Origin of the sequence: Methylopila sp. 73B, assembly GCF_000526315.1 — a bacterium.
Classification (GTDB): Bacteria; Pseudomonadota; Alphaproteobacteria; order Rhizobiales; family Methylopilaceae; genus Methylopila.
This window is the reverse complement of the sequence record NZ_JAFV01000001.1, coordinates 1177873-1289731: the sequence shown is the minus strand read 5'-3', so window position 1 is coordinate 1289731 and position 111859 is coordinate 1177873. Positions and strand designations below refer to the sequence as shown.

At 70.0% G+C, this 111859-nt stretch carries 105 protein-coding genes and 1 tRNA gene (2 of these 106 running past the window's edge); 49 read left to right on the top strand and 57 right to left on the bottom strand.

The window, feature by feature from the left end:
* The 3 genes from K244_RS0106215 to K244_RS0106205 form a co-directional block, all read left to right on the top strand.
* Positions 1 to 121, top strand: partial view of a fumarylacetoacetate hydrolase family protein gene (locus tag K244_RS0106215; RefSeq protein ID WP_020185391.1) — the end only. 677 nt of this gene lie to the left of the window's left edge; the window shows 121 of its 798 coding nt (coding positions 678–798); its start codon lies off the left edge, out of view; the stop codon is at positions 119 to 121.
* Positions 122 to 248: 127 nt separating this feature from the next.
* Positions 249 to 464 (top strand): hypothetical protein, encoded by a 216-nt coding sequence (locus K244_RS0106210; protein ID WP_020185390.1) that lies wholly within the window; start codon positions 249 to 251, stop codon positions 462 to 464.
* Between the two features lie 154 nt (positions 465 to 618).
* Positions 619 to 2634, top strand: coding sequence for a cation:proton antiporter (locus K244_RS0106205; RefSeq protein WP_020185389.1), 2016 nt, complete (start codon positions 619 to 621; stop codon positions 2632 to 2634).
* A 104-nt stretch (positions 2635 to 2738) separates the two neighbouring features.
* Here K244_RS0106205 and glf read toward each other — a convergent pair whose 3' ends face one another.
* Together glf and K244_RS0106195 are read right to left on the bottom strand one after the other, a co-directional pair.
* The gene (gene glf / locus K244_RS0106200; protein WP_020185388.1) at positions 2739 to 3929 is read right to left on the bottom strand and encodes a UDP-galactopyranose mutase; all 1191 of its coding nucleotides are present in this window, start codon (positions 3927 to 3929) and stop codon (positions 2739 to 2741) included.
* The gene (locus K244_RS0106195; RefSeq protein ID WP_155931609.1) at positions 3922 to 5286 is read right to left on the bottom strand and encodes a glycosyltransferase family 1 protein; all 1365 of its coding nucleotides are present in this window, start codon (positions 5284 to 5286) and stop codon (positions 3922 to 3924) included. The genes glf and K244_RS0106195 overlap by 8 nt, the downstream gene beginning before the upstream one ends.
* Between K244_RS0106195 and K244_RS0106190 the strand changes: the two genes are divergently transcribed.
* Both K244_RS0106190 and K244_RS0106185 read left to right on the top strand, forming a co-directional pair.
* Positions 5245 to 6576, top strand: coding sequence for a beta-glucosidase (locus K244_RS0106190; protein WP_210164320.1), 1332 nt, complete (start codon positions 5245 to 5247; stop codon positions 6574 to 6576). The two genes, K244_RS0106195 and K244_RS0106190, sit on opposite strands and share 42 nt — an antisense overlap.
* Positions 6573 to 8396 carry an ABC transporter ATP-binding protein gene (locus K244_RS0106185; RefSeq protein WP_020185385.1) on the top strand — a complete coding sequence of 608 codons (1824 nt, stop codon included), beginning with the start codon at positions 6573 to 6575 and terminating at the stop codon, positions 8394 to 8396. The genes K244_RS0106190 and K244_RS0106185 overlap by 4 nt, the downstream gene beginning before the upstream one ends.
* Here K244_RS0106185 and K244_RS0106180 read toward each other — a convergent pair.
* From K244_RS0106180 to K244_RS0106165, 4 genes are all read right to left on the bottom strand, one after another.
* The gene (locus tag K244_RS0106180; protein ID WP_081761435.1) at positions 8348 to 9106 is read right to left on the bottom strand and encodes a Crp/Fnr family transcriptional regulator; all 759 of its coding nucleotides are present in this window, start codon (positions 9104 to 9106) and stop codon (positions 8348 to 8350) included. The two genes, K244_RS0106185 and K244_RS0106180, sit on opposite strands and share 49 nt — an antisense overlap.
* A gap of 54 nt (positions 9107 to 9160) precedes the next feature.
* Positions 9161 to 9610: an Rrf2 family transcriptional regulator gene (locus K244_RS0106175; RefSeq protein WP_020185383.1), complete on the bottom strand. Its 450-nt coding sequence runs from the start codon at positions 9608 to 9610 to the stop codon at positions 9161 to 9163.
* Between the two features lie 186 nt (positions 9611 to 9796).
* Positions 9797 to 10234: a PaaI family thioesterase gene (locus K244_RS0106170; protein WP_020185382.1), complete on the bottom strand. Its 438-nt coding sequence runs from the start codon at positions 10232 to 10234 to the stop codon at positions 9797 to 9799.
* A 38-nt stretch (positions 10235 to 10272) separates the two neighbouring features.
* Positions 10273 to 11790: a fumarate hydratase gene (locus K244_RS0106165; RefSeq protein WP_020185381.1), complete on the bottom strand. Its 1518-nt coding sequence runs from the start codon at positions 11788 to 11790 to the stop codon at positions 10273 to 10275.
* Between the two features lie 173 nt (positions 11791 to 11963).
* Between K244_RS0106165 and K244_RS0106160 the strand changes: the two genes are divergently transcribed.
* The 5 genes from K244_RS0106160 (at position 11964) to K244_RS0106140 (ending at position 19102) form a co-directional block, all read left to right on the top strand.
* The gene (locus tag K244_RS0106160; protein WP_020185380.1) at positions 11964 to 15383 is read left to right on the top strand and encodes a DNA methyltransferase; all 3420 of its coding nucleotides are present in this window, start codon (positions 11964 to 11966) and stop codon (positions 15381 to 15383) included.
* A gap of 78 nt (positions 15384 to 15461) precedes the next feature.
* Positions 15462 to 16259, top strand: a complete 798-nt coding sequence (locus K244_RS0106155; RefSeq protein ID WP_020185379.1) for a glucose 1-dehydrogenase — start codon at positions 15462 to 15464, stop codon at positions 16257 to 16259.
* Positions 16252 to 18057, top strand: a complete 1806-nt coding sequence (locus tag K244_RS0106150) for a glycoside hydrolase family 15 protein (RefSeq protein WP_020185378.1) — start codon at positions 16252 to 16254, stop codon at positions 18055 to 18057. The genes K244_RS0106155 and K244_RS0106150 overlap by 8 nt, the downstream gene beginning before the upstream one ends.
* Before the next feature lie 92 nt (positions 18058 to 18149).
* On the top strand, positions 18150 to 18533 hold the full coding sequence (locus K244_RS0106145) for a DUF1236 domain-containing protein (protein ID WP_020185377.1): 384 nt from the start codon (positions 18150 to 18152) through the stop codon (positions 18531 to 18533).
* An 80-nt stretch (positions 18534 to 18613) separates the two neighbouring features.
* The gene (locus K244_RS0106140) at positions 18614 to 19102 is read left to right on the top strand and encodes a cupin domain-containing protein (RefSeq protein WP_020185376.1); all 489 of its coding nucleotides are present in this window, start codon (positions 18614 to 18616) and stop codon (positions 19100 to 19102) included.
* A gap of 25 nt (positions 19103 to 19127) precedes the next feature.
* Here K244_RS0106140 and glp read toward each other — a convergent pair whose 3' ends face one another.
* The 5 genes from glp to trpC are packed head-to-tail and all read right to left on the bottom strand — an operon-like array spanning position 19128 to position 22612.
* Positions 19128 to 20345 carry a gephyrin-like molybdotransferase Glp gene (glp, locus tag K244_RS0106135; protein WP_020185375.1) on the bottom strand — a complete coding sequence of 406 codons (1218 nt, stop codon included), beginning with the start codon at positions 20343 to 20345 and terminating at the stop codon, positions 19128 to 19130.
* Entirely contained in the window at positions 20342 to 20854 is a 513-nt protein-coding gene (moaC, locus tag K244_RS0106130; protein ID WP_036305534.1) for a cyclic pyranopterin monophosphate synthase MoaC, read from the bottom strand. The genes glp and moaC overlap by 4 nt, the downstream gene beginning before the upstream one ends.
* On the bottom strand, positions 20833 to 21210 hold the full coding sequence (locus tag K244_RS0106125) for a hypothetical protein (RefSeq protein ID WP_020185373.1): 378 nt from the start codon (positions 21208 to 21210) through the stop codon (positions 20833 to 20835). The genes moaC and K244_RS0106125 overlap by 22 nt, the downstream gene beginning before the upstream one ends.
* A 4-nt stretch (positions 21211 to 21214) precedes the next feature.
* Entirely contained in the window at positions 21215 to 21778 is a 564-nt protein-coding gene (locus K244_RS0106120; RefSeq protein WP_020185372.1) for a DUF1003 domain-containing protein, read from the bottom strand.
* A 27-nt stretch (positions 21779 to 21805) separates the two neighbouring features.
* Positions 21806 to 22612 carry an indole-3-glycerol phosphate synthase TrpC gene (gene trpC, locus K244_RS0106115; protein WP_020185371.1) on the bottom strand — a complete coding sequence of 269 codons (807 nt, stop codon included), beginning with the start codon at positions 22610 to 22612 and terminating at the stop codon, positions 21806 to 21808.
* Between the two features lie 131 nt (positions 22613 to 22743).
* Here trpC and K244_RS0106110 point away from each other — a divergent pair, with 131 nt between their 5' ends.
* Positions 22744 to 23376, top strand: a complete 633-nt coding sequence (locus K244_RS0106110) for a LysE family translocator (RefSeq protein ID WP_020185370.1) — start codon at positions 22744 to 22746, stop codon at positions 23374 to 23376.
* Between the two features lie 156 nt (positions 23377 to 23532).
* Here the strand turns inward: K244_RS0106110 and trpD are convergent, their stop codons facing one another.
* From trpD to K244_RS0106080, 6 genes are all read right to left on the bottom strand, one after another.
* The gene (gene trpD, locus K244_RS0106105; protein ID WP_020185369.1) at positions 23533 to 24549 is read right to left on the bottom strand and encodes an anthranilate phosphoribosyltransferase; all 1017 of its coding nucleotides are present in this window, start codon (positions 24547 to 24549) and stop codon (positions 23533 to 23535) included.
* Positions 24550 to 24563: 14 nt separating this feature from the next.
* Positions 24564 to 25184 carry an aminodeoxychorismate/anthranilate synthase component II gene (locus K244_RS0106100; RefSeq protein ID WP_020185368.1) on the bottom strand — a complete coding sequence of 207 codons (621 nt, stop codon included), beginning with the start codon at positions 25182 to 25184 and terminating at the stop codon, positions 24564 to 24566.
* A gap of 76 nt (positions 25185 to 25260) precedes the next feature.
* Positions 25261 to 26010, bottom strand: a complete 750-nt coding sequence (locus K244_RS0106095; protein WP_020185367.1) for an arginyltransferase — start codon at positions 26008 to 26010, stop codon at positions 25261 to 25263.
* 74 nt (positions 26011 to 26084) lie between these two features.
* A complete protein-coding gene (locus tag K244_RS0106090) occupies positions 26085 to 26588 on the bottom strand; it encodes an RDD family protein (protein ID WP_020185366.1) in 504 nt (167 codons plus the stop codon).
* 144 nt (positions 26589 to 26732) lie between these two features.
* Positions 26733 to 27524 carry a DsbA family protein gene (locus tag K244_RS0106085; RefSeq protein WP_020185365.1) on the bottom strand — a complete coding sequence of 264 codons (792 nt, stop codon included), beginning with the start codon at positions 27522 to 27524 and terminating at the stop codon, positions 26733 to 26735.
* Between the two features lie 377 nt (positions 27525 to 27901).
* Positions 27902 to 29320, bottom strand: a complete 1419-nt coding sequence (locus tag K244_RS0106080; RefSeq protein WP_020185364.1) for a M48 family metalloprotease — start codon at positions 29318 to 29320, stop codon at positions 27902 to 27904.
* Positions 29321 to 29459: 139 nt separating this feature from the next.
* On the opposite strand from K244_RS0106080, the gene K244_RS0106075 reads away from it, so the two are divergent.
* Positions 29460 to 30647: an aminotransferase class I/II-fold pyridoxal phosphate-dependent enzyme gene (locus K244_RS0106075; protein ID WP_020185363.1), complete on the top strand. Its 1188-nt coding sequence runs from the start codon at positions 29460 to 29462 to the stop codon at positions 30645 to 30647.
* A gap of 40 nt (positions 30648 to 30687) precedes the next feature.
* On the opposite strand, the gene K244_RS0106070 is transcribed toward K244_RS0106075, so the two are convergent.
* The 7 genes from K244_RS0106070 to K244_RS0106040 are packed head-to-tail and all read right to left on the bottom strand — an operon-like array spanning position 30688 to position 37047.
* The gene (locus tag K244_RS0106070; RefSeq protein WP_020185362.1) at positions 30688 to 31959 is read right to left on the bottom strand and encodes a BatD family protein; all 1272 of its coding nucleotides are present in this window, start codon (positions 31957 to 31959) and stop codon (positions 30688 to 30690) included.
* Positions 31959 to 32795: a tetratricopeptide repeat protein gene (locus K244_RS0106065; protein ID WP_020185361.1), complete on the bottom strand. Its 837-nt coding sequence runs from the start codon at positions 32793 to 32795 to the stop codon at positions 31959 to 31961. The genes K244_RS0106070 and K244_RS0106065 overlap by 1 nt, the downstream gene beginning before the upstream one ends.
* A complete protein-coding gene (locus K244_RS0106060) occupies positions 32792 to 33721 on the bottom strand; it encodes a VWA domain-containing protein (RefSeq protein WP_020185360.1) in 930 nt (309 codons plus the stop codon). The genes K244_RS0106065 and K244_RS0106060 overlap by 4 nt, the downstream gene beginning before the upstream one ends.
* Positions 33718 to 34677, bottom strand: a complete 960-nt coding sequence (locus tag K244_RS0106055; protein ID WP_020185359.1) for a VWA domain-containing protein — start codon at positions 34675 to 34677, stop codon at positions 33718 to 33720. Before K244_RS0106055 ends, K244_RS0106060 begins: the two co-directional genes overlap by 4 nt.
* Positions 34678 to 34681: 4 nt before the next feature.
* Complete coding sequence (locus K244_RS0106050) at positions 34682 to 35137, bottom strand: DUF4381 family protein (RefSeq protein ID WP_020185358.1); 456 nt, start codon at positions 35135 to 35137, stop codon at positions 34682 to 34684.
* Positions 35124 to 36026, bottom strand: coding sequence for a DUF58 domain-containing protein (locus K244_RS0106045; RefSeq protein ID WP_020185357.1), 903 nt, complete (start codon positions 36024 to 36026; stop codon positions 35124 to 35126). Before K244_RS0106045 ends, K244_RS0106050 begins: the two co-directional genes overlap by 14 nt.
* 16 nt (positions 36027 to 36042) lie before the next feature.
* Positions 36043 to 37047 carry an AAA family ATPase gene (locus K244_RS0106040; protein WP_020185356.1) on the bottom strand — a complete coding sequence of 335 codons (1005 nt, stop codon included), beginning with the start codon at positions 37045 to 37047 and terminating at the stop codon, positions 36043 to 36045.
* A gap of 170 nt (positions 37048 to 37217) precedes the next feature.
* On the opposite strand from K244_RS0106040, the gene gnd reads away from it, so the two are divergent.
* Positions 37218 to 38339, top strand: coding sequence for a phosphogluconate dehydrogenase (NAD(+)-dependent, decarboxylating) (gene gnd / locus K244_RS0106035; RefSeq protein ID WP_346430348.1), 1122 nt, complete (start codon positions 37218 to 37220; stop codon positions 38337 to 38339).
* A 211-nt stretch (positions 38340 to 38550) separates the two neighbouring features.
* On the opposite strand, the gene K244_RS0106030 is transcribed toward gnd, so the two are convergent.
* The 4 genes from K244_RS0106030 to K244_RS0106015 all read right to left on the bottom strand — a co-directional run bounded on the left by K244_RS0106030 (position 38551) and on the right by K244_RS0106015 (position 47527).
* Complete coding sequence (locus K244_RS0106030; RefSeq protein WP_036305529.1) at positions 38551 to 41622, bottom strand: efflux RND transporter permease subunit; 3072 nt, start codon at positions 41620 to 41622, stop codon at positions 38551 to 38553.
* Positions 41623 to 41764: 142 nt separating this feature from the next.
* The gene (locus K244_RS22560; RefSeq protein WP_020185353.1) at positions 41765 to 44863 is read right to left on the bottom strand and encodes an efflux RND transporter permease subunit; all 3099 of its coding nucleotides are present in this window, start codon (positions 44861 to 44863) and stop codon (positions 41765 to 41767) included.
* A 16-nt stretch (positions 44864 to 44879) separates the two neighbouring features.
* On the bottom strand, positions 44880 to 46088 hold the full coding sequence (locus K244_RS21530; protein ID WP_155931607.1) for an efflux RND transporter periplasmic adaptor subunit: 1209 nt from the start codon (positions 46086 to 46088) through the stop codon (positions 44880 to 44882).
* Positions 46085 to 47527: an efflux transporter outer membrane subunit gene (locus tag K244_RS0106015; protein ID WP_020185351.1), complete on the bottom strand. Its 1443-nt coding sequence runs from the start codon at positions 47525 to 47527 to the stop codon at positions 46085 to 46087. Before K244_RS0106015 ends, K244_RS21530 begins: the two co-directional genes overlap by 4 nt.
* 328 nt (positions 47528 to 47855) lie before the next feature.
* On the opposite strand from K244_RS0106015, the gene fhuF reads away from it, so the two are divergent.
* Entirely contained in the window at positions 47856 to 48611 is a 756-nt protein-coding gene (fhuF, locus tag K244_RS0106010; RefSeq protein WP_024816345.1) for a siderophore-iron reductase FhuF, read from the top strand.
* Here fhuF and K244_RS0106005 read toward each other — a convergent pair.
* The 4 genes from K244_RS0106005 to K244_RS0105990 all read right to left on the bottom strand — a co-directional run bounded on the left by K244_RS0106005 (position 48608) and on the right by K244_RS0105990 (position 52033).
* Positions 48608 to 49354 carry an HAD-IA family hydrolase gene (locus K244_RS0106005; protein ID WP_020185349.1) on the bottom strand — a complete coding sequence of 249 codons (747 nt, stop codon included), beginning with the start codon at positions 49352 to 49354 and terminating at the stop codon, positions 48608 to 48610. The genes fhuF and K244_RS0106005 overlap by 4 nt on opposite strands.
* Positions 49354 to 50022, bottom strand: a complete 669-nt coding sequence (rpe, locus tag K244_RS0106000; protein WP_020185348.1) for a ribulose-phosphate 3-epimerase — start codon at positions 50020 to 50022, stop codon at positions 49354 to 49356. Before rpe ends, K244_RS0106005 begins: the two co-directional genes overlap by 1 nt.
* Before the next feature lie 81 nt (positions 50023 to 50103).
* Entirely contained in the window at positions 50104 to 50988 is an 885-nt protein-coding gene (locus K244_RS0105995) for a phosphoribulokinase (RefSeq protein ID WP_020185347.1), read from the bottom strand.
* 22 nt (positions 50989 to 51010) lie between these two features.
* Complete coding sequence (locus K244_RS0105990) at positions 51011 to 52033, bottom strand: class 1 fructose-bisphosphatase (RefSeq protein WP_020185346.1); 1023 nt, start codon at positions 52031 to 52033, stop codon at positions 51011 to 51013.
* Between the two features lie 136 nt (positions 52034 to 52169).
* On the opposite strand from K244_RS0105990, the gene K244_RS0105985 reads away from it, so the two are divergent.
* Positions 52170 to 53099 carry a LysR family transcriptional regulator gene (locus tag K244_RS0105985; protein WP_020185345.1) on the top strand — a complete coding sequence of 310 codons (930 nt, stop codon included), beginning with the start codon at positions 52170 to 52172 and terminating at the stop codon, positions 53097 to 53099.
* A gap of 227 nt (positions 53100 to 53326) precedes the next feature.
* Here the strand turns inward: K244_RS0105985 and folK are convergent, their stop codons facing one another.
* From folK to K244_RS23520, 4 genes are read right to left on the bottom strand one after another with little or no spacing between them, the layout of a single operon-like run.
* Positions 53327 to 53824: a 2-amino-4-hydroxy-6-hydroxymethyldihydropteridine diphosphokinase gene (folK, locus tag K244_RS0105980; RefSeq protein WP_020185344.1), complete on the bottom strand. Its 498-nt coding sequence runs from the start codon at positions 53822 to 53824 to the stop codon at positions 53327 to 53329.
* Between the two features lie 8 nt (positions 53825 to 53832).
* Entirely contained in the window at positions 53833 to 54204 is a 372-nt protein-coding gene (folB, locus tag K244_RS0105975) for a dihydroneopterin aldolase (RefSeq protein ID WP_020185343.1), read from the bottom strand.
* A gap of 32 nt (positions 54205 to 54236) precedes the next feature.
* The gene (locus K244_RS23525) at positions 54237 to 55274 is read right to left on the bottom strand and encodes a hydantoinase/oxoprolinase family protein (protein WP_020185342.1); all 1038 of its coding nucleotides are present in this window, start codon (positions 55272 to 55274) and stop codon (positions 54237 to 54239) included.
* A complete protein-coding gene (locus K244_RS23520) occupies positions 55271 to 56134 on the bottom strand; it encodes an ATP-grasp domain-containing protein (RefSeq protein ID WP_245259745.1) in 864 nt (287 codons plus the stop codon). The genes K244_RS23525 and K244_RS23520 overlap by 4 nt, the downstream gene beginning before the upstream one ends.
* Positions 56135 to 56307: 173 nt before the next feature.
* Between K244_RS23520 and K244_RS0105960 the strand changes: the two genes are divergently transcribed.
* Positions 56308 to 57033, top strand: coding sequence for a HisA/HisF-related TIM barrel protein (locus K244_RS0105960; protein WP_020185340.1), 726 nt, complete (start codon positions 56308 to 56310; stop codon positions 57031 to 57033).
* On the opposite strand, the gene K244_RS0105955 is transcribed toward K244_RS0105960, so the two are convergent.
* The 3 genes from K244_RS0105955 to K244_RS0105945 all read right to left on the bottom strand — a co-directional run bounded on the left by K244_RS0105955 (position 56987) and on the right by K244_RS0105945 (position 60602).
* Positions 56987 to 57820 (bottom strand): triphosphoribosyl-dephospho-CoA synthase, encoded by an 834-nt coding sequence (locus K244_RS0105955; protein ID WP_020185339.1) that lies wholly within the window; start codon positions 57818 to 57820, stop codon positions 56987 to 56989. The genes K244_RS0105960 and K244_RS0105955 overlap by 47 nt on opposite strands.
* Positions 57810 to 58721: a RimK family alpha-L-glutamate ligase gene (locus K244_RS0105950; RefSeq protein WP_024816343.1), complete on the bottom strand. Its 912-nt coding sequence runs from the start codon at positions 58719 to 58721 to the stop codon at positions 57810 to 57812. The genes K244_RS0105955 and K244_RS0105950 overlap by 11 nt, the downstream gene beginning before the upstream one ends.
* A gap of 168 nt (positions 58722 to 58889) precedes the next feature.
* Positions 58890 to 60602 (bottom strand): MFS transporter, encoded by a 1713-nt coding sequence (locus tag K244_RS0105945; RefSeq protein WP_020185337.1) that lies wholly within the window; start codon positions 60600 to 60602, stop codon positions 58890 to 58892.
* A 277-nt stretch (positions 60603 to 60879) separates the two neighbouring features.
* Here K244_RS0105945 and K244_RS0105940 point away from each other — a divergent pair, with 277 nt between their 5' ends.
* A complete protein-coding gene (locus K244_RS0105940; RefSeq protein WP_155931605.1) occupies positions 60880 to 61287 on the top strand; it encodes a hypothetical protein in 408 nt (135 codons plus the stop codon).
* A 34-nt stretch (positions 61288 to 61321) separates the two neighbouring features.
* Here the strand turns inward: K244_RS0105940 and K244_RS0105935 are convergent, their stop codons facing one another.
* Complete coding sequence (locus K244_RS0105935; RefSeq protein WP_020185335.1) at positions 61322 to 62152, bottom strand: RNA methyltransferase; 831 nt, start codon at positions 62150 to 62152, stop codon at positions 61322 to 61324.
* Positions 62153 to 62268: 116 nt separating this feature from the next.
* Positions 62269 to 62358 (bottom strand) — tRNA-Ser (locus K244_RS0105930).
* 159 nt (positions 62359 to 62517) lie between these two features.
* Here K244_RS0105930 and K244_RS0105925 point away from each other — a divergent pair.
* The 9 genes from K244_RS0105925 to K244_RS0105885 all read left to right on the top strand — a co-directional run bounded on the left by K244_RS0105925 (position 62518) and on the right by K244_RS0105885 (position 71371).
* A complete protein-coding gene (locus K244_RS0105925; protein ID WP_024816342.1) occupies positions 62518 to 62901 on the top strand; it encodes a hypothetical protein in 384 nt (127 codons plus the stop codon).
* A gap of 187 nt (positions 62902 to 63088) precedes the next feature.
* Positions 63089 to 64342, top strand: a complete 1254-nt coding sequence (locus tag K244_RS24305) for a septal ring lytic transglycosylase RlpA family protein (protein ID WP_020185333.1) — start codon at positions 63089 to 63091, stop codon at positions 64340 to 64342.
* 117 nt (positions 64343 to 64459) lie between these two features.
* The gene (locus tag K244_RS23515) at positions 64460 to 65659 is read left to right on the top strand and encodes a D-alanyl-D-alanine carboxypeptidase family protein (RefSeq protein WP_024816341.1); all 1200 of its coding nucleotides are present in this window, start codon (positions 64460 to 64462) and stop codon (positions 65657 to 65659) included.
* A complete protein-coding gene (gene tmk, locus K244_RS23510; protein ID WP_020185331.1) occupies positions 65660 to 66310 on the top strand; it encodes a dTMP kinase in 651 nt (216 codons plus the stop codon). It abuts the gene before it with no gap.
* Positions 66307 to 67365: a DNA polymerase III subunit delta' gene (locus tag K244_RS0105905; RefSeq protein ID WP_020185330.1), complete on the top strand. Its 1059-nt coding sequence runs from the start codon at positions 66307 to 66309 to the stop codon at positions 67363 to 67365. Before tmk ends, K244_RS0105905 begins: the two co-directional genes overlap by 4 nt.
* A gap of 30 nt (positions 67366 to 67395) precedes the next feature.
* Positions 67396 to 68952 carry a methionine--tRNA ligase gene (gene metG / locus K244_RS0105900; RefSeq protein ID WP_020185329.1) on the top strand — a complete coding sequence of 519 codons (1557 nt, stop codon included), beginning with the start codon at positions 67396 to 67398 and terminating at the stop codon, positions 68950 to 68952.
* A complete protein-coding gene (locus tag K244_RS0105895) occupies positions 68949 to 69767 on the top strand; it encodes a TatD family hydrolase (protein WP_020185328.1) in 819 nt (272 codons plus the stop codon). The genes metG and K244_RS0105895 overlap by 4 nt, the downstream gene beginning before the upstream one ends.
* Positions 69764 to 70561 (top strand): MBL fold metallo-hydrolase, encoded by a 798-nt coding sequence (locus tag K244_RS0105890; protein WP_020185327.1) that lies wholly within the window; start codon positions 69764 to 69766, stop codon positions 70559 to 70561. Before K244_RS0105895 ends, K244_RS0105890 begins: the two co-directional genes overlap by 4 nt.
* 129 nt (positions 70562 to 70690) lie before the next feature.
* A complete protein-coding gene (locus K244_RS0105885; RefSeq protein ID WP_020185326.1) occupies positions 70691 to 71371 on the top strand; it encodes a glutathione S-transferase N-terminal domain-containing protein in 681 nt (226 codons plus the stop codon).
* A gap of 49 nt (positions 71372 to 71420) precedes the next feature.
* Here the strand turns inward: K244_RS0105885 and K244_RS0105880 are convergent, their stop codons facing one another.
* Both K244_RS0105880 and topA read right to left on the bottom strand, forming a co-directional pair.
* Positions 71421 to 71798 carry a hypothetical protein gene (locus K244_RS0105880; RefSeq protein WP_020185325.1) on the bottom strand — a complete coding sequence of 126 codons (378 nt, stop codon included), beginning with the start codon at positions 71796 to 71798 and terminating at the stop codon, positions 71421 to 71423.
* 26 nt (positions 71799 to 71824) lie between these two features.
* A complete protein-coding gene (gene topA / locus K244_RS0105875; RefSeq protein WP_020185324.1) occupies positions 71825 to 74491 on the bottom strand; it encodes a type I DNA topoisomerase in 2667 nt (888 codons plus the stop codon).
* A 191-nt stretch (positions 74492 to 74682) separates the two neighbouring features.
* Between topA and K244_RS0105870 the strand changes: the two genes are divergently transcribed.
* Complete coding sequence (locus K244_RS0105870) at positions 74683 to 74901, top strand: hypothetical protein (protein ID WP_155931603.1); 219 nt, start codon at positions 74683 to 74685, stop codon at positions 74899 to 74901.
* Between the two features lie 31 nt (positions 74902 to 74932).
* Here K244_RS0105870 and dprA read toward each other — a convergent pair whose 3' ends face one another.
* From dprA to K244_RS0105850, 4 genes are all read right to left on the bottom strand, one after another.
* Positions 74933 to 76057: a DNA-processing protein DprA gene (gene dprA, locus K244_RS0105865; protein ID WP_020185322.1), complete on the bottom strand. Its 1125-nt coding sequence runs from the start codon at positions 76055 to 76057 to the stop codon at positions 74933 to 74935.
* Between the two features lie 6 nt (positions 76058 to 76063).
* Positions 76064 to 76693 (bottom strand): glycerol-3-phosphate 1-O-acyltransferase PlsY, encoded by a 630-nt coding sequence (gene plsY, locus K244_RS0105860; RefSeq protein ID WP_020185321.1) that lies wholly within the window; start codon positions 76691 to 76693, stop codon positions 76064 to 76066.
* Between the two features lie 61 nt (positions 76694 to 76754).
* Positions 76755 to 78050 (bottom strand): dihydroorotase, encoded by a 1296-nt coding sequence (locus K244_RS0105855; RefSeq protein ID WP_020185320.1) that lies wholly within the window; start codon positions 78048 to 78050, stop codon positions 76755 to 76757.
* Between the two features lie 5 nt (positions 78051 to 78055).
* A complete protein-coding gene (locus tag K244_RS0105850) occupies positions 78056 to 79012 on the bottom strand; it encodes an aspartate carbamoyltransferase catalytic subunit (RefSeq protein WP_020185319.1) in 957 nt (318 codons plus the stop codon).
* A 198-nt stretch (positions 79013 to 79210) separates the two neighbouring features.
* Between K244_RS0105850 and K244_RS21520 the strand changes: the two genes are divergently transcribed.
* A complete protein-coding gene (locus K244_RS21520) occupies positions 79211 to 79708 on the top strand; it encodes a hypothetical protein (RefSeq protein WP_020185318.1) in 498 nt (165 codons plus the stop codon).
* A 21-nt stretch (positions 79709 to 79729) separates the two neighbouring features.
* Here the strand turns inward: K244_RS21520 and K244_RS0105840 are convergent, their stop codons facing one another.
* Both K244_RS0105840 and ruvX read right to left on the bottom strand, forming a co-directional pair.
* Complete coding sequence (locus K244_RS0105840; RefSeq protein ID WP_020185317.1) at positions 79730 to 80659, bottom strand: AEC family transporter; 930 nt, start codon at positions 80657 to 80659, stop codon at positions 79730 to 79732.
* Positions 80660 to 80836: 177 nt separating this feature from the next.
* Entirely contained in the window at positions 80837 to 81334 is a 498-nt protein-coding gene (gene ruvX / locus K244_RS0105835) for a Holliday junction resolvase RuvX (protein ID WP_020185316.1), read from the bottom strand.
* Positions 81335 to 81462: 128 nt separating this feature from the next.
* On the opposite strand from ruvX, the gene K244_RS0105830 reads away from it, so the two are divergent.
* The 4 genes from K244_RS0105830 to K244_RS0105815 all read left to right on the top strand — a co-directional run bounded on the left by K244_RS0105830 (position 81463) and on the right by K244_RS0105815 (position 84689).
* The gene (locus K244_RS0105830; protein WP_020185315.1) at positions 81463 to 82176 is read left to right on the top strand and encodes a metal-dependent hydrolase; all 714 of its coding nucleotides are present in this window, start codon (positions 81463 to 81465) and stop codon (positions 82174 to 82176) included.
* Between the two features lie 406 nt (positions 82177 to 82582).
* On the top strand, positions 82583 to 82870 hold the full coding sequence (gene gatC, locus K244_RS0105825) for an Asp-tRNA(Asn)/Glu-tRNA(Gln) amidotransferase subunit GatC (RefSeq protein WP_020185314.1): 288 nt from the start codon (positions 82583 to 82585) through the stop codon (positions 82868 to 82870).
* A 41-nt stretch (positions 82871 to 82911) separates the two neighbouring features.
* Positions 82912 to 84390 carry an Asp-tRNA(Asn)/Glu-tRNA(Gln) amidotransferase subunit GatA gene (gatA, locus tag K244_RS0105820; protein ID WP_020185313.1) on the top strand — a complete coding sequence of 493 codons (1479 nt, stop codon included), beginning with the start codon at positions 82912 to 82914 and terminating at the stop codon, positions 84388 to 84390.
* Complete coding sequence (locus tag K244_RS0105815; RefSeq protein WP_245259744.1) at positions 84387 to 84689, top strand: chorismate mutase; 303 nt, start codon at positions 84387 to 84389, stop codon at positions 84687 to 84689. The genes gatA and K244_RS0105815 overlap by 4 nt, the downstream gene beginning before the upstream one ends.
* On the opposite strand, the gene K244_RS0105810 is transcribed toward K244_RS0105815, so the two are convergent.
* Entirely contained in the window at positions 84679 to 85278 is a 600-nt protein-coding gene (locus tag K244_RS0105810; protein WP_020185311.1) for a Uma2 family endonuclease, read from the bottom strand. The genes K244_RS0105815 and K244_RS0105810 overlap by 11 nt on opposite strands.
* A 143-nt stretch (positions 85279 to 85421) precedes the next feature.
* On the opposite strand from K244_RS0105810, the gene gatB reads away from it, so the two are divergent.
* From gatB to K244_RS0105790, 4 genes are all read left to right on the top strand, one after another.
* The gene (gene gatB / locus K244_RS0105805) at positions 85422 to 86900 is read left to right on the top strand and encodes an Asp-tRNA(Asn)/Glu-tRNA(Gln) amidotransferase subunit GatB (RefSeq protein WP_020185310.1); all 1479 of its coding nucleotides are present in this window, start codon (positions 85422 to 85424) and stop codon (positions 86898 to 86900) included.
* Between the two features lie 26 nt (positions 86901 to 86926).
* Complete coding sequence (locus K244_RS0105800) at positions 86927 to 87736, top strand: VOC family protein (RefSeq protein ID WP_020185309.1); 810 nt, start codon at positions 86927 to 86929, stop codon at positions 87734 to 87736.
* A 66-nt stretch (positions 87737 to 87802) separates the two neighbouring features.
* Entirely contained in the window at positions 87803 to 88648 is an 846-nt protein-coding gene (gene kdsA / locus K244_RS0105795; protein WP_020185308.1) for a 3-deoxy-8-phosphooctulonate synthase, read from the top strand.
* Positions 88649 to 88769: 121 nt separating this feature from the next.
* Entirely contained in the window at positions 88770 to 89327 is a 558-nt protein-coding gene (locus K244_RS0105790) for a TerB family tellurite resistance protein (RefSeq protein WP_020185307.1), read from the top strand.
* 345 nt (positions 89328 to 89672) lie between these two features.
* On the opposite strand, the gene K244_RS0105785 is transcribed toward K244_RS0105790, so the two are convergent.
* Positions 89673 to 90695 (bottom strand): hypothetical protein, encoded by a 1023-nt coding sequence (locus K244_RS0105785; protein ID WP_020185306.1) that lies wholly within the window; start codon positions 90693 to 90695, stop codon positions 89673 to 89675.
* A 485-nt stretch (positions 90696 to 91180) separates the two neighbouring features.
* Complete coding sequence (gene queF / locus K244_RS0105780; protein WP_020185305.1) at positions 91181 to 91627, bottom strand: preQ(1) synthase; 447 nt, start codon at positions 91625 to 91627, stop codon at positions 91181 to 91183.
* Positions 91628 to 91755: 128 nt separating this feature from the next.
* Between queF and eno the strand changes: the two genes are divergently transcribed.
* Positions 91756 to 93039 (top strand): phosphopyruvate hydratase, encoded by a 1284-nt coding sequence (gene eno / locus K244_RS0105775; RefSeq protein WP_020185304.1) that lies wholly within the window; start codon positions 91756 to 91758, stop codon positions 93037 to 93039.
* Positions 93040 to 93126: 87 nt separating this feature from the next.
* On the opposite strand, the gene K244_RS23505 is transcribed toward eno, so the two are convergent.
* Both K244_RS23505 and K244_RS0105770 read right to left on the bottom strand, forming a co-directional pair.
* Positions 93127 to 93492 carry a hypothetical protein gene (locus K244_RS23505; RefSeq protein WP_155931601.1) on the bottom strand — a complete coding sequence of 122 codons (366 nt, stop codon included), beginning with the start codon at positions 93490 to 93492 and terminating at the stop codon, positions 93127 to 93129.
* A 1122-nt stretch (positions 93493 to 94614) separates the two neighbouring features.
* Positions 94615 to 95631 (bottom strand): zinc-binding alcohol dehydrogenase family protein, encoded by a 1017-nt coding sequence (locus K244_RS0105770; protein WP_020185303.1) that lies wholly within the window; start codon positions 95629 to 95631, stop codon positions 94615 to 94617.
* Between the two features lie 110 nt (positions 95632 to 95741).
* Between K244_RS0105770 and K244_RS0105765 the strand changes: the two genes are divergently transcribed.
* Both K244_RS0105765 and recO read left to right on the top strand, forming a co-directional pair.
* Complete coding sequence (locus K244_RS0105765; RefSeq protein ID WP_020185302.1) at positions 95742 to 96113, top strand: helix-turn-helix domain-containing protein; 372 nt, start codon at positions 95742 to 95744, stop codon at positions 96111 to 96113.
* 153 nt (positions 96114 to 96266) lie between these two features.
* A complete protein-coding gene (recO, locus tag K244_RS0105760) occupies positions 96267 to 96998 on the top strand; it encodes a DNA repair protein RecO (protein WP_024816340.1) in 732 nt (243 codons plus the stop codon).
* Here recO and K244_RS0105755 read toward each other — a convergent pair.
* Positions 96940 to 97647 carry a DUF6064 family protein gene (locus K244_RS0105755; protein WP_020185300.1) on the bottom strand — a complete coding sequence of 236 codons (708 nt, stop codon included), beginning with the start codon at positions 97645 to 97647 and terminating at the stop codon, positions 96940 to 96942. The genes recO and K244_RS0105755 overlap by 59 nt on opposite strands.
* A gap of 246 nt (positions 97648 to 97893) precedes the next feature.
* On the bottom strand, positions 97894 to 98811 hold the full coding sequence (locus tag K244_RS0105750) for an aldo/keto reductase (protein ID WP_020185299.1): 918 nt from the start codon (positions 98809 to 98811) through the stop codon (positions 97894 to 97896).
* A gap of 153 nt (positions 98812 to 98964) precedes the next feature.
* On the opposite strand from K244_RS0105750, the gene parC reads away from it, so the two are divergent.
* Entirely contained in the window at positions 98965 to 101208 is a 2244-nt protein-coding gene (gene parC, locus K244_RS0105745) for a DNA topoisomerase IV subunit A (RefSeq protein WP_020185298.1), read from the top strand.
* A 374-nt stretch (positions 101209 to 101582) separates the two neighbouring features.
* On the opposite strand, the gene K244_RS0105740 is transcribed toward parC, so the two are convergent.
* Positions 101583 to 102725 (bottom strand): DUF2865 domain-containing protein, encoded by a 1143-nt coding sequence (locus tag K244_RS0105740; RefSeq protein WP_020185297.1) that lies wholly within the window; start codon positions 102723 to 102725, stop codon positions 101583 to 101585.
* 313 nt (positions 102726 to 103038) lie between these two features.
* Between K244_RS0105740 and K244_RS0105735 the strand changes: the two genes are divergently transcribed.
* From K244_RS0105735 to bamA, 9 genes are all read left to right on the top strand, one after another.
* A complete protein-coding gene (locus tag K244_RS0105735; protein ID WP_036305515.1) occupies positions 103039 to 104076 on the top strand; it encodes a 30S ribosomal protein S2 in 1038 nt (345 codons plus the stop codon).
* 104 nt (positions 104077 to 104180) lie between these two features.
* Positions 104181 to 105107, top strand: coding sequence for a translation elongation factor Ts (tsf, locus tag K244_RS0105730; protein WP_020185295.1), 927 nt, complete (start codon positions 104181 to 104183; stop codon positions 105105 to 105107).
* A 10-nt stretch (positions 105108 to 105117) separates the two neighbouring features.
* The gene (gene pyrH / locus K244_RS0105725; RefSeq protein WP_020185294.1) at positions 105118 to 105843 is read left to right on the top strand and encodes a UMP kinase; all 726 of its coding nucleotides are present in this window, start codon (positions 105118 to 105120) and stop codon (positions 105841 to 105843) included.
* A gap of 40 nt (positions 105844 to 105883) precedes the next feature.
* Positions 105884 to 106444 carry a ribosome recycling factor gene (gene frr, locus K244_RS0105720; protein WP_020185293.1) on the top strand — a complete coding sequence of 187 codons (561 nt, stop codon included), beginning with the start codon at positions 105884 to 105886 and terminating at the stop codon, positions 106442 to 106444.
* A 63-nt stretch (positions 106445 to 106507) separates the two neighbouring features.
* Positions 106508 to 107275, top strand: coding sequence for an isoprenyl transferase (locus K244_RS0105715; protein ID WP_020185292.1), 768 nt, complete (start codon positions 106508 to 106510; stop codon positions 107273 to 107275).
* A gap of 29 nt (positions 107276 to 107304) precedes the next feature.
* Positions 107305 to 108129, top strand: coding sequence for a phosphatidate cytidylyltransferase (locus tag K244_RS0105710; RefSeq protein ID WP_245259743.1), 825 nt, complete (start codon positions 107305 to 107307; stop codon positions 108127 to 108129).
* Between the two features lie 7 nt (positions 108130 to 108136).
* The gene (gene dxr, locus K244_RS0105705; protein ID WP_020185290.1) at positions 108137 to 109330 is read left to right on the top strand and encodes a 1-deoxy-D-xylulose-5-phosphate reductoisomerase; all 1194 of its coding nucleotides are present in this window, start codon (positions 108137 to 108139) and stop codon (positions 109328 to 109330) included.
* Positions 109331 to 109381: 51 nt separating this feature from the next.
* Positions 109382 to 110530 carry an RIP metalloprotease RseP gene (rseP, locus tag K244_RS0105700; protein ID WP_020185289.1) on the top strand — a complete coding sequence of 383 codons (1149 nt, stop codon included), beginning with the start codon at positions 109382 to 109384 and terminating at the stop codon, positions 110528 to 110530.
* 239 nt (positions 110531 to 110769) lie between these two features.
* Positions 110770 to 111859, top strand: the beginning of a protein-coding gene (bamA, locus tag K244_RS0105695) for an outer membrane protein assembly factor BamA (RefSeq protein WP_346430347.1). Its footprint extends 1193 nt past the window's final position; the window shows 1090 of its 2283 coding nt (coding positions 1–1090); its start codon is at positions 110770 to 110772; its stop codon lies beyond the right edge, outside the window.

Genomic DNA, 111859 nt, shown 5'->3' with positions numbered 1-111859 from the left:
GCCGGGCGACCTGATCATGTGCGGCACGTCGGTCGGCGTCGGCGCGATGAGAGAGCCGGAGAACATCGTCGAGGTGACGATCGAAGGCGTCGGGACGCTCCGCAACCGCTTCGTTCAATGAGACCTTGGCTTGGGGGGCTTGGCCTCCGCGCAACCGGCCCCATGTCGTGCCGGGCTGCGCCTACACCGGCGTTAAGCCTGACGTCGTCAAATGCCGACGACCAAGACCCCCTCCACGAGGAACGCCGATGACCATGCCCGATTTGGAGCGCGCGATCGTCGCGGTTCTCAAGATGATGGGCGACGCCGACGGCGATCTGGCCGACCGGATTCTCGACCGCTACCTCACGCGATTCGGCGACGACTCCGACGCCAAGCACGCGGCGCTTCGCCGTCTCGAGGCGGCGATGACGGCGGACGGCGACCAGGCCGAGGTGGTTCAGCCGGCCCGCGCGAGCCGCTGACCGGCCTGGTCCGCGCGCTCGCGCTCTCGTGAGCGCGACTCTCTGATCATTCGAAACGAAAATCGCTCTCTGCGCCGGGTCCGGCATGGCGCCGGCGCGCGTGCGCCTGCATACTGCGGCATCCCATCACATAACGCCTCAGGAGACGTGGCCGATGCCGCATGAAACGCCGCTGATCTCGACGATCGTCGCGGGTTTCGTGTTGGCGTTCATTCTCGGGGCCATCGCGAACCGTTTCCGACTTCCGCCGCTCGTCGGCTACCTCGTCGCCGGCGTCCTGGTCGGTCCGCACACGCCGGGCTACGTCGCCGACCAGCAGCTCGCGCCGGAGCTCGCCGAGATCGGCGTGATCCTGCTGATGTTCGGCGTGGGACTGCACTTCTCGCTGAAGGACCTGCTGTCGGTGCGCGGCGTCGCGCTGCCGGGCGCGATCGCGCAGATGGCGGTCGCGACCGCCATGGGCTGGGCTCTCGCCTGGCTGATGGGCTGGTCGCACGGCGGCGGCCTCGTGTTCGGCCTCGCGCTTTCGGTCGCGTCGACCGTCGTGCTGCTGAAGGCGCTGCAGGAGCGGCGACTGGTCGAGAGCGAACGCGGCAAGATCGCCGTCGGATGGCTGATCGTCGAAGACCTCGCGATGGTCCTCGCGCTCGTGCTGATTCCAGCCGCCGCCGGGATCGCGAGCGGGCAGGGCGGCGACGCCGCCCACGGAGATCCGGTCGCGCTGCTGATCAGTCGCGCCCTGAACGTGGACCTTGGCCTCACCGGCGTCATCGGCGTCACGCTGCTGAAGGTGGCGCTGTTCGTCGCGCTGATGCTCGTCGTCGGCCGCCGTCTGATTCCGGCGCTGCTCCACCGCATCGCGCACACCGGCTCGCGCGAGCTGTTCCGCCTCGGCGTGCTGGCGATCGCGCTCGGCGTCGCCTTCGGAGCGGCCAAGCTCTTCGGCGTGTCGCTGGCGCTCGGCGCGTTCTTCGCCGGGATGATCCTCTCCGAGAGCGAGCTCTCGCACCGCGCCGCGCAGGAGAGCCTGCCGCTGCGCGACGCCTTCGCCGTGCTGTTCTTCGTCTCCGTCGGCATGCTGTTCGACCCGACGATCATCGTGCGGGACCCGTGGCCGGTCGTCGGCACGCTGTTCATCATCGTGATCGGGAAGTCGGTGGCGGCGTTCCTGATCGTGCTGGCGTTCCGAAGATCGGTCGGCACGGCGCTCACGATCTCCGCCAGTCTCGCGCAGATCGGCGAGTTCTCCTTCATCCTGGCCGAGCTGGGCGTCGGGCTGAACCTGATCCCGGAGGAGGGCCGCGACCTGATCCTGGCGGGCGCGATCCTGTCGATCATCCTCAACCCGATCGTGTTCTTCGCCGCCGACCGCATCCGCCCGCGGCTCGAGGCGCGAATCCTGCGCCAGAGCCAGTCCTCGCCGTCCGCCGAGGCGCCAGCCGTCGAGATCACCGCGTCGGAACCTTCGGCCGCAGCTCCGCCCGGCGCCCGGCCGGCTCCGGAGGAGGAGAAGGAGCCGCCGCTTCCCGACATCGAGTCGGAGGGCGAGACCGAGCCCACAACTCTCAGCGGCCACGCCGTCGTGGTCGGCTACGGCCGCGTGGGCGCGATCGTGGTGGACCAGCTCAAGTCCGCCAACACGCCGTTCCTCGTGATCGAGGACAGCGAGAAGCGCATCGCCGAGTTGCGCGAGAAGGGCGTCGAGGTCATCGTCGGCAACGCCGCCCATCCCGCCGTGCTCGCGCTCGCCAACCTCAAGGGCGCGACGCGCCTCGCGGTCGCGATCCCCGACGCCTTCGAAGGCGGCCAGGTGACGGAGCAGGCGCGCGCCCAGAACCCCGGCCTGTTGATCATCGGCCGCGCGCATTCCGACGCCGAGGTCGACCATCTCGCCAAGCTCGGCGCGGATGTGGTGATCATGGGCGAGCGAGAGATCGCACGCGGCATGCTGGAGCGCATCGGCGAGCCGATGACCAAGGCGCGCGGCGACGCTCCGGGTCCGCGGGAGCATGTCGCCGGCGCCTATCCCGGGGTGGCCGATCCCGTGGACGACGCGGCTCCGCTCACGCAGTCGGCCACGGCGGAGCCGACGGTCGAGGCTTCAGCGCAAGCGTCGGACGGCGCGTCTTCGCCTACGGATCCCGACGCATCGCCGGCCAAAACGGCGTGACGCTTGGCTGAACTGCGAGACGTACCAACGCGCCCATCCCAGCACGCAAAACGCCCGGACCTTGGGAAAGGCCCGGGCGTTCGCATGTTCGTCGATGAAGCCGATCAGTTCAGCGCGCGGCTCGATCCTGTCGCGGCGGCGGGGCTGACCGCGGCCGGCCGGGCCTCGGCCTTGCCGTTCGGCGGCGTGTCGTACATCGGCACGCTCTCCTGGATCCGGCGGAATTCCGCCAGCGCCTGCCCGACGACCTGATCCATGTTGTAGTAGCGGTAGGTCGCGAGCCGGCCCACGAAATGCACGTCCGCCGTCTCGTTCGCGAGCGCCTGATACCGCCGATAGAGCTCCTGGTTTTCGGGCCGCGGCACCGGGTAGTACGGGTCGCCGGTCGCCGCCGGATACTCGTAGGTGATCGTCGTGTTCGGGTGCGTCTGGCCGGTGAGGTGCTTGTACTCGGTGATCCGGGTGTAATCCTCGGTCTGCGGGTAGTTCACCGTCGCGACCGGCTGGAACTGCTCCTGCTCAAGCGACCGATGCTCGAACCGCAGCGAGCGGTATGGCAAGCGGCCGAAGCGGAAGTCGAAGAACTCGTCGATCGGACCGGTGAAGATCAGGCGCTTGAACTGCGCCGTCTCGCGCACCTCTCGAAAATCCGCGTTGAGCATGATCTGGATGTTGGGGTGATCCAGCATCCGTTCGAACATGCGCGTGTAGCCGTGCTTTGGCATGATCTGATGCGTGTCGGTGAAGTAGCGGTCGTCGGTGTTGGTGCGCGTCGGCACCCGCGCCGTGACCGACTTGTCGAGCTCCGACGGGTCGAGGCCCCACTGCTTCCGGGTGTAGCCGCGGAAGAACTTCTCATAGAGCTCACGGCCGACCTTGCTGACCACCACGTCCTCGGAGGTCCGGATTTCCTCCACAGGCTCCGCCCGCGACTCGAGAAAAGCCGCGGCTTCCTCGTCGGTCTTGAGGTCAAGGCTGTAAAGTTCGTTCAGCGTCGTGCGGTTGATCGGAATCGGCACGAGCTTGTCGTCGACGCGGCCCAGCACACGATGCTCGTAGGGGCGCCACTCCGTGAATTTCGACAGGTGCTCCACGATGGCGTCGGAGTTGGTGTGGAAGATGTGCGGGCCGTACTGATGCATCAGCACGCCGGCGTCGTCGTACTTGTCGTAAGCGTTGCCGCCGATGTGCGAACGCCGATCGATGATCAGCACCGTCTGATCGCGCTCGGTGGCGATCCGCTCGGCAAGCACCGATCCGGCGAAGCCTGCTCCTACAATGAGCCAATCATACATGGGCGGCTTCCTTGACCGTTTCGGCGCTTGCCAGCCCCGCGCGGCTGCGACGACGCGCGTGGGCGGCCGAAGTCGCGAGGGCGTAGATCCGCTCGAAGGTCTGATCCCAGGAGTTGTCGGCGAGCTTGGCGTCGACGCGGGCGAGCCAGGGGCCGCGGTCCATCGCCATCTGCTCCTCGATCGCGGCGATCATCTCGTCGGCGGTCGAAGCGATCTTCACGAGACCTGTCTCGCCGTAGTCGGCGATCACGTCGGTGATCGGCGTCGAGGTCACAGTCGCGCCAGCGGCCAGGAACTCCGGCGTCTTGGTCGGGCTGATGAAGCGGGTGGACTCGTTCAGCGCAAAGGGCATGAACGCCGCGTCCCATCCGCCGACATAGGACGGCAGGTCCTTGTAGTCGCGGCCGCCGAGCCAATGCACGTTTGAAGCCTTCGGCAGATCGACCGGATCGATCTTCACCACCGGTCCGACCATCACGAGCTGCCACTCGGGGCGCTTCGCTGCGATTTCGCCGACGAGATCGATGTCCATCCGTTCGTCGATTACGCCGAAGAAGCCGACCCGCGGATGGGGGATGGCCTCCTGGTCCGGGGGATCCTGGCGGTCGTCGGCGCGGCCCTTGCTGAAATGCGCGACATCGATGCTGCTGGGGAAGGCGTGGATGTTCCCGTGCCGGTGCTTCTTCGCCTCGTAAAGGCTGCGGCCGCCGGTGAACACGACGTCGGCGCGCGCCAGCATTTCATCCTCAAGCGCGATCAGCTCGGGCGGCGCGCCCTTGAACGCGGACAGCTGGTCCATGTTGTCGAAGACGGTGAGATCGGCCTCGAGATGGCGCGTAAACAGCAGCGCCATTGGCGTGTAGTACCAGAACACCCGGCGCTCGGCGCCGAGGCTCTCGAGCAACTCGTCGACCAGTTGACGCTGAGCGAGGATCTTACCGCTTTCGCTCAGGCCATGAGGCAGCACGGGGACGGCCACCGTGACGCCTTCGGAGCGTGCGGACGATCGCAGGGACGGCGCGGCGACATCTTCGAAGACGGGCTCTTCGACGACATAAACCGGCTGCCGCTTGCCGATCCGGCTCAATAGGTGCTGAGGCCGCTGATAGACGAAATCCCAGCGAAGGTGCGAGAAGCAAATCACCGGGGCGTCTTCAATCCGCGAAGTCCCCGCCGCGTCGATTTCTGGCGCGCAACTGCTGGTCGGTCGCATGATCTCTCCCGTGTCGGATAAACGGACCACGACGCGGAAACGTGGCGTCGTTCGAGCCGGCGCGGGGACGGCGACTTCGCCAAATCCGTCTGCCGCACCTCGATGTCCGAACATGTACCTAGGTTCAGGCGTTCCCAGCGACATGACTCTGTGCGCTACCGTACCAAAAGGTCGACGTGCTGCGCTGCGGGACCAAACCGGCACAAGAGTAAACACCGCCATGTGAACGGAGAGGAGATGAGCTGCGTGACCATCGACGCGCCGCCGGCCTCCGCCGGCCTTCAGAGCTTTTTTGTCGCGGGCTTCGAGTGTTCATCCCACAGACGCGCCGACGGAATCCGGCTCGATCTGATCGCCGCGACCGGACACGACCGGTTTGCCGCTTCGGACTTCGCGCGCCTCGCCGCCCTCGGCGTGACCACGGTGCGCGACGGCATGCGGTGGCATCTGATCGAGAAAGGGCCAGGATTCTACGACTGGTCGAGCGTGCTGCCGATGCTCCGGGCGGCGCGGGACGCGCGTGTCCAAGTCATCTGGGACCTCTGCCATTACGGCTATCCCGACAAACTCGACATCTGGTCGCCGGCTTTCGTGGACCGCTTCGCGCGCTTCGCCCGGGAAGCCGCACGGTTTGTCCGCTCGGAAAGCGACGACGTTCCCTACTACTGCCCGATCAACGAGATGTCCTATTGGGCGTGGGCCGGCGGCGACATGCGTCAGTTCAATCCCATGACGAAGGGGCGCGGGCCGGAGCTGAAGCGCCAGCTCGCGCGCGCCGCGATCGCCGCGATCGAGGCGGTGCGGTCGGTGGACCCGCGCGCGCGGTTTCTGACGGCCGAGCCGACCATCCACGTGGCACCGGCCAAAACTTCGGCTTCGGCGAAGGCCGCCGCCGAGGGCTACCGTCTCTCGCAATTCGAGGCGACCGACATGCTGGCCGGCCGGCTTCATCCGGAGATGGGCGGCTCGCCCGACAAGCTCGACATCGTCGGCGTGAACTTCTACCCGCAAAATCAATGGGTTTTGGGTGGTGGGACGATCCCGATGGGACATCACGACTATCGGCCGTTCCGCGACATGCTGGCTGAAACCGCCGCCCGCTATGGCAGGCCGGTGCTGATCTCGGAGACCGGCGCCGAAGGCACGGGCCGCGCGGCCTGGCTGCATTACGTCTGCGACGAGGTCGCCGCCGCCCGCGACGACGGCGTCCAGGTGGAAGGGATCACGCTCTACCCCATCCTCGACTATCCCGGCTGGGACAACGGTCGGATCTGCGAGGTCGGGCTGTTTACGACGCCGAATGGGAACGGCGAGCGCGCGGTCTTCAAGCCTCTGGCGGAAGAGCTCGCGCGCCGAAGGACCCAGTTCGAGCGGGAGGCTCGCTGGGATCTTCCGGGCCGCGTCGTTCCGATCCGCCGAGGGGCGGCGTCGTGAGCGAGGCCTCGACGTCGTTCCGGCCCGACACGCAGGAGGAGCGAAGCGCCATTGCGGCGTCGCTCCAGAGCCCGTCGGCGTTCTTCTGGCGCTACGCCAAGCGCTGGCCCGGCCACTTCATCGCGCTCGGGCTCGTGGTGACGGTCGGCGCCTGTATGATGGTGGCGACCCAGTACGGCATGAAGCTGCTGGTGGACGCCATGGCGGCGCCGCCGCCCGCATCGCCCGCGCTGTGGTGGGCGCTCGGTTTCTTCGTGGCGACGACGGCGCTCGAAGGCGCCTTGTGGCGCGTGTCGGGCTGGCTCGGCTGCCGCACCACGGTCGGCGTCGGCGTCGACATTCGGCTCGACCTGCTGGACCACGTCGCCGGCCATCCCATGCGGTATTTCCAGGACCAGCGCGCGGGCGCGCTGGGACACCGCATCACCTCGACCGCCGGCGACTTCGGCGTGCTGACCAACAACATGACGTGGAACGTCATGCCGCCGATCGTCAGCTTCCTGGGCGCGGTGGTCATCTTCTTTACGATCAACCTCGGCATGGCGATCGCTCTGTCCGCGTTCGCGGTGATCGTCACGATCGGGCTGGTGCTCTTCGGCCGCCGCGGCCGCCCGCTGCACCGGCATTACGCGGAGCAGGCGGGCCTCGTCGGCGGCGAACTGATCGACGTGCTCACCAACATCTGGTCGGTCAAAGCCTTCGCGGCCAGCGCCCGGGAGCGTCGGCGGCTTAGGCACATCTTCGACGGCGAGGCGACCGCTCAGCGCAAAAGCTGGATGTTCACGGAGAAGGCCCGTGTGATGCACGACGTCCTTCTCTGGGCGATGGCCGGCTCCATGATGCTGTGGGCGGTCTCGCTCTGGTCGCGCGGGTCGGTGACGACCGGCGACGTGGTCGTCGTTTCGACGCTGGTGTTCCGGATCCTCCACGGCTCCCGCGACCTGGCGATGGCGCTGGTCGATATGGAGCGGCATGTCAGCTACATCGCCGAGACGCTGAAGGTCATCGGCACGCCGCACGAGGTGGTCGATCTTGAGGACGCCCGTCCGTTCCAGAAGCGCGGCGGCTCGATCGCCTTCGAGAAGGTGTCCTTCGGCTACGGCGGGTCGCACGCCGTGCTGCGCGACTTCGACTTTGCCGTTCCGGCTGGCCAGAAGGTCGGCATCGTCGGCCCCTCCGGCGCCGGCAAGTCGACCCTGATCCACCTCGTCCAACGGCTCCACGACGTGGAGGCCGGACGCGTGCTCATCGACGGCCAGTCGGCGGCGGAGATCACCCAGGAATCGCTGCGTTACGCGATCGCGGTCGTGCCGCAGGAGATTTCGTTGTTCCATCGCTCGGTGATGGAGAACATCCGCTTCGCCCGGCCGGAAGCAACCGACGACGAGGTCCGCGAGGCCGCCGCGGCCGCGCACTGCGGTTTCATCGACGACCTCGACGACGGCTTCGACACGCTGGTCGGCGAACGCGGCGCGAAGCTGTCCGGCGGCCAGCGTCAGCGCATCGGCATCGCCCGCGCGATCCTGAAGAACGCGCCGATCGTGGTGCTGGACGAGGCGACCTCCGCGCTCGACACCGAATCCGAGATCGAGGTGCAGAAGGCGCTCACGCGTCTGACGCGGGACCGCACCGTGCTCGCCGTGGCGCATCGGCTGTCGACGCTGGCCGATTTCGATCGGATCGTGGTGCTGGTCGAGGGCAGGGTGGTCGAAGAGGGTCCGATCGGCGACCTGCTCGCGGCGAACGGCGTCTTCGCCCGGATGTGGCGGCTTCAGTCGCGCGGGTTGTCCGTGGACGAAGCGCTGGACAAGGCGGGGTAGGCTCGCTCGCTTCGGCCGGACGCCGCGAGGTGACATCCACATGAGCGCCGCGCCAGGGCGTCGAGGTCTCGGATTTCGATCCGCCCCCGCTGGCAGCGGACCGCCTGCTCCCCCTCGAGCATGTGGAGCCCAAGCGTGACGCTCGCGCGGCGCACGCCGAGGAGATCGCTCAACTGCTGGTGCGTGAGTTCGATCGGACGATCGCCGCGGAGGGCGTAAGCCTCCAACAGCCAGCGCGCCAATCGCTGCTCGACGGTGTGCAGAGCCGTGCAGACGCACAGCTGCGTCGCCTGGATGATGCGGTCGTTCGCGTAGAGCATCAGCCGCCGCCGCAGTTCGGGGTGGAGGGTGGCGATGCGGTCGAGCGCCTCGGCGTCGATCGCCTGGGCCTGAACCCCTGTCAGAGCCACGGCGTCCCTCTCGGCGGGGTGCTGCGCGCTGAGCGCCGCGGACACGCCGACAAAGCCGCCAGGCCCCACGATGCCGGTCGCGGCCGTGCCTCCATCGGGCGCGCGGCCGAACAAGGCGACGAGGCCGTCGCTTATGAAGAACACCGTTTGGATCGAATGTCCCGCGGACGAGAGCAGATCGCCTCGGCGTCTCTCGCCGCGTCGGAGATGACGCCTGAGGAGGGCCGCGGCCTCGGGCTCCAGGCCCGCGATCAGCGGGTGACCGGCGCGATCGGCTTTTGGACGGGAGGGGCGCAGCACCGGAGGAGCCTGAACCCGCGTGGCCGGAAAGGCAAACCGGCCGTCGCGCGCGGCTCAGATCTGGTAGTCGGCCTCGAGAAGGGCGAGGCCGCCGAGATCGCGCATCTCGGTCAGCGTCCGGTGGTCGAGCACGGTCGAAATGGCGTTTCGAACCTCGAGCATCATCAGGCGGACCTGACACGACCGCACGTCCTGACAGTCGTCACAGGGCACGTAGGCCGATCGACTGGCGCAGGCGATCGGGGCGAGCGGGCCGTCCAGCGCCCGGACGATCGCGCCGACCGTGATCTCGTCCGGAGACTTCGAGAGCATGTAGCCGCCGGCTTTGCCCTTCTTGCTGGAGAGCATGCCGGCGTTGCGGAGCTCGCCCAGGATCGCGTCGAGGAACTTCTTCGGGATCGCGTTGCGCTCGGCGACCTCGGCCACGAAGGTCGACTTTCCCGGCTGAAGGCGCGCCAGATCGACCATGGCCTTCAGGCCGTATTTCGCCTTCTTCGTCAGCATCGTCCCAACCCTCGCTGCGACCCGAGATACGAGATCCCTCGCGCCGCAGCAATATATGTTGAGTCGCTTACTGGAATGCGAGCGTGCTCATGCGGCTTCCGCGGGATCCGGTGGCGATCAATGCAGCGGCGGGGGGGGGCGGGCTGTTCGGCGTTAGGCCCTCGCGCGCTCACGGCGCATCGGCCGTTACGCGGCGGGACCGGAAAGAATCTTCCAGAGCCCGTTCGCCGCCGCCACCGCGCGGTCGCCGACCTTCAGCGTTCCCCGCATGAAGACCAGCGACGAGGTCAGCCGGACGAGCTCCGGCTCCACGGCGACGAAGTCTCCCATCTTGGCGGTGGAGACGAACTGCATGTCGAACTGGACGGTGACCGAGGGCCTCCCGCCCGCCGCGTCCCAGGCCGCGACGCCCAGCGCGCGGTCGGCGAGGGTCATCAGCATGCCGCCGTGGACCACGCCGATGAGGTTCGCGTGCTTCGTCTCAGCCGTGACGCCGAAGGCGCGAAGGCCGTCCGCGCCGCGGCGCGTGACGATGGGACCGACGAGATCGATGAAGCCTGCGTCCTGAAATCTCTCCCAGCCATGGGCGAGGGGATCGTACGGCGGCGAAGGAAGAGCGTTCACGAGCGAGGACGTCCTGTGGTTCAGGGAGGGAAGAGGACTTAAGCGCGCCGCCAGAGGTCCGGGCCGATCAGATGGATCGACGCGCCTGCGGCGTCCACAGCCACGGTGACGGGCATGTCGACCACCTCGAACTCGTGGATGGCCTCCATCCCGAGATCCTCGAACGCCAAGACCCGAGAGGAGCGGATCGCCTGCGCGACGAGGATGGCGGCGCCGCCGACGGCGATGAGCGAGGCCGCGCCATGCCGGGCGATGGCCTCGATCGCTGCAGGCCCGCGCTCCGCCTTGCCGATCAAGGCGAGCAGCCCGGTCCTCGCCAGAAGCGCATCCACGAAGCCGTCCATTCGGGTGGCCGTGGTGGGGCCGGCGGGACCCACCGCCTCGCCGCCGACCGCCTTCACCGGCCCGACGTAGTAGATCACCCGTCCGTCGAGCGGGACGGGCAGGGGCTCTCCGCGGGCGAGAAGATCCGCCATGCGCTTGTGCGCCGCGTCCCGGCCGGTGAGCAGCTTGCCCGACAGCAGCAGCCTTTCGCCGACCGTCCAGGACCGCACCTCGTCGCGGGTCAGCCGATCGAGGTCGACCCCGCGCGCGGCGTCGGCGGTGCGCGCGAGCACGATCTGCGGCCAGTCCGCGGCGTCCGGCGCCTCGAAGCTCGCGGGGCCGGAGCCGTCGAGCGTGAAGCTGACGTGTCGGTTCGCGGCGCACTGCGGCATCAGCGCGACGGGCTTCGAGGCCGCGTGGGTGGGAAAGGTGCGGATCTTCACGTCAAGCACGGTGGTGAGGCCGCCGAGCCCCTGCGCGCCGACGCCCAGCGCGTTGATGCGCTGGTAAAGCGAGATCCGCATTTCCTCCAGCTTCGAAGCCGGCCCGCGGCGGAGCAGGTCGAGCATGTCGATCGGTTCGAACAGCGATTCCTTCGCGAGCAGCATCGCCTTGTCGGCGCTGCCGCCGACGCCGATCCCGATGAGGCCGGGAGGGCACCAGCCCGCTCCGAGCGTCGACATGGTCTCGACCACCCAGTCCTCGACGGAGGCGCTCGGGTTGAGCTGGACGAAGCGCGCCTTGTTCTCGGAGCCGCCGCCCTTCGCGGCGACGATGACCTCGACCGCGTCGCCCGGCACGAGGTCGACGTGGATCATTGCGGGCGCGTTGTCGCCGGTGTTGCGGCGTTCGAACAGCGGGTCGGCCACCATGGTGGCGCGGAGCGGATTGCCGTCGTCGAGATAGGCGCGGCGCACGCCCTCGTTGACGAGCTCGTCGAGCGAGCGGCGCGTGGCGAAGCGCACGTTCATGCCGACCTTGAGGAACACGGCGGCGACGCCGGTGTCCTGGCACATCGGCCGCCGACCGATGAGCGCCATGCGCGAGTTCACCAGAATCTGCGCGATGGCGTCCTTCGCCGCCGGGCTCTCCTCGCGCTCATAAGCCCGGGCGAGATGACGGACGTAATCGGCGGGATGGACGTGGCTGACGAACTGCAGCGCCGCGGCGATCGACGCGATGAAGTCGTCCTCGGCGATCCAGACGGTCGGATGGGGCGCGGTCGCGGCCATAACAGGTACCCACTCGGAGCCGGGGACGGCCAAACGGGAACGTCGCACGCTCCACGCCGGTGGTTCAAGGCGATCGCCTCAGACACGCGCCCGAACATACATCCTAAGATTGTATCTCTTAACCATATGTGTACGATTACGTGCTTCACGGCATCGGTACACGGTGGGCGGGAATGGCGTCGGAGCAGGCGGTCGAGCGTTTCATCGCGCGCTGGCAGGGGAGAGTCGGCGGACAGGAGCGCGCGAACTACGCGCTTTTCTTGAGCGAGCTTACCGACGCGCTGGGCGTCGCCCGGCCCGACCCGGCGTCGGCGGCGACCGAAGAGAACGATTACGTCCTGGAGCGGGTGGTGAAGGAGGTCGGACGCGACGGCGCCGTCTCCCGGCGCCGGATCGACCTCTACCGGCGGTCGAGGTTCGTGCTGGAGGCCAAGCAGTCGCGCATCCCAGGAGCGGCCAAGGCTCCGCTCGGCGCCACGGCTGGCCCTGAGCCCGCGACCCGCGGACGTCGCGGCGCCGACAAGGCCTGGGATGTCCTCATGATGAACGCTCGCAACCAGGCCGAGCATTACGTCCGCTGGCTGCCGGAAGGCCACGAACCGCCGCCGTTCGTCGTCGTCTGCGACGTCGGCCACTGCCTCGAGCTCTACGCGAACTTCCGCAAGGACGGCAAAGCCTACGACCAGTTCCCCGACCGGCAGGGCTACCGGATCTATCTCGAGGATCTGCGCCGTCCCGAGATCCGCGAGCGGCTGGTCAAGGTGTGGAACGACCCGCTCGCGCTCGACCCCGCGCTGCACGCCTCTCGGGTCACCCGCGAGATCGCGGTCCGGCTCGCCGAGGTGTCGCGCCGTCTGGAAGCCAAAGGCCATGCGACCGAGGAGGTCGCGCAGTTCCTAATGCGCATGCTGTTCACGATGTTCGCGCAGGACGTGGAGCTGATCGAGCGCGGCGGTTTCAGCGCGCTGCTCGCCGAATGCGAGGCGGCGCCGGCCCGGTTCCAGCCTGTGGTCGGCCAGCTTTGGGAGGCCATGGACAAGGGCGGCTACGCCTTCGGCCTCAAAGCGCAGGTGCCGCGCTTCAACGGCGCTTTCTTCCGGGATTGTTCCGCGCTCCCGCTGGACAAGACCGAGATCGCGGAGCTTCGGGCGGCCGCGTCCTACGACTGGCGCGAGGTCGAGCCCGCGATCTTCGGCGCGCTGCTGGAGAAGGCGCTTGACCCGGACGAGCGGAGCGCGCTCGGCGCGCATTACACCCCCCGCGCCTATGTCGAGCGGCTTGTGGTCGCGACCGTGATGGAGCCGCTGCGCGCGGACTGGGAGGCGGCGCTCGCCACCGCCGAGCGCCAGCGCGACGAGGGACGCGCGGCGCAGGCGCTGAAGACGGTCCGGGGCTTCCATGCGCGCCTCTGCGCGACGCGCGTGCTCGACCCGGCCTGCGGCACCGGCAATTTCCTCTACGTGACGCTCGAGCTGATGAAGCGGCTCGAGGGCGAGGCGCTGGAGGCGCTCGCCGACCTCGGCGGGCAGGAGGCGCTCTCCGGTCTGGAAGGCCACACGGTCGACCCGCATCAGCTTCTGGGGCTCGAGAAGAACCCCCGCGCCGCGGCGATCGCCGAACTGGCGCTCTGGATCGGATATCTGCAGTGGCACGCCCGCACCCGCGGCGGCGCGCCGAACGAACCGATCCTGAAGGCCTTCCGCAACATAAAGGTCATGGACGCCGTGCTCGAGGCGGAGGAGGAGCTGGTCCGCGACGCCGGCGGCCGCCCGCTCCGGGACGGGTCGCGCGAGCGGACCCGCTACCGCAATCCCCGGCTGCCGGCCTGGCCGGACGCCGAGTTCATCGTCGGCAACCCGCCCTTCATCGGGGGCAAGGACCTGCGCGCGCGGCTGGGCGCGGACTACGCCGAGGCGTTGTGGGCCGCGAACCCCGGGATCAACGAGAGCGCGGATCTCGTGATGCATTGGTGGGACCGAGCGGCCGCGATCCTCGCGGCGATGGGCTCGCCGCTGCGACGCTTCGGCTTTGTGACCACGAATTCGATCAGCCAGGTGCTCCAGCGCCGAACGCTCGAACGCCGCATGGGCGGGAGGGCGCCGATCTCGATCGTGATGGCGATCCCGGATCACCCCTGGACCAAGGCGGCGAAAGACAGCGCGGCGGTGCGCATCGCCATGACCGTGGTCGAGGCGGGCGTGAAGGACGGAGCTCTGCGCGAGGTCGTGCGGGAGGAGGGTCTCGCCACCGACGCGCCGCTGATCGAGCTGTCCGAGAGGCGCGGACGGATCAACGCGGACCTGACGATCGGCGCCGACGTGGGAGCGGCGAAGGCGCTGCTTGCGAACAGCGGGCTCGCGGCGCGCGGTGTCGTGCTGCATGGCGCCGCGTTCATCGTATCGAGGACGGCGGCGGAGGACCTCGGGCGGTCGACGCGGCCGGGGCTCAGGGAGCGCATCCGCGACTATCGCAACGGTCGGGATCTCACGTCGCGGCCGAGGGACGCGTTGGTGATCGACCTCTTCGGCCTCCCTCTACCGGAGGTCCGCGTACGCTACCCGGAAGTCTATCAGCATCTGGCCGTCCACCTGAAGCCGGAGCGTGATCGAAATCCGCGGACCTACCGGCGAGAGAACTGGTGGCTGTTCGGCGAAAACAATCCGGAGACCCGGATGGCGATATCGGGGTTGTCACGCTTCATCGCGACCGTGGAGACAGCGAAACACCGCGTGTTTCAGTTTCTCGATGGAAGCGTGCTTCCGGACAACAAGCTGTTGTTGGTCGCAAGCGACGATCCTTATGTGCTTGGCGTGCTGTGCTCGAGGACGCACGCGGAGTGGTACTTGCAGAACGCCGGAATGATCGGCGTTTATCCGCGGCCCGCAGTTTATGTGAAATCCCGCTGCTTCGACCCGTTCCCGTTCCCCGATCCCACGCCGATCCAGGCCGCGCGGATCGCGGCGATCGCGGAAGAGCTAGACGCGCATCGCAAGCGCGTCCTCGATGAGCGGCCGAAGCTCACGCTCACCGGGCTCTACAACGTGCTGGAACGTCTGCGCGGCGGCGCGGCCGCGTCCGACCTGACGCCCGCGGAGCGGCGCGTGTTCGACGACGGCCTCGTCCTGATCCTGAAGGAGCTGCACGACCGGCTCGACCTTGAGGTCGCCGGCGCCTACGGCTGGCCTGCCGATCTCCCCGCCGCGGACGCGGTGGCGCGGCTCGCGGCGCTGAACCTCGAGCGTCGCGCCGAGGAGGCCGCGGGCGTGGTCCGCTGGCTGCGGCCCTCCTATCAGGCGCCACGCTTCGCCCGGGGCCGGGCCGCGGCGGCGGACCGCGCCGGCCAGGCCGAGGCGCCGCTCGCGGCCGTCGCCGCGCGCAAGCCCTCGTTCCCAAAGGAGGACATGGCGCAGACCGCGGCCGTCATCTTCGCCCTTCTGGAGGCGCGAGAGCCGATCGACGTGGGCTCGCTGGCCGACGTCTTCCGGGAGGGACGGCGCGCGACGCCGCGGATCGAGGCGACGCTCGCCGCGCTCGCGCGGATCGGCGCCGTTGCGTCTTCGGGAGCGACCTTTGCGCTGCGCGGCCATGCCTGACCCTTCCGGCGGGAACGCCCCGCCCTAGCTTCGCTGTCGCATCCCGGCGCCGCGGCGCGACAGCGAGGGCTCACCCGAATGGACATCCGACTCGACGGCCAGATCGCCATCGTCACCGGCGCATCGAGCGGCATCGGCCGCGCCGTCGCCCGCGGGTTCGCCTTGTCCGGCGCCAAGGTCGCGGTGAACTACCGGTCGGGCGAGGACGAGGCCGAGGCCTTGGCGGGCGAGATCGCGGAGGCCGGCGGCGACGCCTTCGCCGTCCGCGCCGACGTCTCGGACAAGGATCAGGTCGACGCGATGTTCGCCAAGACCGTGGAGCGCTGGGGCGGGGTCGACATCGTGGTCGCGAACGCGGGCCTGCAGAAGGACGCCGACAGCTTCGAGATGACGTTGGACGACTGGCGGCAGGTGATCGACGTCAACCTGACGGGACAGTTCCTCTGCGCCCAGGCCGCGATCCGGCGGTTCCGGGAGCAGGGCGACCGTGGCGTCTCGCGCTCCCGCGGCAAGCTCGTCTGCATGAGCTCGGTCCACGAGGTCATTCCGTGGGCGGGGCACGTCAACTACGCCGCCTCCAAGGGCGGAATCGCGCTGATGATGAAGACGCTGGCGCAGGAGGTCGCCGAACTCGGCGTCCGGGTGAACGCCATCGCGCCCGGGGCGATCCGCACCGCCATCAACGCGGAGGAGCTGGACGGCGAGAACGGCGAGCAGGTCCTCAAGCTTATCCCCTATGGCCGGATCGGAGACGCCGAGGACATCGCCGACGTCGCGACCTGGCTCGTCTCCGACAAGGCCGACTACGTCGTGGGCGCGACGATCTTCGTCGACGGCGGCATGACGCTGTACCCGGCCTTCCGCGACAATGGCTGAGGCCGACGCGCCGGCCTGCGCCATCGAGGACCACGCGCTCATCGGCGATATGGCGACAGCCGCCCTCGTGTCGCGCGAGGGCTCGATCGACTTCCTCTGCTGGCCGCGGTTCGACAGCCCCAGCGTTTTCGCGGGTCTCCTCGATCCCGCGAAGGGCGGTCACTTCACCATCCGGCCGAAGCTCGCGGGCGCTGCCACCCGCCAGCTCTACCTCCCGGACACCAACGTCGTGGTCACCCGCTGGCTGAGCCATGACGGCAGCGCCGAGCTCACCGACGGCATGCGGCCGGTCTGCGGCGAAGACGGCGGCGGGCCGCAGATCCTCCGGAGGGTGGAGGCCACGCGCGGCGAGGTGACGTTCTCCGTCGCCTGTCGGCCGCGCTTCGACTACGCCCGGGCCCGGGGCGAGACGCGCCGGGGAAAGCACGGCGTCTCCTTTCGCTTCGGCGAGCTCACTCTGCGCCTCGCCTCCGACATTCCGCTGCGGGTGCGGGGAGGCGACGCCGTCGCGGAGTTCACGCTGAAGAAGGGCGAGGTCGCGTGGTTCGTGCTGGACGGCGGCGAGCATGAGCCGCTCTCCGCGGACCAGGCCCAGCTCTCGCTCGACGAGGCGGTCGCGTGGTGGCGGCGCTGGGTCGCGCAGTCGACCTACGAGGGCCGCTGGCGCGAGACGGTGACGCGCTCGGCGCTCGCGCTCAAGCTGATGACCTCGCGCGACTTCGGCTCGATCGTGGCGGCGCCGACCTTCGGCCTGCCGGAAGCGATCGGCTTCGGCCGCAACTGGGACTACCGCGCCACCTGGGTGCGGGACGCCTCCTTCACGGTCTACGCGTTCATGCGTCTCGGCTTTCGCAAGGAGGCGCTCGCCTTCGTACGCTGGATTGCGGAGCGGGTGCAGGGCGAGAAGGACGGCGTGATCCGTCTGATGTACGCGCTCGACGGCGGCCCCGCGCCGGCGGAAGAGGAGCTGCCGCATCTCGCCGGGTACCGTGGCTCGCAGCCGGTTCGGATCGGCAACGCCGCCGCCAGCCAGAGCCAGCTCGACATCTACGGCGAGTTGCTCGACGCGGTGTATCTCAACGACAAGTACGGACAGGCGATGTCCGCCGACGGCTGGACGCGCACGCGCCGGATCGTCGATCACGCCTGCGCGGTCTGGCGGGACAAGGACGCCGGCATCTGGGAGATGCGGGGCGAGCCGCGCGCCTTCCTGCACTCGCGCCTGATGTGCTGGGTCGCCGTCGACCGCGCGTTGCGGCTGGCGCTCAAGCGATCGCTGCCCGGGCCCGTCGCGGATTGGACGGCGGCGCGCGACGCGATTCATGACGACATCTGGAACACCTTCTACGACGCCGAGCGCGGCCACTTCGTTGCGAGCGCCGAGGGCGACGCGCTCGACGGAGCGCTGCTGCTGATGCCGCTCGTCCGATTTTGCAGCGCCACGGACCCCAAGTGGCTGGCGACGCTTGACGCCATCAAGCGGGATCTCGGCGACGACTCCATGATCTTCCGCTACCGCTGCGACGACGGGCTCGAGGGCGACGAGGGCGCGTTCTCGGCGTGCTCGTTCTGGTACGTCGAGTGCCTCGCCCGGGCGGGGCGTCTGGACGAGGCTCAGCTTTGTTTCTCGAGCCTGCTCGCCTATCGCAATCACGTCGGCCTCTACGCGGAGGAGATCGGGCTCGACGGCTGCGCGTTGGGCAACTTTCCCCAAGCATTGACGCATCTCGCGTTGATCAGCGCCGCGCACTTCCTTGATCGGGAACTCAGCGGGCGCCGCTCCACTTGGAGGCCCTGAACCCAAGCTGTCGCCACTCGGCGCGAAGATTATGGGAACGTTTTTTGACGTACCGCCGTTTGTTCACCGAGGGGAATGATGGAGGGTTTCAGATGCACAAGGGCATCACCGCTTTCGTTCTGGCGCTCGGCGTCGCTCTGCCGACCGCCTCGATGGCTCAGGAAGGCACCGCCGCCGGCGTGGCGGGCGGCGCGGCCACGGGCGCCGTGCTCGGCGGTCCGGTCGGCGCAGCAGCCGGCGCGGTCGCCGGCGGCGTCGCGGGCACGCTGATGGCTCCGCCCAAGCAGGTGAAGGAATACGTGGTGCGCGACGAGCGCCCATCGATCGCCTACGAGGGTGAGGTCGTCGTCGGCAAACCCCTGCCGAAGACCGTCGAGGTCTATCAGGTGCCGGACAGCGACTACAGCTATACCGTCGTCAATGATCGCCGCTACATCATCGACGACGACCGCACGGTGGTCGAAGTCGTCGAGTAAGCCAGCCGTCGTCTTGACGCATGCGAACGCCCCTGCATCCTCCCAGATGCAGGGGCGTTCGGCGTTTAAAGGAGCGAGACATGAACGATGACGGTCAGTCGCACGCCGAACGCTGGAAGCACGATGGCGTTCGCGTCATCAAGGGCGATCAGCTCGATCCCAACACCGTCCAGACGCCGGGGATGTTCCGCCAGGCCGCCATCAATCACGCCCGCGTCGGGGCGCAGAAGATTTGGGCCGGCACGGTCGCGATCGAGCCGAACGCCAAGACGGGCGTGCATCACCACGGGGCATTGGAGAGCGTGATCTACGTGGTGAGCGGCCGGGCGCGAATGCGCTGGGGCGAGCGGCTGGAATACGTGGCGGAAGCGGGCCCGGGCGATTTCATCTTCGTCCCGCCCTACGTGCCGCACCAAGAGATCAACGCCGATCCCGATCAGCCGCTTCAGTGCGTTCTCGTGCGCTCTGACAACGAGGCGGTGGTGGTGAACATCACCGATATCGAACCTGTCGAGGCGCCGGAGGCGGTGTACTGGGCGGATCCGATCCACAAGCGCCTGGAAGGGTAGCGCAGCCGATCCGTTTCCAAGCGCGTCAATACGGGTGCGGCAGCGGCAGGAACAGGCAGGCGCCTCCGGCCTTCGCTGCGGGCGCGTGAGGCGGGCGCATCAGCAGCCCTTCGGCCTCGGCCAGAGGCCTCAGCATCGAAGAATCCTGACGTGGAAAGGCGGTGACCGCCGCGACGCCGTCCGGGTCGATCTCGATGGCTGCGCGCAGGTAGTCTTCGCGGCGGTCATTCGCCGGCATGTCGCGGCCGAGCCGGCCGACGACCAACGGCGGTTCGAGGTCCGTGCGGCCCGAGAGCCGCCGCAGGGCCGGCGTCAGGAAAAGCAGCGAGCAGACGATCGCGGACACGGGGTTGCCGGGGAGGCCGAGCACCAGCGTCCCGCCGCGCCGGCCCGCCATCATCGGCTTGCCCGGCCGCATCGCGATCTTCCAGAAGTCGAGCGCGACGCCGGCCTCTTCCAAGACGGGGCGGACGAGGTCGTGGTCGCCGACCGACGCGCCGCCGAGCGTTACGAGGATGTCGACCTCGTCGGCGAAGGCCCGGCCGACGGCGGCGGCGATCGCCGCCCGGTCGTCGGGCGCGACGCCGAGATCGAGCGCGATCCCGCCGTCTCCCGCCACGACCGCCGCGATCGCGAAGGCGTTCGATGCGACAATCTGGTCGGGACCCACCGGTTGGCCGGGCAGCACCAGTTCGTCGCCGGTGGCGAGGATGGCGACCCGGGGTCTCGCGGCGGCCTCGACCGTCGGATGGCCGAGCGCCGCGGCGAGCGCCAGGCCTCGCGCGCCGAGCCTGCGGCCAGGGTGCAGGAGCGCCTCGCCGGCGGTGAAGTCGATGCCAGCCTTGCGAATGTGCCGCCCGCGCTGGACGGCCTCGCCGACGACGATCGCGTCGCCGTCGCGGCTCGCGTCCTCCTGCAGCAAGACGCCATCGGCGCCGGCGGGGACGGGCGCGCCGGTGAAGATGCGCACGACCTGCCCCGGCTCCAGCGTCCCGCCGAAGCTCCGACCCGCCGCTGATTCGCCGACGACCGTCAGCCGCGCGCCGAGCGTCGCGTCGTCGGCGCGCACGGCGTAGCCGTCCATCGCCGAGCAGTCCCAGGGCGGCTGGGTGCGCAGGGCCGCGACCGGGGCCGCAAGCGTGCGGCCGAGCGCGTCTGCGAGCGCGACGGTCTCCGCCGGCTTTGGCGCGACCGCGGCGAGGATCCGCGCGCGCGCCTCCGCGACCGGCAGCAGATCGCTCAAGAGAACTCCTCGACGCGGAAGTCGCCAGAGCGCCCACCGGACTTCGCGACCAGCCGCACGCCCTCGATCCGCATGCCGCGGTCGACCGCCTTGGTCATGTCGTAGATCGTGAGGCAGGCGACGGAGACGGCGGTCAGCGCCTCCATCTCGACGCCGGTGGGCCCCGTGGTCCTCGCGGTGGCGGTGACGACGACGCCCGGCAGCGAGGAGTCCGGCGTCAGCTCCACCGAGACCTTCGACAGCAGCAACTGGTGGCAGAGCGGGATCAGCTCGTGGGTCCGCTTGGCGGCCATGATGCCGGCGAGCCGCGCTGTCCCCAGCACGTCGCCTTTCTTGGCGTCGCCGGCCTCCACCAGCTTGAAGGTTTCAAGCGCCATCACGACGCGGCCCTCGGCGGTCGCCTCGCGCGACGTCGCCGCCTTGTCCGCGACGTCGACCATGTTGGCTTCTCCGGTGGACGACAGATGGGTAAGCGAGGCGTCTGAGTTCACTGGGGAGGTCCAATCCATAGGGCATGGCCGATGTCGAGCGCGACGGCGGCGAACACGCCGCAGCCCGTCAGCCCGAAGCCGATGAGATAGAGCCGGGTCGCCCGGTCGTAGACGCGCTTCACCAGCCCCTCGAGCGGAAGCAGAAGAGCGAGAGCGCGGATCTGGAGCAGGGCGCCGCCGAAGATCGCGATGACAGGGGGCAGGTCGTAGAGACGCCAAGCCCCGGGGCTCGACGCCCACTGCGACAGGAACCCGAGCGAGAACGACACTGTGATGCCGAAAGCGGTGATCGTGCCGTTCCGGAAGACGGCCTCGATCAGCTGCTCTCCGCGGCTCCCGGCCGGGGCCGCCTGCGCGTCGCCGTCAACGTCCATCGCCCTATCCCCGCCGGCCCCGATCGTCGCTCACGAGGCGGGTGAGAAGATCGATCTGCTCCTGCTGCTTCGCAAGCAGCGAGACGATGTGCTCGTCGCGCAGCCGGTCAAGCTTGTCATGCAACGCCATGATCTCGATCTCGGCCTTGAGGTTCACCTCGTAGTCGAGCTGCGCATTGTGTCGGTCCTTAGCCGACTGACGGTTCTGGCTCATCATGATCACGGGCGCCTGGAGCGCGGCGATCATGGACAGCAGCAGGTTGAGGAAGATGAAAGGGTAGGGATCGAACGGCAGCGTCAGCAGCCAGACGTTCAACCCGGTCCACAGCGCGAGGAAGAGGCCGAACAGGGTGATGAAGGTCCACGAACCGCCGAAGGTTGCGACCTGGTCGGCGAGGCGCTCGCCGAACGACATGCTGTCGTCGAACCCCTCGTTGGGGTCGCGCGAAAGAATGGTGCGCGCCTTCGCGTGGCGAAGCGCGCGGGCCTCGCTCTCCTCGAGCGCTTCGGTCGCCTTACCGAACCAGCGCCGGGCGGCGGCCTGCACCTCGGAGGCGTGGTCGGTCATGGTCGCAAGGCCTTGCTGTTGGACGCGTCAGGCTGCGGCGTGCGCGGGCGCGAGCAGGGCGCGCGTCGCCGCCGCGACGTCCGCCTGCCGCATCAGGCTTTCGCCGACCAGCAGCGTGCGGCAACCGACCGCGCCGAGCCGCGCGACGTCGTCTGGCGTGAAGATGCCGCTCTCGCCGACGAGGATGCGGTCGTCCGGCACGCGCGCGCTCAGCCGCTCGGTCATCTCCAGCGTCACCTCGAAGGTGCGCAGGTTGCGGTTGTTGACGCCGATCAGCGCGCTCCCGAGCGGCAAGGCGCGGTCAAGCTCCTCGCCGTCATGGACCTCGATCAGCGCGTCCATGCCGAAATCGCCCGCGGCCGCCACGAGATCGCGGGCTTCGGCGTCGGTCACGGCCGCCATAATGACGAGGATGCAGTCGGCGCCCAGCGCGCGGGCCTCGGCCACCTGGTAGGGCTCGTAGAGGAAGTCCTTGCGGATGACCGGCAGGTCGACCGCGGCGCGGGCGGCGATCAGATACTCCGGCGCGCCTTGGAACGAGGGGCCGTCGGTCAGCACCGAGAGGCAGGTCGCGCCGCCGTCCGCATAGGCGCGGGCGAGCGCGGGCGGGTCGAAGTCCGCGCGGATCAAGCCTTTCGAGGGGCTGGCCTTCTTGATCTCGGCAATCAGCGCCACGCCGCCGGCGTCGACGCGGCGGCGGATGGCGGCCTCGAACCCGCGGGGCGGGGAGGCGGCGTCGGCGGCCTTGGCGACCACGTCGTACGGCCGCGCGGCCTTCGCCTCCGCGATCTCGCGGCGCTTGTAGGCTTCGATCCGGGCGAGGATGTCGGTCATATCAAGGCCCTTGATGCCTCATGATTTTTCCTGAACCCCCACGGCGGCGTCTAGGCGTAGGCGGCAGGATCGGCGACTTTCTATGGGCCGATCCGAACGCCCCTGCAACCGGCCTGCCCGAGAGGTCGCCCATGCCCACCACCGCGACGCTGCTCGCCTTCGCCGCCGTCTCGCTCGGCATGGTGCTGACGCCCGGGCCTAATATGCTCTACCTGATCTCGCGCTCGCTCTGCCAGGGGCCGAAGGCGGGGCTGATCTCGCTCGGCGGCGTCGCGCTCGGCTTCCTGTTCTACATGCTGTGCGCCGCCTTCGGCATCACCGCGCTGCTGTTCGCCGTGCCCTTCGCCTACGACGCGCTACGGCTCGCGGGCGCGGCGTATCTCGCCTGGCTCGCCTGGAACGCTGTGAAGCCTGGCGGCGCCTCGCCGTTCGAGGTGCGGGCGCTCGCGCCGGACAGCCCGCGCAGGCTGTTCCTCATGGGCCTCGTGACGAACCTGCTGAACCCGAAGGTCGCGATGTTCTACCTCGCGCTGTTCCCTCAGTTCATCGATCCCGCGGCGGGCTCGGTGCTGACGCAGACGCTGGCGCTGGGCGCGGTGCAGATCACCATCAGCATGGCGGGCAACGCCATGTTCGCGCTCACCGCCGGCGGCATCGCGGCGTTCCTTGCGCGCCATCCGCTGTGGGTGACGGCGCAGCGCTGGTTGATGGGGCTGGTGCTCGGCGGGCTCGCCGTGCGGCTGGCGCTCGAAAGCCGGCGCTGAGAGGCTGGGTTCTCGAACGGCGCTGCCCTTGTCCCGGCTTTGAGCCGGGACCCAGGCGCGCTGAGCGTTGGGAAAGAGACGCGGCGTCGGCGCATCAGATCCTGAAGCCGCGCGGGTTCTAGGTCCCGGCTCAAGGCCGCGACAAGGACGAAACCTTTAGCCCTCGTTCGACACCCGCACCAGCGCGTCGAGGCGGGAGTAGGCGCCGCCGCTGTCGATCGCGTCGGCCGCCATGGCGGCGCCGTCCGCAAGGGTCTCGGCCCGCCCGGCGACGATCAGCGTCGCCGCGGCGTTGAGGATGGAGACGTCGCGATAGGCGCCCTTGGCGCCGTCGAGCACCGCGCGCAGCGCGACCGCGTTCGCTTCCGCGTCGCCGCCTTTGAGCGCCTCGGGCGCATGCCGCGACAGGCCGGCGTCCTCCGGGGACACGTTGAAGTTACGCACCGCGCCGTCGCGCAGCTCCGCGACCAGCGTCGGGCCGGAGGTGGTGATCTCGTCGAGCCCGTCGGAGCCGTGCACCACCCAGGCGCGCTCCGACCCCAGCCGGGCGAGCGCCTCGGCGATCGGCTCGACCCATTTGGCGGCGAACACGCCGACCATCTGCCGCCGCACGCCTGCGGGGTTCGACAGCGGCCCAAGCAGGTTGAAGATCGTGCGCACGCCAAGCTCCGTCCGGGCCGGGCCCACATGGCGCATGGCGGCGTGGTGGTTCGGCGCGAACATAAAGCCGACGCCAGCCTCCGCGATGCAGCGCCCGATGAGCTCCGGCGAGGCGTCGACGTTGACGCCGAGCGCCTTCAGCACGTCCGCCGAGCCGGACTTCGACGACAGCGCCCGGTTGCCGTGCTTGGCGACCGTGACGCCGCAGCCCGCCACCACGAAGGCCGCGCAGGTGGAGACGTTGACGGAGCCCGCGCCGTCGCCGCCGGTGCCGACCACATCGACGGCGTCGACCGGAGCTGCGACCGGCGTCATCTTGGCCCGCATGGTCGCGACGGCGCCGGCGATCTCGTCCACCGTCTCGCCACGCAGGCGCAGCGCCATCAGGAAGGCGCCGATCTGCGCCGGCGTCGCCTCGCCCGACATGATGTGGTCGAAGGCCGCTTCGGCCCCCGCCCGGTCGAGCGTGCGGCCGTCCGCGACGTGGGCGATGACCGCCTTGAAGTTGTCCATCCGCGTGCCGTCCGTCAGCCGGCGAGGCGGGCGGGAGAACGGCGCTCGGCGTTCCAGCGGCGCGCGTCCTCGAGGAAGTTCGCGAAGATGGTCGCGCCGTGCTCGGAGGCGATGGATTCCGGGTGGAACTGCACGCCGTGGATCGGAAGCGAGCGGTGCGACAGGCCCATGATCAGGCCGTCGTCGGTCTCGGCCGTCACCTCAAGCGCCGCGGGGAGGTCGTCCCGACGCACCACCAGCGAGTGGTAGCGGGTGGCGCGCAGCGGTCCGTTTATGCCGCGGAACACGCCGCCGTTCGCGTGGTTCACGCGGGCGAGCTTTCCGTGCACCGGGACCGGCGCGCGCACCACCGCGCCGCCGAAAACCTCCCCGATCGCTTGATGGCCGAGGCAGACGCCGAACACCGGCACGCCTTCCGCCGCCGCGCGCTCGATCAGCGCGCAGGAGATGCCGGCCTCGTGCGGGGTGCAGGGACCGGGCGATATGACGATGGCGTCGGGGCGCGTCGCCATCACCTCGTCGACGGTCGTTTTGTCGTTGCGCCGCACGGAGACCTCGGCGCCGAGCGATCCGATCGCGTGCACCACGTTCCAGGTGAAGCTGTCGTAGTTATCGATCAGGGTGACGGCGGTCATCGGGGTCTCCAGCGCGGCGCACTCAACTGAAGCGCAGGCGCGGCGTCAAGCGCAGGGAGGGCGGGGGGCCGCCGGCTCAGTCGTTCAGCAGGGTCCAGCCGATCGGGCTCAGATGTTCCTGCGGGCGGAAGCGGCGCTTGTAGTCCATCTTGTTGGAGCCCGAGACCCAGTAGCCGAGGTAGAGGTACGGCAGGCCGAGCGCCTTGGCGCGCTGGACGTGGTCGAGGATCACGTGGGTGCCGAGTCCGCGGTCGCGCTGCTCGGGATCGTAGAACGAGTAGACCAGCGAGAGGCCGTCCGAGAGCCGGTCCACCAGCGCCACGGCGTGGAGCGGGCCGGCGCCGCGGCCGTTGATGGCGGTGTCCGGGCTCCGGCGGCGGTACTCCGTCAGCCGCGTGCGGACGTGGCTGTCCTCGACCATGCTGGCGTAGTCGAGCACCGTCATGTCGGCCATGCCGCCGTCGGAATGGCGGTGGTCGAGATAGGCGCGGAACAGCGAGTACTGTTCGGAGGTCGGATTGGCGCCGACATCCGCTCCGACGAGGTCGGAGTTCAGGGCGCGGTTTCGACGGAAAGCCTTGGTCCACACGAAGTCGTCGACCCGCACCCGCACGGATACGCAGGCCCGGCAGCTTTCGCAGGCCGGGCGATAGGCGATCGTCTGGCTCCGGCGGAAGCCGCCGTGGGTCAGCAGATCGTTCAGGTGCGCGGCGTTCTCGCCCACGAGGTGGGTGAAGACCTTTCGCTCGAACTGCCCCTTGAGATAGGGGCAGGGCGACGGAGCGGTAAGGTAGAACTGCGGCGTGTCGCGCGAATGGGCGGTCACGGGAGGCCCCTGCGAAGCGGCCGGCCGCCGCTTTCCACATCAGGATAGCAGCGGCGCGACGCGCGGCAAGTCGGTCAGTAGCTGCGACCTTCCAGCCGGCCGCGGTCCACCAGCACCGTGCTCAGCACGAGGTCGTGCAGCAGTTGCTTGCGGCGGGTGAACAGCCCCACCAGCAGGATGAACGGCGTGAGCAGCGTGATCGACACGTAGAGGAACACGACGTGCGCGGCTGCGATCAGGAAGCCGGGCTTCGCGCCGTCGGTCATGCGCGCGGTCAGGCCCGTGAGACGCATGCCCCAGGTCGCCGCCTTGTCGCCGCCGAGCGTCGCGCCGGAGTAAAGGATCGCCATCGCCGGAAAGACGCCGCCGTAGAGCAGCCAGGCGAGGCCGAGCGTGACGATTCCAAGGATGAAGATCACGACGCTCGCGATCGCCGTCAGCGTGAAGACGATGCCGAAGTCCACGCAGAACGCCAGGACGCGCCGGCTGAGCACGCCTTCGTAGAGACGCGGATCGGCGAGCGGGTCGAACGCCTCGCGCTGGATCGGCTGGGCGGGAGAAAGCGGAGTGGTCGACATCGGGACAGGGCGCCTCGCAGGACAGCTTCGTAGCGCGGCGTCAGCGCCGCGCTAAAAACGTGGTGCGGGCACGGGGCGTTCGCAAGATCCAAGGGTCTTGGCGGGAGCGGCGCCTCACGCTGCCCTCAGGCTCTTGGCGGAGTCTCAGCAGGCCGCCTTGCCGCATTCGCGCACGGCGGCGATGCGCTTCTTGAGGGCGTCGACGCCAACCGCGCCGGGCAGGATCGCGTCGGCGAGGATGAAGGTCGGAGTCGACTCGACGCCAAACTGGTTCGCGAGGTCGTAGCTTTCTTCGAGGGTCGCCTTCACGTCGGGGTGCGAAAACGCCTTCTTCAGCGCGGCCTGATCGATCCCGACATCCTTCGCCGCCTGGATGGCGGCGGCGCCGTCGACCTGGCCCTGGGCCGCCAGCAGTTTGTCGTGGAAGGCGCGGTACTTGGCGGGAGCGATCACGTTGACCGCCGCCGACACCTGCGCCGCCTCCGCCGAACCGCGGCCAAGGATCGGGAATTCCTTCAGCACCACCTTCAGCTTCGGGTCGGCCTCGATCAGCGCGTTGACGTCGCCGAGCGCGCGTTTGCAGTAGCCGCAGTTGTAATCGAAGAACTCGACGAGCGTGACGTCGCCGTTGGGGTTGCCGAGCACCGCCTGGAGCTTCGAATTCTCGAGCGTCGCGGGCTTTTCGGCGAGCTTCTGCCGCGCCGCGGCGGCCTGCGCGGCCTCCTGACGCTTGGTCAGCTCCTTCTGAGCCTCGATCAGGATCTCGGGATTGCTGACGATGTAGTCCCGCACGATCTTTTCGATGGCGGGCTTGTCCAGCGTGGTCGTCGCGGTTTGCGCCGTCGCCGTCTCGAACGGCAGCTCGACGAGCGCGAGGCCGGCGAGAGCGGCAAGCGCTACGCTGGCGAGGGCGAGGCTGCGGAGAGAGCGGGGCATGGGCGTCCTCGGTCGTGGTCTCAGGGCTTACGCGTCGGGCGCCCGTTCCGACCCTTGTCGGTCGAATCCGTGGCGGAACGACGGCGGCGCAGAACCGCGGGCGTCACCGCTGACCGAAGATGCGCCTTTCACAACGACAGTCGCAGGCCAAGGCGTCGGCGCGCTGGACACCTGCGTCGCGGAGACGCTCCCTCGGGAACATACCCATCGCGGGCGACCAGCGCATCACTGACGCGGTCGTCGCGCGGGCCAAGTTCGCGGCGTCGGGTCTTTCGGAGGCTCAACTGTCCAGTCGCGGCCTCATAAAGAAAGCGCGCCAGCCGCCTCAGCCAATCGATGTCCTGCATGATCTCATGACCCGCCGCCCGGTCCGGCCCTCAGTTCATCTTCTGCGGCGTGTAGCTCGCGATGTCGTCGGCTTTCAGCCAGCCCGGCGTTCCACGCTTGAACCCGGTCTTGGCGCGCTCGGCGATCTGGCGGGCCGTGCCGAAATCGCCGGAGGCGAAGGCGGCCTGCGCGGAGGCGAGGTCGGCTTCCGGGATCTTGCCCTTGCGGGCGTAGGCGAGGGCCAACTGTCGGAAGCCGTCGGCGTTCTTCGAATCGCGCGCGGTCGCGCGCACCAGCTCCGAGATCGCGGCGTCGCCGTCGCGGGTCGAGCCGCTCGCGACCAGCGCCTGGCCCAGCATGGTCCGGATCAGCGTGGCGTTGGGCGCGAGCGCGATCGCCCGGCGGAGCGGGGGGACGGCGTCCGCCGCGCGGCCGTTCTCGAGATAGGCCTGCCCCTTCAACTCCTGGAACCACGGGTTCTGCGGCTGCGCGGCGATGAGACCGTCGATCTGCGAGATCGCGCCGGCGAGCGCGGCGGAGCGGTAGGTCGAGATCGCCCGCGCGTAGCGCGCGGGAAGGCTCTGGTCCGACATCGGGTAGCGCCGCATGACACCGGACGGCCCATCGACGAAGCCGACGAGCTTCGCCCGCATCAGGTCGTGGCGCGCCTGAAGCGCGGGAGGGTCGAGTTTGTCGTAGTAGGGGCTCTTCTTCGCCAGGTCTTCCAGGTTCGCGATGCGGTCTTGCGGCATCGGATGGCTCTGGGCGTAGGGGTCGATAAAGCGCTGGGAGAATGCGGTCTGGTCCGCGAAGCGCTTGAAGGTGATCAGCATGCCCTTGGCGGACTGTCCCGTCTTGGAGAGGTAGTTCACGGCCGCGCGGTCGGCCGCCTGCTCCTCGGCGCGTTGGTAGGACAGCAGCGTCCGGCGCATCATTTCCTGCGGCGCCATGGCCGCGCCGATCGCCGCGCCGCCGGAGCCGTTGTTCAAGCCGCCGCCGGCGGCGGCGCCCGCGATTGCGCCGGCGCCGAGCAGCATGGCGACGATCGCCATGGTCTGCATGCTGTCGAGGCGCTGCCTCAGCCGCGCCAGGTGGCCGCCGGCGATGTGGCCTGTCTCGTGCGCAAGCACGCCGATCACCTCGTTCGGCGTCTTGGCGTCCAGCAGCACGCCGATGTTGACGAAGATGCGCCGGCCGTCCGCCACGAAGGCGTTGAACACCTTGGAGTTGATCAGCACGATCTCGACCGCGCCCGCGTCGACGCCGGCCGCCCGGTAGATCGGCAGCATGTAGTCCCGCAGCAGCCCCTCGATCTCGGCGTCGCGGATGATCGAGCCGCCGAGCCCCTGGGCCTGCGCCGGCTGCGGCAGCGACGACACGAGCAGCGCGATCGCGCAGAGCGCGGCCATGCCGGCGCGCGCCAGCCGCCGGAAACGCGCGGGTCGGGTCGTCTGCGGGCGGGGTTCCATGCGGCGAGGCGCCTCGCTAAGAGGAGAACCGATTGTTGCGCGGGTCACTTAAGGGCCGCGCCGACGCCGGGTCAACGCGCCGACCGTCACCGAGCCGTGACCGCACCATGACCCACGACCTGCGAGCGATGCCGACCCAATGACCGTTCCCGATCGCCGCCCGGCTCTCACCGCGCCGTCGCGCCGCGCGCTCGCCGTGCCGCCGTTCCTCGCCATGGAGGTGATGCGCGACGCCCGCGTCCGCGTCGCGGCGGGCGAAACCATCCGGCACTTGGAGGTGGGCCAGCCGAGCGCCCCCGCGCCGAAGGCCGCGGCCGAGGCCGCCATGCGGATGATCGCCGCCGGCGACGTCGGCTACACCGAGGCGCTCGGTCGTCCGTCGCTGCGCGCGCGAATCGCCCGCCACTACCGCGAAACCTACGACGTGGCGGTGGCGCCGGAGCGCGTGGTGGTGACGACGGGGTCTTCGGGCGGCTTCGCGCTCGCCTTCCTTGCGGCATTCGAGCCCGGCGCGCGGGTCGCGATCCCGTCGCCCGGCTACCCCGCCTACCGCGCCATCCTGACCGCCCTCGACCTCACGCCCGTGGAGCTCGCCACCGGCCCCGCCTCGCGCTGGGCGCTGACGGCGGAGATGGTGGCGGCGGCCCACGCCGAGGCGCCGCTCGCCGGCGTGCTGGCGATGAGCCCGGCCAACCCGACCGGGGTGATGACGCTCGCGCCAGACTTGGCGGATCTCGCCGAGACCTGCCGCAGGCTCGGGATCTGGCTGGTGTCGGACGAGATCTACCACGGCCTCACCTACGAGACCCCGGCCGCCACCGCGCTCGCCTTCGACGACGACGCCATCGTCGTGAACAGCTTCTCGAAATACTACGCGATGACGGGCTGGCGCGTCGGCTGGCTGGTGCTGCCGGAGCGGCTGGTGCGCGTGGTGGAGCCCTTGGCGCAGAACCTCTTCATCTCCGCGCCGACGCTGAGCCAGGGAGCGGCGGAGGCCGCGCTCGACGACCGGGAGACCTGCGAGGCCTACCGGCAGGCCTACGCCGTGAACCGCGCGATGCTGCTGGAGCGCCTGCCGCGCATGGGGCTCAACGAAATCTTGCCGCTCGACGGCGCGTTCTACGCCTATGTGGGCGTCGGCCGCTTCTCGAACGACAGCACCGCCTTCGCGAAGGCGCTGTTGGCGGAAGCGGGCGTCGCGCTCACCCCCGGCGTCGATTTCGACCGCGAGCGCGGCCACGCCTATGTGCGGATGTCGTTCGCGGGCGCGGAAGCGGACATCGCCGACGCGCTCGACCGCATCGCGCGCTGGCTGCCGAAGCGCTGAGACGTTTTAGAGTTCGCGTGCTTCGGGCCGCCTCAGCGTTCTAACGCGCAATCGGCCCGTCGAGCGGGGCGAGCGCCGACGTCTTGGGCGCCTCGACGGCGGCTACCCGCCGAGCCTGGGTGATCACACGGGCGAGCGCCCGGAGATCGGGACAGGGCGCGGAGCCTGCGCTGGCGAACAGATGCCGGTCGAGCGCTGCCAGTCCATCGCGCACCTCGGGCGTCGTTCGCCACGGCCCCGGGTCATGCCGAGCGAGCGCGGTCACGGCGGCGCGGAAGGCTGACGGGTCCCGCCGTCGCGCGGCGCGCTTCATCGCGCGGGCGTCACGCGGGGGCCGCGTGGGCAGACGCAGCGTCTCGCGGCCGACGCCGAGCAGCATCACGACGAGGCCCGCGAGAAAGGCCGCGCCGCCGGCGCCGGCGAGAAGGGCGATCGTCGGCCGTTCCGGCGGAGGCGGGGGCGCCGCGTCGGTCACGTTGGCGGCGGCCCAGGCCATGCGACGGGCGGGGATGACCGCCTCGCGCATCGTGCGGGCGCCGGTGTCGAACCATTGGAAGCGGATTTCCTGCACCGTCGCGGGATAGGCCGTGATCGGCCGCATCTCCCAGCTGTAGCTCGCGCGCGAGACCGGGCCCTTTTCCGTGATCTTCGTTTCCCGCGTTTCCGGCCCGCGGAAGCTGATGACGCCGGAGGAAGTCATCAGCGGGGTGGGCGGAAGCGCGTCAGCGGGCACGCCCTCGGCGAGGATCGTCACCGTGCGCTTGGCGGTGAGGCCGCGCGGCACCCGCTCGGGGTCGATCGACCAGTCGTCGATCACCTCGACCTTGCCCGCCGGCAGCCACCAGAACTTCTGGTCGTTGGGCCCGCGCGGGCCCTGCCACTCCGCCACGTCGAGCGTGATCGGCTTCGACTTCACCTCGATCTCGCGCTGCTGCGCGCCGTCCACCACCGTCAACTTGTGGACGAACGGCTCGATCACGAGCGGACCGCTTTTCTCGGGGTAGATCGCGATGGTCCGCTCGAACAGGCGCTTGGTGTAGCCGTCGTCCTCGATGACCGAAACTGTGTCCTTGCCCAGCTCCTGCCAAGCAAAGTTCGTCAGCGGCGGCTGGACGAGCTTCTCGCGGTTCACCAGCGGTCGGTAGACCCCGCGGATCCTCAGCAGCACCAGTTCGCGCGGGTAAGGCGCCGCCTTGTTGAGCGGCGTGACCTCAAGCCGCACGTCGTCGAACTCGGACGGGTCCGCGAGCGCCGCTCCGGGACGGAGCGCGATTAGCACCAAGAGCGCCAGAGCTGCGAGGAGGGCGCGCATCACCACTGCTCCGTTCCGCTGGGCGCCGCGAGACCGCGTTCGGCCCGGCGGGCGCGTTCGGCGGCTAGCCTCAGCCTGAGGTAGCGACCGGGATCGTCCGGCACGGTCTCCAACCATTGGCGCGAGGCGCTCACCGCCTGCTGCTGGTAGCTCTTCTGCAGGCGGAGCGACGGCTGCTCCATCTGCTTCGCGACGCTCGCCTGTTCGGAGCCGGTGCGGCCGCCGCCCTCGGCCGCGCCGATCGAACCGCGCGCCGCGCCGCGTCCGGAATCGATACGGGTCTGCTCCGCGCGCCCGACGCGCGCCACCTGGCTGCCGCCGGGCGTTGAGGCCTCGCGGCCGGAGTCGCGGTCGCCGGCCATGCCGTCGCCGGTGGAGTTGACGTCGTTCTCGGCGTCGGTCGGCGCCTCGCCGCCGCGCTTCTGCTTGGCGGCGTTGGCGTTGGCGGCGTTGCGGGCGTCGCGCTTCTGGTCTTCCTGCTTCGCGCGCAGGGCTTCGACGATCGCCAAGTTGTAGCGCGCGTCCTCGTCGTTGGGATCGAACATCAGCGCCTCGTTCAACGCCGTCTCCGCTTCCTTCAGCCTGCCGGCCTTGGCGAGCGCGGTGCCGAAATCGTAGTGCGCGCTGCGGAAGGTCTCGCCCTGAAACAGTTCGGCGGCCTCCGCGTAGCGCCCCTGCGCGTAGTAGATCGCCGCGCGCCAGGCCGGCCCGTCGAGCGTCATGCCGGCGAGCGTGGGGAGCCCCGCATGGTAGAGCGCGCGGCCGATCCGCTCCCGCGGGTCGGTGGCGACGATCGCGACTAGGATCAGTGCGAGCACGGCGAGGATGCGCGTCATCCGCCCCTCCGGAACATCAGCAAGAGGGGCGCAGCCGCGAACAGCAGCAGCGCTCGGCCGAAATCGAGCCATGCGAGAGAGGCGTAGGGACTGGGCCCGAGCCGCCCGGCGGTCGACCGCTCGACCTCGGCGTAGACCGCGTCGGGCGCGCCGACCGTCGCGAAGGCGCCGCCGCCAAGCGCGGCGAGAGCCTCCAGCTCCGGCCGTCCGGTCTCCATCGCCCGCTTCGGCGTCGCGGCCGCCGACGTGACGTACAGGGCGCTCACCCGATGCCCATCGGCGACCAGCGAGCGCGTCTCGTTCTGCGCGCCTTCGTCGAGCCCGCCCCCGTCGCTGATCAGCACCACGTCGCCGCCGACGACGCCGGAATCGCGCAGCGTGCGGTGGGCGAGCGCCAGCGCCCGCGACGGCGCGCTCCCGACGTCGGGAACGGTCTGCGCGTCGAGCGCGGCGAGCGTCGTCTCGATGGTGCGGCGGTCGGTGGTGGGCGGGTTCGCGAGATAGGCGTCGCCGGCGAACACGAGCACCGAGACCTGGCGCGATCCCGCCGCCTGCGCCGCGCCCAGCGCCGCGATCTTGGCGTCCTGGAACTCGCCGCTGTCGGCGACCGAACGGGAGACGTCGACCGCGACGATCGCGGCGTCGAGGTTGCGGAAGTTCTGCACGCCGGGCCGCTCGATCGCCGGCCCGACGAGGGCGAGCGCGATGAGGGCCGCCGCGAGCGCCGCCAGCAGCCCGCTGCGGCCACGGCCGGCCACGACCACGCCGCGCCGGGCGAGGGCGTCGAACAGGTGCGGGTCGATCGCGCGGCGCCAGTCCCCCACGCCGCCGGCGCGGCGCACGGCGACGAAGGCGAGCGCGAGCGCGGCGGGGATCGCCAGGAGCCAAAGCGGGCGGAGCAGGCCGAACCCATCCAGCTCGATCATGAGAAGCGCCTCCCGCCGATCGCGGTGGCGGCTGCGGCGACGAGGGCGAGCCCCGCGGGCCACGGCCAGAGCTCGCGCCAGGCGTTGGCGGGCGGCGCCAGCGTCCGCGTCGGCTCGATCTCGTCGATGGAGTTGATCGCCGCCTGGAGGTCTTCCGTGGTCCGCACCCGGAAGAACTGGCCGCCGCTGGCGTCGGCGATCGCCTTCAGCGTCTCGGCGTCGACCACGTCGGGGTCATAGCCCGTGATCTCAGTGGTGTCGCGGGGACCCATGGCGATGGTGTGCACGCGCACGCCGAGCTCCTTCGCCAGCCGGGCGACGTCTTTCGGCGTGGCGGCGCCGGCGTTGTTCGCGCCGTCGGACAGCAGCACGACGACCCGGCTCTTGCCCGGCGCGTCGGCCAGCCGCCGCAGGGCGAGACCGAGGCCCTCGCCGATGGCGGTGGAGCGGCCCACCAGCCCGATCGCGACGGAGTCGAGCGCCTGCGCCACCGCCTCCACGTCGTAGCTCGGCTCCGCCGCCACATAGGCCCGGTCGGCGAAGGCTGCGAGGCCGACGCGGTCGCCGGCCCGGCGGCGCACGAAGTCGGAGCCGATCTTGCGGACCACGTCGAGCCGGCGGCGCGTAGCGCCGTCCATCGAGAAGTCGGTGCGCTCCATGCTGCCGGAGAGGTCGAGCGCCAGGAACAGGTCGCGTCCAGTGGTCGGCAGCGCCTGCACGGGGAGCACGATCTGGGGGCCGGCGAGCGCCGCGACGAGCGCGACCCAGGCGACCCAGGCGAAGATCTTGCGGCCGCCGGTGGCGGAGGCCGTGGTCGGGGCCTCTCCGCCGGAGCCGACGATCGTGCCGGGCACCTTGATCGCCCCCCCGGAACGGCGATCGGCGCGGGCGAAGCGCAGAACCAGGAACGGCAGCGGCAGCAACAGGAAGGCGAGGGGAGTCGCGAAGGTCCACATGGCGTCAGCGGCCCACCTTGGCGACGGCCGCGTCCAATTCGCGGTCGAGCGCCGGGTCGTCGGACAGCTCGCGGGCGTAAAGGCCGTCCACCAGCACGCGGCCGGACCGCCGTTCGAACAGGTCGACGCCGAGCGTGCGGTCCAGCGTCGCGGCCCAGGCGGGACCTGTCGCGCGGGCGGCGTCGTCGCCTTCGACGGTGCGGACGATCCGGCGGAGCAGCGCCGCCTGGGCGGCGCGTCGCTCCGGGACGGGGAGCGACTTCGCCGCGGCGAGCTCCGTCAGCGCCTCGGCCCGCAGCGAGGGCTTCCTCGGACGCAGGACGAGCCGGAGGAGCAGCGCGGCCACCAACGCGGCGGCGAGCCCGAGCGCGACCGCGAAGCCGATGTCCGCCCAGAACCCGGTCTCCATCGGCGGAAGGCGAATGCCGCGCAGATTCGCGAGTTCGTCAGCGGGCGGCATCGAGGCGCTCCAGCAGCGGGGCGACGCGTTCGGCGCCAAGGTCCGAGTCGATCGGAAAGACCGGCACGCCGAGCGCGTTCAGCCGCTCCACCCGCGGGTCGGGTCCGGGCGGGCGCTCGTCACGGCCCGAGAGCCAGCCGCTGCGTCCCTCGCGGGTGAGAAAGGCGTAGACGCCCTTCGGCGCGCGGGTCTCGAACGCGTCGGCGATCAGCAGCACGCTGACGGAGACCCGCGACATGGCCGCCTTCACCACCTCGTCGAACCGCGCGCCGGGAGCGTCCAGACCGCTGGCGAGCACGAGATGGCCGCCGCGCGGCAGCGCGCCGACGGCGGTCTCGATCAGCGCGTCGAGCGGCGGATCGGCCCGGTCGGACTGCTTGAGGGCCCGGGCATGAGCGCGGGCCATCACGCCGACCATCCCGGTCATGGCGCGCTCCCCGCCTTTCGGGCGCACGAAATCCGGCTCGCCGTCGGCGGTCGCGGCAAGCAGGCCGATACGCCCGCCTTCGCCGGACGCGCGCCAGCCGACGAGCGTCAGGGCTTCCGCGGCCGCGACCGAGCGAAAGGCGCGCTTGGTGCCGAACAGCATCGACGGGCGGAAATCCGCGACGAGCAGCACGGCCCGCTCGCGCTCGTCGCGAAACGTCCGGACGTGCGGCACGCCGGTGCGGGCGGTCGAGTTGCGGTCGATGTGGCGGATATCGTCGCCGTCGGCCCAGAGGCGGACGTCGTCGATCTCGCTGCCGCGGCCGCGGCGGCGGGTGACGATCCCGCCGGGGCGCGCCGCGAGCCTTGTGGCGCGCGACGGCGCCGCCCGGCGCGTGAGATGGCGCAGGCCGAGCAGGGCCGCAGCGTCGAGGTCGACGCCGGAAACAGGGAGCGCGTCCATGGCCGGTCTCGCCCCGTTAGAGCGGCCGCACCGCGTCGAGCAGCGGCGCGACGAGATCGCGCGCCGTGCGCCCGTCCGCCGCGGCGCGCCAGGTCAGGACCAGCCGATGCGCGAGGGTGTCGGCGGCGAGCTCCGCGACGTCCTCCGGCGTCGCGTAATCGCGGCCGTGGAGATAGGCGCGCGCCTTGGCGGCCGCGGCGAGCGACAGCGTGCCGCGCGGCGAAACCGGGTATTCAATCGCCCGCCGCACATCAGGCGCGGCGTCGGCGTCGCGCGTCGCGGTCACGATCCGGACGATGTAGTCCTTCAGCGCCGGCGCGAGATGGACGTTGGCCACGTCGCGCCGCGCGCGCCTTACCTCATCCGCCGACAGACGCAGCGGCATGGCGTCTTCGCCCGAGACCTGCTCGCGCTCGACCAGGTCGAGGATGCGCCGTTCGGACGCAGCGTCGGGCAGCCCGACCACCACATGCAGCAGGAAGCGGTCGAGCTGCGCTTCCGGCAGCGGGAAGGTGCCCTCGTGCTCGATCGGGTTCTGGGTCGCGACCACCATGAAGGGATCCGGCAGCGCATGGGTGTTCGCCCCAGCCGTCACCTGCCGCTCGGCCATGGCCTCGAGCAACGCGGACTGCACCTTCGGGGGAGCGCGGTTGATCTCGTCCACCAACACCAGCGAATGGAACAGCGGTCCCGCCAGGAACTCGAACTTGCCCTCGTCCGGACGCCACACGGTCGTGCCTGTCAGGTCCGCCGGCATCAGGTCCGGCGTGCACTGGATGCGCGCGAAGGTGGCGTCGAGGCCCGCTGAAAGCCGCTTCACGGCGCGCGTCTTGGCGAGGCCGGGCGCGCCTTCCACCAGCACATGGCCGCCGGTGAGAAGGCCGATCAGCAGCCGCTCGATCAGAACGCCCGCGCCGATGAGCCCGTGCTCCAGACCGGCCTGCAGTTCGCCGACGCGCGCTTGGAGCGCGGCGTCGGTCGCAGGCTGCCGGGCGCGGATCGTCGTGTCCTGCACGTTCATGAACGGTGGGCCTGACGCGCGCGAAAGCGCTCGCCCGTCAAATGAGCCGACGGCATGAATCCTCCGATGTCGCTTATTATTTTGATTACTTATCGCTCGACGTGATCTCGCCCCGTCTACGCGTCGCCGTCAATCCCGGACCTCCGTCTTAGTCCGAGCCTCGGCGTCGCATGGCGGCCATCCCGCTCGCCATGCCGCTCGCCTCTTGGCGCCTGCGTCGAAGGGATTATGTCGCCACTCGTCGCCGGGCCCGTCCGCGGGCCTCCTTCGGACGGACGCAGGATCGCAATATGAACATCGGAGTGATCGGCCTCGGCCGCATGGGCGGAAACATCGCGCGGCGATTGATGGACGCCGGCCACACGTGCGTGGTGCATGACGTCGACGCCAAGGCGGTCGACGCTCTGGCGGGCGAGGGCGCGACGCCGGCCCATTCGCTCGACGAGCTCGTCGCCGCGCTGTCCGCGCCGCGGGCCGTCTGGGTGATGCTGCCGGAGGGCAAGATCACCGAGGACGCGATCGCGGCTCTGGCGGGCAAGCTCGCAGCGGACGACGTGATCATCGACGGCGGCAACACCTTCTACAAGGACGACGTCCGTCGCGGCGAGGATCTGCGTCCCAAGGGCCTGCACTATGTCGACGTCGGGACCTCGGGCGGCGTCTGGGGCCGCGAGCGCGGCTACTGCCTGATGATCGGCGGAGAGCCCCCCGTCGTGGAGCGGCTCGATCCGATCTTCAGGGCGCTCGCGCCGGGCGCCGGCGACATCCCGGTCACGCCGAAGCGCGAGGGCCGCGACCCACGCGTCGAGCAGGGCTACATGCATTGCGGGCCGGCGGGCTCCGGCCATTTCGTGAAAATGATCCACAACGGGATCGAGTACGGCCTGATGCAGGCCTACGCCGAGGGCTTCGACATCATCCGGAACCGAGGCTCGAAGGAGCTTCCGGAGGACCGGCGGTTCGAGATCGACGTCGCCGACGTGGCGGAGGTCTGGCGGCGGGGCAGCGTCGTCTCTTCGTGGCTGCTCGACCTCACGGCGGCGGCGCTCGCCGGCGATCCCGGACTCGACGGCTTCGAAGGGCGCGTCGCGGATTCCGGCGAGGGCCGCTGGACGATCGAGGCCGCGATCGAGGAGGCGGTGCCCGCGGACGTGCTCGCCGCCGCGCTGTTCGCGCGTTTCCGCTCGCGCGTCGACCATCCCTTCAGCGATCGCCTGCTCTCCGCCATGCGCTTCCAGTTCGGCGGCCACAAGGAGGCGGTCGGGCCGGAGACTAAGCAGTCGAAGACCTGAGAGTCTCCCTGAAGGACAAGAAACGGGCCGCTAAAGCGGGGTGCGTGCTTCGAGACGCCTGCCGAAGGCGGGCTCCTCAGCATGAGGATCTTTTTCACCATCGAACCACAAAGCTCCTCATGCTGAGGAGCTGACCGAAGGTCGGCGTCTCGAAGCGCGCATCGCCTCCTTACGGGCCGTACGGGGCTTCGGTCGACTGACGAAGGCCCGGTCACTCCGCCGGCTGCGCCGCCCTTTCAGCCGCCGTCCGCTGCCGCCGCAGCTTGTCGAGCAGCAGGTAGATCGCGGGCGTCGTATAGAGCGTGAGCGCCTGGCTCACGATCAGCCCGCCGACGATGGTGATCCCCAGCGGCCGGCGCAGCTCGGACCCCGGACCTTCGCCAAAGGCCAGCGGCAGCGCGCCGAGGAGCGCCGCGAAGGTCGTCATCAGGATCGGGCGGAAGCGCACCCGCGCCGCCTCCACGATCGCTTCGCGCGGCGAGAGCCCCCGCGTGCGCTCCGCCTCCAGCGCGAAGTCGACGAGCATGATGCCGTTCTTCTTCACGAGCCCGATCAGCAGGATGATCCCGATCAGCGCCGTCACGCTGAGGTCGGTTCCAGTGATCTGGAGCGCCAGCAGCGCGCCGAGGCCCGCCGGCGGCAGCGTCGACAGGATCGTAAAGGGGTGGACGTAGCTCTCATAGAGCACGCCCAGCACGATGTAGATCGCGACCAGCGCCGCGAGTATCGTCACCTGCTGGCTCGACGCCGCCGCGGCGAACTCCGCCGCGTCGCCGGCGAAGGCGGCGTTCACCGCGTCGGGAAGACGCATGTCGGCGACCGCTCGCTCAACCTCCGCCATAGCCTCCCCCGCCGATGCCTTGTCCGCGATGTCGTAGGTGATGGTGATCGAGGGATACTGGCCCTGGTGGTTGACGACGAGCGGCGCGGTCTGCCGCCGCATGGTCGCGATCGTCGCGAGCGGAATCTCCGAGCCTGAACTGGTCGGCAGGTGCACTTTCAGCACGTCGTCGGGGTCGCTCGCCGCCCGCGGATCGACCTCGATCACCACGCGGTACTGGTTGCGCCGGCCGTAGATGACCGAAATCTGCCGCTGCGAGAACGCGTTGTTCAACGCCGCGTCGACCGCGGACATGGAGACGCCCAGGCGGGAGGCGAGCTCGCGATCGATGTCCACCAGGAGCTCGAGGCCGTTAGCTTCGCGGTCGGTCGACACGTCCCGCAGCGCGGAGATCGCGGACAGGCGCGCCACCACCTTGGGCGCCGTCTCCTGCAGCAGATTAAGGTCCGACGACCACAGGGTGAACTGGTAGGGCGAGCGCCCCTCGCGCGAGCCGGCGCGGATCTCCTGCTGGGCGGAGACGAACACGCGCAGGCCCGGAATCTGCGACAGCGGACGGCGCAGGCGCTCGATCACGACCTGCGCCGCCGGGCGGTCGCCAAGCGGCTTCAGCGCGATCTGGATGCGGCCTTCGTTGACCGAACCGCGGCCGCCGCCGACGGAGGGCGCGACCGACTCGACCGCCGGATCGGCCGCGATGACGTCGGCGGCTTTCTGCTGGAGCGCGACCATGGCGCCGAAGGAGATGTCGGGGGAGGCCTGCGTGAAGGCGCTCAGCATCCCGGTGTCGTCCTGCGGGAAGAAGCCCTTTGGGATCACCATGTAGGCGTGGACCGACCAGGCGATCGCCCCCACCACAAGCAGCGCCATCAGCCACGGCGCGCGCACCGACAGCCAGAGGCTCGCGGCGTAGCGGTCGGCGATCCGGGTGATCAGCCCCCGCGCCTCCTTGGCGGGCTCGCCCTTCAGCAATTGAGCGCAGATCATCGGCGTGACGCTGAGCGAAACCACCGTGGAGACGACGATCGCGAACACCAGCGTCATCGTGAATTCGTAGAAAAGGTGGCCGACGAGCCCGCCCATGAACAGCAAGGGCGTGAAGGCCGCGATCAGCGAGACCGAGATGGCGACGACCGTGAAGGCGATCTCGCGCGCGCCGCGCAGCGCCGCCTCGCGCGGGCTGAGGCCGAGCTCGAGGTTGCGGTAGGCGTTCTCGATCATGACGATCGCGTCGTCGACGACGAAGCCGACCGCGACGGCGAGCGCCATCAGCGAAAGATTGTCGATCGAGAAATCGAACGCCCACATGCCGGCGAAGGAGCCGGCGAGCGCGAGCGGCACCGTGACGCCGGCGGCGAAGGTGGGCGCCGCGCGCTTCAGGAAGGCGAAGACCACCAGCATCACGAGCGCGATCGACAGCGCGAGCGTCAGCTGCATGTCGGCGACGCTTGCGCGGATCGTCGTCGTCCGGTCCGCGAGCACTGTGACGTCGATCGCCGCCGGCACCCAGTTCGACAGCTCCGGCAGCAGCACCTTCACCGCGTCGACGGTCTCGATGACGTTGGCGTCGGGCTGCTTGGTGATGCTGACGAGCACCGCGGGCTTGCCGTTGAAGAAGCCGGCGGTGCGGGCGTTGCGGGTGCCCTCGGTGACTTCGGCCACGTCGCCGAGCCGCACGGCCGCCCCGTTCGCGACCCGCACCACCACGTCGCGATAGGGCGCGGCGGAGGCGCCGAGCTCGCCGTCGAGGGATATCGCGACCATGCGCTCGTCGGTCTCGAGGGAACCTACCGGCGACAGCACATTGGCGGTTGCGATCGCCGTCCGCACGTCGTCGAGCGACAGCCCCATGGCGGCGAGGCGGTCGGCGTCGAGGCGGACGCGGACCGCCGGCTGCTCCGCGCCTTGCACGTTCACTTCGCCGACGCCGTCCACCTGCGACAGGCGCTGCACCAGCACGCTGTCGGCGGCGTCGTAGATCCGGCTGGCGGGAAGCGCTTCGGAGGTGAGGGCCAGCACCAGCACGGGCGCCGCCGCAGGGTTGATCTTGCGGAACGTCGGCAGCGTCGGGATGTCGGAGGGCAGATCGGCGGCGGCGGCGTTCAGCGCTGCCTGCACGTCCCGCGCGGCGTCGTCGATGTTGCGGCCGATGTCGAAGCGCACCGCGATGCGCGTCGAGCCGAGCGAGGACGCCGAGGTCAACTCCGTCACGCCCGCGATCGCGCCGAGCGAGCGTTCGAGCGGCGCCGCGACGGTTGCGGCCATCGTGCTCGGGTCCGCGCCCGGCCGGCTCGCGGTGACGAAGATCACCGGGAACTCGACGTTCGGCAGGCTCGCGACCGGCAACCGCATGTAGGCGGCGAGGCCGACGAGCAGGAGCGCGAAGGCGAGCAGCGTCGTGCCGACGGGCCGCAGGATGAACGGCGTGGAGAAGGACATCAGACTGCCCTTCGCGAAGGGGACGCCGTCATCCCGGCCGAAGCGCAGCGGAGAGCCGGGATCGTTCGCCGCAGCGCGGTTGGCCGCGTCTTCCGATGACGATCCCGGATCGGCCTCCGGCCGTCCGGGATGACGCGCGCGCCGCTCACTCCGCCGGCTCCGCGGCGGGCGCCGGACGGCGCGTCACGGCGGCGCGGAGCCGTTCCATGGCGAGATAGACCACAGGCGTGGTGTAGAGCGTCAGCAGCTGGCTCAGCAGCAGGCCGCCGATGATGGCGACGCCGAGCGGGACGCGCAGCTCCGCGCCGGGTCCCGTGGCGAGCGCCAGCGGCAGCGCGCCGAGCAGGGCGGCCAGCGTCGTCATCATGATCGGACGGAAGCGCAGCGCCGCCGCCTCGACGATCGAGTCCTCCGGCGACAGCCCGCGCTCGCGTTCAGCGTCGAGCGCGAAGTCGATCATCATGATCGCGTTCTTCTTCACGATGCCCATCAGCAGGATGATGCCGATCAACGCGATGATCGACAGGTCGAGCCCGAACAGCTTGAGCGCGATCAACGCGCCGACGCCGGCGGAGGGCAGGGTGGAGAGGATCGTGAAGGGGTGGATGAAGCTCTCGTAGAGCACCCCCAGCACGATGTAGATCGTGACGATCGCGGCCAGCACCAGCCAAGGCTGGCCCGCGAGCGACTCCGAGAACTCGGCCGCGTCGCCGGAAAAGGCGCCGACCACCGTGGGGGGAAGGTCGATCTCGGCTTCCGAGCGCTCGATCGCCGCGACCGCGTCGCTGAGCGCGTAGCCCTCGGCGAGGTCGAAGGAGATGGTCGTCGCCGGAAACTGCTCCTCGTTCGAGACCACGAGCGGCGCGGGCTCCAGCGTGATCCGAGCGACGGACGCGAGCGGCACGGGGACGGACTCCGCGCCTGCGACGTAGAGCCGGCCGATCGCGGAAGGGTCCTTCTGCTGGCCGGGCGCGGCTTCCAGGATGACGCGGTACTGGTTGGACTGGCCGTAGATGGTCGCGATCTGGCGCTGGCCGTAGGCGTCGTTCAGCACGTCGGCGATCGCCTGCACGGTGACGCCGAGACGGCCGGCCTCCAGCCGATCGATCTCCACGCGCGCCTGCACGCCGCCGGAGCGGGCGTCGGAGCCGACGTTGCGGAGCGCCGGCTCGTCCTGCAAGCGATCGACCAGCGCCGCGGCGGAGCGCGCAAGCTCAGCCGCGTCGCCGTCGGTCAGCGTGTACTGATAGCGCGCGCGGCTGGCGCGCGTCGTGATCTCCAGATCCTGCACCGGCTGGAACACGACCGAAACGCCGGCGATCGGCGCGACCGCCTCCTGCAGTCGGGCGATCACCTCCGTGGCGCGCGCGTCCCGCTCGCCGAAGGGCTGCAGCACGATGCTCAGGCGGCTGGCGTTGGGCGTCGGGATGTTTTCGCCGACGCCCAGCACCGAGACGACGCTGCGCACGTCCGGGTCGCTCTCGATCGCCGCCGTCGCCGCGCTGTCGAGCCGCTTCAGTTCGGCGAAGGACACGTCTTGTCCCACCTCCAGCGTCGCGGTGATCAGGCCGGAGTCCTGCTCCGGGAGGAAGCCCTTCGGCGCGACGACGTAGAGGCCGGCGGTCGCGGCGAGGGTCGCGAGCGTCACCAGCAGCGTCAGGGCCTGATGGCGGAGCACGACCAGCAGCGAGCGGCGGTAACCTTCGATTAACCGCGCGTTAGCCCGTTCGGCCCAGCGGCCGATGCGCGAGACCTTAGCCGGCGCATGCGGCTTCAGCAGCCGCGCGCACATCATCGGCGTCAGCGTCAGCGAAATGACCATGGACACCACGACCGCGATCGACAGCGTGGCCGCGAACTCGCGGAACACCCGACCGATCAGCCCGCTCATGAACAGCAGCGGAATGAACACCGCGATCAGCGAGGCGGTGAGCGAGACGATGGTGAAGCCGATCTCGCGTGCGCCGTCGTAGGCCGCCTTGATCGGGGAGGCGCCCTCCTCGATGTGGCGGGCGCAGTTCTCGATCATGACGATGGCGTCGTCGACCACGAAGCCGGCGCCGATCACGAGCGCCATCAGCGACAGGTTGTCGAGCGAGAAGCCGAAGGCCCACATCACCGCGAAGGTCGCGATCAGCGACACCGGCAGCGCGACGCCGGCGATCAGCGTGGCCCGCCAGGTGCGCAGGAACAGCAGCACCACCAGCACGACGAGGCCGACGGAGAGCGCGAGCGTGAGCTGCACCTCGTGGATCGAGGCCTTGATGGTGTCCGTGCGGTCGTCGACCACGTGGACCAGGACGCCCGCCGGCATCGCCTGCTGGAGATGCGGCAGCGCGCGGCGGAGCGCCGTCACGGTCTCCACGGTGTTCGCGCCCGGCTGGCGCAGCACGTCGATGACGATCGCCGGCTTGCCCTGGTAGGTGGCGGCGACGGCGTTGTCCTCGAGCCCTTCGATGACCTCGGCGACGTCCTTCAGGCGCACGGGCGCGCCGTTCTTCGTCGCGATGACGATCTCGCGGTAGGCGGCGGCTGTCGTGATCTGGTCGTTGGCCGAGATGGTGAAAGACTGCCGGACGCCGTCGATCGAGCCCTTGGGTCCCGAGGTGCTGGCGGCGACGATCGCGGTGCGCACCGAATCGAGCCCGAGCCCGTAGGAGGCGAGGCGCGGAATGTCCGCCTGCACGCGGATCGCGGGCTTCACCCCGCCGCCGACCGTCACCCGGCCGACGCCCGTCACCTCCGCGAGCCGCTGCGCGACGAGCGTGTCGGCGAGGTCGGAAACGTCGCGGATGGGGATCGTGTCGGAGGTGAGCGCGATCGTGAGGACCGGGGCGTTCGCCGGGTTCACCTTCGAGAACACCGGGGGGTAGGGCAGGGTCTTGGGCAGCGTCGAATTGGCGGCGTTGATCGCGGCCTGCACGTCCTGCGCGGCGCCGTCGATGTCGCGGTCGAGGTTGAAGCGCAGCGTGATCTGGCTGAGGCCGAAGGAGCTCGTCGACGTCATGCCCGTCAGCGCCGGGATCTGCCCGAGCTGACGCTCGAGCGGGGCGGTGACGAGCGTCGCCATGGTCTGCGGGTTGGCGCCGGGCAGCCGCGTGGAGACCTGGATGGTCGGGAAATCCACCTGCGGCAGCGATGAGACCGGCAGCTTCCAGTAGCCGAGCGCGCCTGCGATCAGCACGGCGATGGCGAGCAGCGTCGTCGCGACCGGTCGTGAGATGAAGGGCGCGGAGATGTTCATCGCACGCCGCCGCCCGTCACGGCTCGCCCGCCGCCGCCCGGCGGTTCGGCCTGCGCTCCGAAGCGGACGGGGCGATGGGCGCGCCGTCCCCGAGCGTCACCTTCGAGCCGTCGCGCAGGCGGGTGAAGCCGGTGGTCACCACCTTGTCGCCGGGCTGGACGCCGGCTTCGATCACCGCGAGTTCGGCGTTCTGCCGGCCGACGGTCACCTCGCGCTGGGCCACCGTTGCGTCCGGCTGGACGACGAACACGTAAGGCCCGTCCGGTCCCTGCTGGACCGCGGCGCCGGGGGTCGTCACCACGTCCTTCAGCTCGTTCGCGAACACCCGCACCGTGATGAACTGCCCCGGCCACAGCGTCATCCTGTCGTTCGGGAAGCTCGCCTTCAGCTTCACGGTGCCCGTCGTCTGGTCGACCTGGTTGTCGATGACGTCGAGCGTTCCCGCGTCGAGCGACGTCCCGTCGCCCGCGACCGCCTCCACGGCTACCTTCCCCCGCGCCATCGCCTGCACGACGGTCGGGATGTTCTGCTGCGGCAGAGTGAAGACGGCGGAGATCGGCTTCAGCTGGGTGATCGTGACGATGCCCGTCGTATCGCCGGCCGTGACGTAGTTGCCCTGATCGACGCCCCGCACCCCGGTGCGGCCGTCGATCGGCGCGCGCACCACCGTGCGGTCGAGGGTGGCCTTCGCCTGGTCGATGGTCGCCGCGTAATAGCGCACCTGCGCCTGCAGCTGGGCGACGCTCGCCTTCGCAGTCTCGGCCTGCTGCTGCGAGCCGAAGTCGTTCTTCGCCAGCCGCTGGTAGCGCTCGAAATCACGCTCGGCGTTGGCGAGTTGGGCCTCGTACTGCGCCTTCTGGGCGACCGCCTGATCGTACTGGGCCTGATAGGTCGAGGGATCGATCCGCGCGAGCACGTCGCCGGCCTTCACGTCCTGCCCTTCCCGGAAGGCGACCTCCACCATGATGCCGTCGACCTGGGCCCGCACGGTGGCGGTGTTCAGCGCCTGGAAGGTTCCGACGCCGTCGAGCGTCACCGGCACGTTCTCGCGCTTGGCGACGGCGGCGATCACAGGCGTCGGCTGGTCGCCGCCCCGCCGGCCGCCGCGGCGCACCGTCTGCTCCTGCTCGCCCTGGCCGCCGATGAGGGCGGTGAGCGTGGGCCAGTAGATCCAGGCGGCGACGCCGAGCGCCGCGACGAGAGCGAACGCCAAAAGCCGTTTCATCGGGCCGGAACTCCTGCGGTCGCAGCCGCGATCGCCGGACCTGCGCCGGGCGGTTTTCCGGACGCGGCCCAGCCGCCGCCGAGCGCCGAGAACATCGAGACGATGGCCTGGAATCGGGCGAGCCGCACGTTGACCAGCGTGTCCTGCGCGGAGAACAGCGTCTGCTGGGTCGCGAGCACGGTGGTGATGTCCACCGCGCCCTCACGAAGCTGAGCCTGCGCGATGTCGTAGGCCTCCCGGGCGCTCTTCACCGCCGCCTGCTGCAGCCGCTCCTGCTCGGTCGTCTTGCGCACGGAGATCAGCGCGTTCTCCACGTCGACGAAGGACTGGATCGTCGTCTGCCGGTAAGCGAACAGGTTTTCCCGGTACTGGCCCTTGGCCAGATCGAGGTTGCCGGGGAGCTGCGGGTTCAGGATCGGCTGGGTCAGTCCCGCGCCGAGCGAGTAGAACGTCGACTGCGAGGAGAACAGCGTGCGCAGCGCGACGCTCTCGAACCCGCCTTGGGCGGTGAGATCGAACGAGGGCAGGAAGGCGGCGCGGGCCGCTGTCACGTCCGCGTCGGTCGCGGTGAGGTTGGCTTCCGCCTCGCGCACGTCCGGCCGGCGCGCCAGCACCTGCGAGGGAATGCCCGGCGCGACCCTCGGCGTCTTGAGACCACCGAGGCGCCCGCCCTTGATGTCGACGCGCACCGGCGGCCGCCCGAGCAGCAGGGCGAGCGCGGTCTCGTTGGTCCGGATCTCCTGCTCGATCGACGGGATCGTCGCCTTCTGCTGGTCGAGGACGCTGCGCTGCTGGGCGCGGTCGAGCGCGTTCGCGGTGCCGACCTCCACCCGCGCCTGGATCGCGTCGAAGATCGTCTGCGCGCTTTTGACGTTGCCGCGCGCGATCGCGAGCCGCTCCTGCGCCCCCATGAGGGCGAAATAGGTGTCGGCCACGCTCGTCACCGTCGAGAGCGCGATGACCTCGGCCGCGAAGCGGCTCGACAACGCGCTCGCCTTCGCGGAGGTGACGCTGGCGCGGTTCTTCCCCCAGAAATCGAGTTCGTAGCTCGCCGATCCCTGGGCCTGGAAGCCGCCGATCAGCTGTCCCGACCCCGCCGATTTCTGCAGGCTTGGACCGCCTGAGGCGTCGATCAAGGGAACGAGCGAGGCGCCGTTGATGCGCACCTGCGCGTCCGCCTGCTCGATGCGGGCCTTGGCCTGGGCGATGTCCTGGTTCGACCGCTCGGCCTCCTCGATCAGGCGGCTGAGCTCGGCGGAGCCGAAGCCGCGCCACCAGTCGGCCGCAGGCCAGACCGGCCGGCTCGCCGTATCGTCCTTCCACCGTCCGGGCGCATCGACGCCGAGCGCGGGGCGGTCCCATTTGTCGGCGCAGCCCGACAGAGCGAGCGCTCCGACGAGGATCGCGGCGGCCTTTCCGGAAGCGGTGATGGTACGCAAATGCGATCTCGTTCCTGACGCGTCACGCCACAGTCTTCGCACGTCCGGGCGACGACCGCTGTCGCCTACGCGCGACAAACGCTCACCAGATCGGCGAGGCTTCCACGGTGGACGGGCGGCGTCCCTGCGCGGCTCCGCCATCGACCTCGATCAAGGCGCAAGCGCGGCGGGGGCGTGGCTGTCCTCGGCTGGAACGTTTCTGAACCGATCACAGTCTTCCTCCGCCGGATTGTCAGGCCGCGAAGCGGTTGTTATCGGCTGGGTTGAGCTTGAGGAACAGCATGCGCTGGCGGATCCGTCCCAACCCTGAGTCGCGCGGCGTCTCCCGATGATCGAGGCGCTGAGGCCGATATTCTCCGGGCCGTGGGAGCCGTTCCTGGCGCTTACGGTCCTGCCTGACGATCCTCGACCGTCGGTGCCAATGCGTGAAGCTGTGTCGCGTGAGGGGCTTAGCGCCGCACTGGCGATCGCAGCCCGGACGTACGGGGACGAGGATCTCCGCGGATTGGTCTCGCTCTGGTCGATGCAGCACGCCTATGTGGCGATGACGGGGGCGGTCGTCGCGAGCCTCGCGCTCGAGATCGACCTGCCGGTCAGCATCGAAGAGACGCGGCTGGTGATGGAGCATGGCCTCCCGGCCGCGATTGTCGTGCCGCATCAGGGCAAGGGGCGATCCTACGATTGCGCCTTCCAGCGTTTCGACCAGCTGATCGAGGGCCATGTGGCTCCGGTCGTCTCGGCGCTGTCGGCCTTCGTGAAAATTTCGCCGAAGGTGCTCTGGAACAACGCGGCCAATTTCTTCGAGTACGTGCTTCAGGAAATGGAAAAGCGGCCGGACCAGTTTCCGGAAGCGGCGGCGCGGGGACGTCCGCTTATGGCGGAGCCGCTGCGCCCCGACGGCACCCGCAACCGGTTCTTCGCGCCCGTGCGCTACGTCGACGTCGGCGATCCGATCGATCGCTGGAGAAACGTCTGCTGTTTGCGGCACCTGCTGCCGGAGTTCGAGGGCTACTGCGCCAACTGTCCCCATAGGCTCAAGGAGCTGCAGGGGGCTCCCAGTTGCGCCACGGCGGCAGAGCTCTAGGCGACCAAAGTCCGCAGCAAGTCCACCGTGACGAGCGTCTCTCCGACGCCTGCGCCGGCGAGATGGCGGGCCGGCGCACCGGGTTCGCCGAGCGTCTCGAACACCGCGTCGGCGGCCGAGAAATCCTGATCGTCGGTGTAGAAGCTTGGGGTCACCAGCGTGGCGAGACCTGCGGCCTTCGCGGCCCGGAGCCCGTAGACGGTGTCCTCGAGCGCCACGCAGACCGACGCGGGCAGACCCAACTGCCGGAGCGCGAGCAGGAAGATGTCGGGCGCCGGCTTCTTCGCGGGCGCGACATCGCCCGCCGCGATCGCCGAAAACCAGCCAAGGGCTTCGGCGCCCAGCGTCTTCACGAGCAGCGCCTCGACGTTCGCCTGGCTGGTGGTGGTGGCGATCGCGAGCGTCACGCCCTTCGCGCGCGCCTCGGCGATCAGCCGCGCGACGCCTGGCCGAAGCGTCACCCGGCCTTCGTGGACGAGTTCGGCGTAGCGCCGGTTCTTCGCCGCGTGCAGTTCGGCGAGTCGGGCGAGGGCGTCGTCCGCCCTTTCGGGGCGGTCGTGCTCGATGAAATGCCGGAGTCGTTCCTTTCCGCCCATGATCCGGAGCAGACGCCGGTAGGTAGGCTGGTCCCAGCTCCAGGGCAGGTCGAAGGCGGCGAAGGCGTCGTTGAGCGCGCGGCGGTGAGTCTCCTCCGTTTCGGCCAGCGTGCCGTCGACGTCGAAGATCAAGGCCTCGAGCGGCATCAGGCGGCGGCGTCCGCCGAGGCGCGGATCGCGGCGATGTTGCGGGCGTAGGACTGCGGGCCGTCCTTGAACACCGCGGAGCCCGCGACCAGGACGTCGGCCCCCGCGGCGGCGCAGAGCGCGGCTGTCTCGGGCGTCACGCCGCCGTCGACTTCAAGCCGGATGTCACGATCGCCGATCATCGCCTTGATCCGCTTTATCTTGTCGAGAACGTCGGGAATGAACGCTTGGCCGCCGAAGCCGGGGTTCACCGTCATCGCCAGGATCAGGTCGACCTTGTCGAGGACATAGGCCACCGCGCTTTCCGGCGTCGCCGGGTTGATCGCGACGCCGGCCTTCTTGCCAAGACCGCGGATCACCTGCAGCGAGCGGTCGAGGTGCGGGCCGGCCTCAACGTGCACGGTGATGACGTCGCAGCCGGCCTTCGCGAAGGCCTCGAGGTAGGGGTCGGCGGGCGCGATCATGAGATGGCAGTCGAACACCGCGTCGGTCCAGGGCCTGAGCCGCTTCACCACCTCAGGGCCGAAGGTGATGTTCGGCACGAAGTGCCCGTCCATCACGTCGAGGTGGACCCAATCGGCCCCCGCGGCCACCACCGCCTTCGTCTCCTCCCCGAGCCGGGAGAAGTCGGAGGAGAGGATGGAGGGGGCGATGGTGGTGGCGGCCATGGGACGTCTCGGATCGGATTTCGCTGCGCTGCGGCATCCCCTTAGACCGCCCGGCCTCCGGCGTACAGACCGTCGCGGAGGTCAGGCGCCGCAGAGCGCCCGGCGACGCCGGTCCACCAGATGATGGATCATCGGCGTCAGGATGAGCTGCATCGCGAGGTCGAGCTTGTTGCCCGGGATGACGACGGAGTTGGCGCGCGACATGAAGCTGTCGTGCACCATCGAGAGCAGATACGGGAAATCGATGCCGCTCGGATCGCGGAAGCGGATCACCACCATGGACTCGTCCGCGGTCGGGATGGCGCGGGCGATGAACGGGTTCGACGTGTCGACCGTCGGGATGCGCTGGAAGTTGATGTCGGTCGCGGAGAACTGCGGGCAGATGTACTTCACGTAGTCCGGCATCCGGCGAAGGATGGTTCTGGTGACTTCCTCCGTGGAGTACCCGCGGTCGCGCTTGTCGCGATGGATCTTCTGGATCCACTCGAGGTTGATGACCGGCACGACGCCGATCTTGAGGTCCGCATGGCGTGCGATGTCGACCCCGTCCGCGACCACGGCGCCGTGCAGGCCTTCGTAGAACAGCACGTCGGTGGGGGCGGGCAGGTCCTCCCAGAGCGTGAAGGTCCCCACCAGCGCCTTGTGCTTCTGCGCCTCGATCTCGTCATGGACATAGAACCGAGTTCGGCCCTGTCCGCTCTGGGCGTAGCTCGCGAAGGTCTGCTCAAGCTCCTCGAGCAGGTTCGCGGCGTGGCCGAAATGGCTGAAATGCGGGTCGCCGCCGGCGGCCGCCTTCCGCGCCTCGCGCTTCATCTCCACCCGGTCGTAGCGATGGAACGCGTCGCCCTCGATGAACGCCGCCGCGATGTGCTCGCGGCGGAAGATCTGCTCGAAGGTGTCGCGCACCGAGGTCGTGCCGGACCCGGACGATCCCGTGACCGAGATGATCGGATGTCTGACGGACATGGGCGTTCCGGCGATCGTCCGCTCAGGCCAGGAACAGGCCGCGCTTCGCGAACAGCGGCGAGCGGCGCGGCGGCTCCGCGTAGTACTGCGTGACGCGCTCGACCTCTTCGGCCGAGCCCGCGACCAGCGGCGAACGGACGTGGAGCGAGGCGGGGATCACGTCGAGCACGCGCGCGGTGCCGGTGGTCGCCGCGCCGCCCGCCTGCTCGCAGACGAAGGCGATCGGGTTGCACTCGTAGACCAGCCGGAGCCTGCCCTGGCCGTAGCCGCTGCGCTCGTCGCCGGGATAGAGGTAGACGCCGCCGCGCACCAGGATGCGGAACACGTCCGCGACCAGCGAGCCGACCCAGCGCATGTTAAAGTTCTTCTCGCGCGGCCCCTCAACGCCGGCGAGGCAGTCCATGACGTAGCCCTGCATCGCCGCGTCCCAGTGCCGCTGGTTCGACGCGTTGATGGCGTATTCCTTGGTCTCTCGCGCAATGGCGACGTCGGCGTCCGTCAGAACGTAGTCGCCGCTCTCCCGCTCCAGCGTAAAGACCTGCGTGCCGGCTCCGACCGTCAGCACCAGCACGGTTGCCGGGCCGTAGACCACGAAGCCCGCCGCCAGCTGCTTCGAGCCGGGCTGCAGGAAAGGCGCCTCGCCCGTGTTGGGCAGGATTCCGAACAGCGTGCCGATCGACACGTTGGTTTCGATGTTGGATGAGCCGTCGAGCGGGTCGGTCGCGACCACGAGCGGGCGCCCGTCGTCGAACACCACCTCGTCGTCGGCCTCTTCGGATCCGATGCGGGCGACCGGCGTGTCCTTGAGCGCCTCGACCACGATGTCGTGGGTGCGGAGATCGAGCGCCTTCTGCGAGTCGCCGCCTGCGTTCGTCGCCTCGGTCGCGGCCCCCATCGCGCCTTCGAGCGCGCCGCGGCCGACGATGTCCGCAATCGTCGTGCAGGCGCCCATCAGGGCGTGGATCGTCTCGGATACGGCTCCGCGCCTGGCGTCCGCGCCGGCCCAGGCGGTGAGATAGGCGTCGAGGGTCGTGCGTTCGGTCACAGGCGTCTTCCGCTCCAGCTACTGCGTCTTTCTCGCATGATGCCCGTTCACGCGTCCATGAGACAGGCGTCTCGCGGCAGCAGATCGTCTAGCGCATTGCTCAGAAAAGGCGAACAAACTAAATGTCGCCTTCAGCATGTCTGAAAACCTGATCCGCGCCCTGACCTTGAAACAGCTTCGCGCCCTCGCCGCCGTCGCGGAGAGCGGATCCGTGAGCGCGGCGGCGCGCAAGCTGAACGTCACGCCGCCGGCCGTCACCATGCAGGTGCAGTTGCTGGAGGCCTCGCTCGACGTGCCGCTGCTGGACCGCAGCGGCGACCGGTTCCGCCCGACGGACGCCGGCCGCGAGGTGGTCGCCGCCGTCGCCCGGATCGAGGGCGCGATCAACGACTGCATGGCCGCGATCGAATCGATGAAGGGGCTGGCGGGCGGCCGCGTCTCGGTGGCGATCGTGTCGACCGCGAAATACTTCGCGCCCATGGCGCTGGGAGCCTTCGGCCGCGCCCATCCCGGCGTCGACGTGACGCTCTCCGTCGGCAATCGCGCCGACGTGCTGGAGCTTCTGCGGGCCGACGCCGTCGACGTCGCGATCATGGGCCGGCCGCCCGAGGATCTCGACGTCGTCCGCACGGTGATCGGCGGTCACCCCCACATCGTCATTGCGCCGCCGGACCATCCTCTCGTAGGCCGCGTCGGGCTCCAGCCGACGGCGTTGACAGGACAGACCTTCCTGATGCGCGAGCCGGGGTCGGGCACGCGCGGGCTCATGGAGCGCCTGTTCGAGGCGGAAGGGGTGAAGCCGAAGATCGGGATGGAAATCGGCTCGAACGAGACCATCAAGCAAGCGGTGATCGCGGGGCTGGGCCTCGCCTTCATCTCGGCGCACACGGTCGCCGCGGAACTCGCCGACGGGCGCATTGCGCGCCTGGACGTGGCGGGCCTGCCGATCATCCGCCAGTGGTACGTCGTCCGCCGCACCGCCAAGCGCCTCACGCCGCCGGCCGAGGCGATGTGCGCCTTTCTGACGGAGCGCGGCCCGACGTTCCTGCCGCAGGCCGGGGAGTAGCGGCCACCAGGCCCATTGTTTCCCCGCCCAACCTCGTCATGCTGAGGAGCGCGCCGACGGCGCGCGTCCTAAAGCACGCACTGCTTCCAACGCGCAGGTCCCAGCGAGATGGGAGATTGGCTGCGCCGGCCGACTGCGTGCTTCGAGACGCAGCCCCTGCGGGCTGCTCCTCAGCATGAGGAGGTTGGGGCCGGAAAGCAGATCAGGAGGCCGGACCCCTCGGGTCGTCAGGCTCGAGGCGTCCAGGGCGGCGCGATGATCTCGAGCCCTTGGCGATCGATGGCCCCCGCGGCGGCGGCGATCGAGATGCCGTCGAGCACCAGCTCGGGTCGGATCTCCGCCAGCGGCGCCAGCACGAAGGCCCGGTTGAACATCTCCTTGTGCGGCACGATCAGGCGCTCGGAGGCGATCTTGGCGTCGCCGAGGTAGAGGATGTCCACGTCGATCGTCCGCGGACCCCAGCGGAAGGTCTTGGCGCGGCCGAGGTCCTGCTCGACGCTCTGCGTCCAGACCAGCGCCTCTTCGGGGGTCATCTCCGTCTGGCCCACCGCGCAGGCGTTCGCGAACCAATCCTGGTCGACGTAGCCCCAAGGCGCGGTGCGCCAGATCGAGGACGCGGCGACGAAGCGGATCCTCGAGCCGTCGAAAGCTTGGGCCATGGCGGCGTGCAGATTGTCGACCTTGTCGCCGACGTTGCTGCCGAACCCCAGTCCGATCTCGACCACGACGGCCCTCAAGCCTCGCCACGGCGGCGCGTCACGTCGACGCCGACGTCGCCGAACACGCCCGCGATCGGCGCGGAGGGCTTGTGGACCTGCACGCGGACGACCTCGATCGGAGCGAAGCGCGACAGCAGGGCCGCGGCGATCCGCTCCGCCAGCGTCTCGATCAGGTTGACCGGCTCGCCGCCCGCGATCTCCATCAGGGTCAGATAGACGTCGTTGTAGGAGACGGCGCCGCGGAAATCGTCGGCGGCGGCGTAGGCCGACATGTCGACCCAGTAGTCCACGTCGACGATGAAGCGCTGGCCGAGGCGGCGCTCCTCCTCGAACACGCCGTGGCGGGCGTGAAGCTGGACGCCACGAAGGAAGATGCGATCGCTCATCTGTCTCGAACTCGTAAGAGCGGCGTCCGGTTTCAACGGTCGCGGGCGGCCCAAAGACGGGCGACGGCGACGGCGGGCGCGCAATCGGCTGCGGCTTCCGCCAACCCGTCCGTCTCCGCGAAAGCCGCGCCGAGGTCGCGATAGCCGAGACCGAGCCGCTCCGCCACTCGTTTCGCAAGGAAGCGCCCGACGCCGGCCCCGACGACGGCGTGGATGGACCGGGCTTCCGGGCGGGTGAGCACGCCGAGCGCTGCGTCGTGAAGACGTCGCAGCTGCGCTTCGGCGAGAAAGTGCGCGAGCGTTTCGGCGTCCGTTCGGGTCGCGGCGTCGAGGTCCGCGCCGACCATCCGCAGCAGCCGACGGGCGCTCGCCTCCGTCGTTTTCGGCCCGTCGTCGGCGGCGGGGTGCAGATCCGCGCCCTCGGGCAGGTCTCCGGTCAGGCGATGAACGTCGGCGCTGGTGGCGAAATGCTCGGCCATCGGCGTCACCCAGGCGCCGGCGAAGGGCAGGCGGGGGCTCAGCGCCATCACCGGCGTGCGCGCGACGCCCTGGTAGACAAGCTCGTCCGCCGCCATGCGGGCGGCGTCGGTCGCGCCGCGGGCCAGCACGACGCCTCCGGCGAAGGGGATGAGGTCGCTCGTGGTCGACCCCACGTCGAGCAGAAGGCCCGCGTCGCCTGTTCGGGCCAGCGCCTCCGCCGTCGCGCGCCAATTGGCGGAGGCCACCTGATCGACATGCGCGCCTGCGGCGGCGGTGTCGATGAACCCCGCGGCGCCGGCGTAGATCGTCAGCCGCCCCGCCTCGAACCGGGCGGCGAGCGCTCCGGCGATGGCGCGGACGCCCGACGCCCGGTCGGGCCAGAGATCCACGAGTTCGCCGGTCATGGTCGCGACGCAGGCGGCGTCCGGCGGAATGTCCGCGGCGATCTCGTCCAGGGCAGCCTCAAGCCGGTCGAGACCTTTCCAGAGCGGGCAGGCGGCGATGCTCACGGCCTCCAGCCGTCCCGCGGCGCCGAGCCGCGCCAGCTTGAGATGCGCGCCGCCGACGTCGAGCCCGACGATCGCCGTCACGGTCGCACCTCGACCGCGAGGGTGCGCCCGGGCGCCGCCACGGAGCCGTCGGCGAAGGGCGGCAGCAGGCGCAACGGATTGATCCCGAGCGAGCGCCGCAGCCCGACATAGGCGGTGGTCATGCGCGGATTGACCTCGATCACCACGGGGCCGTCCTCGGTCAGCACGACGTCGATCCCGAACAGACCGTCGAGACCTGGAATCGCCGCCGCCACAGCGTCCGCAAGCTCGGCCAGCGCGCCGTCGTCGTCGGTGAGCGCGCCGACCGCCAGGCCCTCGAAGGCGAAGGCGCCCTCGTCCAGCGTCACGTGCTGGCGGTTGGCCGCGAGCAGACGGGCGCCGCCGCCGGCGCCAAGAACCGTGAGGCTCGCGGCGATCCCGTGGACATAGGGCTGGACGACATGGTCGCCGGGGAGCGCGAACGGCCGCTCCTCCCAGAGCCGGGTGTCGTCGCAGCCGGCGCCGTCGTCCGGCTTGCTGACGAAGGGGCCGGCGAGACCTTTCGGCAGCGCGCCGAGCGGGTAGGTCGCAGGTGTCGCGATGCGCGCTTCGGCGAGCCTCCGCGCGGTCTCGCGCTTGGACGTCGTCAGGGCGATCGCCGAGGGCGTCGGCCCCAGCACGCGCGCCCCGGCGTCCGCGCAGAGCGTCGCGAGGCTGAACAGCGCGCCGTCGGTCTCCGGCGCCACGATCCACGCGATGTCGGCCGCCGCCGCCATGGCCCGCCAGAGCGTCCAAGGATCGTCGCCGGCCGCGATCGGCCGGGCGTCGACGCCGTCGGGCGCAGGCAGGCGGTCGTCGACCGTCGTAGCGACCGACATGCCGGGGATGTCGCGGAGGTCGACGAGCATCGCGTCGCGCATCATCCGACCTTCCCGCGCAAGCGACGCGGGCAGGGGCTCGCCCCGAAGGCCGCCGGCCGTTACGAATTCGCACAGGAAGACGCGCACGTCGTTGGTCCTTCGCCCGAGTCGGCCGGACCATAGAGGCGGCGGCGCGCGTGTGGAACCATGAGCGGTCCGGAGGCGCTGCGATATTGGAAGTCATCCCGGTGCTGGACCTGATGGGCGGGCAGGTGGTGCACGCCCGGCGCGGCGAGCGCGACGCCTACCGTCCGATCCAGTCGAGCCTGGTCGCGGGCGCCGACCCCTTGGCGATCGTCGCCGCGCTTCTCGGGCTCGCGCCGTTTCGCACCCTCTACATCGCCGACCTCGACGCCATCCAGCGGCGCGGGTCCCACGACCCCGTCATCGACGGCCTGCGCGCCGCGTTCCGCGATCTCGAGATCTGGGTCGACCGCGGCGAGACCGACGTCCTGTCGTTGCGTCAGCGGGCCGCCCGCGCCGCAGGCGTCAGCGTCATCGGCTCCGAATCCTTCTCCGACGTCTTCGCGTTGAAGCGGGCGCTGGCCGCGGGCCCCTCCGTGCTCTCGCTCGATCACGACGCGTCCGGGCGCATGGGGCCGCCCGAGATACACGACAGCGCGACGCTGTGGCCCGAGCGGGTGATCGTCATGACGTTGGCGCGCGTGGGCGCCGGCGCGGGACCGGACGTCGAGCGGCTGACCGACGTGCTGGCGCGGGCCGAGGGCCGGAAGGTCTACGCGGCGGGCGGCGTTCGCGACCCGCGCGACCTGGACGCGCTGGCCGACCTCGGCGTCGCGGGCGTCCTGGCGGCGAGCGCGCTGCATGACGGGCGGCTCGACGGTCCGACGCTCATCCGTGGGCTTGCAGCTTCGCGGCGAATACGGCCGCAACCGTAAGATCGGCGGTGGTTCCGGGGTTGATGCCCTGGGCCTTGAGATGCAGATCGAAGGCGTCGAGCGCGCGGTCGCGGTCCAGCTCCACGTCGAGACGCGTGGCGAAAGCGGACGCCTCTTTGCGGACGCGCTCGGCGACCCCGGGGCCGAACTTGCGCGCGACATGGCTGTCCGGAAACAGGCCAAGCAGTCCGAGGTAGACGTCCTCCACCGTCTCGCGCGTTTCGCTGTGGCCTTCGTAGGCCGCCGCCGCGGCGAACACGTCCTCGAAGTCCGTGACGTACTGCAGGGCGATCCGGTCGCGGTCGGCGGCGGCCGCCATGGCCTCGCGCAGCGTGATCGTCGGGGTGGCCGCCACGTCGTGCTCCTCGGCGCGGCCCAGTCCGCCAGGGTTGGCCGCGGCGATCGCGCGGTAGGCGGCGGCTGCGTCGTCCACGGTCAGCCGGCCGAGCACCCGGGCGAGCGCGAGCCGCAGAGGCTCGTGCGGGCCAGACGTGAAGGCGGCCTCCACCAGCGGCGCCGCCAGCAGCAGGATGCCGAGGTTCGCGTTGCAGCCCACGGCGGCGAGCGACGCCTTGACCGCGCTCTCGATGCGCTCGCCGACGGTCCGGCCGGCGACGAGGCGCACCGCGGCGACCTCGGCCGCGCGCTCGAAGGTCGCGACCGTCATGCCGTGGCCGGCGCGGAAGACGTGGACGTTGCCCGGTTTGAAAGCGTTCAGCTCGGCCTGGCAAGCCGCCCGAAAATCCTCGGCGGCCTCCGAGAGCGTGAGCCCGCCCTCAGGCGGCATCGGGGCGCGCCAGCCGGCCGGCGAGGTCGCGCGCGAGCGCCGCCGCCACGTCGATTCCCGTCGCGGTCGTCAGTCCCTTCCACGCGGGCATGGAGTTGACCTCGAGGATTAGAAAGCGCCCGTCCTCGGCCTCGATCAGGTCGACCCCGGCATAGTCTGCCCCCACCGCCGCCGCGGCGCGGACGGCGAGCGCGGCCGCCTCGCCGTCGATCGGCGCGGCCTCGCCCTGCGCGCCCTGAAAGATGTTCGTCACCCATCCGTCCGAGCGTCGGATCATGGCCCCGATCGCCCGGCCCCCCAGCACAAACACGCGCCAGTCGTGCGCGCCGCCGGCGGCGGCCGAGCCGCGGCTCGGCACGAACTCCTGCAAGTAGTAGAGACCGCCGACCTCTTCGGGGGCGGGAAGCGCGTCGTGGGGCGCGAGCCGCATCAGGCCTTTGCCCTGGGCGCCGAACAGCGGCTTTAGCACCACGTCGCCGCCGATGGCGGCGCGCGCGCGTTCGGCGTCGGCGGGGCGCTCGGCGGTCATGGTGCGGGGCGTGGGCAGGCCGGTCATCGCGAGCATGGCGGTCGTCATGCTCTTGTCGACGCAGACCTCGATCGCGCGGGCGTCGTTGACGACCGCGACCCCCATCGCGCGGGCCGCATGGAGAAAGCCCAGGCGCGCGGTGATCTGCTCGGTCGTGCCCGCCGGGATCAGCCGCACGAAGATTGCCGCCGGCAGTCGGCCCTCGAGGCCGGGGATCACGAGGCCCGGCCGCCCGCTCGCGAGGTCGAAGCCGCACTCGGTCATGGACCGGATCAACGGCCGCAGGCCTTCGCGCTCGATCGCGCGGGCGAGCCCATGGCTGTGCCAGTCGGCTTTCTCGGTGAAAATGACGACGGCGTTCTCGGCGATCATGAAGGCTCGGCGAAGAAGAGACACGGACGCGCGGACCATAGCGGCCGGGGCGTCTTAGCACGATCGCCCGCGGTCGCGACTCCGGGACGCGGGGGCGCGCCCCGAACGCGAAACCCCCGCATCCTTTCGGACGCGGGGGCGATCGTCGCGACGCTCAACCTGAAGTGATTAGGCGTGGTCGTAGGTGTTGGTGTCGCGGTCCTTGGTCTCCGGCACGAAGATCAGGCCGATGAGCACGGTCATGATTGCGAACACGATCGGGTACCAGAGGCCGTAGTAGATGTCGCCCGTGGCGGCCACCATGGCGAAGGCGGTGGCCGGCAGCAGGCCGCCGAACCAACCGTTGCCGATGTGGTAGGGCAGCGACATCGACGAGTAGCGGATGCGGGTGGGGAAGAGCTCCACCAGCGCCGCCGCGATCGGCCCGTAGACCATCGTGACGAACAGCACGAGCACGAACAGCATCAGGATGATGCCGCCGGTCTGCGCGCGGAACACGTCGAACGGATGCGCCATCTTCACGATCTGCGCGTCGCCCGCCTTCGGGTAGCCCGCCGCCTGAAGGGCGGCGAGCACGGTCTTGTTGGTCTCCGCGGTCGCCGGGCCCGCTGTGTAGGGCAGGGTCTGGCCGTTGATGCGGACCGCCGTTGGCGTGCCCGCCGGAGCCGCCTCGCTCGTGTACCTCACCGAGGACTTCGACAGGAAGTCGCGGGCGACGTCGCAGTTCGAGGTGTACTTGCGGGTGCCGACCGGGTTGAACAGGCTTCCGCATTCGGCGGGATCGGCGACCACCGCCACCTGCACGGACTCGATCGCCCGCTCCAGGGTCGGATTTGCGATGGTGGTGATCTGCTTGAAGATCGGGAAGAAGGAAATCGCCGCGATCAGGCAGCCGCCCAGAATGATCGGCTTGCGGCCGATCTTGTCCGACAGCCAGCCGAAGAACACGAAGAAACCGGTGCCGAGCACGAGCGACCAGGCGATCAGAAGGTTCGCGGTGTAGCCGTCGACCTTGAGGATCGATTGCAGGAAGAACAGCGCGTAGAACTGGCCGGTGTACCAGACGACGCCTTGGCCGGCCGTCAGGCCGAGAAGCGCGATCAGCGCGATCTTGGCGTTCTTCCACTCGCCGAAGCTCTCTTTCAGGGGCGCCTTCGAGCGGGTGCCCTCGTCCTTCATCTTCTGGAAGGCGGGCGACTCGCTGAGCTGCAGGCGGATCCAGACCGAGATGCCGAGCAGCAGAACCGAAACCAGGAAGGGGATGCGCCAGCCCCAGGCCGCGAAGGCCTGCTCGCCGACGATCGTGCGCGTGGTCAGGATCACGACCAGCGACAGGAACAGACCGAGCGTCGCGGTGGTCTGGATCCACGAGGTGTAGAAGCCGCGCCGGCCCTGCGGCGCGTGCTCCGCCACGTAGGTCGCGGCGCCGCCGTACTCGCCGCCGAGCGCGAGGCCCTGGGCGAGACGCAGGATGATCAGGATCACCGGCGCCGCGAACCCGATGGTGGCCGCGCCCGGCAGGATGCCGACGATGAACGTCGAGATGCCCATCAGCAGGATGGTGACGAGGAAGGTGTATTTGCGGCCGACGAGGTCGCCGATGCGTCCGAACACCAGCGCGCCGAACGGACGCACGATGAAGCCCGCAGCGAAGGCCAGCAGCGCGAAGATGTTGCGGGTGGACTCATCGTAGAGCGGCTTGCCGTCCGGCCCGAGCACGTTGAAGAACTGCGCGCCGATGATCGCCGCCAGCGATCCGTAGAGATAGAAGTCGTACCACTCGAACACGGTGCCGAGCGAGGAGGCGAAGATGACCTTCTTCTCCTCCTTCGACATCGGCCGTTTGGCGTCGACTGCGGTGGTCGCACTTGCGACGGACATGAGCGTTCCCCTCGTTCACCGCCTCGCGCGACGCGCAGGCGATCGCCGCCCTCGGACGGCGTTGCGTTGACGTGTTTTGCCGGCCGCTCGATCGCTTGCGGCCTTCGCGCTCTTCTTGCTTTCGCCCCGCTTCGTCCGGCCCAGCCGCCGGAACGTCCGCAGACGTCGTCAATTGGATCGGGGATCCGTACGCCGGACGGAATCGTTGTCAGGGCGGCGCACAAAAGCCCACGCCATACGTACAAGTCGCCGAAACCCCCCGTCGATTGGCTAAAAGATGAATGAGGCGTTCAGAAAAGCTTTGCGCACGCTTTTGTTATCGACCGGCGTGCTGGCGGTCGCCGCGCCGGCGGGCTCGGTCGAGCGGCCGAAGTCGATCATCGGCGAGCCCTACGACCAGAACCCGCGGACCATCACGCGGCCGGCGACGAAGGCGGACCGGGATTGGCGGCGCGGCAGGGCCGCGCCTCGCGTGGAGATGCAGGCGCAGCCAGCGCGGCGGCCGCGCTACGAGCCCCCGCGCTACGACGGCTACGGACGTCGCCTGAACGTGCCCGGGCGTCCGGAGACCTACGACGCGATCGGCCGGGCGCGTCGCTACCGTCCGCAGGCCGCGCCAAGCGTCTCGACGCCGCGCGTGCAGACCGACATCGGCACGCGGATCAACCAGTTCCCGCCACGCTGAGGCGGTAGAGATGAGGACGCCTGCGTCGCGACTGTCAGCTAGCCGTCGCGGGCTTGGTCCGCCTTACGCAATGGAGCGAGATCGCCGCCGCGTTCGAGACGTTCAGGCTCTTGATCGCGCCCGGCATGTCGAGCCGGGCGAGCACGTCGCAGGTCTGGCGGGTGAGTTGCCGCAGGCCCTTGCCTTCCGCGCCTAGGACCAGAGCCACGCCGCCTGAGCCGAGCGGGGTGTCGTCCAGCGTCGCGGGGCCTTCGGAGTCGAGGCCGATCCTGAGGTAGCCGCGCTCTTCCAGGTCTTCCAGGCCGCGGGCGAGGTTCTGGATCAGGATCAGCGGCACGTGCTCCAGTCCGCCGCTCGCGCTTTTCGCCAGCACGCCGGTCGCCTCCGGACTGTGGCGCGCGGTGGTGACGATCGCGTCCACGGCGAAGGCCGCGGCGGTGCGCACGATCGCGCCGACATTGTGCGGGTCGGTGATCTGGTCGAGCACGAGCACGAGGCCGTCGGCCGGGATCGTCTTCAGCGTCGGGATGCGCAGCGCTTCGGCTTCGAGGTAAAGGCCCTGATGCACCGAGTCCGGCGTCAGCAGCCGGTCGATGGCCCCAGGCCGCACGATCTCCGGCTCCACCCGCGTCGGCACGTTCGCCTCCGCGAGCCGGGCGAGGGCGTTCTCGGTCGCCATCAGCTTGATGATCTTGCGCTTCGGATTCGACAGCGCCTCGACCACGGAATGGAAGCCGTAGAGCGTGACGGGCCCGTCATGATCGCGCGGAAAATCGCGCGGGCCGTATTTCTGCGGTCCCGGCCGCGGGCTGCGTTTCTCCCACGGCTTGGAGGCGGAGTCGCGAGGCGGGCGGGGAGGGCGCATGGAGACCGATCGGCGGTTTGGAGTTCGCCCGGTCTCTTCTCACGAGCGCCGGGACGTGGCAACGCGCCCCGTGGCCGAACGTGGCGGAACGGAAAGGCGCCGTCGGCGAACCAAGATGGCGGAAGGGGTGGGATTCGAACCCACGGTGGAGTCGCCCCCACGGCGGTTTTCAAGACCGCTGCCTTAAACCGCTCGGCCACCCTTCCGCGGACGCCAGACGCCGCCGATCGGGGCGCTGAAGCGGCGCGATGATGGCGGAGACCGCGCTGCGCCGCAACACCGGCGAGCGGCGCGACAACCGAAACGCGGCCGTCCGCGTATCTCCCGACACAAGCCTTAACACGCCACGTCGCGGGAGTTTCGAGATGCGCGCAGCGTCCCTTGTCGCAGGTTTTCTCGTCGTTCTGGCCGGCTCACCCGCGTTAGCGCAGGACCTAGCCGGCGACGCGCTGTCCGAAACCATCGCCGGCCGCACGGTCTATCTCGCGACGCCGCTCGGCGGCGAGTTTCCCCTGAACTACCGGAAGGACGGCGTCGTCGACGGGTCCGGAGACGCGGTCGGGCTCGGGCGCTTCATGCAGCCGAAGGACAGCGGTCGCTGGTGGGTCGACGGCTCGAAACTCTGCCAGAAGTGGCGGACCTGGTACGACGGCAAGGCGTTCTGCTTCACCGTCGCGAGCCTCGGCGGCGACAAGATCGCCTGGGTCCGCGACGACGGGCTGAAAGGCACGGCGCGCATTGCGAGATGATCGGTAGGAAATGTGGCGCAAACGCCCCACTCTTGCCTTTTTTACGAAGCTTCGTTCATAACTGTGATCCCGGCGCGCCACTGGCGCGCCATCGAGCGGGGGCGGGCGGCGCGATAGCGCTGACGGATGTGGAAGCGATTTCTGCGCTTTCGCGTCTGCGTCCCCGGCGCATACGAGGACGGACGGCATGAACGACGCAGCGACGGTCACCCGAGCGCAGAACCGTCGATCGGTCGTTCCATTCGCCTTCCGCTTTCCCCAGGTCGCCGTCGTCGTCGCATGCGCGGCGCTCGCCGCCTGTTCGGCGCAGACCCAGTCGACGAAGACCGCAGCCGTCGCGCCGACCGTCGATCCCGTGCTCGGCGTCGCCGCCAGCCCGCAGGTGGTCGCCGCCGGCCAGCCCGCGCCGAAAGGCGGCGGAGTCTACAGCGTCGGCAAGACGTACCAGGTCGCCGGCAAGGTCTACTCGCCGGCGACGCGCAAGCCCGGTCCGGTCGGCGTCGGTCTGGCGTCCTTCTATGGCGCCCGTTTCCATGGCCGCCGCACGGCGAATGGCGAGGTCTTCGATTCGGCTTCGCTCAGCGCCGCGCACCCGTCGCTGCCGCTGCCGTCGTACGTCCGCGTGACGAACGTGACCAACGGGCGATCCGTCGTCGTGCGCGTCAACGACCGCGGGCCGTTCCATAAAGGTCGGCTGATCGACGTCTCGCAGCGCACCGCCGACGTGCTCGGCTTCCGCCGCGCGGGCGTGGGGGCGGTCAAGATCGACTACGTCGGGCTCGCTCCTCTCGCCGGCGCCGACGATCGGCAGCTGCTCGCGACATACAAGGAGTTCGGCCGCCCCGCCGCGCCCGAGGGCGTGCAGCTCGCTAGCCTGAAGCCGGTGTCGGACGCCGAGCTGCTCGGCCGCGCCGCGCCTTCCGCCGGCTTTACGGTCGTCGCGAGCGCCGAGGCGCCGGCTCCGAAGGTCGAGACCAACCTGACCACGGCTTACGCTCCGGCGCAGGCGGCGGCCCCGCTGCCGATGCCGGCGGCGAAGCCCGAACCGCGGATGGCGGCTGCGCCGCGCGTCGCGCCTGAGCCGAAGGCCGGGCTGGCGGACGCGAAGCCGCTCGACGGCAAGGCGCCCGAGAGCAGGGCGGACGTCCGACTCGCGGCGACGACGGCGGAACCGGCTCCGGCCGTGCGGACGTCCGCGCCGAAGGTGGTGGCGAAACGTGTCGTGAAGCCGACGGAGGAGCCGGTGCTTGCAGCTGTCGCGCCACAGCTTGCCGGGGCCGAAACGCCTGACGAGCCCGCGCCCGTGCTCCGGCCGGCGCAGAACCCCGCCGTCGCCGCGCGGATCGCCGCGAGCTTCGAAGGCTTCGGCGACACGCCGGCCTTCGTCCGCAGCCAGGAGCCGAATCTCGGCGCCGCCAGCGCGTATTCCAATCTCCGCTAACCCTGTCGCGCGACGTGAACGTCGCGCGGGGTCCGATCGATTGTGCCCCCGACGCCCCCGACGTATCGTGAGGCTCGACGGGCGCGAACGACGGGCGTGACGATGTTGATCAGGATCATGGCCCGGCTTGCCTCGCCGCTGAAAAGCGTCTGCGCGGGCTTTGCGCTGGTCGTCTGCGCCGCCGGCGCGGCCCAGGCGGCGTCCGCCGCCGCGAAGGATTTCAAGACCGCGGCGCCCATCGCCTACCTCTACGACGTGACCTCCGGCTCAGTGCTCTACGCCAAGCAGGCCGACCTGCCGTCGCCGCCTGCGAGCATGGCCACGCTGATGACCGTCGAGCTGGTGTTTCAGGCGCTCCACGACGGGCGGCTGAAGCCGGACCAGACGTTCAAGATCACCGAGGACGCCTGGCGACGGGGCGGGGCGCCCTCGCGCGGGTCAGCGATGTTCGCCAAGCTCAACTCCGATGTCGCCGTCGCCGATCTGCTGCGCGGAGTCATCGTGCAGTCCGGCGGAGACGCCGCGATCACGCTCGCGGCCGGTCTCGCCGGGTCCGAGCCGGCCTTCGCCACGTTGATGAACGCGCGCGCCCGGGAGCTCGGCCTCGCCCGCTCGACCTTCCGCAACGCGACCGGCCAGCCCGACCCGGAGCAGCGCATGACGGCGCGCGACGTGGCGAAGCTCGCCGAGCATCTCGTCCGATCCTATCCCGACCGCTACCCGACGTTCCGGGAGCCGGAATTCACCTGGAACAAGATCTCCCAGCGCAACCGCAACCCCCTGCTTGCGGACTACGCCGGCGCCGATGGGCTGAAGACCGGCTGGACCGAGGACGGCGGCTTCAGCCTCGTTGGCTCCGCGTTCCGCGACGGCCGCCGCCTGATCGTCGTCCTGATGGGCCTGGAGACTGCCAAGGCGCGGTCGGACGAGGCGCGGAAACTGCTGGACTGGGGCTTCAATGCTTTCGAGGAGCGCCAGATCTTCGCAGCCGACCAGGCCGTGGCCGAGGCGCGCGTCTTCGGCGGAGAGCGCCGCTACGTGCCGCTGGTGGCCTCGAGCCCGGTCGCGCTGCTGACGCCGAAGGGCGACGACGCCCGCATCGTGGCGCGGGTGAACTACGACGGACCGCTGCAGGCGCCGATCGCGCGGGGGACGCGCGTCGGCACGCTCCGGGTGTGGCGGGGCGAGACGCTGACCGTCGAAACCGCCCTGACCGCCGCCGAGGACGTCGCCGTCGGCGATTTCGGACGCCGGGCGGTCGACGGCGCTCTCGAACTTGTCGGCGACCTCTTTGGCCAGGTGGCCGCGAAGATCTGAATGCGCGGACGCTTCATCACGTTCGAAGGCGGCGAGGGGGTCGGAAAGTCGACCCAGCTCAAGCGTCTGGCGGCGGCTCTCGAGCGGCGGGGCGTCGACGTGATCGTCACGCGCGAGCCCGGCGGGTCGCCGCGCGCGGAGGCGCTCAGGGACGTGTTGCTCTCGGGCGGGGCCAAACGGTTCGGTCCGCTGGCGGAGACGGTGCTGGTCGCCGCGGCGCGGGCCGACCACGTGGAGCGCACGATCCGGCCAGCGCTCGACCGCGGCGTCTGGGCGCTGTGCGATCGTTTCATCGATTCGACCCGCGCCTATCAGGGCGTGCTCGGCGGGGTCGAGCCGGAGCTGATCCGGGCCTTCGAGGCGGTCGCTGCGGGCCAGACCAGGCCGGACCTGACCCTGATCCTCGACGCGCCGGCCGCGATCGGCCTTGAGCGCGCGAAGCTTCGGGCGGGCGCGCTCGCCACGCCCGACCGGTTCGAGGCGGAGGACGGCTCGTTCCACGAGCGACTGCGCCGCGCCTTCGTGGAGATCGCGCGCGTCGAGCCGGAGCGCTGCCTCCTGATCGACGCGGGCGGAGACGCCGACGCGGTTGAGCGGCGGGTGTGGGAAGCGGTCGAACGCCGGCTGCTCATGACGGGAGCCGTCCAATGAGCGACGCCGACGGCGTTCCTGAATCCGACCGTCGCGAGGGCTGCCCGCACCCGCGTGAGACCGAAGGGCTCGTCGGCCATCGGGCCGCCGAAGACGAGCTTGCGGCGGCCTACGGCTCGAACCGCATGCACCACGCCTGGCTGGTCTCGGGACCTGAGGGCATCGGCAAGGCGACGCTCGCTTATCGTCTCGCGCGTTTCGTGCTGGCGCATCCCGATCCGGCCGAGTCTGCGGGCGCCGCCTCGCTCGCCGTGCCGATGGACCATCCCGCGGCGCGGCGCGTCGCCCGGCTGTCGCATCCCGATCTACTGGTGCTGCGCCGTGGGTGGAACGCGGACCGCAAGGCGTTCTACGGCGACATCCGGGTCGACGACGTACGGCGCGCCACCGGCTTCTTCGGGTCCACGGCGGGCGAGGGCGGCTGGCGCGTCGCAATCGTGGACACCGCCGACGACATGAACGGCGCCGCGGCGAACGCCTTGCTCAAGGTGTTGGAGGAGCCGCCGCCGCGAGCGATCTTCGTCCTGCTCTCCGCCGCGCCCCGCGGCTTGCCCGCGCCGGTGCGCTCGCGCTGCCGCGCCCTGGCCCTGGCGCCGCTCGCCTCCTCCGAGGTGCGCGCCGTGCTCGGCGGCTTGTCCGAGATCGCCGAAGAGCACGACGACGAGGCGCTCGACACGGCCGCGGCGCTCAGCGAAGGCAGCGTCGCCCACGCCCTGTCGCTGCTCGCGAGCGACGGCGCGTCCCTGCACCGCGTGGTCTCCGGCCTGCTCGACCGTCTCCCCGACGTCGACGTCAAGGCGAGCCACGCGCTCGCCGAGGACCTCGCCAAACGAGGCGCCGAGCAGAGGTTCGGCCTGTTCGTGTCGCTGGTGGGAGACTGGCTTCACGCCCGTGTGCGCGCGGGCGCCGCGGCGGGGGAGGCGCGCCTTGCGCGGTTTGCGGAGGTGTGGGAAAAAACCGCCCGCGCCGCGCGGGACACCGAGACCTTCAATCTCGACCGCCGGCCCTTCGTTCTGGAGACGCTCGCCCAACTCGCCGGCCTCGCGCGCCGCTGACGGCGGCCGGCGCAAGACATCTGACGAGCGATGGCGACGTCCAAGAGCCCCTACTACGTCACGACCGCGATCGCCTATCCCAACGGCGTGCCGCACATCGGCCATGTCTACGAGGCGATCGCGACCGACGCCATCGCGCGGTTCCACCGGCTCGACGGTCGCGACGTCCGCTTTCTCACCGGCACCGACGAGCACGGCCTGAAGATGGCCCAGACCGCCGCGCGCGAGGGCGTGACGCCGTTCGACTGGGCGACCAAAAACGCGGCGCGCTTCAAGGCGATGGACGAGCTCTACGGAGTCTCGTTCGACCGCTTCATCCGCACCACCGACACGGACCATTACGCCGCGAGCCAGGAGCTGTGGCGGCGCATGCAGGCCGCCGGCGACGTCTATCTCGGCAAGTACGAGGGCTGGTACTCGGTCCGCGACGAAGCCTATTTCGACGAGGCCGAGACGACGCTCGCCCCCGACGGGACGCGCAAGGCGCCCACCGGCGCGCCAGTCGAGTGGGTGGTCGAGGAAAGCTACTTCTTCAAGCTCTCGGCCTATCAGGACCGGCTGCTGAAACTCTACGAGGACCAGCCCGGCTTCATCGGGCCGGACGCGCGGCGCAACGAGGTGCTGGCGTTCGTGAAGCGGGGCCTGTCCGACCTCTCCATCAGCCGGACCACCTTCGACTGGGGCGTGCCGGTGCCGAACGACCCGAAGCACGTGATGTACGTGTGGGTGGACGCGCTGACGAACTACCTCACCGGCGCGGGTTTTCCCGCAGACGACGAGGCCGCGGCGAAGTGGTGGCCGGCGGACCTGCATGTCATCGGCAAGGACATCATCCGCTTCCACACCGTGTTCTGGCCCGCGTTCCTGATGTCGGCGGGATTGCCCCTGCCGAAGCGGGTGTTCGCGCACGGCTTCCTCTACAATCGGGGGGAGAAGATGTCGAAGTCCGTCGGCAACGTCGTCGACCCCTTTGCGCTCGCCGAGGGCTACGGCGTCGACGCGGTCCGGTACTTCCTGTTGCGGGAGGCGCCGTTCGGCCAGGACGGCTCTTACAGCCACGAGGCGATCGTCGGCCGCATCAACGCCGATCTCGCCAACGACCTCGGCAATCTGGCGCAACGCTCGCTGTCCATGATCGGCAAGAACTGCGAGGGCAGGGCGCCGGCGCCCGCCGCCTTCGCGGCCGCCGACGAGGCGATCCTCGCGGCCGTCGACGGTCTCGCCGCGACGGTGCGCGCGGCCTTTGACGAGCTCGCGCTGCATCAGGCGCTTGCGGCCATCTGGCAGGTGGTGGCGGAGACCAACCGCTACTTCGCCAATGCGGAGCCGTGGGCGCTGAGGAAGACCGATCCGGAGCGCATGGCGACCGTGCTCTACGTGACGGCGGAAGCGGTCCGGAACGTTGCGATCCTCGTTCAGCCGTTCACGCCGGCCGCGGCCGCCAAGCTGCTCGACCTGCTCGGCGTGGGCGACGACGCGCGAAGCTTCGACGCGCTCGGCGCGGCCGGCCGTCTGGCGCCGGGCGCCCTCTTCCCCGCGCCGCAGCCGGTGTTCCCGCGCTACGTGGAGCCGGAGGCGGCCGCGTGACCGCCCTTGTCGACAGCCACTGCCACCTCGACTTCGACCAGTTCGCGCCGGAGCGCGACGCCGTCGTCCGACGCGCGCATGAAGCCGGCGTCGGACTGATGGTGACGATCTCGACCCGGGTGCGCCGGTTCGACCGCATCCTCGAGCTGGTGGGCGCCTACCCCTCGGTCTACGGCACCGTGGGCACCCATCCGCAGAACGCCCACGAGGAGCTGGACGTCACGGCCGAAGAGCTGGTGCGGCTCGCGGAGCACCCGAAGATCGTCGGATTCGGCGAGGCCGGGCTCGACTTCCATTATGATTCGAGCCCGCCGGAGGCTCAGGAGCAGGGGTTCCGCGCCCACATCGCCGCGGCCCGCATCGCGCAGCTTCCGCTTGTCATCCACGCGCGGTCCGCCGACGACGCGATGATCGCGATCCTCGAAGAGGAGACCGCAAAGGGCGCGTTCCCGGCGGTGCTGCACTGCTTTTCGTCCGGCGCCGAGCTCGCCCGCCGCGGCGTCGCGCTCGGCCTCTACGTGTCGTTCTCCGGCATTCTCACCTTCAAGCGCTCCGAGGAGCTGCGGGCCATCGCGGCCGAGGTTCCGGCCGATAGGCTGCTGGTCGAGACCGACGCGCCCTACCTCGCGCCTGAGCCCTTCCGCGGCAAGCGCAACGAGCCGGGATACACCGCGAAGACGGCGTCGGTGCTCGCCAGGGTGCGGGGCTGGAGCGAGGATGAGGTTCGCCGCGTCACGACGGACAATTTCTTCCGGCTCTTCAACAAGACGCCAAGGTCTGCTCTCGTGACGCTTCAAGGCGCGGACGCGGCGTGAGCCTTCGGGTCACCATTCTCGGATGCGGGTCCTCGGGCGGCGTCCCGCGCGTCGCGAGCGGCTGGGGTCGCTGCGATCCCACCGAGCCTCGCAACCGCCGCCGCCGGTGCTCCATTCTGGTCGAGCGCGAGGGTCCCGCCGGGGCGACCCAGGTGCTGGTCGATACCGGGGCCGACCTGCGGGAGCAGCTGATCGACGCGGGCGTCCAGCAGCTCGACGCCGTGCTCTACACCCACGAGCACGCCGACCACACCCACGGCATCGACGACCTCAGACCGATCGCGATCCACACGAGATCGCGGGTCGACGTGTGGGCGGACGCCCGGACCGGAGATTTCCTCCGGCGGCGCTTCGCCTATGTTTTCGAGACGCCGCCGGGCTCGGACTATCCGCCGATCCTGAACGAGCACCGGCTGCTGGCCGGCAAGGTGGTCGCGATCGATGGCCGGGGAGGCGCGATCAAGGCGCTGCCGATCGAGCTCCAGCACGGCTCCGAAGCGGCGCTCGGCTTCCGTTTCGGGGACCTCGCTTACACCCCCGACGTCAACGACATTCCGCTGGCCTCCGTGCCGCTGCTGGAGGGGCTCGACGTCTGGATCGTCGATGCGCTGCGCGACACGCCCCATCCCAGCCATTTCTCGCTGGAGGAGGCGCTGGCCTGGATCGAGCGGCTGAAGCCGAAGCGCGCGGTCCTCACCAACCTCCACACCGACCTGGACTACGCGACGCTGAAACGCCGCGTTCCCGCCCATGTGGACGTCGCCTTCGACGGCATGCGGATCGAGACGCCGTAGGCGTTTTTCCCATCTGCAGATGAGCCGCCCCTGGAAAGACGGGCGTTTCCGGCACGCGGCGGCTCGCCTTCGCGGCGTCTGGCATGCCAGAATTCGCGCAACCAAGAAGCTGCTCAGGAGCGAACGCCCGTGACCGCCCATCTCTACGATCTGACGCTCGCCGACGGCCGCCGCCTGAGCCCCTACTGCTGGGCGGCGAAGCTGGCGCTCGCCCACAAGGGCGTGCCGTTCGAGACCACGGCGACCAGGTTCGTCGACATCGGCAAGGTCGCGGGCGGCGGCTTCAAGACGGTCCCGATCGTCGAGATCGACGGCGTGACCATCGGCGATTCGTTCGAGCTGGCTCTGCATCTCGAGCGCACACGCGTTGATTCGCCTACGCTTTTTGCCGGCGAGGGCGGCGTCGCGCTGACCCGGGCGGCGGCGGCGCAGGGGGCTTACCTCCTCGGCAAGATGTCGCGGCCGATGGCGCTGGCGATCCACGACGGGCTGGACGCGGAGACGCAGATCTACTTCCGGTCGTCGCGGGAGCGCATGTTCAAAGCGCCGCTGGAGGAGGTCTCGGCCCAGCCCGAAACGACGGTCGCGGCGGCGCGCGAGGCGATGACGCCGCTCCGGATTCTCCTGCGCAGCCAGCCCTTTATCGGCGGCGACGCGCCTCTGTTCGCGGACTTCCTAATCGCCGGGCTGTTCCAGTGGGCGCGGGTCGTCGGCGCGGTCGACTACCTCACCGGGGAGGACCGCATCGGACCCTGGTTCGGGCGTCTCGAAGAGCGCTACGGCGCGACGCTGGGGGCGACGGCGGGTTAACTCGGGATCAATCCCGGGTTAACCCGCGATCGACGATTGCGGTCGCCCGTCACTTGCCGCCGGATTGGACCCCGGCGGCCGCCACGTGGTCGAGCAGGGCCACGGCCGCGCGCTCGACCGTCATCCGCGGGTTCGCCTCGCACCAGGCGTCGACCCATTTGGTCAGCGCCTCCGGATTGATGTCGGCGTCCGGCTTCAGCGCGAGGCCGTTGCGGCCGAAGGCGGCGCCGGTGAGGAAGGCGTGGACCCACGACTGGTAGGCCTGGGCCTTGGCTTCGTCCGTGCGCTGGGCGTCGGTCCAGGCGCCGCAGGTCTTCGCTCCGATGCCCCAAACCACATAGGCCTGGGCCGCCGCGGTCTGCGCCAGCCCGGCGGCGAGGGCCGCCGCCAGCGCGAGGGTCGTCAGTCGGGTCGCTGTCGTCGCCATGGGTCTTCCGCCCTTTGACGCCGCGGTCACTCCGCGGCTTTGCTCGCCGGCTTGGCCGCTTTCTTGGCGACCGGCTTCTTCGCCGCCGTCTTCGGAGCCGCCTTGGCGGACGCCGCTTTGGCGGCGGGCTTCTTCGCGGGTGCCTTGCGGGCCGGCTTCTTGGAGCCGCCCATCGCCGCGCGGGCGTCGACGATCTTGATCGCCTCTTCAAGCGTCAGCGCGTCGGCCTCGACGCCCTTGGGCAGGGTCGCGTTGACCTTGCCGTGCTTGGCGTAGGGACCGTAGCGCCCGGCGTGGACCGTGATGGCGCCCCCGTCGGGGTGGTCGCCGACGGTGCGGCCCGCGACCGCGCCGCCGCGGCCGGCTCCGCGCTTTTCCTTCTTCTCGGCGATCACCGCGACGGCCCGGTTGAGGCCCACGGTGAACACCTCCTCCGGCGAATCGAGGTTGGCGTAGGAGCCGTCATGGCTGACGTACGGCCCGTACCGCCCGATGTTGGCCTCGATCGGCTTGCCGCTTTCCGGATGCAGGCCGACGAGCCGCGGCAGCGACAAAAGCTTCAGCGCGCCGTCGAGATCGAGCTCCGCCGCCGACCAGCCCTTGGGCAGGGAGGAGCGCTTCGGCTTCTCTTTTTCCACACCCTCGCCGAGCTGAACGTAGGGGCCGAAGCGCCCCGCGCGCAGAGTCACGTCGAGACCGGTCTCGGGATCCTTGCCCAGCACCTTCACGCCGTCGGGGCCGGCCGCCGAGCCGTCCTCGCCGCCAAGCTCGCCGCCGAGCGGGCGGGTGAACTTGCACTCGGGGTAGTTCGAGCAGCCCACGAAGGAGCCGAACTTGCCGAGCTTCAGCGACAGCTTGCCGGTCCCGCAGGTCGGGCAGACGCGCGGATCGGAGCCGTCGGCCTTCGTCGGAAAGATGTACGGTCCGAGGATCTCGTTCAGGGCGTCGAGGACCTGCGTGACGCGCAGCTCCTTGGTCGCGTCGATCGCGCCCGTGAACTCCTTCCAGAAGGCGCGCAGCACCTCCTTCCAGTCGAGTTCGTGGTTCGAGATCTTGTCGAGCTGGCCCTCGAGGTCCGCCGTGAAGTCATACTCCACGTAGCGGTCGAAGAAGCTTTCGAGGAAAGCCGTGACCAGTCGACCCTTGTCGTCCGGCACCAGCCGCTTCTTGTCGAGCTTCACGTATTCGCGGTCGCGCAACACGCCGAGCGTGGCGGCGTAGGTGGAGGGGCGGCCGATGCCGAGCTCCTCCATGCGCTTGACGAGCGCGGCTTCGGTGTAGCGGGGCGGCGGCTCGGTGAAATGCTGGGTCGAGGCGACAGGGCCCACGCGGTTCAGCGGGTCGTTCGCGGCCATCGCCGGCAGGCGGCGGGCCTCCTCGTCCTCTTCGTCGTCACGGCCTTCCTGATAGGCGGCCAGGAAGCCGTCGAAGGTCACGACCGTGCCGGTGGCGCGGAGCTCGATCGGCCGTCCCGAGCCGGTCGCCAGGATGTCGACGGTGGTCCGTTCGACCTCAGCCGACTCCATCTGGCTCGCGACGGTGCGCTTCCAGATCAGCTCGTAGAGCTTGGCTTGGTCGTCGTCGAGGCGGCGCGCCATCTCGCGCGGCGTCCGCTGCGGGTCGGTCGGGCGGATGGCCTCGTGGGCCTCCTGCGCGTTCTTGGCCTTGACCGTGTACTTGCGGGGGCTGCCGGGCACGTAGCGGGCGCCGTAGTCCGAGCCGATCAGCGCGCGCACGGCCGTGACGGCGCTCGGGTCCATGTCGACGCCGTCGGTCCGCATGTAGGTGATGAGACCGGTGGTCTCGCCGCCGATGTCGACGCCCTCGTACAGCCGCTGGGCGATCTGCATCGTCCGGTTCGGCGCCAGCCCGAGCTTGCGGCTGGCCTCCTGCTGAAGCGTGGACGTGGTGAAGGGCGGCGCCGGGTTGCGGCGGCCAGGTTTCGCTTCGACGTTCGACACCTTCAGGTCGGACGCCTCGATCGCGCTCTTCAGTGCGGCGGCGGTGGCGCCGTCGGCGATGTCGAGACGCCCGATCTTCTTGCCGTCGGCGGCCGAGATTCGCGCCTCGAAGGTCTCGCCCTTCGGCGTCGAGAGCTGGGCGATCAGCGACCAGTATTCGCGCGGGAGGAAGCGCTCGATCTCGATCTCGCGGTCGCAGACGAGGCGCAGCGCCACCGACTGGACGCGGCCGGCAGAGCGGGCGCCCGGAAGCTTGCGCCACAGCACCGGCGACAGGTTGAAGCCGACCAGATAGTCGAGCGCCCGGCGGGCGAGATAGGCGTCGACCAGCCCCACGTCGATCTCGCGCGGCTTCTTCATCGCGTCGAGGATCGCCTGCTTGGTGATCGCGTTGAACACCACACGCTCGACCGGCTGGTCCTTGATGACTTTCTTGGCGCGCAGGACCTCGAGCACGTGCCACGAGATCGCCTCGCCCTCGCGATCGGGGTCGGTGGCGAGGATCAGCTTGTCCGCCCCTTTGACGGCGCGCGCGATCTCGTTCAGCCGCTGGGCGGACTTTCCGTCCACCTCCCACAGCATGTGGAAATCGGCGTCCGGGTCGACGGAGCCGTCCTTCGCGGGGAGATCGCGCACATGGCCGTACGAGGCGAGAACCTCATAGTCGGGACCAAGATATTTATTGATCGTCTTCGCCTTCGCAGGCGATTCGACGATGACGACATTGTTCATCAGTCGTGGGTCTCTGAGCTGACGCCAGTCTGGGCGACGGCGGCGGCGAACATGGGGAACCGGGTTCGGCCTGTCAAATCACCCGGCCCGGCGGCGTACATCCGCGGAGTACAACCAGAAAGCGGGATATTGTGCGACATGCAATCTTGGGTGTAGGTTTGACATATCCCCACTGTAGAAGCGGTCGAACCATGACGAGGCCCGCGGGCGCCCCATTGCAGCGGCTGGATCCGGCGGCGCGCGCCGAAGCCGCCACCTACGTCGCGACGCTCACGGTCGAACTCGCGCGGATCGCGCGGAGCAACGCCCTGCCGACGCTCGCCTACCTTCTCGACATGGCGCGGCTGGAGGCCGAGACCCAGGCGCAAGAGCCCGCTTTGCCCGACGCAGAGCGGCCCGAGCGCCGCTGACGCGCGCGTCTCGTCTCGCCCAGAGGGACGCTCAGAGCCAGAGCTCGGGCTGGCGCAGGCAGACGGCGCCGCCTGGGCGGCGCTCGAGCCGTCCCGCGATCTCCATCTCCAGCAGCACCAACTGCACTGCGCGGGCGTCGGCGCCGGACTGCCGGACGATCTCATCGACCGCCGCCGGCGTCGGGCCGAGCAGCTCCAGGATGCGCGTGCGCTCGTCCTCGCCGGGTTCCGCGCCTTGGAAGCCCGCCGTTCCCGCCTGCGCCAGCCCGATCGGGGGCGGGCTCGGCTCGTCCCGGCCGAGCAGGTGCTGGAGCGCCTCGATCACGTCGTCCGAGCGGGTGATGAAGGTGGCGCCGTCCCGCAGCAGGCCGTTCGAGCCTTCGCAACGCGGGTCGAGCGGCGACCCCGGGGCGGCCATGACTTCGCGGCCAAGCTCGGCCGCGAGCCGTGCGGTGATGAGCGAGCCCGACCGCACGGCGGCCTCCACCACCAGCACGCCGAGCGACAGGCCGGCGATGATGCGGTTGCGGCGCGGAAAATCCCGCCCGCGCGGCTGCCACCCCAGCGGCATCTCGGTGACCAGCGCGCCTGTCTCGACGATCCGGCGCGCGAGGTCCGCGTGCTCCGGGGGATAGAGACAGTCGAGGCCGCCCGCGAACACGGCGATCGTGCCGGACCGGGTCGAGGCGGCGTGGGCCGCGGCGTCCACGCCGCGCGCGAGACCGGAGACGATCGCCCAGCCCGCGCCGCCGAGTTCGGTCGCGATCCGCGCGGCGAAGGTGCGGCCCGCCGACGAGGCGTTGCGCGCGCCGACGACGCCGATCGAGGGGCGGCGGAACACGGCGGGATCGCCCGCCACGGTAATGAGCGGGGGAGCGCCCTCGATCGCGGCGAGCGGGGCGGGATAGTCCTGTTCGCCGAGAGCGATCAGCCGCGCGCCGCGAGCGAGGGCGCCGGCGATCTCGTCCTCGGCTTCGCCGCGCGGACAGACGCGCACGGCGCGTCCGCCGCGCCGGGCGAGGCCGGGCAGGGCCTCGAGCGCCGCCGCGGCCCCGCCGAAGTGGTTCACGAGATCGCGGAAGGTGCGCGGCCCGACGTTCTCGGAGCGGATGAGCCGGAGCCAGGCGATGCGTTGCTCGTCTGTCAGCCCGGCCATCGCGCGTCAGGCCCCGCTGCTCGGCTGTTCTGACCGCTGGCCGATGCGGCTTTCGCGGCCCTGCATCAGCCGCGCGATGTTGTCCCGGTGCATGACCCAGAGCGCGACGCTGAGCGCCGCGAACACCACCGCCGCGGAGGTGGGGTGGCGGCTGACGACGGCCAGCATGACCGGCGCCGCGACGCTCGCGGCGAGCGCCGAGGCCGAGGAGTAGCGGGTGGCCGCGGCGACGCCGATCCAGACGGCTGCGAAGATCAGCGCGATCGGCCAGGCGACGCCGATGAGCGCGCCGAGATAGGTCGCTACGCCCTTGCCGCCCTTGAAGCGCAGCCACACCGGGTAGACGTGGCCGACGAAGGCTGCGGCCCCGGCCGCGAGCGCCGCGGCCTCGCCCCAGAGCTGGCGGGCGATGATGACCGCCGCCGTCGCCTTCAGCATGTCGCCGATGAGCGTCGCGGCCGCGAGGTCGCGCCGGCCGGTGCGCAGCACGTTGGTGGTGCCGATGTTGCCGGAGCCGATGTTGCGCACGTCGCCGACGCCGGCGAGGCGCGTGACCAGCACGCCGAAGGGAATCGAGCCGAGAAGGTAGCCGAGCGGGATCGCGGCGACGATGTCGAGGGCCGTGGAGTTCGTCATCGCGCGAGGTTCGGTTCCGATGGGCGGCGGCCGGAGCCGTTCGCGTATGTCTGCGCAGGGATCAAGCGTAGGGGTAGACGGTGCGCCCGGCAATGACGGTGCGCCAGACGCGCCCCTGCAACCGGGCTTGGTCGAACGGGGTGTTCTTGGACTTCGATTTGAGCCGCGACGCCTCCAGCACCCAGGGGGCGTCGGGGTCGAACAGGATGAGGTCCGCCGGGGCGCCGACCGTCAGCGCGCCCGCGGGCAGGCCGAGCAGCTTCGCGGGATTGGTTGACATCGCCGCGAGCAGGCGGTGCAGCGTGACGTCGCCGGAATGGACCAGCCGGAGGCCGGCGGCGAGCATGGTCTCGATCCCGATCGCGCCGTCCTCGGCCTCGGCGAAGGGCCGCCGCTTGGTCTCGACGTCCTGCGGGTCGTGGGCTGAGCAGACGACGTCGATGACGCCGTCGGCCAGGGCCTCGACCAGCGCGCGCCGGTCGTCCTCGTGGCGCAGCGGCGGGGTCAGCTTGAAGAAGGTGCGGTACTCGCCGACGTCGTTCTCGTTCAGCGTGAGATGCGCGACCGAGGCGCCGCAGGTGACGCGGGTTCCGGCCGCCTTCGCGCGGGCGACGAGGCCGACGCTCTCGGCGGAGCTGACGAGGCTGGCGTGGTAGCGGGCGCCGGTGAGGGCGGCGAGCCGCAGGTCGCGCTCCAGCATCAGCGCCTCGGCCGCGACGGGGCGCCCCGGCAGGCCGAGACGGCTCGCGAGTTCGCCCTCGTTCATGGCGCCGCCGGCGGCGAGATCGGCGTCCTCGACGTGGTGGCAGATCAGCGCGTCGAAGTCGCGCGCGTAGGTCATGGCGCGGCGCATGACGCGGGCGCTCGCGACCGAGCGCGGGCCGTCGGTGAAGGCGACGGCGCCGGCCTCTAGCAGCAGGCCGACCTCGGTCATCTCCGCGCCGGCGAGGCCTTTGGTGAGCGCGGCCATCGGGTAGACATGGACGCTCGCGGTGTCGCGGGCGCGCCGCATGAGGTAGTCGACGATCTCGGGCGCGTCGACTGGCGGGGTCGTGTCGGGCCGCGCCACGATGGTGGTGACGCCGCCGACCGCGGCCGCGCGGCTCGCGGTCTCGATGGTCTCGCGGTGCTCAGCGCCGGGCTCGCCGACGAAGGCGCCGAGGTCGACCAAGCCCGGCGCCAGCACATGGCCGCGGCAGTCCACCGTCTCCGCCCGCGCCGAGGGCGGGACCTTGGACCCGAGCTCCGCGATGACGCCTTCGGCGACCAGCAGCGAGCCGATCTCGTCGCGGCCGCTCGCCGGGCACACCAGCCGCGCGTTGACGAAGAGGAGAGGGCGGTCGTCCTGGGGCTGCATCGGGGTCACGCGTTCGGCAAATGACGCGCGAGCGTCTCGAGGACGGCCATGCGCACCGCGACGCCCATCTCGACCTGGTCGCGGATCAGCGACCGGGGGCCGTCGGCGACCTCGGAGGCGATCTCGACGCCGCGGTTCATCGGGCCGGGGTGCATCACCACGGCGTCGGGCCTCGCGTAGGCGAGCTTCGCGCCGTCGAGGCCGAAATGCTTGAAGTACTCCTTCACCGACGGCACGAAAGAGCCGTTCATGCGCTCGAGCTGCAGCCGCAGCATCATGACGACGTCGGCGCCGGCGAGGCCCTCGCGCATGGTGCGGAACACCTCGACGCCGAGCCGCTCGATCCCGGTCGGGAGCAGCGTGGAGGGCGCGACCACGCGCACCTGCGCGCCGAGGGCGTTGAGCAGGATGATGTTCGAGCGCGCCACGCGGCTGTGCAGCACGTCGCCGCAGATCGCCACCACGAGGCCGGCGATGCGCCCCTTGGCGCGGAGGATGGTGAGGGCGTCGAGCAGCGCCTGAGTCGGGTGCTCGTGGGCGCCGTCGCCGGCGTTCACGACCGAGCAGTCGACCTTCTGCGCGAGCAGCGCGACGGCGCCCGCCGCATGGTGGCGCACCACGATGATGTCCGGCCGCATGGCGTTGAGGGTCGCCGCGGTGTCGAGCACCGTCTCGCCCTTCTTCATGGAGGAGTTGCCGACCGACATGTTCATCACGTCGGCGCCGAGGCGCTTGCCGGCGATCTCGAACGAGGACTGCGTCCGGGTCGAATTCTCGAAGAACAGGTTGACCTGGGTGCGGCCGCGCAGCGTGCTGCGCTTCTTCTCGACCTGACGGCTGAGCGCCACGGCGTCTTCGGCCGCGGCGAGCAGACCTTCGATCTCGGCGGCGGAAAGGCCTTCGATCCCCAGCAGATGGCGGTGGGGAAAGGCGAAGGGCGCTGGCTCGGCGGGGGTGCTCATCAAGGCAGGTGTCATAGCGCCAGCGCATGGCGGCCGGCAAGAGAAGCCGGCGCCTTGTCCCCGCGCCTGAAGACGCCATTTTGTGCGTCAAGGGCGGGTATGGTCACGACCTCGGGTCGTGAGATCACAATCTCGGCGGCATTGGGACGTCCAATGACGTCGGGCAAGAGCGCAACGTCGCTCGAGGAGGTGTCTCAAATGACGTCTGTTCGTAAGTTCTTCGTCGCCGGCGCCTGCGCGCTCGGCGTGGCTCTCGGCGCAATGCCGGCTGAAGCGGCGTCGTCCTCCGCGAAGCCCGCATCCGCCACATCGATCGCCGGCATCCGTTCCGACCAGATCATGCTCGTCGACCGCCGCGGCGGTCGCGGCTGGGGCGGCGGCGGCCGTCATCATGGCGGTTGGGGCGGCGGCGGACGCCGTTATTACGGCGGCGGCTACGGCGGCCGGCGCTACTACGGCGGGTATCGCCGCCACCACAACTACGGCGGCTACGCCGCGGCGGGCGTCATCGGCCTCGCCACGGGCGCGCTGATCGCCGGCAACCGCGGCTACTACGACGACGATTACTACGGTCGTCCGGCCTACTACGGCCGTTCGGGCTACTACCGCTCATACGGCGGCGAGTGCGAGGTCGTCACGACGCGTCGCGGTTACGACGGCCGTCGCTACCGGGTGGTTCGCTACCGCCCGTGCTGAGCATGCGATCGGCGCGGCGGCTTACGTCGCGCCGATCAACCATAAGGTTGTGGGCAGCGTCGCGAAGGCGACGACGGTCTGCACCGTGATGATGGCGGACATCAACGGCGCGTCGCCTCCGAGGCGGCGCGCCAGAAGATAGGCGTTGCTCGCCGTCGGCACCGCGCTCGAGATCGCGACCACGCCGAGCGCGACGCCCTCCACGCCGAACAGCGTGGCGAAGCCGATCATCAGGATCGGCATCAACACCAGCTTCACCACCACGACCAGGCCGATGTCGAGCCGCAGCCGAAGCGTGGCGGGCGCGAGCCCGGCGCCGACAAGCAGCAGCCCCACGCCGAGCGCGCCGCGGCCGAGCAGGTCGACGGTCTCGACCGCGGGTCCGTACAGCCGAACACCAGAGGCGTTGAGCGCCGCGCCGGCCAGCACCGACAGGATCAGCGGGTTGCGCGCGAGCTCCTGCGCCAGAGCGCGGCGTGAGGGCGGCGTGCTGGCCCCGTAGGACGCAACGACCGCGACCGACAGGAGATTGAGCAACGGGATCATGGCGGCGACGCCGATCGCGCCGAGCGCCAGGCCTTCACGGCCGTAGAGCGTCGCCGCCAAAGCCAGCGCGACGGAGGTCTGCCAGCGGATGGCGCCCTGGAAATGCGAGCTGAAGGCGCGCCCGTCGACGTTCGGAAGGCTCATCCACCACCGGCGCGACGCGAGCATGCCGCCCGCGACCAGCAGGATGGCGAGCACCATGGCGCCCGCCATCGGCCCGATCGGCGCCGAGGCGAGGTCGGCGCGGGCGAGCGTCACGAACAGCAGGGCGGGAAACAACACGTAGTAGTTCAGCCGCTCGATCCCCTCCCACAGCGCCGCCGGCAGCAGCGGCGAGCGGGAGAGGCCAAAGCCGAACAGGATCAGCAGGAACGAGGGCAAAAGGCTTTCGAAGGCGAGGATCACGCGGGGCCGTTCCGGCCGAGGCCCGTGAAGGGGCGCGCGCTCTTCAGAGGACGCATGGCTGCCATTTCCGGCCTACGCCGGCGGCCACTGCCGGTTGGTGAAGGTGATCGACCACCGTCCGTGCTGACGCAGTTGTGATTGGAATGGCGCGGCTCGGCCCTCGGCGTTGGGGCGCCGTCATCGCGCGGCGTCTTCCGCCGTCCGGCGAAGCCCGCCGATGCGATCGATCGCGCCCTGCAGGATGTAGGCGGCGGCGAGCTTGTCCACGATCTCGTCGCGCCGCTTCCGGCTGGTGTCGAACGAGATCAGCATCCGCTCCACGGCCGCCGTCGACAGCCGTTCGTCCCAGAAGCTGATGGGCAACGGCGTGCGACCAGCGAGGCTGCGCGCGAAGGCGCGGGTCGCCTGGCAGCGCGGGCCTTCGCTGCCGTCCATGTTGACGGGCAGGCCAAGCACGAAGCCGACGACCTTGCGCCCGGCCGCGAGCTCCAGCAGCCGGTCGGCGTCAAGCGTGAACTTGCGGCGCAGGATGGTCTCGACCGGCGACGCGATGGTGCGGCGCGGATCGGAAACGGCGACGCCCACCGTCTTGGTGCCGAGGTCGAGCCCGAACAGGGAGCCGTCCGCCGGGAGCGCAGCCACGAAGCTTTCGAACTCGGGGAAGATGGTCGACATGGCCTCCGCCTAGCACGGCGGTCCGGCGCCCGCCATGGCGGCGCCGCATCAGCGCGCTTGTCCTCGTGGCTGCGGTTCCTATTCTCCGCCCCCGAACGATTCCAAACCGCACAAGGACGCGAGCCCCCATGCGCATCACCTGGTACGGCCATTCGGTCTTCCGGCTCGACTTCGGATCCAGCGTCGTCCTGATCGATCCCTTCTTCGAGAACGGCGTGTTCAAAGGGGACAAGGCGGCCGCCGCCAAGGGGACCACGCACATCCTCCTGACGCACGGGCACTTCGACCATGTGGGCGACACGGTCGCGATCGCGGCCGAAACGGGCGCGACCGTGGTGGCGGACGCCGACCTCGCCACCTGGCTCGGCTCGAAGGGCGTCAAGGCGCTCGAGCCGATGAACACCGGCGGCTCCATCGGCCTCGGCGGCTTCCGCGTGACCATGACCCAGGCGCTGCATTCGTCGGGCCAGCTCGATGAGAACGGCGTCGCCATCGCGCTCGGGGAGGCGCACGGTCTGATCGTAACGCCCGAGGGCGAGGACGAGCCGGTGGTCTACGCCATGGGCGACACCGGCATCTTCGGCGACATGAAGCTGATCAACGAGCTCTACGCCCCGACGGTCGGCTTCGTGCCGGTCGGCGACCGTTTCACCATGGGCGCCAAGACCGCGGCCTACGCCTGCCGGCACTTCTTCGATTTCGACCTGGTCGTGCCCTGCCATTTCGGCACCTTTCCCATCCTCGAGCCCAACGCCGACCGTTTCGTCGAGCTGATGGACAGCGTGCGCGGGACGACCGTGAAGGCGCCGGCGATCGGCGAGACCTTCGAGGTCGAGGGGTAGCGCGCGGTTTGGACGTCAGATTTCTGTTTTAGCAGACCCGCGTCATGCCCCGGTTTATCCGGGGCATCCAGACCGATCCCTCGCGCTACGGCGGCCTGGATGCCCCCGATAAACCGGGGAATGACGAAGCTGGAACGGCTTTAGGTTTTGGTGACGGCGGAGCGTGTGAGCGCGGGCTTCGAGACGCGCCTTCGGCGCTCCCCAGCGTGAGGAGGGGAGGTCGGTAGAAGATCGTCCTCATGCTGAGGAGCCGCCCTTCCGCGGGCGTCTCGAAGCACGCACTCCGGTTCGAGCCGCGCCCCGAAACCTTGAGGGGCCCCTGCGTTGCGACGCTCGGATCGCCCGTGCTAAAGCCCGGCGCGTCGATCAAGTTTGATTGACGCCTGACCTCTTCTGAAGGCTCGAGATGTCCGTCGACGAAACCACCGTCCGCCGCGTCGCCAAGCTCGCCCGCATCGCGGTCGAGGACCACGAGGTCGCGAAGCTCAAGGGCGAGCTCGACGCGATCCTCGCCTTCGTGGAGGAGCTGTCCCAGCTCGACGTCGACGGCGTGGAGCCGATGACGGGCGTCATGCCCCTGTCGATCCGGCTGCGCGAGGACGCAGTGACCGACGGCGAGAACGCCGAACGCGTGCTGCAGAACGCTCCCGCGCGGGAGGGTGACTTCTTCGTCGTCCCGAAGGTCGTCGAGTGACGCCCGCCTCCGCCCGCCCGCAACGTCAGTCCTGAGCCGCGATGTCCGATCTTCTCGATTTCACCTTCGCCGACGCCCGCAATAAGCTGGCCAAGAAGGATTTTTCGGCCGTTGAGCTGACACAGGCCTACCTCGCCGCCATCGAGGCGGGCCGCGGCCTGAACGCCTATGTGCTCGAGACGCCGGAGATCGCGCTGGAGCGCGCGGCCGTCTCCGACCAGCGCATCGCCAGCGGCGAGGCCGGCGCGCTCGAAGGCCTGCCGCTCGGCGTGAAGGACCTGTTCTGCACCGAGGGCGTGCGCACCACCGCCTGCTCGAAGATCCTCGACGGCTTCACGCCGCCCTACGAATCCTTCGTGACCGAAAAGATGCGCGCCGCGGGCGCCGTGATGCTCGGCAAGCTCAACAACGACGAGTTCGCCATGGGCTCGTCCAACGAGAGCTCCTGTTTCGGCACGCCGGTGAACCCTTGGCGCAAGACGGGCTCGGACGCGGCGCTCGTCGCTGGCGGCTCCTCCGGCGGCTCGGCCGCGGCCGTGGCGGCGAGGCTCTGCCTTGGGGCGACCGCGACCGACACCGGCGGCTCGATCCGCCAGCCGGCCGCCTTCACCGGCACGGTCGGCATCAAGCCTACCTACGGCCGCTGCTCGCGCTGGGGCATCGTCGCCTTCGCCTCCTCGCTCGACCAAGCCGGCCCGATCGCCCGCGACGTGCGCGACGCCGCGATCCTGCTCGGCGCCATGTCCGGTTATGACCCCCGCGACTCGACCTCGGTCGAGCGCGAGGTTCCGGACTTCGAGGCCGCGGTCGGGCGTTCGGTGAAGGGGCTGAAGATCGGTCTCCCCAAGGAATACCGGGTCGACGGCATGCCGGGCGAGATCGAGGCGCTGTGGGAGCAGGGCGCGGCGTGGCTGCGGGCGGCCGGAGCCGAGGTCGTCGAGGTCTCGCTGCCGCACACGAAGTACGCGCTGCCGGCCTACTACATCGTGGCTCCGGCGGAGGCCTCGTCGAATCTCGCCCGCTACGACGGCGTGCGCTACGGCCTGCGCGCGCCCGGCCGCGACGTGACGGAGATGTACGAGAAGACCCGGGCCGCGGGCTTCGGCGACGAGGTCCGCCGCCGCATCATGATCGGCACGTACGTGCTCTCGGCCGGCTACTACGACGCCTATTACGTCCGCGCCCAGAAGGTGCGCACCCTGATCAAGCGCGACTTCGAGACCGTGTTCGCGGACGGCGTCGACGCCATCCTGACGCCGGCGACCCCCTCCGCCGCCTTCGGGATCGGCGAGAACGCCAACGCCTCCCCGGTGGAGATGTACCTGAACGACGTCTTCACCGTGACCGTGAACATGGCCGGCCTGCCGGGCGTCGCCGTGCCGGCGGGCAAGTCCGCGGACGGCCTGCCGCTCGCGCTGCAGCTCATTGGCCGGCCGTTCGACGAGGAGACGCTGTTCTCGGCCGCGGCGGTGATCGAGGACGCGGCCGGCGGCGGCTTCACCCCCGAGCGCTGGTGGTGAGCGCGCGGCCGACCTACGCCTCGATGGACGAGGTGCGGGCCGCGATCGACGCGCTCGACGCCGAGATCATGCCGCTGATGGCCGCGCGCGCCCACTGCATCGCCGAGGCCGCCCGCATCAAGAACGACCCCGATGTCGCGCTGGTGCCGTGGCGCGTCGAGGAGGTGGCCGCCAACGCCCGCGCGCTGGGCGAGCGGCACGGGCTCGATCCCGCGCTCGCCGACCGGCTGTGGCGCGCGATGATGGCGGAGTTCATCGCCCACGAGCGCGCGCTGATGGAGAGGGCGTCTAAGCGATGATCCCGCGGTAGAGCCTGGCGAGCGGCAGCGCGACGGCGAGGCCTGCGAGCCGCAGTTCGGCGTCGAGACCCGCGACTACGACAGGTTCGGCCGGGAACGCGCCGTCCGCCCCGCGTTCCCACAGCGTGAGCTTCGGCGAGTTGGCGTCGGCGACCACATAGGCCTGGAGGGTCGGCAGAGCGAGATACTCGTCCCGCTTCACCACATGGTCCGCATAGACCGACGACGGCGACAGCACCTCGACGATCAAGAGCGGAGTCTTCGAGTCCAGCGCGCGGCCGTCGGCTTCCGGGCGCTGCACCAGCACGTCGGGAAAGCGGATGCTGCCGTCGGTGCGCACCCCGAAGGCCTCGGCGTGGACCTCGTAAGGCTGATCCTCGAGAGCGCGTGACAGAAGATAGACGAACCGCGCGCCCAGCAGCGAGTGGTTGCGCGTGACCTTCACCATCATGCCGATCGTGCCCCGGTCGTACTCGTACTTGCCCTCCTGCGTGTCGATCCAGTCGAGAAACACCTCGACCGGCACGGCCATGCCGGGCTGGAGTTCGACGGAGCGGTAGTCGACCAGATCGTCGTATCTGACGTTCATCGCATGCCCCCATTGTCAGGCGGCGAGGGGATTGGAGCTGCGACAACCATGTTGTCATCCGCCTCCGAGATTGTCACTCAAGGCGACAACGGTCTAGGAAGACCCTCGAACGACACCTTGCATCCTGAAGGCCGCCGATCCCCATGAACGCTCCCTCCCGCGTCCCCGCGAGCTCCAAACTCATCCCCGGCGCGACCGGCGACTGGGAGGTCGTGATCGGCATGGAGATCCATGCGCAGGTGACGTCCGAGGCGAAGCTGTTCTCGGGCTCCTCCACCGGCTTCGGCGCGGCCCCGAACAGCCACGTCAGCCTGGTCGACGCCGCGATGCCCGGCATGCTGCCGGTGCTGAACCGCGAGTGCGTGCGGCAGGCGATCCGCTCCGGCCTCGCGATCAACGCCCAGATCAATCTGGTCTCGACTTTCGACCGCAAGAACTACTTCTACCCGGACCTGCCGCAGGGCTACCAGATCTCGCAGTACAAGAGCCCGATCGTGGGCGAGGGCGAGGTCACGGTGGATCTCGGCGAGGGCGAGAGCATCGTCGTCGGCGTCGAGCGCATCCACCTCGAGCAGGACGCCGGCAAGTCGATCCACGACCAGGACCCGAAGCTGTCCTTCGTCGACCTGAACCGCTCCGGCGTCGCGCTGATGGAGATCGTGTCGAAGCCGGACCTGCGCTCGTCGGACGAGGCCAAGGCCTACGTCACCAAACTGCGCACCATCCTGCGCTACATCGGCGCCTGCGACGGCGACATGGACAAGGGCAACCTGCGCGCGGACGTCAACGTCTCCGTCCGGAAGCCCGGCGAGCCGCTCGGCACGCGCTGCGAGATCAAGAACGTCAACTCGATCCGCTTCATCGGCCAGGCGATCGAGATCGAGGCGCGCCGCCAGATCGAGATCCTCGAGGACGGCGGCAGCATCGACCAGGAGACGCGGCTGTTCGACCCCGTCAAGGGCGAGACGCGGTCGATGCGCTCCAAGGAAGAGGCGCACGACTACCGCTACTTCCCCGATCCGGACCTGCTGCCGCTGAAGGTCGAGCAGGCGGAGGTGGACGAGCTCCGCGCCGCGCTGCCCGAGCTGCCGGACGCCAAGAAGGCGCGTTTCATCGGCGACTACGGCGTGACGCCCTACGACGCCATGGTGCTGACGCTGGAGCGGGAGTCCGCCGACTTCTTCGAAGCCGTGGCGAAGCACGGCGACGCCAAGCTCGCGGCGAACTGGACGATCAACGAGCTGTTCGGCCGCCTCAACAAGGAGGGCCTCGCGATCGAGGCGAGCCCGCTTTCGGCAGCCCAGCTCGGCGGCCTGATCGGCCTGATCTCCGAGAACGTGATCTCGGGAAAAATTGCAAAAGACCTGTTCGAGATCCTCTGGACCGAAGGCGGCGACCCGCGCGAGCTGGTCGAGAGCCGCGGCCTGCGGCAGGTCACCGATACCGGCGCGATCGAGAAGGTCTGCGACGAGGTGATCGCGGCGAACCCCGACAAGGTGGAGCAGGCGAAGGCCAAGCCGACCCTGATCGGCTGGTTCGTGGGCCAGGTGATGAAGGCCTCCGGCGGCAAGGCCAATCCGCAGGCCGTCAACGATCTGCTCAAGCGAAAGCTGGAGATCTGACCGCGCGCCCCGGGCCGTCACGCGCCATGCCTCGCGGCCTCGACCACCTGGTCCACCTCGTCCGCGACCTCGACGCCGCGGCCGAGGCCTGGAGCGCGATGGGCTTCCAGGTCGGGGCTGAGAACCGGCATCCGTTCGGCACGAAGAACCGCATCGTCCAGCTGCCGGGCTTCTTCGTCGAACTGCTGGCGATCGCCGATCCCGCGCTGATCTCCGAACACGGCCCACGGTTTTTCTCGTTCGCGGCGTTCCAGCGCGACCGGCTGGCGCGGGCCGGCGAGGGGCCTTCCGGGCTGGTTCTGGAGAGCCTCGACGCCAAAGCGGACGCGGCGACATACGCCGCGAAGGGGATCGGCGACTTCGCGCCGTTCTTCTTCGAACGCCGGGGCGTGCGGGCGGACGGCTCGCCCATCGAGGTCGCGTTCGAGCTCGCCTTCGCGTCGGACCCCGCCGCGCCCGACGTCGCCTTCTTCGCCTGCGAGCAGAAGCGGCCGGAGAATTTCTGGAGCCCGGCGGCGCAGGCGCACCCGAACGGCGCACGCGCGGTCGCGGGCGTCGTCCTGACAGCCGAGAACCCGTCCGACCACCACGTCTTCCTGCGCGCCTTCACCGGGATCGACGTCTTTCGCGCAACGTCGTCCGGCCTGACGTTCCCCACGCCGCGGGGCGAGATCGGCGTGCTGACCGGCGAGGCTTACCATCGGCGCACGGGGCTCGCCGTCGAGGTCGGGCCGGAGCTTCGTCTCTCGGCGCTGCGGATCAAAGTCCCGACCGGGGCGGAGCGGGTCGTTCCGCCCGAGCGCCTGTTCGGCCTGACGCTGGTTCTGGAAGCCTGAGCCCGGTGCTGATAAGCCGACGGCGCAATTCTTGAAAAGACGCGGCAGCGCCAAGGCGGACGTCCCATGACCACACCCACCGAAAATCGCCCGTCCGCCGTCGTCGAGGTCGGGTCCGTCCAGTTTGGCAATGACCTGCCGCTCGCGCTGATCGCCGGCCCCTGCCAGATGGAAAGTCGCGACCACGCGCTCGAGGTGGCGGCGGCGCTGAAGGAGATCACGGAGGCGCTCGGGATAGGGCTGATCTTCAAGACCTCGTTCGACAAGGCGAACCGCACCAGCGCGACGGCGCAGCGCGGCATGGGGCTTGAGGCCTCTCTCCCCGTCTTCGCCGAGATCAAGGAGAGCCTCGGCCTGCCGACGCTGACCGACGTGCACGACGCGCACCAGTGCGCGGCGGTCGGCGAGGTGGTGGACGTACTGCAGATCCCGGCGTTCCTGTGCCGTCAGACCGACCTGCTGCTCGCCGCCGCCGCGACGGGACGGGTGGTCAACGTCAAGAAGGGCCAGTTCCTCGCGCCCTGGGACATGAAGAACGTCGTCGACAAGCTGGTCGGAGCCGGCAACCCTCAGGTGCTGCTCACCGAACGCGGCGCCTCCTTCGGCTACAACACGCTGGTGTCCGACATGCGCGCGCTGCCGGAGATGGCGAAGACCGGAGCCCCGGTGATCTTCGACGCCACGCACTCGGTGCAGCAGCCCGGCGGCCAGGGCGCGTCGTCCGGCGGGCAGCGCGAATACGTGCCGGTGCTCGCCCGCGCCGCGGTCGCGGTCGGCGTCGCGGGCGTCTTCATCGAGACCCACCCCGACCCGGACCACGCCCCCTCCGACGGCCCCAACATGGTGCCGCTGAAACAGATGCCGGCCCTGCTCGCCCGGCTGATGGCGTTCGACCGGCTCGCGAAGGGCTGACGACTGCGCGGTCCGCCCCGACGTGAGCTCATCGCGGAAGTTTGAAGTCGGCTGACTATTTGCTAGAAACGCCGCCGATCTGACACCGGGCTCGCCAGCGGGCCGAGGCACGGAGGGCGGCATGCCAGTGATCGCGGCGATCCTGAGCGGAGCCTTTTTCTGGTTCTGCTACTGGTTCTTTCGGCTGGACGGGCACAAGCGCATCGAAGAGATGCTGACCCAGCGGCGCAACACGAAGCGCCGTCTCGCCTCTCTCGAGGCCGAGGCCCGTGCGCCGATCAAGTCGATCACGGATCCGCGCGAGGCAGGGACCGTCCTGCTGTTCCTGATCGCTCGGCAGAAGGGCGACTATTCGGCCGCCCAGTTGACGGCGATCGAGCACGAGATGCGCACGGTGATGTCGCTCTCGGGCGATCTGGCCGAAGCCCAGTCCTTCGCGCGTTTCGCCTGCACCAAGACGCCGAGCGCGACCGCGGCGATTCAGGATCTCGCGCCTTTGTTCAACGATCGCCTCACGGCGCAGGAACGCGACGATTTGATCGAAATGCTGGAGCGCGTCGCCCATGTGGATGGGCCTCCGAACGAAGAGCAACTCCATCTGATCGTGGCGCTTCGCCAGCGGCTGGCGCCGCCGGACGCCGTCGGCGAGGGATTTGGCTGGACCAAGGCGCGCGGCTGAGGCCGTTCGGGCGTGACGCGCGTCGCCGAGCGGAGGTCGTGGATGCTGCGCTCCCGTCAAGCAGGAGTACGCGGTTAAGGCATCACACAGCTCTCGTGTCCCGGCCTTGAGCCGGACACGAGACGCCCGACGCTTGTCGACCAAGCGCAACGACGTCGTCGCAACCGTCCGATGAGCCGTTTGGGTCTGGGTCCCGGCTCAAGGCCGGGACAAGGGAGGCAAGACTCGGCGTCATCCCGGACGGCCGGAGGCCGAGCCGGGATCGTTCTCGGATAAAGGCGCCTCTCCTCGACACGATCCCGGCTCTGCGCGGCGTTCGCCGCTTGGCCGGGATGACGCATTTTGTCAGTCCTGCGCCACCAGCTGCCCGTGCGCGCGGTCGTAGCGGATCAAGGCCGCGGGCGAGACGTGGACGCCGCCGACCCAGTGGTCGATGCGGTTGATGACGCGGTGGTCGACGCGGCCCGTCATCACCGCCCGGCCGGCCTTGGTGAGGCGAAGCCGGGCGCGGGCGTAGTCGGCGTAGCCGAGGTGGCGGCCCGGTCCGAGGCCGCAGTATTCGGGCGAGGGGCCGGGCAGACCGTCGATCAATGGCTCGTCGGCGAAGGCCAGGCTGTCCAGCCGGCGGAAGAAGCTCGCGTCCCCTAAGAACTGCGCTTCGTCCTGCTCGGTCACGTGGCGGAACAGCTCTCCCGTCGTCGCCTCGGCCTCGGCGAGGCCTCCGAGGGCGCGCTCCTCCGTCAGCGTCAGGCCCCGGACGGGATCGGGAAGCTCCTGCAGCAGGCGCTTCAGCGCAGGCGCGAGGTGGGGCAGGGCGGTGGTGTCCTCCGTGGCCAGACGCGCCAGCGCGTGCGGCGTCCGGGCCGTGAACGCGTCCCAGGCGCGGTCGGCCAGCGCGAGCTGGCGCTCGGTCACCGGCGCGGCGCGGCCCGCGAGCGCGCGCATCGCCTCTGGGCCCTGCAGGCCGAGATAGTCGTCGGACTGGACGAGATAGAGCCCCTCGGTGCGGCTTTCGGCGTGGAAGAAATCGAGGATCTGCAGCAGCTGCAGCTGGTCGTAGAGGTCGTGCTCCAGCCAGATCTCGACGCGTGCGAAGCCGGCGTGGCCGCGCACCGCCGCGTCGCGCGCGGCGAACTCGGCTGCGACCTCCCCGACGCCGAGGCCGAGATCGGAGGCGATGAAGGCGGAGCGGATCGCGGACAGCCGCTCCAGCCTGCCCGCAGCCGGCACCGGGCCGTCGTGCAGCACGTCGCGCCACGGCAGGATGGCGCCGGCGACGCGCGCCTCCTCGATCCGCGCCACGGCGCTGTCGCCGTTGGTGATGATCAGCACGTCTTCGGATCGGCTGGGCGCGTCGGGGTTGGGCATTGGCGCGGCCTCCGAGGGAGCGAAGCGGGACGGTCGATTCGGGCCGCGAAGGTGGGCGTCGCTTGGGGCGTTTCCGGGGCGCGCCGGCGCCCGTCTTGGCGCCCGGTCAGGTTCTCGGGCGGACGCCTCCTCTGCGACGACGCCGTGACGGAGCGCGCTCACGCCCTCGCCATGATTGGAGGGGTTTGAAGGCGACGCGCAGTCGTTCCGGCCATCCGCTTCGCCGCACCCGGAATGGCGGCTGAGCGCAACTCTCGAAACGCTTCAGCTGCCTCGCTCCGCGCGGTCCCGAAGCGACTGAGCGGGTCAGACGGCGACGACGTGCGTGCTTCGAGACGGCGCTTCGCGCCTCCTCAGCATGAGGCGAACTGAGTTCGAGCAGATCGTCCGCTCCGCTCGAACCTCTTCATGCTGAGGAGCCATCCGCAGGATGGCGTCTCGAAGCACGCACCCCGGCCATGCGGTCTTCGACCTCGCCAACTCGCTCACCCCCGGCCGCGGTACGGCGCGACGCCCTGCTCGGGGATCCAGACGCCGGCGGGCAGCTCGCCGGCCTGGAAGAACACGTCGATGGGGATGCCGCCGCGCGGGTACCAGTAGCCGCCGATGCGCAGCCAGCGGGGCTTGAGCGTCGCGATCAGGCGCTTGGCGATCGCGACCGTGCAGTCCTCGTGGAAGGCGCCATGGTTGCGGAAGGCGCCGAGGTAGAGCTTCAGCGACTTCGACTCCACCAGCCATTCGTCCGGCGCGTAGTCGATGACGATGTGCGCGAAGTCGGGCTGGCCGGTCACCGGGCACAGCGAGGTGAACTCCGGCGCGGTGAAGCGGGCGAGGTAGGTAACGTCCGGGTGGGGGTTCGGCACGCGGTCGAGCTCCGCCTCCTCGGGGGAGGACGGCAGGCCGACCATGCGGCCGAGCAGCGGTTCGGTCATCGCGGGGCTCTCCAGATATCAGACGCATGTACGGCGCCCCGCGGCTTCGCGCGACCTTTTCCCTGCGGCCCTCTTGGGCTACGACGTGCGCCGACCCCACCCCGCGCGCCACCGGAGCCGCTGATCCCATGACAGCCATCGTCGACATCCTCGCCCGCGAGATCCTGGACAGCCGCGGCAACCCGACCGTCGAAGTCGACGTCGTCCTCGAGGACGGCTCCTTCGGCCGCGCGGCGGTGCCCTCGGGCGCCTCGACCGGCGCGCACGAGGCGGTCGAGTTGCGCGACGGCGACGCCAGCCGCTACCTCGGCAAGGGCGTCGCCAAGGCGGTCGACGCGGTCAACGGCGAGATCTTCGACGCGATCGGCGGTTTCGACGCCGAGGAGCAGGTCAGCATCGACGAGACGCTGATCGGCCTCGACGGCACCCCGAACAAGGCCCGCCTCGGCGCCAACGCCATCCTCGGCGTGTCGCTCGCGGTGGCGAAGGCCGCGGCGGAGGCCTCCGAGGCGCCGCTCTACCGCTACGTCGGCGGCGTCTCCGCCCGCGTGCTGCCGGTGCCGATGATGAACATCGTCAACGGCGGCGCCCACGCCGACAACCCGATCGACTTCCAGGAGTTCATGATCCTGCCGGTCGGCGCGGAGACCTTCGCCGAGGCGCTGCGCGTCGGCGCCGAAATCTTCCACACGCTGAAGAAGGCGCTGAAGGACGCGGGCCACAACACTAACGTCGGCGACGAGGGCGGCTTCGCCCCGAACCTGCCCTCGGCGGAAGCGGCGCTCGACTTCTGCATGAAGGCGATCGAGAAGGCCGGCTACAAGCCGGGCGACGACGTCATGCTCGGCCTCGACTGCGCCTCGACCGAGTTCTTCAAGAACGGCAATTACGTCTACGAGGGCGAGGGCAAGACCCGCTCGCCGGAGGAGCAGGCCCACTACCTCGCCGACCTCGTCGCTAAGTACCCGATCGCCTCGATCGAGGACGGCATGGCCGAGGACGACTGGGCCGGCTGGAAGGCCGTCACCGACCTGATCGGGAACAAGTGCCAGCTCGTCGGCGACGACCTGTTCGTCACCAACGTCACGCGCCTCTCGGACGGCATCCGCCAAGGCGTCGGCAACTCGATCCTGGTGAAGGTCAACCAGATCGGCACGCTGACCGAGACGCTCGCCGCCGTCGATATGGCGCACCGCGCCGGCTACACCGCCGTGATGTCCCACCGCTCGGGCGAGACCGAGGACTCGACCATCGCGGACCTCGCCGTCGCCACCAACTGCGGGCAGATCAAGACCGGCTCGCTCGCCCGTTCCGACCGGCTCGCCAAGTACAACCAGCTCCTGCGCATCGAGCAGCAGCTCGGCGACGTCGCGGTCTACGCGGGCCGCAACGCGCTGAAGGCGTTCCGCTGAAGACCTGAGACGGCGGTCATCGGCTCAACAGCGTAAAGACCAAGGGCGGCGCGCTTCGGCGCGCCGCCCTTTCGTTTGCGCTTGGCATCAGCCCAGCCCGATGACGATGTCGTCCGGTTCATAGGAGTGGTTGTCCCAAATCCGCACGCGAGTGCGGATTGATGGAACACGCATTCTCAGGACGACATCGAGATGGGCGGTTGAAACCACAACCTCGCGGTTAGGCGTTGCGATCTCTCGATCGACGACGGGCTGGCCAGAGCGAGCCACCTCCGAAAACGCCCCAAGCGTCACAGTCGTATCGCCATCCTGATAATTCAAACATGTGATCGACACGCAGCGATCGCTCCATCCGGCATGACGACCATTTAGCTCTGGAGCCTCATCTCCCAGATCGGCGTCTGTGATGAAGAGGACAGAATAGGGCGGGGCGAGAACGATTTGATCAGTCATTTTTCCGATACCTCAGTATGCCGCTTACCGCTCCTGCTTGGTCGTTCATGCACTGGACGCATTGAGGAAATATCAATCGTCCCGAGTTCGGCACCCTAAGCGCAGAAGCGTCTTGATGGTCGTAGACCCAACGTCCGCTCCGAGTTCCTGGATGTGATCGACCACATTGATGGCAACTATACTTATCTCCAATCTCCTGAAGCTTCGCGCGCTCGGCGCGTGTAGCCGTCGTAGAAGGCCCGCGCCCTGGAATACCCTCCACGGCGTAGGGACCAACCCCTGCTCGTAAAGTTAGTATTTCAACATAGCGCGCATTCGCCTCGCGCTGGATCGCCTGATTGTTCGCTATCTCCCCTTCGACTGTCTCATAGGCGCCTGGGCGGGGACGCCAAGTTGGATCCTTGGCCCGCACCCGTGCGGCGTCGGCCAACGCTCTGGAGACGTCGAGCCGCGTCTGCTGGGCCGGAGTTGCATCGGACCGGCGCCCTCCGCCGCTCGATCGCCCCCGTCCTCCGCCGCGTGGCGCGTTCTGGGCGACTTGGAACGATCCGCCGCCGTCGGTCCATTGACCGCCGTCGGCCTGGCCCGCGGGCGCGCGCGGTTGGTTGGGGTCGAAGCCGGCTTTGAACGCGAGCCGCAGAAACGCGCAAGTATCGTGTGGAGACGAGCGCCGGCCTGGCGCCAGCGGGTCGGCGCCGAACGGTCGTCCCAACGCAGCCGGGCGGTGGATTTCATGCCTGCCTCCCTAAAATAGGATGAAAGGCATATTATAGGAACTAAATCAGATTTTCAATTGCGTTTTTTATTCGTTCCCGCGTGTGAGCGTGACGTGCCGACGCGACGCGAGCCTCGGCGGAATTTCTTGAATGGGCGTTATCCGCTCACGAGACTGCCAGTCTCTATGCGGCGTCGGCTCTTGGAGCATGGTCGCTTCTGCGGGAGTTGCCGTCATGCCCGGCGGAGCCGGGCATCCACGACTTTCTGGGAACGTCGAGTTCGACGCCCAAGTCGTGGATACCCGCGAAGACGCGGGCATGACGGCGCAGTCAATCTGCAACCATCGCGATCACGAAGCCGTGGAGCCGACCTTATCCGAGCGGGACGGCGCGGAGCGCCCCCGCCTCAGCCCCAGCCCTCCAGCACCACCTTGCCCTTGGCCGCGCCGCTTTCGATGAGCGCGTGGGCGCGCGTCAGGTTCGCGGCGGTGATCGGGCCGAAGGCCTCGCTTGCGGTGGTGCGGATCTCTCCGGCGTCGACCAGGCGGGAAGCCTCGTTCAGCAGCGCGCCCTGCGCCGCGATGTCGGCCGTGCCGAACATCGAGCGGGTGAACATGAACTCCCAGTGCACCGAGACGCTCTTGCGCTTGAACGGGTTGACGTCGAGCGCGGCGGGGTCGTCGATCAGCGCGAAACGGCCCTGCGGCGCGATGAGCTGGACGATCTCGGCGAGATGGTCCGCGGTGTTGGTGGTGGAGAACACGAAGGCCGGCTGGCCGACGCCGAGCGCGGCGACCTGGTCCGCCAAGGGCTGGCGGTGGTCGATCACGTAGTGCGCCCCGAGCTCCCGAACCCAGGCCTGCGTCTCCGGACGCGAAGCGGTGGCGATCACGGTGAGGTCGGTCATCCGCCGGGCGAGCTGGATCGCGATCGAGCCGACGCCACCCGCGCCGCCGATGATGAGGAGCGCCCGCGCTGCGCCGGGCACGGGCTTCGCCACGTCCAGCCGGTCGAACAGCGCTTCCCACGCGGTGATGGTGGTGAGCGGCAGCGCCGCGGCCTCGCCGAAGGAGAGCGAGGCGGGCTTTGCGCCGACGATCCGCTCGTCCACCAGATGCAGCTCGGCGTTGGTGCCCGGCCGCTCCAGCGCGCCGGCGTAGAACACCTCGTCTCCGGCCTTGAACTGCGTGGCGTCCGGCCCGACCGCGCGGACGACGCCGGCCGCGTCGTAGCCCGGCACGCGCGGCTCGCCTGCGGGCGGGGTCGCCGACCTCCGCACCTTGGTGTCGACCGGGTTCACCGAGACGGCGCGCACCTCGACGAGGATGTCGCGGCCTGACGGGACGGGGTCGGGCAGGGTGATGTCGACCAGCGCGTCGGCGGCGTCGATGGGGCGGGGGGCGTCGAATCCGATGGCGCGCATGGCGGGGGATCTCCGGTTGGCGTCAATTTGCGTGCCGCCGAGATGAGCCTTATGTGCGAAGGGCGCAAGAACGCACATGATGCGCCCATAGTGTCGAGAAGGATACCGAGATGGCCCGGGTTCGCCACGACCGGCTCGACTGTTCGCCCGGCTGCGCGGTCGAGGCGACGCTGCAGTTCATCGACGGCAAGTGGAAGGGCGTGATCCTCTATCACCTGCTCACGGGCACGCTGCGCTTCAACGAGATCCGCCGCCGGCTGCCGAGCGTGACCCCGCGCATGCTGACGACGCAGCTGCGCGAGCTGGAGGCGGACGGCTTCGTCGCCCGCAAGGTCTTCGCCGAGGTGCCGCCCAAGGTCGAGTACAGTCTGACGGAGCGCGGCCGGACGCTGGAGCCGGTCATTTCCGCGCTCAAGGCCTGGGGCGACGCGAATGCGGGCGAGGCCGCGGGCAAGACCATCGGTGCGGGCGAGGCGGCTTAGCGCCTTCGCTTAGTCCGCCTTCTTGGGACCATCGGCGAAGGCGCGGGCATGACGGCTCGCCATTCGACCGAAGCGCGCGCTGCGGCGCAACCCCCCAGGCCCCCCCGTCTCGCGAACGTGACGTTTGACCTCGCCTGCGCCATCTTGCCCGCCATGCAATGGACCGATGACGGCCTGATCTTGGGGCTTCGCCGCCACGGCGAGACCAGCGTGGTGCTGGAGCTGTTCACGCGCGCCCATGGCCGGCATCTCGGGCTGGTGCGGGGAGGGCGCTCGCGCCGGCTGCAGGCGACGCTTCAGCCCGGCAACAGCGTCTCCGTCACTTGGCGGGCCCGCCTCGACGATCACCTCGGCGCCTTCGCGGTGGAGCCGCTCGCGGGGCGCGCGGGGCGGCTGATGGCGCGGGCGGACGCCCTCCACGGCGTCGGTCATCTCGGCCAGCTCTTGCGGCTGCTGCCCGAGCGGGATTCGCACGAGGCGCTCTACGAGATCGCGGAGATCGTCGCCGAAAACCTCGATAACCCGGCGGTGGCGCCGGCGCTGATCGTGAAGCTGGAGGTCGCCATGCTGGCCGAACTCGGCTTCGGGCTCGACCTGTCCGCCTGCGCGGCGACGGGAGGCGCCGAGGACCTGATCTACGTGTCGCCGAAGTCCGGCCGGGCGGTGAGCCGCGCGGCCGGCGGCCCTTACGCCGACAAGCTCTTCAAGCTTCCGCCGTTCCTGCTCGGCTCCGGCCCCAACGCCTCGCCCACGCCGCAGGACGTGGCGGCGGGCTTTGAGATCACGGGGCACTTTCTCAACGCGCGGGTGTGGGAGCCGAGAGGGATCAAGCCGCCGGACTCGCGGGCGGCCTATCTCGCGCTGCTCGGTCGCGCGGCCGCCTGAGTCTCACGGCGAGCGGAAGCAGCAGCGCGACGACGGCCGCGCCGAGAAGAACGGCGGCTTCCGGCGCGCCCATGGTCCACAGCGTCATGCCATGAAACGCGCACCACCCCAGCGGCGCGATCATCAGCGCCGCCCGCCGCCCAGCCGGCAACAGCGGGAGTAGGCCGAGGGTGGCGATCACGGTCGGGTCGGGGAACAGCAACAGGACCTCCGCCGCCGCCCACGGCCGGCCCATGGCCGGCGCCAGCAAGGGATAGGCGAGGGCGGTCGCCAGCAGCGCAGACGCTCCGAGGCGCTGCGGCTTCGAGGGGGCCACAGCAGAGAGGGGGATCGCCGCGAGGAGGATCATCAGCGCGCCCTGGGCCACGAAAACCGGCGCCGCGTAGCCCGCCGACCAGGCGATCGACGCGAGGCGCCCCCAGAGGAAGAACCACGCCGCCGCGATCCAGCCGGCGCCAAGGAGCGCGAGGCCGAGGCGGAGTTCGCCCGTGCGCCCCCGACGCGCGGCGGCCAGCAGCGCGAGGCCCGCGGCCAGCGCCGCGACCTGCCAAGGCCACAGGCCGGCGCCGTAGTGTTCGAGCAGCCGGTAGTAGGTCCGCGGCGCGAACAGCAGGAAGTCGGACGGCCGGTACGTCCACCATTCCGACATCAGGTGTCCCTTCTCATTTCAGGTTCGTCTTGGGGCGAAGGCGCTCGTCCGAGGAGGCAGTGCGTGCTTCGAGACGCCGACCTGCGGTCAGCTCCTCAGCATGAGGAGGTTCTGAGGGACAGATCCCGCGCCTGAGGTCTCGGGGCCGAAGGTTCCCTAGATCTGCGGGCGGCCCCTCAAACCTCCTCATGCTGAGGAGCCCGCCGTTTCGGCGGGCGTCTCGAAGCACGCACCACCTCAAAGGCCTCAAAGCTTCGCGATCGCGGCCGCGATTTTCTCCCGCGTCGGTTCGTCCGGCAGCGGGCCCGCGGCGGCGGCGAGGTTCTCGCGGACGTGGTCGACGCGGGACGTGGCGGGAATCGCCGAGGTGACCGCGGGATGCGAGACGATGAACTTGAGGATGAGCTGCGCCCAGCTCGTCGCGCCGAGCGGCTCCGCAAGGCCAGGGAGCGGTTGACCCTCGAGCCGCGCCGTGAGGTCGCCCTGCTGGAACGGGCGGTTGACGATCACGGCGATCCCCCGCTCCCGGGCGAGCGGCAGCAGGCGCTGCTCCGCCTCGCGGTCGACCGGGTTGTAGGTGAGCTGCACGAAGTCAAGCGGCTTCGCGGCCATGATCTTCTCGAGCTCGCCGTGGCGGCGGCCCTCCGAGGTGGTGACCCCGACGTAGCGCAGCGTCCCCGCGTCCTTCATCGCGAACAGCGTGTCGAGATGGGCCTCCCAGTTCAGGAGGTTGTGGACCTGCAGCAGGTCGAACCGCGGCACGCCCCAGAGCTTGCGAGTCGTCTCGATCTGGGTCGGCCCGCCGGAGGAGGTCCAGACCTTCTCGGCTGAGAACAGCGGCTTTGGATTTCCGAGCGCCTTCAGCCCGGCTCCGACCACCGCCTGCGCGGAGCCGTACATGGGCGAGGAGTCGATCATCCGCCCGCCGGCCTCGAAGAACGCGGCCATCACGGCGACGCAGTCCTTCCGGAGATCGGCGTCGTCCCCGACGTTGAAGGTGATCCAGGTGCCGAGGCCGACCGCGGGGATCTTCTCCTCCGTGGAGGGGATCGTTTTCGCCAGCGGCGCCGGCGCCTGGGCCCGCGCGGCGCGGGGAAGGACGGCTGCGGCCCCGCCGGCGAGAAGGCCCGCGGCGACCGTTCGGCGGTCGAGTGTCGTCGGCATGTCGCCCTCCGTCTGTCGTGCTGGGATAGGTGGGGCCGCGCCGCTGGCCGGCGACGGGCCGCCTGACACGAAAGCGCGACATCGGCGCGCGCGAGCGGGGCTTATCCCCAAGCGCTTCTTGCTCCGAATCGGCCCTGCGAGTAGGTGAGAACGATGAGCGAACTTAAAGTCCCGCCCAGCGACGGCGTGCTTCCCATCGAGCTGCGCTCCGCCCTCGAGGAGCGCTACCTCGCCTACGCGCTCTCGACCATCACCCAGCGCGCGCTGCCCGACGTCCGCGACGGGCTGAAGCCCGTGCACCGGCGCGTGCTTTGGGCGATGCGCGAGCTGAAGCTCGACCCCGGCGCGGCGTTCAAGAAATGCGCCCGCGTGGTCGGCGACACGATCGGCAAGTATCACCCCCACGGCGACCAGTCGGTCTACGACGCGCTGGTGCGCCTCGCGCAGGACTTCGCCCAGCGCTGGCCGCTGGTGGAGGGGCAGGGCAACTTCGGCAACATCGACGGCGATAACGCCGCGGCCATGCGCTACACCGAGGCGCGGCTGACCGAGGTCGCGCGCCTGCTGCTGGACGGGCTCGACGAGGACGCGGTCGACTACCGCGCGACCTACGATGGCACCGAGAAGGAGCCGATCGTCCTCCCCGGCGCCTTCCCAAATCTGCTCGCGAACGGCAGCCAGGGCATCGCGGTCGGCATGGCGACCTCGATTCCGCCGCACAACGTGGCCGAGCTGGTCGAGGCCTCGCGGGCGCTGCTCGCCAACCCCGACGCCACCACCGACGATCTGCTGGTCCACGTGAAGGGGCCGGACTTCCCGACCGGCGGCGTGATCATCGACGGGCCCGGCGGCATCGCCGAGGCCTACCGAACCGGCCGCGGCGGCTTCCGCACCCGCGCGCGCTGGGCGGTCGAGGACCTCGGCCGCGGGACCTGGGTCGCGGTCGTCACCGAGATTCCCTGGCTCGTCCCCAAGAGTCGCTTGGTCGAGCGCATCGCCGAGCTGATCAACGACCGCAAGCTGCCGCTGGTCGTCGACGTACGCGACGAGTCGACCGAGGACGTCCGGCTGGTCTTGGAGCCGCGGGTCCGCACCGTCGATCCGATCGTGATGATGGAATCGGTGTTCCGCCTGACGGAGCTCGAGAGCCGCATCCCGATCAACATGAACGTGCTGGTGCGCGGCCAGACGCCGATGGTGCTCGGCCTCAAGGACGTGCTCAAGCACTGGCTCGACCATCGCCGCGAGGTGATCCAGCGCCGGGCGCAGCACCGGCTCGACGCCATCGTCCGGCGCCTCGAGATCCTCGAAGGCCTGCTGATCGCCTTCCTCAACATCGACGAGGTGATCCGCATCGTCCGTCAGGCGGACGACCCGAAGGCCGATCTGATCGCGGCGTTCACGCTGACCGACACGCAGGCCGAGGCCATCCTCAACATGCGGCTCAGGTCGCTGGCGAAGCTCGAGGAGATCGAGATCCGCCGCGAGCACGACAAGCTGACGAAGGAGGGCGACGACCTGCGCGCGCTGCTGGGCTCCGAGGCCAGGCAGTGGAAGCGGGTGGGCAAGGAGCTCGACGGACTCGCGAAGAGCTTCGGGCCGGACACGCCGCTCGGCAAGCGGCGCACCACATTCGAGGCGCCGCCCTCGGCGACCGCCGCCGACGTCGCCGACGCCTTCGTGGAGCGCGAGCCGGTCACCGTCGTGGTCTCGCAGAAGGGCTGGATCCGCGCCCTGAAGGGCCACGTCGCGGACGTGTCCGGCCTCACCTTCAAGGCCGACGACGCGCTCAAGCTGTCGTTCCACACCGAGACCACCGCGAAGCTTCTGGTGGTGACCTCGAACGGCAAGGCCTTCACGCTCGACGCCGCGAAGCTGCCCGGCGGGCGCGGGGCGGGCGAGCCGGTCCGCCTGATGGTCGACATTGACGAGGGCTCCGACGTCATCGACGTCTTCGCCGCGCGGCCCGGCGCGAAGCGGCTGGTCGCGACCAGCGACGCCCGTGGCTTCCTGGTCTCGGACGACCAGCTCATCTCCTCCACCCGCAAGGGCCGCCAGGTCGCCAATCTCGAGGGCGCCACGCGCGTCGTGCGCTTCGCGCCGGCCGACGGCGACACGGTCGCGGTGGTCGGCCAGAACCGGAAGCTGCTGCTGTTCCCGCTCGCGCAGGTCGCCGAGATGGCCCGCGGCCGCGGCGTCCGGCTGCAGCGCTACAAGGACGGTGATCTGTCTGACGTGAAGGTGTTCACGCTCGCGGACGGCTTCTCCTTCGTCACCAACGGCGGCAAGACCTGGTCGCTGAAGGGCGAGGAGCTGCGCGACTGGCTGGGCCACCGCGCGGAAAGCGGGCGTCTCCCGCCCCGCGGCTTCCCGGCGTCGAACACGTTTGGCGGGTAGGGCGCTGCGGCGTCGGCCGCCGATGCCGGTCCTCGCCCGTAAAGCGCCGCCGTCGTCCTCCGGCTTGACCGGAGGACCCATCGTCGACGTCGAGCTTCACGTTTAAGGTGGATGGTCCGGTCAAGCCGGACCGTGACGGGGGAGACGCGGCAAGACTCTACGTGGGTCCGCGCGTCGTTCCGGCTGCAGCGAAGCGGAATGCCGGAACCCATATCCGCGGCGGTCCTCAGTTCGCGCGCGCTCATACTGCCGCCGGCGGGATGATGGGCTCCGGGACTTCGCCCGGAGCGACGGCGTGGTTCCGAACATAAAGCTGCGAGCTTACGCATCCCACCTTGGTCGGACAGGAGCGAAGGCTTGCGTCAGCCGGAGCCTCAGTTCGGCTGGCTGAGCGGGCGGCGCTCGATGGGGGCGCCGCGGTTCAGCGGATCGTCGAGGATGATGACGTCGTCCGAGTTCCGGCGCGGCGTCGCCTCGGGCGCGGGCTCCTGCGCTGGGGCGGGCTCGGCCGGCGGCCGCAGCTGCTCCGGGCGGCTCGGCCGCGCCTGGGCGGTCGGGGCCGGCGGCTTGGGCTGGCCCGCGCCCTGGGGCCGCGACAGCTCCAGCGCCTTCTGTTCGTCGACGACGATGTCGCCCTTCTTCACGGTCTTGTCCTCGACGCCGGCGAGCGCCTCGGCCCAGCTCATGCCCTCGGGACGGCAGGAGCAACCGGCGACGAATTCCTTGCGGTAGCGGAAGGCGTTCTGGAGCTTGGCGTAGGCCTCGCCGTCGACGCTCGACGCCTGCTCCATCGCCCCGCCGGGATTCGGATAGGAATAGAGCTTGGCTTCGGTCCCCGGGCAGGTGGCGCGGCAGATCGCGTCGTCGCGCTCGAAGGCGTTGCGGGTCGTCTGGAACGAGATCGGGAAGAAGAAGCCGTCGCAGGTGCGCACGCACACGGTCCGGTAGGTCGAGACCCGCGGCGTGGACTGCGGGTCCATCTCGGGCTCGACCACGGTCTCTTCGCGCGGCCCGTCCGAGCCGCCGCCGCCGAACAGCATGGAGAAGAAGCCCTGGCGCTGCTGCGGCTCGCGCTCGATCTTGCGCTCGACGAGCCGGTACTGCGGGCCGCACTGATTCCGGGCGAGGGCGAACAGCAGGTCGCGCCGGCGCGGGTCCACGCCGCCACCTTGCTGGGCCTGGGCGAGCTGGGCCTCGAGCTTGTCGAGGTTCGTCTCCATCTGCCCCATGCGCCGCTCGATGTCGGCGCACTCGGCCGGCGGCGACGAGAACAGGAAGCCGCGGCCGCAGCCGAGGCCGCGGGCGTAGGCCTTGGTGCGGTCGAGCTCGTAGCGCTGACGGTTGAAGTCGCGCTCGATGGCGCGAGGGTCCGGCCGGCGCGCGCCGCCGCGGTCGACCGCGGCGAGCTGCGCCTCCAGGCGCAGGCACTGGTCGGAGCCCTGCTGGGCCCGCGCGTCTCCGATCGCCGCCGCCAGCGTCAAAGCGACAGCCGCGAGCGTGACGAAACTCGACCTCATGCGCATCCTTTCCGGCGACTCGACGGGATTGGCGCCGAGAGCGTCGACCCCGGACGTACATACCCCGTCGCAACGGCTCCGCACAGAGGCGGCGGAATGAGACCGAAGTGAGGACGGCGCATGGCCGGCGCCCCGCGGCGCGGCGCGCGCTCGACCGGCCGCCGTCTTGCCTTCGCCGGGGGTTTGCGCCTATAAGCCGCGCCATCCCACACGCGGGCTTCAGCGGCGATAACCAAGCCGCACCGGCGCCGGGCTCGACGATCGAGCTCCGGCGATCGCCCGCGGAGGCAACCGGAAAGACGGATTTAAGACGATGGCTGCTCCTGACTTCACCATGCGCCAGCTGCTCGAGGCGGGCGTGCACTTCGGCCACCAGGCTCACCGCTGGAACCCGAAGATGGCGCCCTATATCTTCGGCGCGCGCAACAACATCCACATCATCGACCTCGCGCAGACCGTGCCGCTGCTGCACCGCGCGCTGCAGGCCGTGTCCGACGTCGTCGCCGGCGGCGGCCGCGTGCTCATCGTCGGCACCAAGCGCCAGGCGGCCGAGGTGGTCGCGGATTCGGCCCGTCGGTCGGCGCAGTACTTCGTGAACGCCCGGTGGCTCGGCGGCATGCTGACGAACTGGAAGACCATCTCCGGCTCGATCCAGCGTCTCCGCAAGCTCGAAGAGATGCTCTCCGGCGAAGCCCAGGGCTTCACCAAGAAGGAGCGTCTGACGCTGTCGCGCGAGCGCGACAAGCTCGAGAAGACGCTCGGCGGCATCAAGGACATGGGCGGCCTGCCGAACCTGATCTTCGTGATCGACACCAACAAGGAGCAGATCGCGGTGCAGGAGGCTCGTCGCCTCGGCATTCCGGTCGCGGCCATCCTCGACACCAACTCGGACCCCGAGGGCATCACCTATCCGATCCCGGGCAACGACGACGCCGGCCGCGCGCTGGCGCTCTACGGCGACCTGATCGCCCGCGCCGCCCTTGACGGCATCGGCCGCGGCCAGGGCGACCTCGGCGTCGACCTCGGCGCCCAGGAAGAGCCGCTCGTCGAGGAGCTGCCAGCCGAGGAGGCCCCCGCGGCCGCGGTCGAAGAGATCGAAGTCGCGGTCGAGGCGTTCGAGCTGCTCGCCGCCCCGCGTGGCGCGCCCGACGATCTTGCGAAGCTCTCCGGCGTCGGCCCGCAGCTCGAGCAGAAGCTGAACGAGTACGGCGTCTATCACTACTGGCAGATCGCCGCGATGAACCCGACCGACGTGGCCAAGGCCGACGCCGACCTGAAGCTCAACGGTCGCTTCGACCGCGAGGGCTGGGTCGCGCAGGCCCGCGAGCTGCTCGCCGGCCTCGCCGCGTAACGCCCAAGCTTCAGAACGCCCGCGGGTCCTCGTGATCCCGCGGGCCTCGCCTGACCCTAATCTTCGCCGCCCTTCGCAGGGCGGCGCACGTTTCAGAGGATGACATGGCCAACATCACCGCAGCCATGGTGAAGGAGCTTCGCGAGAAGACCGGCGCCGGCATGATGGACTGCAAGAACGCGCTCTCCGAGGTCGAAGGCGACATCGAGGCGGCGTTCGACTGGCTGCGCAAGAAGGGCCTCGCCAAGGCCGCGAAGAAGGCCGGCCGCGTCGCGGCCGAGGGTCTCGTCGCTCTCGCCGTCGACGGCTCCAAGGGCGTCGCGGTCGAGGTGAACGCCGAGACCGACTTCGTTGCGCGCAACGTCGAGTTCCAGGAGATGGTCTCGACCGTCGCGACCGTCGCGCTGACCGCCGGCGCGGACGTCTCCACGATCGAAGCTGCGGGTTACCCCGGCGGCGGCACGGTCGCGGAGAAGATTCAGTCGACCATCGCTCGGATCGGCGAGAACATGACGCTCCGCCGCGCGGCCGAGCTGTCGGTCTCGCAGGGCGTGATCGGCGGCTATGTGCATGGCCAGGTGGCCCCGAACCTCGGCAAGATCGCCGTGCTCGTGGCGCTCGAATCCGAAGGCAAGGCCGATGTGCTGACGGCGCTCGGCCGGCAGATCGCGATGCATGTCGCGGCGACCAACCCGCAGGGCCTCGACGCGGCCTCGATCGATCCCGCCATCGTGGAGCGCGAGCGCGCCGTTCTGGCCGACAAGGCCCGCGAGGGCGGCAAGCCCGAGAACGTTATCGAGAAGATCGTCGAGAACGGCGTGAAGACCTTCTACAAGGAGAACACGCTCCTCGAGCAGCCCTTCGTGCACGACGGCTCCAAGACCGTCGCGCAGGCCGTCAAGGCGGCCGAGGCCGACGCCGGCGCGCCGATCAAGCTGACGGGCTTCGTCCGTCTGGCGCTGGGCGAGGGCGTCGAGAAGGAAGAGAACGACTTCGCGGCCGAGGTCGCCGCGGCGGCCGGCACGCGCTGACGCCCGCGCGATGACGGGGCGGCCGGAGCCGATCTACAAACGGGTGCTCGTCAAGGTCTCGGGAGAGGCTTTGATGGGTCCCGACGCCTTCGGCCTGCACCAGCCGACCGTCGACCGCATCGCCGCCGACATCGCCGCCACCCACTCCCTCGGAGTGGAGGTCGCGGTGGTCGTCGGCGGGGGCAACATCTTCCGCGGCGTGCAGGTGTCGTCCCAGGGCGTCGACCGGGCGACCGGCGACTACATGGGCATGCTCGCGACCGTGATGAACGGCCTCGCGCTGTCGGCCGCGATCACCCGTCAGGGCACCCAGGCCCGCGTGCTCTCGGCGCTCGACATGCCGGCGGTGTGCGAGACCTACACGCGGCCACGCGCGCTTGCCCATCTCGACCGGGGCCGGGTGGTGGTGTTCGCCGCCGGGACCGGCAACCCCTTCTTCACGACCGACACCGCGGCGGCGCTGCGCGCGATCGAGACCGGCTGCGAGGCGCTGCTGAAGGCCACGCAGGTCGACGGCATCTACAGCGCCGATCCGAAGAAGGACCCGACGGCGACCCGGTTCGACCGCCTGACCCACGACGACGTCCTGCACCGGGACCTCAAGGTCATGGACGCCGCGGCCTTCGCGCTTGCGCGCGAGAACGCGCTTCCGGTAATCGTCTTCTCCATCCACGAGCCCGGGTCGATCTCGGCGGTCGTGTGCGGCGAAGGACGCGCCACCACCGTGGCGAGCTGAGAGGCGGACGAACCGCCCGAACCTCAAGGACCTTCATCCCATGTCCGGATCCTTCGACCTCGACGACATCAAGCGCCGCATGCAGGGCGCCGTGGCCTCGCTCAAGAGCGACCTCGCGGGCCTGCGCACCGGCCGCGCCTCCTCAAGCCTCCTCGATCCGGTGGTGGTCGTCGCCTACGGCGCCGAGATGCCGCTCAACCAGGTCGCGACGGTCAGCGTGCCCGAGGCGCGCATGCTGAACGTGCAGGTGTGGGACCGCTCCATGACCGGCGCGGTCGAGAAGGCGATCCGGGAGGCCAACCTCGGCCTCAACCCGATCGGCGAGGGCCAGCTGCTGCGCATCCCGCTGCCGGAGCTCAACGCCGAGCGCCGCAAGGAGCTCGTGAAGGTCGCGCACAAATACGCCGAGGCCTCCCGCGTCGCCGTGCGCCACGTGCGCCGCGACGGCCTGGACACGCTGAAGAAGGCGGAGAAGGACGGCGACATCAGCGAGGACGATCAGGTCCGCTTCGCCGATCAGGTGCAGAAGGCGACCGACGCAGCCATCGTCGAGGTGGACCAGGCGGTGGCGGCGAAGGAAAAAGACATCATGCAGGTCTGACGTCGCGCGCCGCGAGAGCGCGTCGTCGTTTTTCCTCGAACGATCCGGGCGCCGAGCGCGATCATGTCGACCGATTTGCCCAGATGGACCGAAGCGGCGGCAGCCGATGAGGGCGCCGGCGCCCCACGCCACGTCGCGATCATCATGGACGGCAACGGGCGCTGGGCCGCCGCCCGCGGCCTGCCGCGCGCCGAAGGCCATCGCCGCGGCGTCGAGGCGCTCCGCAAGGCGGTGCGTTCCGCCGGCGAGCTCGGCGTCCGCTACCTCACGCTCTACAGCTTCTCCTCCGAAAACTGGTCGCGCCCCGAGGACGAGGTCTCCGACCTCATGAACCTGCTGCGCCTGTTCGTGCGCCGCGACCTCTCCGAGCTGCACCGCTCCAACGTCCGCGTGCGGGTCATCGGCGAGCGGACGGGCCTCGCCCCGGACATCGCCGGCCTGCTCGACGAGGCGGAAGGGCTCACCCGGACGAACGACGGGCTGACGCTTGTGGTGGCCTTCAACTATGGCGGCCGGCAGGAGATCGTCGCCGCCGTGCGCCGGATCGCCGAGGCCGCGCGCGCGGGCGCGCTCGATCCGACGTCGATCGACCTGCAGACGATCGCCGCGAATCTCCACACCGCCGACATCCCGGACCCCGACCTCGTCATCCGCACCAGCGGCGAGCAGCGGATCTCGAACTTCCTGCTCTGGCAGTCGGCCTATTCCGAGTACGTGTTCCTGCCGCAGCATTGGCCCGATTTCGACCGGGCGGCGTTCGACGCGGCGATCGCGAGCTTCCGGTCGCGCGAGCGCCGCTACGGCGGCCGCGCCGCGCGGGTGGGCGCGTGAACGTCGCCGTCGCTCCGGGCCCGAGGCGCTTGTCGGAACTCGTTCTCAGGATCGCCTCAGGCGCCGTCATGGCGGCGGCGGCGCTGGCGGTGGCCTGGCTCGGCGGCCCGCTCTTCGGCCTGTTCTGGACCCTGATCGGCGTCGCGGTCGGCGTCGAATGGGCCTGGCTCGCGACGCCGGGTCCGAAAGCGCGCCGCAACGCCGCGGCCATCGTCGCGGTCACGCTCGGCGCCGCCGGCGCGCTGTTCAGCGTCGGCAGCCTGCTGCTGTTCGATTACGGACTGACCCTGCCGCTGATCGTCCTCGGGGGTCTCGCCGCGGCGTTCGCGGCGCGCCCGTCTTATCTGGCGGGCGTCGCCGCGCTCTATGGAGCCGCGACCTTCCTCGGCGTCATCCTGCTCCGGCAGGATCCATCCGACGGCCTGCTCGCCACGCTCTGGCTGTTCGCGGCGGTCTGGGGGGCGGACATCGGCGCCTTCGCGACCGGCCGCACGCTGGGCGGGCCGAAGCTCGCGCCGGCGCTGTCGCCGAAAAAGACCTGGTCCGGCGCGATCGGCGGCGCCGTCATCGGAACCAGCGCGAGCCTCCTGGTGGCGCGCCTCGGCGGCGTCGAGACGCTCGGCCCTCTGGTCGTGCTCGGCTTTCTCGCGACGGTCGCGACGGTGATCGGCGACCTGTTCGAATCCGCGATGAAGCGCCGCTTCGGCGCCAAGGATTCCGGCCGGATCATTCCCGGCCATGGCGGGCTGATGGACCGCATGGACGGCTTCCTCGTCGCGGCGACGTTCGCAGCCCTCGTGGGTCTGGCCCGCGGCGGCTTCGACGGCGCGGCGCAGGGGCTGCTGCGATGGTGAGCCGCGTATGACCGCCGCGCCCCGGCGTAGGGTCACGGTGCTCGGCGCCACCGGCTCCGTCGGGCTCGCGACGGTCGACCTGCTTGAACGCCATGCGGCGCTGTTCGCGGTCGAGGCGGTCGTCGCGAACAGCGACGCGGCCGGGCTCGCGGCTGTGGCCCGAAGGCTCAACGCGCGGCGCGCGGTCGTCGCCGACGCCTCCGCGGGGCCGGCGCTGGCGGCGGCGCTTGAAGGTTCCGGCGTCGCGACGTCTGCAGGCGCCGAGGCCGCTGTCGAGGCCGCGGGGCTCCCCGTCGACTGGACCATGGCCGCGATCTCCGGCGCGGCGGGGCTGGCCCCCACCATCGCGGCGGTGCGGCAGGGCGGCGCGGTCGCGCTCGCCACCAAGGAATGCCTCGTCTGCGCCGGAGCGGCCTTCATGCGCGAGGTCGCGGCCGCCGGCGCGACGCTGCTGCCGGTCGACAGCGAGCACAACGCTCTGCTGCAGGCCCTCGGCGGCCAAGATGTCGACGACGTCGAGCGCATGACGCTGACGGCCTCGGGCGGTCCGTTCCGCACCTGGGAGGCGGAGCGCATCGCCCGCGCGCGCCCCGAGGACGCGCTGCGCCACCCCACCTGGTCCATGGGCGCCAAGATCACGATCGATTCCGCGACCCTAATGAACAAGGGCCTGGAGCTGATCGAAGCCCACCACCTGTTCGCGATCGACGCCGAACGGCTCGACGTGGTCGTCCACCCGCAGTCGGTGATCCACGGCCTCGTCACCTTCCGCGACGGCGCGGTGACCGCGGGCCTCGCGGCGCCCGACATGCGGGTTCCGATCGCGCACGCTCTCGGCCACCCCCAGAGGCTCACGACGCCGGCCGCCCGGCTCGACCTCGCCCGCATCGGAAGCCTTACCTTCGAGGCTCCGGACGTGGGTCGATTCCCCGCGCTCCGTCTGGCGCGCGAGGCGCTGGCGGCCGGGGGCGCCGCCGCGACCGTGCTCAACGCCGCGAACGAAGTGGCTGTCGCGGCTTTTCTCGCCCGCGAGATCGGCTTCGGCGACATCCCCCGGCTCGTGGAGGACGCGCTCGAGGCCGCGGATCGGCACGGGCTGACCGCGGCGCCGGAGACCATCGCCGAAGCCATCGACCTCGACATCGAGAGTCGCGGCCTCGCGTCGGGGCGCTTGCCAGAAGCCCGCCTTCGGGCGCACTAAAGGGGCAGGGGCGCGCGCGGTCACGGCGCGGGTCGGGGTCTAGGGGATCCGATGACGTTTCTGAACGAGATGCTCGGCGCGGGCTCGGCCACGCTCGGCTACATCATTCCCTTCCTGTTCGTGCTGACGCTCGTCATCTTTTTTCACGAGCTCGGCCATTTCCTGGTCGCGCGCTGGACCGGGGTGAAGGTGCTCGCCTTCTCGCTCGGGTTCGGCCCGGAGATCGTGGGCTTCAACGACCGGCGCGGCACGCGCTGGCGCCTCGCGGCGATTCCCCTCGGCGGCTACGTGCGCTTCGCCGGCGACGAGAACGCGGCGAGCGCCCCGGACGTCGACGCGCTCGAGCGCATGACGCCGGACGAGCGCCGCGGCAGCTTCTTCTTCGCGCCGCTGCCCGCCCGCGCCGCCATTGTGGCCGCGGGGCCGATCGCGAACTTCTTGCTCGCGATCGTCATCTTCGCCTGCGTCTTCATGACGGTCGGGCGCCCTGCGACCGACGCCTTGGTCGATCAGGTGGAGCCGGGGAGCGCCGCCTCGGAGGCTGGCCTCGTCGCGGGCGACCTCGTGACCGCGATCGACGGCCAGAAGATTCGCTCGTTCAGCGACATGCAGCGCATCGTGAGCGTCAACGCCGAGCGGCCGCTCAAGCTGACGGTCGAGCGCGGGGCGAGCGAACTCTCCCTCACCGCGACGCCGCGCCAGCGCGAGCTGACCGACAACTTCGGCAACAAGCAGCGCGTGGGCGTGCTGGGCGTCACCCGCTCCACCACGCCCGGCAACGTCCGCTACGAGACCTTCGGCCCGATCGAGGCGGTGACCGAGGGCGCGAAGGAGACGTGGTTCGTCGTCGAGCACACCGGCCGTTATCTGGGCCGCATGGTGATCGGCCGGGAATCGACCGACCAGATCGGCGGCCCGATCCGGATCGCCAAGACGTCAGGCGACGTCGCGACGCTCGGCTTCGTCGCGCTGATCAACCTTGCCGCGATCCTTTCGGTGTCGATCGGGCTGTTGAACCTGCTGCCGATTCCGATGCTCGACGGCGGCCACCTGCTGTTCTACGCCGTCGAGGCGCTGCGCGGGCGGCCGCTCGGCGCGCGCGCGCAGGAGATGGGAATGCGCGTCGGCCTCGCCTTCGTGCTGATGCTGATGATCTTCGCGACGTGGAACGACATCGTTCATCTTTCATCTTTAGGCTGAAATCCAATTGGGCGTGTCTGTGCCGCAACGGCGCCTGTGAAACGTCGAACCTGTGTCGAGTAGCGAGTTTGCACGTGCGTAAAAGTTCGATAGAAGCGATCGGCGTCGCACCCGGGAATCCTTTGGGCTTTCAGGGTTGCGAACGTCCGTTCAACGGCACGAGGGCCCGTCACCCCATGAAGCGTATGGTTCGAGTAGTCGGGCGCCTTGCAGTCGCATCCTCGGTCGCCGTCGGCGCCGTGGCCGCCGGCACGGGCTTCTGGATGGCCAGCGTCACCGAAGCGCAGGCGCAGCGCGCCAGCAGCATCACGGTGCGCGGCAACCAGCGCGTCGACGCGGAGACGGTGCGCTCCTACTTCACCGGCGGCCCGCTCGATCAGGCGAAGATCGACGAAGGCATCCGTGGCCTTTACGCAAGCGGCCTGTTCTCGGATGTGCGCGTCACACGGTCGGGCGGCGGCATCGTCGTCAGCGTGAACGAGAACCAGGTCATCAACCGCGTCGCGTTCGAGGGCAACTCGAAGGTGAAGGACGCCGTGCTGACCGCCGAGATTCAGTCCAAGGCGCGCGGTCCGTTCAACCCGGCGCTGGTCCAGGCCGACACCCAGCGCATTTCCGAAATCTACCGTCGGTCCGGCCGCTACGAGGCGACCGTCGAGGCGAAGACGATCGCCCAGCCGAACGGCCGCGTCGATCTCGTGTTCGAGATCAACGAAGGCGGCAAGACCTCGATCTCCTCGATCGAGTTCGAAGGCAACCAGGCCTATTCCGACGGCACGCTGCGCGACCAGATGACGACCACCGAGTCGAACTGGCTGAGCTGGATCAAGACCTCCGACGTCTACGATCCTGATCGCATCAACGCCGACCTCGAGCTCATCCGCCGGTTCTACCTGAACCACGGCTATGCCGACTTCCGCGTGGTTTCCGCGCGCGCCGATCTCGACAAGACGAAGAACGCCTTCATCATCAACATCGTGGTCGACGAAGGCCAGCCCTACCGGTTCGGCGCCGTGAACGTGGAGTCGAGCGTCGCCGAAGTCGACGCCTCGACCCTGCGCGGCAAGGTGGTGTCGTCCGAGGGCTCGACCTACAGCTCGCAGGACGTGGACAAGTCGGTTGAAGCGGTGTCGCTCGATCTGGCCAGCCGCGGCTACGCCTTCGCGCAGGTCCGCCCGCGCGCCGACCGCAACCTCGAGGCCCGCACCATCAATCTCACCTACGTGGTGGAGGAAGGCGCGCGCGTCTACGTCGAGCGCATCAACGTGCGCGGCAACACCCGCACCCGCGACTACGTCGTGCGCCGCGAGTTCGACATCGGCGAGGGCG

Coding starts and splice junctions, on each gene's coding strand:
- K244_RS0106210 (WP_020185390.1), top strand. CDS start 249: ATGACCATGCCCGATTTGGAGCGCGCGATCGTCGCGGTTCTCAAGATG.
- K244_RS0106205 (WP_020185389.1), top strand. CDS start 619: ATGCCGCATGAAACGCCGCTGATCTCGACGATCGTCGCGGGTTTCGTG.
- glf (WP_020185388.1), bottom strand. CDS start 3,929: ATGTATGATTGGCTCATTGTAGGAGCAGGCTTCGCCGGATCGGTGCTT.
- K244_RS0106190 (WP_210164320.1), top strand. CDS start 5,245: ATGTCCGAACATGTACCTAGGTTCAGGCGTTCCCAGCGACATGACTCT.
- K244_RS0106195 (WP_155931609.1), bottom strand. CDS start 5,286: ATGTCGCTGGGAACGCCTGAACCTAGGTACATGTTCGGACATCGAGGT.
- K244_RS0106175 (WP_020185383.1), bottom strand. CDS start 9,610: ATGCTGACGAAGAAGGCGAAATACGGCCTGAAGGCCATGGTCGATCTG.
- K244_RS0106165 (WP_020185381.1), bottom strand. CDS start 11,790: ATGGCCGCGACCGCGCCCCATCCGACCGTCTGGATCGCCGAGGACGAC.
- K244_RS0106160 (WP_020185380.1), top strand. CDS start 11,964: ATGGCGTCGGAGCAGGCGGTCGAGCGTTTCATCGCGCGCTGGCAGGGG.
- K244_RS0106155 (WP_020185379.1), top strand. CDS start 15,462: ATGGACATCCGACTCGACGGCCAGATCGCCATCGTCACCGGCGCATCG.
- K244_RS0106150 (WP_020185378.1), top strand. CDS start 16,252: ATGGCTGAGGCCGACGCGCCGGCCTGCGCCATCGAGGACCACGCGCTC.
- K244_RS0106145 (WP_020185377.1), top strand. CDS start 18,150: ATGCACAAGGGCATCACCGCTTTCGTTCTGGCGCTCGGCGTCGCTCTG.
- K244_RS0106140 (WP_020185376.1), top strand. CDS start 18,614: ATGAACGATGACGGTCAGTCGCACGCCGAACGCTGGAAGCACGATGGC.
- moaC (WP_036305534.1), bottom strand. CDS start 20,854: ATGGATTGGACCTCCCCAGTGAACTCAGACGCCTCGCTTACCCATCTG.
- K244_RS0106125 (WP_020185373.1), bottom strand. CDS start 21,210: ATGGACGTTGACGGCGACGCGCAGGCGGCCCCGGCCGGGAGCCGCGGA.
- K244_RS0106120 (WP_020185372.1), bottom strand. CDS start 21,778: ATGACCGACCACGCCTCCGAGGTGCAGGCCGCCGCCCGGCGCTGGTTC.
- trpC (WP_020185371.1), bottom strand. CDS start 22,612: ATGACCGACATCCTCGCCCGGATCGAAGCCTACAAGCGCCGCGAGATC.
- K244_RS0106110 (WP_020185370.1), top strand. CDS start 22,744: ATGCCCACCACCGCGACGCTGCTCGCCTTCGCCGCCGTCTCGCTCGGC.
- trpD (WP_020185369.1), bottom strand. CDS start 24,549: ATGGACAACTTCAAGGCGGTCATCGCCCACGTCGCGGACGGCCGCACG.
- K244_RS0106100 (WP_020185368.1), bottom strand. CDS start 25,184: ATGACCGCCGTCACCCTGATCGATAACTACGACAGCTTCACCTGGAAC.
- K244_RS0106090 (WP_020185366.1), bottom strand. CDS start 26,588: ATGTCGACCACTCCGCTTTCTCCCGCCCAGCCGATCCAGCGCGAGGCG.
- K244_RS0106085 (WP_020185365.1), bottom strand. CDS start 27,524: ATGCCCCGCTCTCTCCGCAGCCTCGCCCTCGCCAGCGTAGCGCTTGCC.
- K244_RS0106080 (WP_020185364.1), bottom strand. CDS start 29,320: ATGGAACCCCGCCCGCAGACGACCCGACCCGCGCGTTTCCGGCGGCTG.
- K244_RS0106075 (WP_020185363.1), top strand. CDS start 29,460: ATGACCGTTCCCGATCGCCGCCCGGCTCTCACCGCGCCGTCGCGCCGC.
- K244_RS0106070 (WP_020185362.1), bottom strand. CDS start 31,959: ATGCGCGCCCTCCTCGCAGCTCTGGCGCTCTTGGTGCTAATCGCGCTC.
- K244_RS0106065 (WP_020185361.1), bottom strand. CDS start 32,795: ATGACGCGCATCCTCGCCGTGCTCGCACTGATCCTAGTCGCGATCGTC.
- K244_RS0106060 (WP_020185360.1), bottom strand. CDS start 33,721: ATGATCGAGCTGGATGGGTTCGGCCTGCTCCGCCCGCTTTGGCTCCTG.
- K244_RS0106055 (WP_020185359.1), bottom strand. CDS start 34,677: ATGTGGACCTTCGCGACTCCCCTCGCCTTCCTGTTGCTGCCGCTGCCG.
- K244_RS0106050 (WP_020185358.1), bottom strand. CDS start 35,137: ATGCCGCCCGCTGACGAACTCGCGAATCTGCGCGGCATTCGCCTTCCG.
- K244_RS0106045 (WP_020185357.1), bottom strand. CDS start 36,026: ATGGACGCGCTCCCTGTTTCCGGCGTCGACCTCGACGCTGCGGCCCTG.
- K244_RS0106040 (WP_020185356.1), bottom strand. CDS start 37,047: ATGAACGTGCAGGACACGACGATCCGCGCCCGGCAGCCTGCGACCGAC.
- gnd (WP_346430348.1), top strand. CDS start 37,218: ATGGCGGCCATCCCGCTCGCCATGCCGCTCGCCTCTTGGCGCCTGCGT.
- K244_RS22560 (WP_020185353.1), bottom strand. CDS start 44,863: ATGAACATCTCCGCGCCCTTCATCTCACGACCGGTCGCGACGACGCTG.
- K244_RS21530 (WP_155931607.1), bottom strand. CDS start 46,088: ATGAAACGGCTTTTGGCGTTCGCTCTCGTCGCGGCGCTCGGCGTCGCC.
- fhuF (WP_024816345.1), top strand. CDS start 47,856: ATGATCGAGGCGCTGAGGCCGATATTCTCCGGGCCGTGGGAGCCGTTC.
- K244_RS0106005 (WP_020185349.1), bottom strand. CDS start 49,354: ATGCCGCTCGAGGCCTTGATCTTCGACGTCGACGGCACGCTGGCCGAA.
- rpe (WP_020185348.1), bottom strand. CDS start 50,022: ATGGCCGCCACCACCATCGCCCCCTCCATCCTCTCCTCCGACTTCTCC.
- K244_RS0105995 (WP_020185347.1), bottom strand. CDS start 50,988: ATGTCCGTCAGACATCCGATCATCTCGGTCACGGGATCGTCCGGGTCC.
- K244_RS0105985 (WP_020185345.1), top strand. CDS start 52,170: ATGTCTGAAAACCTGATCCGCGCCCTGACCTTGAAACAGCTTCGCGCC.
- folB (WP_020185343.1), bottom strand. CDS start 54,204: ATGAGCGATCGCATCTTCCTTCGTGGCGTCCAGCTTCACGCCCGCCAC.
- K244_RS23520 (WP_245259745.1), bottom strand. CDS start 56,134: ATGCGCGACGCGATGCTCGTCGACCTCCGCGACATCCCCGGCATGTCG.
- K244_RS0105955 (WP_020185339.1), bottom strand. CDS start 57,820: ATGCCGCCTGAGGGCGGGCTCACGCTCTCGGAGGCCGCCGAGGATTTT.
- K244_RS0105950 (WP_024816343.1), bottom strand. CDS start 58,721: ATGATCGCCGAGAACGCCGTCGTCATTTTCACCGAGAAAGCCGACTGG.
- K244_RS0105945 (WP_020185337.1), bottom strand. CDS start 60,602: ATGTCCGTCGCAAGTGCGACCACCGCAGTCGACGCCAAACGGCCGATG.
- K244_RS0105940 (WP_155931605.1), top strand. CDS start 60,880: ATGAATGAGGCGTTCAGAAAAGCTTTGCGCACGCTTTTGTTATCGACC.
- K244_RS0105935 (WP_020185335.1), bottom strand. CDS start 62,152: ATGCGCCCTCCCCGCCCGCCTCGCGACTCCGCCTCCAAGCCGTGGGAG.
- K244_RS0105925 (WP_024816342.1), top strand. CDS start 62,518: ATGCGCGCAGCGTCCCTTGTCGCAGGTTTTCTCGTCGTTCTGGCCGGC.
- K244_RS24305 (WP_020185333.1), top strand. CDS start 63,089: ATGAACGACGCAGCGACGGTCACCCGAGCGCAGAACCGTCGATCGGTC.
- K244_RS23515 (WP_024816341.1), top strand. CDS start 64,460: ATGGCCCGGCTTGCCTCGCCGCTGAAAAGCGTCTGCGCGGGCTTTGCG.
- tmk (WP_020185331.1), top strand. CDS start 65,660: ATGCGCGGACGCTTCATCACGTTCGAAGGCGGCGAGGGGGTCGGAAAG.
- K244_RS0105905 (WP_020185330.1), top strand. CDS start 66,307: ATGAGCGACGCCGACGGCGTTCCTGAATCCGACCGTCGCGAGGGCTGC.
- metG (WP_020185329.1), top strand. CDS start 67,396: ATGGCGACGTCCAAGAGCCCCTACTACGTCACGACCGCGATCGCCTAT.
- K244_RS0105880 (WP_020185325.1), bottom strand. CDS start 71,798: ATGGCGACGACAGCGACCCGACTGACGACCCTCGCGCTGGCGGCGGCC.
- topA (WP_020185324.1), bottom strand. CDS start 74,491: ATGAACAATGTCGTCATCGTCGAATCGCCTGCGAAGGCGAAGACGATC.
- K244_RS0105870 (WP_155931603.1), top strand. CDS start 74,683: ATGACGAGGCCCGCGGGCGCCCCATTGCAGCGGCTGGATCCGGCGGCG.
- dprA (WP_020185322.1), bottom strand. CDS start 76,057: ATGGCCGGGCTGACAGACGAGCAACGCATCGCCTGGCTCCGGCTCATC.
- plsY (WP_020185321.1), bottom strand. CDS start 76,693: ATGACGAACTCCACGGCCCTCGACATCGTCGCCGCGATCCCGCTCGGC.
- K244_RS0105855 (WP_020185320.1), bottom strand. CDS start 78,050: ATGCAGCCCCAGGACGACCGCCCTCTCCTCTTCGTCAACGCGCGGCTG.
- K244_RS0105850 (WP_020185319.1), bottom strand. CDS start 79,012: ATGAGCACCCCCGCCGAGCCAGCGCCCTTCGCCTTTCCCCACCGCCAT.
- K244_RS21520 (WP_020185318.1), top strand. CDS start 79,211: ATGACGTCTGTTCGTAAGTTCTTCGTCGCCGGCGCCTGCGCGCTCGGC.
- ruvX (WP_020185316.1), bottom strand. CDS start 81,334: ATGTCGACCATCTTCCCCGAGTTCGAAAGCTTCGTGGCTGCGCTCCCG.
- K244_RS0105830 (WP_020185315.1), top strand. CDS start 81,463: ATGCGCATCACCTGGTACGGCCATTCGGTCTTCCGGCTCGACTTCGGA.
- gatC (WP_020185314.1), top strand. CDS start 82,583: ATGTCCGTCGACGAAACCACCGTCCGCCGCGTCGCCAAGCTCGCCCGC.
- gatA (WP_020185313.1), top strand. CDS start 82,912: ATGTCCGATCTTCTCGATTTCACCTTCGCCGACGCCCGCAATAAGCTG.
- K244_RS0105810 (WP_020185311.1), bottom strand. CDS start 85,278: ATGAACGTCAGATACGACGATCTGGTCGACTACCGCTCCGTCGAACTC.
- gatB (WP_020185310.1), top strand. CDS start 85,422: ATGAACGCTCCCTCCCGCGTCCCCGCGAGCTCCAAACTCATCCCCGGC.
- K244_RS0105800 (WP_020185309.1), top strand. CDS start 86,927: ATGCCTCGCGGCCTCGACCACCTGGTCCACCTCGTCCGCGACCTCGAC.
- kdsA (WP_020185308.1), top strand. CDS start 87,803: ATGACCACACCCACCGAAAATCGCCCGTCCGCCGTCGTCGAGGTCGGG.
- K244_RS0105790 (WP_020185307.1), top strand. CDS start 88,770: ATGCCAGTGATCGCGGCGATCCTGAGCGGAGCCTTTTTCTGGTTCTGC.
- K244_RS0105785 (WP_020185306.1), bottom strand. CDS start 90,695: ATGCCCAACCCCGACGCGCCCAGCCGATCCGAAGACGTGCTGATCATC.
- queF (WP_020185305.1), bottom strand. CDS start 91,627: ATGACCGAACCGCTGCTCGGCCGCATGGTCGGCCTGCCGTCCTCCCCC.
- eno (WP_020185304.1), top strand. CDS start 91,756: ATGACAGCCATCGTCGACATCCTCGCCCGCGAGATCCTGGACAGCCGC.
- K244_RS23505 (WP_155931601.1), bottom strand. CDS start 93,492: ATGACTGATCAAATCGTTCTCGCCCCGCCCTATTCTGTCCTCTTCATC.
- K244_RS0105770 (WP_020185303.1), bottom strand. CDS start 95,631: ATGCGCGCCATCGGATTCGACGCCCCCCGCCCCATCGACGCCGCCGAC.
- K244_RS0105765 (WP_020185302.1), top strand. CDS start 95,742: ATGGCCCGGGTTCGCCACGACCGGCTCGACTGTTCGCCCGGCTGCGCG.
- recO (WP_024816340.1), top strand. CDS start 96,267: ATGCAATGGACCGATGACGGCCTGATCTTGGGGCTTCGCCGCCACGGC.
- K244_RS0105755 (WP_020185300.1), bottom strand. CDS start 97,647: ATGTCGGAATGGTGGACGTACCGGCCGTCCGACTTCCTGCTGTTCGCG.
- K244_RS0105750 (WP_020185299.1), bottom strand. CDS start 98,811: ATGCCGACGACACTCGACCGCCGAACGGTCGCCGCGGGCCTTCTCGCC.
- parC (WP_020185298.1), top strand. CDS start 98,965: ATGAGCGAACTTAAAGTCCCGCCCAGCGACGGCGTGCTTCCCATCGAG.
- K244_RS0105740 (WP_020185297.1), bottom strand. CDS start 102,725: ATGAGGTCGAGTTTCGTCACGCTCGCGGCTGTCGCTTTGACGCTGGCG.
- K244_RS0105735 (WP_036305515.1), top strand. CDS start 103,039: ATGGCTGCTCCTGACTTCACCATGCGCCAGCTGCTCGAGGCGGGCGTG.
- tsf (WP_020185295.1), top strand. CDS start 104,181: ATGGCCAACATCACCGCAGCCATGGTGAAGGAGCTTCGCGAGAAGACC.
- pyrH (WP_020185294.1), top strand. CDS start 105,118: ATGACGGGGCGGCCGGAGCCGATCTACAAACGGGTGCTCGTCAAGGTC.
- frr (WP_020185293.1), top strand. CDS start 105,884: ATGTCCGGATCCTTCGACCTCGACGACATCAAGCGCCGCATGCAGGGC.
- K244_RS0105715 (WP_020185292.1), top strand. CDS start 106,508: ATGTCGACCGATTTGCCCAGATGGACCGAAGCGGCGGCAGCCGATGAG.
- dxr (WP_020185290.1), top strand. CDS start 108,137: ATGACCGCCGCGCCCCGGCGTAGGGTCACGGTGCTCGGCGCCACCGGC.
- rseP (WP_020185289.1), top strand. CDS start 109,382: ATGACGTTTCTGAACGAGATGCTCGGCGCGGGCTCGGCCACGCTCGGC.